At 43.4% G+C, this 113,351-nt stretch carries 117 protein-coding genes, 4 pseudogenes and 1 other annotated feature (2 of these 122 only partly in view); of the genes and pseudogenes, 78 read left to right on the plus strand and 43 right to left on the minus strand.

Annotated features, from left to right (window positions below; translation table 11 throughout):
- The 3 genes from fumC to ACXADE_RS05435 all read left to right on the plus strand — a co-directional run.
- A protein-coding gene (fumC, locus tag ACXADE_RS05425; protein ID WP_474979472.1) for a class II fumarate hydratase crosses the window boundary here: on the plus strand, positions 1-646 show its final stretch. Its footprint begins 746 nt before the window's first position; only the last 646 of its 1,392 coding nucleotides appear in the window; the start codon falls outside the window, past its left edge; the stop codon is at positions 644-646.
- A gap of 125 nt (positions 647-771) precedes the next feature.
- A complete protein-coding gene (locus tag ACXADE_RS05430; RefSeq protein WP_146814316.1) occupies positions 772-978 on the plus strand; it encodes an alpha/beta-type small acid-soluble spore protein in 207 nt (68 codons plus the stop codon).
- Between the two features lie 179 nt (positions 979-1,157).
- Positions 1,158-1,325 carry a hypothetical protein gene (locus tag ACXADE_RS05435; RefSeq protein ID WP_474979473.1) on the plus strand — a complete coding sequence of 56 codons (168 nt, stop codon included), beginning with the start codon at positions 1,158-1,160 and terminating at the stop codon, positions 1,323-1,325.
- A gap of 35 nt (positions 1,326-1,360) precedes the next feature.
- On the opposite strand, the gene ACXADE_RS05440 is transcribed toward ACXADE_RS05435, so the two are convergent.
- Positions 1,361-2,458: an ABC transporter ATP-binding protein gene (locus ACXADE_RS05440; RefSeq protein ID WP_474979474.1), complete on the minus strand. Its 1,098-nt coding sequence runs from the start codon at positions 2,456-2,458 to the stop codon at positions 1,361-1,363.
- A 128-nt stretch (positions 2,459-2,586) separates the two neighbouring features.
- Positions 2,587-3,480: a PucR family transcriptional regulator gene (locus ACXADE_RS05445; protein WP_474979475.1), complete on the minus strand. Its 894-nt coding sequence runs from the start codon at positions 3,478-3,480 to the stop codon at positions 2,587-2,589.
- A 110-nt stretch (positions 3,481-3,590) separates the two neighbouring features.
- On the opposite strand from ACXADE_RS05445, the gene ACXADE_RS05450 reads away from it, so the two are divergent.
- The gene (locus tag ACXADE_RS05450; protein ID WP_474979476.1) at positions 3,591-3,872 is read left to right on the plus strand and encodes a metal-sensitive transcriptional regulator; all 282 of its coding nucleotides are present in this window, start codon (positions 3,591-3,593) and stop codon (positions 3,870-3,872) included.
- A gap of 59 nt (positions 3,873-3,931) precedes the next feature.
- On the opposite strand, the gene ACXADE_RS05455 is transcribed toward ACXADE_RS05450, so the two are convergent.
- A complete protein-coding gene (locus ACXADE_RS05455; protein WP_474979477.1) occupies positions 3,932-4,099 on the minus strand; it encodes a hypothetical protein in 168 nt (55 codons plus the stop codon).
- Positions 4,100-4,277: 178 nt separating this feature from the next.
- Between ACXADE_RS05455 and ACXADE_RS05460 the strand changes: the two genes are divergently transcribed.
- The 3 genes from ACXADE_RS05460 to ACXADE_RS05470 all read left to right on the plus strand — a co-directional run bounded on the left by ACXADE_RS05460 (position 4,278) and on the right by ACXADE_RS05470 (position 6,930).
- Entirely contained in the window at positions 4,278-5,414 is a 1,137-nt protein-coding gene (locus ACXADE_RS05460; RefSeq protein ID WP_474979478.1) for a DUF445 domain-containing protein, read from the plus strand.
- An 84-nt stretch (positions 5,415-5,498) separates the two neighbouring features.
- Positions 5,499-5,858: a YlbF/YmcA family competence regulator gene (locus ACXADE_RS05465; protein WP_474979479.1), complete on the plus strand. Its 360-nt coding sequence runs from the start codon at positions 5,499-5,501 to the stop codon at positions 5,856-5,858.
- A gap of 301 nt (positions 5,859-6,159) precedes the next feature.
- Entirely contained in the window at positions 6,160-6,930 is a 771-nt protein-coding gene (locus tag ACXADE_RS05470) for an enoyl-CoA hydratase (protein WP_474979480.1), read from the plus strand.
- Positions 6,931-6,973: 43 nt separating this feature from the next.
- On the opposite strand, the gene ACXADE_RS05475 is transcribed toward ACXADE_RS05470, so the two are convergent.
- The gene (locus ACXADE_RS05475) at positions 6,974-7,159 is read right to left on the minus strand and encodes a YhzD family protein (protein WP_474979481.1); all 186 of its coding nucleotides are present in this window, start codon (positions 7,157-7,159) and stop codon (positions 6,974-6,976) included.
- 184 nt (positions 7,160-7,343) lie between these two features.
- Here ACXADE_RS05475 and ACXADE_RS05480 point away from each other — a divergent pair, with 184 nt between their 5' ends.
- The 6 genes from ACXADE_RS05480 (at position 7,344) to ACXADE_RS05505 (ending at position 15,097) form a co-directional block, all read left to right on the plus strand.
- Positions 7,344-8,243 carry an ABC transporter ATP-binding protein gene (locus ACXADE_RS05480; RefSeq protein WP_474979482.1) on the plus strand — a complete coding sequence of 300 codons (900 nt, stop codon included), beginning with the start codon at positions 7,344-7,346 and terminating at the stop codon, positions 8,241-8,243.
- Positions 8,236-9,489: an ABC transporter permease gene (locus ACXADE_RS05485; protein ID WP_474979483.1), complete on the plus strand. Its 1,254-nt coding sequence runs from the start codon at positions 8,236-8,238 to the stop codon at positions 9,487-9,489. Before ACXADE_RS05480 ends, ACXADE_RS05485 begins: the two co-directional genes overlap by 8 nt.
- A 116-nt stretch (positions 9,490-9,605) precedes the next feature.
- Positions 9,606-10,856 carry a metallophosphoesterase family protein gene (locus tag ACXADE_RS05490; RefSeq protein ID WP_474979484.1) on the plus strand — a complete coding sequence of 417 codons (1,251 nt, stop codon included), beginning with the start codon at positions 9,606-9,608 and terminating at the stop codon, positions 10,854-10,856.
- Positions 10,853-13,735, plus strand: coding sequence for an ATP-binding protein (locus ACXADE_RS05495; protein WP_474979485.1), 2,883 nt, complete (start codon positions 10,853-10,855; stop codon positions 13,733-13,735). The genes ACXADE_RS05490 and ACXADE_RS05495 overlap by 4 nt, the downstream gene beginning before the upstream one ends.
- Before the next feature lie 84 nt (positions 13,736-13,819).
- On the plus strand, positions 13,820-14,380 hold the full coding sequence (locus ACXADE_RS05500) for a GbsR/MarR family transcriptional regulator (RefSeq protein WP_474979486.1): 561 nt from the start codon (positions 13,820-13,822) through the stop codon (positions 14,378-14,380).
- A 519-nt stretch (positions 14,381-14,899) separates the two neighbouring features.
- Complete coding sequence (locus ACXADE_RS05505; RefSeq protein WP_474979487.1) at positions 14,900-15,097, plus strand: sporulation YhaL family protein; 198 nt, start codon at positions 14,900-14,902, stop codon at positions 15,095-15,097.
- 36 nt (positions 15,098-15,133) lie between these two features.
- Here the strand turns inward: ACXADE_RS05505 and ACXADE_RS05510 are convergent, their stop codons facing one another.
- The 3 genes from ACXADE_RS05510 to ACXADE_RS05520 form a co-directional block, all read right to left on the minus strand.
- Positions 15,134-16,060, minus strand: a complete 927-nt coding sequence (locus ACXADE_RS05510) for a peptidylprolyl isomerase (RefSeq protein WP_474979488.1) — start codon at positions 16,058-16,060, stop codon at positions 15,134-15,136.
- A gap of 163 nt (positions 16,061-16,223) precedes the next feature.
- Positions 16,224-16,406, minus strand: coding sequence for a hypothetical protein (locus tag ACXADE_RS05515; RefSeq protein ID WP_474979489.1), 183 nt, complete (start codon positions 16,404-16,406; stop codon positions 16,224-16,226).
- Positions 16,407-16,556: 150 nt separating this feature from the next.
- The gene (locus ACXADE_RS05520) at positions 16,557-17,108 is read right to left on the minus strand and encodes a DUF3267 domain-containing protein (RefSeq protein ID WP_474979490.1); all 552 of its coding nucleotides are present in this window, start codon (positions 17,106-17,108) and stop codon (positions 16,557-16,559) included.
- A 227-nt stretch (positions 17,109-17,335) separates the two neighbouring features.
- On the opposite strand from ACXADE_RS05520, the gene ACXADE_RS05525 reads away from it, so the two are divergent.
- Positions 17,336-17,668: a DUF1878 family protein gene (locus tag ACXADE_RS05525; RefSeq protein ID WP_474979491.1), complete on the plus strand. Its 333-nt coding sequence runs from the start codon at positions 17,336-17,338 to the stop codon at positions 17,666-17,668.
- 49 nt (positions 17,669-17,717) lie between these two features.
- Here ACXADE_RS05525 and ACXADE_RS05530 read toward each other — a convergent pair whose 3' ends face one another.
- Positions 17,718-18,290, minus strand: coding sequence for an HTH-type transcriptional regulator Hpr (locus tag ACXADE_RS05530; protein WP_474979492.1), 573 nt, complete (start codon positions 18,288-18,290; stop codon positions 17,718-17,720).
- 182 nt (positions 18,291-18,472) lie between these two features.
- Entirely contained in the window at positions 18,473-18,994 is a 522-nt protein-coding gene (locus ACXADE_RS05535; RefSeq protein ID WP_474979493.1) for a GbsR/MarR family transcriptional regulator, read from the minus strand.
- Between the two features lie 287 nt (positions 18,995-19,281).
- On the opposite strand from ACXADE_RS05535, the pseudogene proV reads away from it, so the two are divergent.
- From proV to ACXADE_RS05550, 3 genes and pseudogenes are all read left to right on the plus strand, one after another.
- Positions 19,282-20,485, plus strand: a pseudogene (gene proV, locus ACXADE_RS05540) (glycine betaine/L-proline ABC transporter ATP-binding protein ProV).
- The gene (locus tag ACXADE_RS05545) at positions 20,469-21,317 is read left to right on the plus strand and encodes an ABC transporter permease (RefSeq protein ID WP_474979494.1); all 849 of its coding nucleotides are present in this window, start codon (positions 20,469-20,471) and stop codon (positions 21,315-21,317) included. Before proV ends, ACXADE_RS05545 begins: the two are co-directional and overlap by 17 nt.
- Positions 21,318-21,380: 63 nt before the next feature.
- Complete coding sequence (locus tag ACXADE_RS05550) at positions 21,381-22,316, plus strand: glycine betaine ABC transporter substrate-binding protein (RefSeq protein WP_474979495.1); 936 nt, start codon at positions 21,381-21,383, stop codon at positions 22,314-22,316.
- 122 nt (positions 22,317-22,438) lie between these two features.
- Here the strand turns inward: ACXADE_RS05550 and ACXADE_RS05555 are convergent, their stop codons facing one another.
- From ACXADE_RS05555 to ACXADE_RS05565, 3 genes are all read right to left on the minus strand, one after another.
- The gene (locus tag ACXADE_RS05555) at positions 22,439-22,846 is read right to left on the minus strand and encodes a YtxH domain-containing protein (protein WP_474979496.1); all 408 of its coding nucleotides are present in this window, start codon (positions 22,844-22,846) and stop codon (positions 22,439-22,441) included.
- A 176-nt stretch (positions 22,847-23,022) separates the two neighbouring features.
- Positions 23,023-23,556, minus strand: a complete 534-nt coding sequence (locus tag ACXADE_RS05560) for a tryptophan transporter (RefSeq protein WP_474979497.1) — start codon at positions 23,554-23,556, stop codon at positions 23,023-23,025.
- Positions 23,557-23,677: 121 nt separating this feature from the next.
- Positions 23,678-24,106: an HIT family protein gene (locus ACXADE_RS05565; protein WP_474979498.1), complete on the minus strand. Its 429-nt coding sequence runs from the start codon at positions 24,104-24,106 to the stop codon at positions 23,678-23,680.
- Positions 24,107-24,244: 138 nt separating this feature from the next.
- Here ACXADE_RS05565 and ACXADE_RS05570 point away from each other — a divergent pair, with 138 nt between their 5' ends.
- From ACXADE_RS05570 to ACXADE_RS05580, 3 genes are all read left to right on the plus strand, one after another.
- A complete protein-coding gene (locus ACXADE_RS05570; RefSeq protein WP_474982200.1) occupies positions 24,245-24,988 on the plus strand; it encodes an ABC transporter ATP-binding protein in 744 nt (247 codons plus the stop codon).
- Complete coding sequence (locus ACXADE_RS05575; RefSeq protein WP_474979499.1) at positions 24,981-26,195, plus strand: ABC transporter permease; 1,215 nt, start codon at positions 24,981-24,983, stop codon at positions 26,193-26,195. Before ACXADE_RS05570 ends, ACXADE_RS05575 begins: the two co-directional genes overlap by 8 nt.
- A gap of 90 nt (positions 26,196-26,285) precedes the next feature.
- The gene (locus ACXADE_RS05580) at positions 26,286-26,987 is read left to right on the plus strand and encodes an EcsC family protein (protein ID WP_474979500.1); all 702 of its coding nucleotides are present in this window, start codon (positions 26,286-26,288) and stop codon (positions 26,985-26,987) included.
- Here the strand turns inward: ACXADE_RS05580 and ACXADE_RS05585 are convergent.
- Both ACXADE_RS05585 and ACXADE_RS05590 read right to left on the minus strand, forming a co-directional pair.
- On the minus strand, positions 26,984-28,153 hold the full coding sequence (locus tag ACXADE_RS05585) for a M20 family metallopeptidase (RefSeq protein WP_474979501.1): 1,170 nt from the start codon (positions 28,151-28,153) through the stop codon (positions 26,984-26,986). The genes ACXADE_RS05580 and ACXADE_RS05585 overlap by 4 nt on opposite strands.
- A 131-nt stretch (positions 28,154-28,284) precedes the next feature.
- Positions 28,285-28,722 (minus strand): ferritin-like domain-containing protein, encoded by a 438-nt coding sequence (locus ACXADE_RS05590; RefSeq protein ID WP_474979502.1) that lies wholly within the window; start codon positions 28,720-28,722, stop codon positions 28,285-28,287.
- 246 nt (positions 28,723-28,968) lie between these two features.
- On the opposite strand from ACXADE_RS05590, the gene liaF reads away from it, so the two are divergent.
- The 5 genes from liaF (at position 28,969) to ACXADE_RS05615 (ending at position 32,513) form a co-directional block, all read left to right on the plus strand.
- Positions 28,969-29,724: a cell wall-active antibiotics response protein LiaF gene (gene liaF / locus ACXADE_RS05595; RefSeq protein ID WP_474979503.1), complete on the plus strand. Its 756-nt coding sequence runs from the start codon at positions 28,969-28,971 to the stop codon at positions 29,722-29,724.
- A 13-nt stretch (positions 29,725-29,737) separates the two neighbouring features.
- Entirely contained in the window at positions 29,738-30,802 is a 1,065-nt protein-coding gene (locus tag ACXADE_RS05600; protein ID WP_474979504.1) for a sensor histidine kinase, read from the plus strand.
- Complete coding sequence (locus ACXADE_RS05605) at positions 30,799-31,428, plus strand: response regulator (protein ID WP_474979505.1); 630 nt, start codon at positions 30,799-30,801, stop codon at positions 31,426-31,428. Before ACXADE_RS05600 ends, ACXADE_RS05605 begins: the two co-directional genes overlap by 4 nt.
- A 165-nt stretch (positions 31,429-31,593) precedes the next feature.
- On the plus strand, positions 31,594-32,019 hold the full coding sequence (locus tag ACXADE_RS05610; RefSeq protein WP_474979506.1) for a disulfide oxidoreductase: 426 nt from the start codon (positions 31,594-31,596) through the stop codon (positions 32,017-32,019).
- Complete coding sequence (locus tag ACXADE_RS05615) at positions 32,016-32,513, plus strand: thioredoxin family protein (RefSeq protein WP_474979507.1); 498 nt, start codon at positions 32,016-32,018, stop codon at positions 32,511-32,513. The genes ACXADE_RS05610 and ACXADE_RS05615 overlap by 4 nt, the downstream gene beginning before the upstream one ends.
- A 35-nt stretch (positions 32,514-32,548) precedes the next feature.
- Here ACXADE_RS05615 and ACXADE_RS05620 read toward each other — a convergent pair whose 3' ends face one another.
- Positions 32,549-33,055, minus strand: coding sequence for an antibiotic biosynthesis monooxygenase family protein (locus ACXADE_RS05620; RefSeq protein ID WP_474979508.1), 507 nt, complete (start codon positions 33,053-33,055; stop codon positions 32,549-32,551).
- Positions 33,056-33,149: 94 nt separating this feature from the next.
- Here ACXADE_RS05620 and ACXADE_RS05625 point away from each other — a divergent pair, with 94 nt between their 5' ends.
- The 4 genes from ACXADE_RS05625 (at position 33,150) to hemY (ending at position 38,821) form a co-directional block, all read left to right on the plus strand.
- Complete coding sequence (locus tag ACXADE_RS05625) at positions 33,150-35,300, plus strand: transglycosylase domain-containing protein (RefSeq protein WP_474979509.1); 2,151 nt, start codon at positions 33,150-33,152, stop codon at positions 35,298-35,300.
- A gap of 107 nt (positions 35,301-35,407) precedes the next feature.
- Positions 35,408-36,445, plus strand: a complete 1,038-nt coding sequence (gene hemE, locus ACXADE_RS05630) for a uroporphyrinogen decarboxylase (protein ID WP_474979510.1) — start codon at positions 35,408-35,410, stop codon at positions 36,443-36,445.
- A 33-nt stretch (positions 36,446-36,478) separates the two neighbouring features.
- On the plus strand, positions 36,479-37,408 hold the full coding sequence (gene hemH / locus ACXADE_RS05635; RefSeq protein WP_474979511.1) for a ferrochelatase: 930 nt from the start codon (positions 36,479-36,481) through the stop codon (positions 37,406-37,408).
- A 6-nt stretch (positions 37,409-37,414) separates the two neighbouring features.
- Positions 37,415-38,821 carry a protoporphyrinogen oxidase gene (hemY, locus tag ACXADE_RS05640; RefSeq protein WP_474979512.1) on the plus strand — a complete coding sequence of 469 codons (1,407 nt, stop codon included), beginning with the start codon at positions 37,415-37,417 and terminating at the stop codon, positions 38,819-38,821.
- A gap of 61 nt (positions 38,822-38,882) precedes the next feature.
- On the opposite strand, the gene ACXADE_RS05645 is transcribed toward hemY, so the two are convergent.
- The gene (locus ACXADE_RS05645; RefSeq protein WP_474979513.1) at positions 38,883-39,821 is read right to left on the minus strand and encodes a nucleoside hydrolase; all 939 of its coding nucleotides are present in this window, start codon (positions 39,819-39,821) and stop codon (positions 38,883-38,885) included.
- A 182-nt stretch (positions 39,822-40,003) separates the two neighbouring features.
- Here ACXADE_RS05645 and ACXADE_RS05650 point away from each other — a divergent pair, with 182 nt between their 5' ends.
- Entirely contained in the window at positions 40,004-41,020 is a 1,017-nt protein-coding gene (locus tag ACXADE_RS05650) for a LacI family DNA-binding transcriptional regulator (RefSeq protein ID WP_474979514.1), read from the plus strand.
- A 162-nt stretch (positions 41,021-41,182) separates the two neighbouring features.
- Here ACXADE_RS05650 and yhfH read toward each other — a convergent pair whose 3' ends face one another.
- The gene (gene yhfH / locus ACXADE_RS05655) at positions 41,183-41,311 is read right to left on the minus strand and encodes a protein YhfH (protein WP_474961567.1); all 129 of its coding nucleotides are present in this window, start codon (positions 41,309-41,311) and stop codon (positions 41,183-41,185) included.
- 120 nt (positions 41,312-41,431) lie between these two features.
- Between yhfH and ACXADE_RS05660 the strand changes: the two genes are divergently transcribed.
- The 4 genes and pseudogenes from ACXADE_RS05660 (at position 41,432) to ACXADE_RS05675 (ending at position 46,847) form a co-directional block, all read left to right on the plus strand.
- Positions 41,432-42,163, plus strand: coding sequence for an MBL fold metallo-hydrolase (locus tag ACXADE_RS05660; protein WP_474979515.1), 732 nt, complete (start codon positions 41,432-41,434; stop codon positions 42,161-42,163).
- Between the two features lie 67 nt (positions 42,164-42,230).
- Positions 42,231-43,233: pseudogene (locus ACXADE_RS05665) on the plus strand (lipoate--protein ligase).
- 153 nt (positions 43,234-43,386) lie between these two features.
- Positions 43,387-44,928 (plus strand): fatty acid--CoA ligase family protein, encoded by a 1,542-nt coding sequence (locus ACXADE_RS05670; RefSeq protein ID WP_474979516.1) that lies wholly within the window; start codon positions 43,387-43,389, stop codon positions 44,926-44,928.
- 1,169 nt (positions 44,929-46,097) lie between these two features.
- Positions 46,098-46,847: an SDR family NAD(P)-dependent oxidoreductase gene (locus ACXADE_RS05675; protein ID WP_474979517.1), complete on the plus strand. Its 750-nt coding sequence runs from the start codon at positions 46,098-46,100 to the stop codon at positions 46,845-46,847.
- On the opposite strand, the gene ACXADE_RS05680 is transcribed toward ACXADE_RS05675, so the two are convergent.
- Entirely contained in the window at positions 46,848-47,294 is a 447-nt protein-coding gene (locus ACXADE_RS05680; protein WP_474979518.1) for a DUF3939 domain-containing protein, read from the minus strand.
- A gap of 241 nt (positions 47,295-47,535) precedes the next feature.
- Here ACXADE_RS05680 and ACXADE_RS05685 point away from each other — a divergent pair, with 241 nt between their 5' ends.
- The gene (locus tag ACXADE_RS05685) at positions 47,536-48,126 is read left to right on the plus strand and encodes a competence protein ComK (protein ID WP_474979519.1); all 591 of its coding nucleotides are present in this window, start codon (positions 47,536-47,538) and stop codon (positions 48,124-48,126) included.
- Here ACXADE_RS05685 and ACXADE_RS05690 read toward each other — a convergent pair.
- The gene (locus ACXADE_RS05690; protein WP_474979520.1) at positions 48,050-48,463 is read right to left on the minus strand and encodes a YhjD family protein; all 414 of its coding nucleotides are present in this window, start codon (positions 48,461-48,463) and stop codon (positions 48,050-48,052) included. The genes ACXADE_RS05685 and ACXADE_RS05690 overlap by 77 nt on opposite strands.
- 211 nt (positions 48,464-48,674) lie before the next feature.
- Between ACXADE_RS05690 and ACXADE_RS05695 the strand changes: the two genes are divergently transcribed.
- The 5 genes from ACXADE_RS05695 (at position 48,675) to ACXADE_RS05715 (ending at position 57,753) form a co-directional block, all read left to right on the plus strand.
- A complete protein-coding gene (locus ACXADE_RS05695) occupies positions 48,675-49,322 on the plus strand; it encodes a TVP38/TMEM64 family protein (RefSeq protein WP_474979521.1) in 648 nt (215 codons plus the stop codon).
- 54 nt (positions 49,323-49,376) lie between these two features.
- On the plus strand, positions 49,377-49,913 hold the full coding sequence (gene lepB, locus ACXADE_RS05700; protein ID WP_474979522.1) for a signal peptidase I: 537 nt from the start codon (positions 49,377-49,379) through the stop codon (positions 49,911-49,913).
- Between the two features lie 349 nt (positions 49,914-50,262).
- Positions 50,263-53,769, plus strand: coding sequence for a helicase-exonuclease AddAB subunit AddB (gene addB / locus ACXADE_RS05705; RefSeq protein ID WP_474979523.1), 3,507 nt, complete (start codon positions 50,263-50,265; stop codon positions 53,767-53,769).
- A complete protein-coding gene (gene addA, locus ACXADE_RS05710) occupies positions 53,763-57,482 on the plus strand; it encodes a helicase-exonuclease AddAB subunit AddA (protein WP_474979524.1) in 3,720 nt (1,239 codons plus the stop codon). The genes addB and addA overlap by 7 nt, the downstream gene beginning before the upstream one ends.
- Positions 57,466-57,753, plus strand: coding sequence for an HNH endonuclease (locus tag ACXADE_RS05715; RefSeq protein WP_474979525.1), 288 nt, complete (start codon positions 57,466-57,468; stop codon positions 57,751-57,753). Before addA ends, ACXADE_RS05715 begins: the two co-directional genes overlap by 17 nt.
- Positions 57,754-57,862: 109 nt before the next feature.
- On the opposite strand, the gene ACXADE_RS05720 is transcribed toward ACXADE_RS05715, so the two are convergent.
- The 6 genes from ACXADE_RS05720 to ACXADE_RS05745 form a co-directional block, all read right to left on the minus strand.
- Positions 57,863-58,081: a spore germination protein gene (locus ACXADE_RS05720; RefSeq protein ID WP_474979526.1), complete on the minus strand. Its 219-nt coding sequence runs from the start codon at positions 58,079-58,081 to the stop codon at positions 57,863-57,865.
- Between the two features lie 64 nt (positions 58,082-58,145).
- Positions 58,146-58,514, minus strand: coding sequence for a spore germination protein GerPE (locus ACXADE_RS05725; RefSeq protein WP_474979527.1), 369 nt, complete (start codon positions 58,512-58,514; stop codon positions 58,146-58,148).
- Positions 58,507-58,731 carry a spore gernimation protein GerPD gene (locus tag ACXADE_RS05730; protein WP_474979528.1) on the minus strand — a complete coding sequence of 75 codons (225 nt, stop codon included), beginning with the start codon at positions 58,729-58,731 and terminating at the stop codon, positions 58,507-58,509. Before ACXADE_RS05730 ends, ACXADE_RS05725 begins: the two co-directional genes overlap by 8 nt.
- Entirely contained in the window at positions 58,728-59,282 is a 555-nt protein-coding gene (gerPC, locus tag ACXADE_RS05735; RefSeq protein ID WP_474979529.1) for a spore germination protein GerPC, read from the minus strand. Before gerPC ends, ACXADE_RS05730 begins: the two co-directional genes overlap by 4 nt.
- 44 nt (positions 59,283-59,326) lie before the next feature.
- On the minus strand, positions 59,327-59,554 hold the full coding sequence (locus tag ACXADE_RS05740; protein WP_474979530.1) for a spore germination protein GerPB: 228 nt from the start codon (positions 59,552-59,554) through the stop codon (positions 59,327-59,329).
- Positions 59,555-59,565: 11 nt separating this feature from the next.
- The gene (locus ACXADE_RS05745; protein WP_474979531.1) at positions 59,566-59,787 is read right to left on the minus strand and encodes a spore germination protein; all 222 of its coding nucleotides are present in this window, start codon (positions 59,785-59,787) and stop codon (positions 59,566-59,568) included.
- A gap of 86 nt (positions 59,788-59,873) precedes the next feature.
- Between ACXADE_RS05745 and ACXADE_RS05750 the strand changes: the two genes are divergently transcribed.
- Genes ACXADE_RS05750 through ACXADE_RS05760 form a run of 3 tightly spaced genes read left to right on the plus strand, consistent with a single transcriptional unit; the run spans position 59,874 to position 62,784 of the window.
- Positions 59,874-61,064, plus strand: coding sequence for a DUF418 domain-containing protein (locus ACXADE_RS05750; RefSeq protein WP_474979532.1), 1,191 nt, complete (start codon positions 59,874-59,876; stop codon positions 61,062-61,064).
- A gap of 23 nt (positions 61,065-61,087) precedes the next feature.
- Positions 61,088-62,287: a DUF2157 domain-containing protein gene (locus ACXADE_RS05755; protein WP_474979533.1), complete on the plus strand. Its 1,200-nt coding sequence runs from the start codon at positions 61,088-61,090 to the stop codon at positions 62,285-62,287.
- The gene (locus ACXADE_RS05760) at positions 62,284-62,784 is read left to right on the plus strand and encodes a GDYXXLXY domain-containing protein (protein WP_474979534.1); all 501 of its coding nucleotides are present in this window, start codon (positions 62,284-62,286) and stop codon (positions 62,782-62,784) included. Before ACXADE_RS05755 ends, ACXADE_RS05760 begins: the two co-directional genes overlap by 4 nt.
- Positions 62,785-63,825: 1,041 nt before the next feature.
- Here ACXADE_RS05760 and ACXADE_RS05765 read toward each other — a convergent pair.
- Positions 63,826-65,022: an ornithine--oxo-acid transaminase gene (locus ACXADE_RS05765; RefSeq protein ID WP_474979535.1), complete on the minus strand. Its 1,197-nt coding sequence runs from the start codon at positions 65,020-65,022 to the stop codon at positions 63,826-63,828.
- Between the two features lie 160 nt (positions 65,023-65,182).
- Here ACXADE_RS05765 and ACXADE_RS05770 point away from each other — a divergent pair, with 160 nt between their 5' ends.
- From ACXADE_RS05770 to ACXADE_RS05805, 8 genes and pseudogenes are all read left to right on the plus strand, one after another.
- On the plus strand, positions 65,183-65,542 hold the full coding sequence (locus ACXADE_RS05770) for a YisL family protein (protein ID WP_474979536.1): 360 nt from the start codon (positions 65,183-65,185) through the stop codon (positions 65,540-65,542).
- Positions 65,543-66,076: 534 nt separating this feature from the next.
- Positions 66,077-67,919 (plus strand): annotated as a pseudogene (gene asnB / locus ACXADE_RS05775) (asparagine synthase (glutamine-hydrolyzing)).
- 295 nt (positions 67,920-68,214) lie between these two features.
- Positions 68,215-70,140 carry an N-acetylglucosamine-specific PTS transporter subunit IIBC gene (nagE, locus tag ACXADE_RS05780; RefSeq protein WP_474979537.1) on the plus strand — a complete coding sequence of 642 codons (1,926 nt, stop codon included), beginning with the start codon at positions 68,215-68,217 and terminating at the stop codon, positions 70,138-70,140.
- Positions 70,137-71,321, plus strand: coding sequence for an N-acetylglucosamine-6-phosphate deacetylase (gene nagA, locus ACXADE_RS05785; RefSeq protein WP_474979538.1), 1,185 nt, complete (start codon positions 70,137-70,139; stop codon positions 71,319-71,321). Before nagE ends, nagA begins: the two co-directional genes overlap by 4 nt.
- Positions 71,318-72,055 carry a glucosamine-6-phosphate deaminase gene (nagB, locus tag ACXADE_RS05790; protein WP_474979539.1) on the plus strand — a complete coding sequence of 246 codons (738 nt, stop codon included), beginning with the start codon at positions 71,318-71,320 and terminating at the stop codon, positions 72,053-72,055. The genes nagA and nagB overlap by 4 nt, the downstream gene beginning before the upstream one ends.
- Positions 72,056-72,062: 7 nt before the next feature.
- The gene (locus ACXADE_RS05795; protein ID WP_474979540.1) at positions 72,063-72,785 is read left to right on the plus strand and encodes a GntR family transcriptional regulator; all 723 of its coding nucleotides are present in this window, start codon (positions 72,063-72,065) and stop codon (positions 72,783-72,785) included.
- 11 nt (positions 72,786-72,796) lie between these two features.
- Positions 72,797-73,510 (plus strand): sugar isomerase domain-containing protein, encoded by a 714-nt coding sequence (locus tag ACXADE_RS05800; protein ID WP_474979541.1) that lies wholly within the window; start codon positions 72,797-72,799, stop codon positions 73,508-73,510.
- A 252-nt stretch (positions 73,511-73,762) separates the two neighbouring features.
- The gene (locus ACXADE_RS05805) at positions 73,763-75,181 is read left to right on the plus strand and encodes an alpha-amylase family glycosyl hydrolase (RefSeq protein WP_474979542.1); all 1,419 of its coding nucleotides are present in this window, start codon (positions 73,763-73,765) and stop codon (positions 75,179-75,181) included.
- 48 nt (positions 75,182-75,229) lie between these two features.
- Here the strand turns inward: ACXADE_RS05805 and ACXADE_RS05810 are convergent, their stop codons facing one another.
- Positions 75,230-76,120, minus strand: a complete 891-nt coding sequence (locus tag ACXADE_RS05810; protein WP_474979543.1) for a DUF4349 domain-containing protein — start codon at positions 76,118-76,120, stop codon at positions 75,230-75,232.
- Between the two features lie 190 nt (positions 76,121-76,310).
- Positions 76,311-77,172 (minus strand): annotated as a pseudogene (locus ACXADE_RS05815) (DegV family protein).
- A 180-nt stretch (positions 77,173-77,352) separates the two neighbouring features.
- Between ACXADE_RS05815 and ACXADE_RS05820 the strand changes: the two are divergent.
- Together ACXADE_RS05820 and ACXADE_RS05825 are read left to right on the plus strand one after the other, a co-directional pair.
- Positions 77,353-78,201, plus strand: a complete 849-nt coding sequence (locus ACXADE_RS05820; protein WP_474979544.1) for a YitT family protein — start codon at positions 77,353-77,355, stop codon at positions 78,199-78,201.
- A gap of 61 nt (positions 78,202-78,262) precedes the next feature.
- Complete coding sequence (locus ACXADE_RS05825) at positions 78,263-79,165, plus strand: BsuPI-related putative proteinase inhibitor (RefSeq protein WP_474979545.1); 903 nt, start codon at positions 78,263-78,265, stop codon at positions 79,163-79,165.
- Positions 79,166-79,201: 36 nt separating this feature from the next.
- On the opposite strand, the gene ACXADE_RS05830 is transcribed toward ACXADE_RS05825, so the two are convergent.
- Positions 79,202-79,465, minus strand: coding sequence for a NifU N-terminal domain-containing protein (locus ACXADE_RS05830; protein ID WP_474979546.1), 264 nt, complete (start codon positions 79,463-79,465; stop codon positions 79,202-79,204).
- Between the two features lie 134 nt (positions 79,466-79,599).
- On the opposite strand from ACXADE_RS05830, the gene ACXADE_RS05835 reads away from it, so the two are divergent.
- Both ACXADE_RS05835 and ACXADE_RS05840 read left to right on the plus strand, forming a co-directional pair.
- Positions 79,600-80,427: a DUF2785 domain-containing protein gene (locus ACXADE_RS05835; RefSeq protein ID WP_474979547.1), complete on the plus strand. Its 828-nt coding sequence runs from the start codon at positions 79,600-79,602 to the stop codon at positions 80,425-80,427.
- A gap of 17 nt (positions 80,428-80,444) precedes the next feature.
- Entirely contained in the window at positions 80,445-80,870 is a 426-nt protein-coding gene (locus tag ACXADE_RS05840) for a hypothetical protein (protein ID WP_474979548.1), read from the plus strand.
- Between the two features lie 24 nt (positions 80,871-80,894).
- Here ACXADE_RS05840 and ACXADE_RS05845 read toward each other — a convergent pair whose 3' ends face one another.
- From ACXADE_RS05845 to ACXADE_RS05860, 4 genes are all read right to left on the minus strand, one after another.
- A complete protein-coding gene (locus tag ACXADE_RS05845; protein ID WP_474979549.1) occupies positions 80,895-81,443 on the minus strand; it encodes a DUF6944 family repetitive protein in 549 nt (182 codons plus the stop codon).
- Between the two features lie 352 nt (positions 81,444-81,795).
- Positions 81,796-82,005, minus strand: a complete 210-nt coding sequence (locus tag ACXADE_RS05850) for a DUF3813 domain-containing protein (protein WP_474979550.1) — start codon at positions 82,003-82,005, stop codon at positions 81,796-81,798.
- 2 nt (positions 82,006-82,007) lie between these two features.
- Entirely contained in the window at positions 82,008-82,154 is a 147-nt protein-coding gene (locus ACXADE_RS05855) for a hypothetical protein (RefSeq protein ID WP_474979551.1), read from the minus strand.
- A 93-nt stretch (positions 82,155-82,247) separates the two neighbouring features.
- Positions 82,248-83,066 carry a Cof-type HAD-IIB family hydrolase gene (locus tag ACXADE_RS05860; protein WP_474979552.1) on the minus strand — a complete coding sequence of 273 codons (819 nt, stop codon included), beginning with the start codon at positions 83,064-83,066 and terminating at the stop codon, positions 82,248-82,250.
- A gap of 182 nt (positions 83,067-83,248) precedes the next feature.
- On the opposite strand from ACXADE_RS05860, the gene ACXADE_RS05865 reads away from it, so the two are divergent.
- The 5 genes from ACXADE_RS05865 (at position 83,249) to moaD (ending at position 85,782) form a co-directional block, all read left to right on the plus strand.
- Positions 83,249-84,013 carry an alpha/beta fold hydrolase gene (locus tag ACXADE_RS05865; RefSeq protein ID WP_474979553.1) on the plus strand — a complete coding sequence of 255 codons (765 nt, stop codon included), beginning with the start codon at positions 83,249-83,251 and terminating at the stop codon, positions 84,011-84,013.
- Positions 84,014-84,117: 104 nt separating this feature from the next.
- Positions 84,118-84,402: a metal-sulfur cluster assembly factor gene (locus ACXADE_RS05870; RefSeq protein WP_474982201.1), complete on the plus strand. Its 285-nt coding sequence runs from the start codon at positions 84,118-84,120 to the stop codon at positions 84,400-84,402.
- A gap of 173 nt (positions 84,403-84,575) precedes the next feature.
- Complete coding sequence (gene mobB, locus ACXADE_RS05875; protein WP_474979554.1) at positions 84,576-85,094, plus strand: molybdopterin-guanine dinucleotide biosynthesis protein B; 519 nt, start codon at positions 84,576-84,578, stop codon at positions 85,092-85,094.
- The gene (locus ACXADE_RS05880; RefSeq protein ID WP_474979555.1) at positions 85,094-85,549 is read left to right on the plus strand and encodes a molybdenum cofactor biosynthesis protein MoaE; all 456 of its coding nucleotides are present in this window, start codon (positions 85,094-85,096) and stop codon (positions 85,547-85,549) included. Before mobB ends, ACXADE_RS05880 begins: the two co-directional genes overlap by 1 nt.
- Positions 85,549-85,782 (plus strand): molybdopterin converting factor subunit 1, encoded by a 234-nt coding sequence (moaD, locus tag ACXADE_RS05885; RefSeq protein WP_474979556.1) that lies wholly within the window; start codon positions 85,549-85,551, stop codon positions 85,780-85,782. Before ACXADE_RS05880 ends, moaD begins: the two co-directional genes overlap by 1 nt.
- 1,020 nt (positions 85,783-86,802) lie before the next feature.
- On the opposite strand, the gene ACXADE_RS05890 is transcribed toward moaD, so the two are convergent.
- Positions 86,803-87,621 carry an undecaprenyl-diphosphate phosphatase gene (locus tag ACXADE_RS05890; protein ID WP_474979557.1) on the minus strand — a complete coding sequence of 273 codons (819 nt, stop codon included), beginning with the start codon at positions 87,619-87,621 and terminating at the stop codon, positions 86,803-86,805.
- 236 nt (positions 87,622-87,857) lie between these two features.
- On the minus strand, positions 87,858-88,034 hold the full coding sequence (locus tag ACXADE_RS05895; protein ID WP_237417175.1) for a YjzD family protein: 177 nt from the start codon (positions 88,032-88,034) through the stop codon (positions 87,858-87,860).
- A gap of 131 nt (positions 88,035-88,165) precedes the next feature.
- Between ACXADE_RS05895 and ACXADE_RS05900 the strand changes: the two genes are divergently transcribed.
- Together ACXADE_RS05900 and ACXADE_RS05905 are read left to right on the plus strand one after the other, a co-directional pair.
- On the plus strand, positions 88,166-88,687 hold the full coding sequence (locus tag ACXADE_RS05900) for a hypothetical protein (protein WP_474979558.1): 522 nt from the start codon (positions 88,166-88,168) through the stop codon (positions 88,685-88,687).
- 87 nt (positions 88,688-88,774) lie between these two features.
- Positions 88,775-89,731 carry a BMP family ABC transporter substrate-binding protein gene (locus ACXADE_RS05905; protein WP_474979559.1) on the plus strand — a complete coding sequence of 319 codons (957 nt, stop codon included), beginning with the start codon at positions 88,775-88,777 and terminating at the stop codon, positions 89,729-89,731.
- A gap of 67 nt (positions 89,732-89,798) precedes the next feature.
- Here ACXADE_RS05905 and ACXADE_RS05910 read toward each other — a convergent pair whose 3' ends face one another.
- A complete protein-coding gene (locus ACXADE_RS05910) occupies positions 89,799-89,975 on the minus strand; it encodes a hypothetical protein (protein ID WP_474979560.1) in 177 nt (58 codons plus the stop codon).
- Positions 89,976-90,166: 191 nt separating this feature from the next.
- Here ACXADE_RS05910 and ACXADE_RS05915 point away from each other — a divergent pair, with 191 nt between their 5' ends.
- Together ACXADE_RS05915 and fabF are read left to right on the plus strand one after the other, a co-directional pair.
- A complete protein-coding gene (locus ACXADE_RS05915; protein WP_474979561.1) occupies positions 90,167-91,105 on the plus strand; it encodes a beta-ketoacyl-ACP synthase III in 939 nt (312 codons plus the stop codon).
- Between the two features lie 18 nt (positions 91,106-91,123).
- Positions 91,124-92,365 (plus strand): beta-ketoacyl-ACP synthase II, encoded by a 1,242-nt coding sequence (fabF, locus tag ACXADE_RS05920; RefSeq protein ID WP_474979562.1) that lies wholly within the window; start codon positions 91,124-91,126, stop codon positions 92,363-92,365.
- A 38-nt stretch (positions 92,366-92,403) separates the two neighbouring features.
- Here the strand turns inward: fabF and ACXADE_RS05925 are convergent, their stop codons facing one another.
- On the minus strand, positions 92,404-93,396 hold the full coding sequence (locus tag ACXADE_RS05925; RefSeq protein ID WP_474979563.1) for an LCP family protein: 993 nt from the start codon (positions 93,394-93,396) through the stop codon (positions 92,404-92,406).
- Positions 93,397-93,565: 169 nt separating this feature from the next.
- On the opposite strand from ACXADE_RS05925, the gene ACXADE_RS05930 reads away from it, so the two are divergent.
- Positions 93,566-93,766: a YuzI family membrane protein gene (locus tag ACXADE_RS05930; RefSeq protein ID WP_474979564.1), complete on the plus strand. Its 201-nt coding sequence runs from the start codon at positions 93,566-93,568 to the stop codon at positions 93,764-93,766.
- Positions 93,767-93,856: 90 nt separating this feature from the next.
- Positions 93,857-94,618: a DUF3603 family protein gene (locus ACXADE_RS05935; RefSeq protein WP_474979565.1), complete on the plus strand. Its 762-nt coding sequence runs from the start codon at positions 93,857-93,859 to the stop codon at positions 94,616-94,618.
- A 41-nt stretch (positions 94,619-94,659) separates the two neighbouring features.
- Here the strand turns inward: ACXADE_RS05935 and trpS are convergent, their stop codons facing one another.
- Positions 94,660-95,658 carry a tryptophan--tRNA ligase gene (trpS, locus tag ACXADE_RS05940; protein WP_474979566.1) on the minus strand — a complete coding sequence of 333 codons (999 nt, stop codon included), beginning with the start codon at positions 95,656-95,658 and terminating at the stop codon, positions 94,660-94,662.
- A gap of 58 nt (positions 95,659-95,716) precedes the next feature.
- Positions 95,717-95,915 (minus strand) — a binding site (T-box leader).
- Between the two features lie 54 nt (positions 95,916-95,969).
- Entirely contained in the window at positions 95,970-96,332 is a 363-nt protein-coding gene (locus ACXADE_RS05945; RefSeq protein ID WP_474982202.1) for a DUF3899 domain-containing protein, read from the minus strand.
- Positions 96,333-96,750: 418 nt separating this feature from the next.
- Here ACXADE_RS05945 and ACXADE_RS05950 point away from each other — a divergent pair, with 418 nt between their 5' ends.
- The 8 genes from ACXADE_RS05950 (at position 96,751) to spxA (ending at position 105,640) form a co-directional block, all read left to right on the plus strand.
- Positions 96,751-98,442: a peptide ABC transporter substrate-binding protein gene (locus ACXADE_RS05950; protein ID WP_474979567.1), complete on the plus strand. Its 1,692-nt coding sequence runs from the start codon at positions 96,751-96,753 to the stop codon at positions 98,440-98,442.
- Between the two features lie 180 nt (positions 98,443-98,622).
- Positions 98,623-99,549: an oligopeptide ABC transporter permease gene (gene opp3b / locus ACXADE_RS05955; RefSeq protein ID WP_474979568.1), complete on the plus strand. Its 927-nt coding sequence runs from the start codon at positions 98,623-98,625 to the stop codon at positions 99,547-99,549.
- Between the two features lie 6 nt (positions 99,550-99,555).
- Entirely contained in the window at positions 99,556-100,686 is a 1,131-nt protein-coding gene (gene opp3C, locus ACXADE_RS05960) for an oligopeptide ABC transporter permease (RefSeq protein ID WP_474979569.1), read from the plus strand.
- A 16-nt stretch (positions 100,687-100,702) separates the two neighbouring features.
- Positions 100,703-101,761, plus strand: coding sequence for an ABC transporter ATP-binding protein (locus ACXADE_RS05965; RefSeq protein WP_474979570.1), 1,059 nt, complete (start codon positions 100,703-100,705; stop codon positions 101,759-101,761).
- Positions 101,758-102,696: an ABC transporter ATP-binding protein gene (locus ACXADE_RS05970; protein WP_474979571.1), complete on the plus strand. Its 939-nt coding sequence runs from the start codon at positions 101,758-101,760 to the stop codon at positions 102,694-102,696. Before ACXADE_RS05965 ends, ACXADE_RS05970 begins: the two co-directional genes overlap by 4 nt.
- Before the next feature lie 169 nt (positions 102,697-102,865).
- Entirely contained in the window at positions 102,866-104,086 is a 1,221-nt protein-coding gene (locus ACXADE_RS05975; RefSeq protein ID WP_474979572.1) for a putative glycoside hydrolase, read from the plus strand.
- A gap of 285 nt (positions 104,087-104,371) precedes the next feature.
- The gene (locus tag ACXADE_RS05980) at positions 104,372-104,962 is read left to right on the plus strand and encodes a GNAT family N-acetyltransferase (protein ID WP_474979573.1); all 591 of its coding nucleotides are present in this window, start codon (positions 104,372-104,374) and stop codon (positions 104,960-104,962) included.
- A 282-nt stretch (positions 104,963-105,244) separates the two neighbouring features.
- Positions 105,245-105,640, plus strand: coding sequence for a transcriptional regulator SpxA (gene spxA, locus ACXADE_RS05985; RefSeq protein ID WP_474979574.1), 396 nt, complete (start codon positions 105,245-105,247; stop codon positions 105,638-105,640).
- An 81-nt stretch (positions 105,641-105,721) separates the two neighbouring features.
- Here spxA and ACXADE_RS05990 read toward each other — a convergent pair whose 3' ends face one another.
- Positions 105,722-106,387 (minus strand): TerC family protein, encoded by a 666-nt coding sequence (locus ACXADE_RS05990; RefSeq protein ID WP_474979575.1) that lies wholly within the window; start codon positions 106,385-106,387, stop codon positions 105,722-105,724.
- Positions 106,388-106,682: 295 nt separating this feature from the next.
- Between ACXADE_RS05990 and mecA the strand changes: the two genes are divergently transcribed.
- The 3 genes from mecA to pepF all read left to right on the plus strand — a co-directional run bounded on the left by mecA (position 106,683) and on the right by pepF (position 110,527).
- Complete coding sequence (mecA, locus tag ACXADE_RS05995; RefSeq protein ID WP_474979576.1) at positions 106,683-107,381, plus strand: adaptor protein MecA; 699 nt, start codon at positions 106,683-106,685, stop codon at positions 107,379-107,381.
- 123 nt (positions 107,382-107,504) lie between these two features.
- Positions 107,505-108,653 (plus strand): competence protein CoiA, encoded by a 1,149-nt coding sequence (locus ACXADE_RS06000; RefSeq protein WP_474979577.1) that lies wholly within the window; start codon positions 107,505-107,507, stop codon positions 108,651-108,653.
- A gap of 65 nt (positions 108,654-108,718) precedes the next feature.
- Complete coding sequence (pepF, locus tag ACXADE_RS06005) at positions 108,719-110,527, plus strand: oligoendopeptidase F (RefSeq protein ID WP_474979578.1); 1,809 nt, start codon at positions 108,719-108,721, stop codon at positions 110,525-110,527.
- A 311-nt stretch (positions 110,528-110,838) separates the two neighbouring features.
- Here pepF and ACXADE_RS06010 read toward each other — a convergent pair whose 3' ends face one another.
- Genes ACXADE_RS06010 through ACXADE_RS06020 form a run of 3 tightly spaced genes read right to left on the minus strand, consistent with a single transcriptional unit; the run spans position 110,839 to position 112,754 of the window.
- The gene (locus ACXADE_RS06010) at positions 110,839-111,720 is read right to left on the minus strand and encodes a ClpXP adapter SpxH family protein (RefSeq protein ID WP_474979579.1); all 882 of its coding nucleotides are present in this window, start codon (positions 111,718-111,720) and stop codon (positions 110,839-110,841) included.
- Entirely contained in the window at positions 111,717-112,115 is a 399-nt protein-coding gene (locus tag ACXADE_RS06015) for a globin domain-containing protein (protein WP_474979580.1), read from the minus strand. Before ACXADE_RS06015 ends, ACXADE_RS06010 begins: the two co-directional genes overlap by 4 nt.
- A 54-nt stretch (positions 112,116-112,169) precedes the next feature.
- Positions 112,170-112,754, minus strand: a complete 585-nt coding sequence (locus ACXADE_RS06020) for a CYTH domain-containing protein (protein ID WP_474979581.1) — start codon at positions 112,752-112,754, stop codon at positions 112,170-112,172.
- Between the two features lie 132 nt (positions 112,755-112,886).
- Between ACXADE_RS06020 and yjbM the strand changes: the two genes are divergently transcribed.
- On the plus strand, positions 112,887-113,351 hold the 5' portion of the coding sequence (yjbM, locus tag ACXADE_RS06025; protein ID WP_474979582.1) for a GTP diphosphokinase. 174 nt of this gene lie beyond the right edge of the window; the window shows 465 of its 639 coding nt (coding positions 1-465); it begins with the start codon at positions 112,887-112,889; its stop codon lies off the right edge, out of view.

A 113,351-nucleotide genomic window follows, 5' to 3' on the forward strand; every position in this document is an offset into this window, starting at 1 on the left:
CGAGACGACTGGAAAAGGATTTATTTCGGCACCCAACAAATTTCATGCGCTTACTTCTCATGATGAACTTGTCCATACCCATGGCGCGTTGAAAGCTCTAGCAGCCGATATGATGAAAATTGCCAATGATGTAAGGTGGCTGGCCAGTGGCCCGCGTTGTGGAATTGGTGAAATTACGATTCCTGCAAATGAGCCTGGAAGTTCCATCATGCCGGGTAAAGTGAACCCGACGCAAAGTGAAGCGGTCACAATGGTCGCTGCTCAGGTCATGGGGAATGATGCAACGATCGGCTTTGCAGCGAGTCAAGGAAATTTTGAATTGAACGTATTCAAGCCGGTTATTGCCTATAACTTCTTACAATCTGCCCAACTTCTTGCAGACAGTATCCTCTCCTTCGATGAACGTTGTGTAAGCGGGCTTGAGCCAAATCATGAACAAATTGAAAAATACCTGCGCGATTCATTGATGCTTGTAACGGCTCTTAACCCTCACATCGGTTATGAGAATGCAGCTAAGATTGCCAAGACAGCTTTCGAGAAAGATCAAACGCTAAAAGAAACGGCTGTAGAAATGGATATTCTTACAGAGGAACAATTTGAAGAATATGTTGATCCTAAAGCCATGACGAAGCCTAACGCTAAGTAAAACTCTTGTTGTTAGCCATGTTTGGAGGTTGTTATAAATTCTCCATTAATTACCACCTGTTTTTTTGACATAAAAACAAACAGACCGACCCATACTACGATTACACAAGACAGGAGGTGAGACACATGGCTAACAACAACAGTTCAAACGAGTTGGTTGTACCTGGTGTACAACAAGCTCTAGACCAAATGAAATACGAAATCGCACAAGAATTTGGCGTACAACTTGGTGCTGACTCTACAGCTCGCGCTAACGGTTCTGTAGGTGGTGAAATCACTAAGCGTCTTGTCCAAATGGCTGAACAGCAGTTCGGTGGACAACAATACAAATAAATACTTGTGACGAAGGAGGAAGGGTGCGCCCTTCCTCTTTATTTTTTGGAAGAAGCGTTCATTCATTCGTGAAGGAAAAAGACTTTTTAATTGGAAAGAAGTGGCGCGTGATGCAGGAATGCGGCGTTTGCAATGGTTGGGCCGCCTCGGAAAGAACTTGTCCTAAATGCGAGGGAACCATGCATGATCAGGGGCGTGTTACTGATTTTCTGGATGATTACAGCCCTTATCTTGATCAGAAATTTACAGACCTCGTAGACGGTGACTTGGATTCATCATTCAATGAGGAATGTGTCCACTTATTTATTTGTGAAGACTGTGGTTTAAATGATATTCAGGCCACATAAAAAACGCAGCCATTTATTGGCTGCGTTATTTTATGTTATCGGATACGTAATTCAGAGTCTTTATCAAAGAAGTGAACTTTGTTCATGTCTATAGCCAAGGTGATCTGGTCACCACCGTTAATATCCGATCGGGAATCGACCCGCGCGATAAAATCATGGCCATTGAGTTTAGAATACAGATAGGATTCAGATCCCATTAATTCTGCTACTTCAATGTCTGCGGTGATCTTTTTGTCCTGGTTTGCATCGATGAACACTGGTTCATCGTGCATATCTTCCGGTCTTACACCGAGGATGATTTCTTTTCCAATGTAATTTTGTTCGCGAAGGGGTTTCATTTTACCTTCAGGGATCGCAATTTGAATATCACCTAATTCGATATGTCCATCCGCAAGTGTACCATTCAGGAAGTTCATGGCTGGTGAACCGATAAAGCCACCTACAAAAACATTTTCCGGTTTATCGTATACTTCTTTTGGGGCACCGACTTGTTGGATCACACCATCTTTCATAACTACTAACCGTGTGGCCATGGTCATCGCTTCTGTTTGGTCGTGGGTAACGTAAATGGTCGTTGTTTGAAGCCGCTGATGCAGTTTTTGGATTTCCGCACGCATTTGAACACGAAGTTTTGCATCCAGGTTAGAAAGGGGCTCGTCCATTAAGAATACTTTTGCATCCCGGACAATCGCGCGTCCGAGAGCGACACGTTGACGTTGACCTCCTGACAGCGCTTTAGGTTTACGATCGAGCAACGCTTCAAGACCAAGGATCTGAGCCGCGTTATTGACGCGTTTTTCAATTTCACTTTTGTCCATTTTTCGCAGTTTGAGACCAAATGCCATATTATCATATACATTCATGTGAGGATACAGGGCATAGTTTTGGAAAACCATTGCGATGTCCCGGTCCTTTGGTGCTACATCATTCATACGTTTTTCGTCAATGAGGAAGTCGCCGCCAGTAATTTCTTCAAGACCTGCAATCATTCGGAGTGTTGTCGATTTCCCGCACCCGGATGGACCGACGAACACGATGAATTCTTTATCCTTAATGTGGAGGTTGAAATCATCCACCGCTTTAACGTTTTTATCATAGACTTTATCAATACTGCTCAGTTTAAGTTCAGCCATTATAATCCTCCTAGACAGTTTATGAAATCGCTTTCTTCATTGGTTACAGTCTATCGGAGATTACAGGAATGGTAAATGGACAAAGTGCACAAACCTAAGACAGGAAGGTTTGTGCACTTTGTCCTTGATCAATAATCCATATGAAGTAAAGCTAAGTAGGTGATGACTGCTCCTTCGAACTGTTTAATATCAAGTCCCGTCTTTTCAATGAATTTGTCCACCCTGTACTGTAGACTATTGCGATGCATGTAAAGTTTTTTGGCAGCCAGTGTAGTGTTCGCTCCTGATTCGAGATACGTGCGAATCGTTTGCAGAAGGTCTTGTTCATGTTCCATCCCTTTGAAGATTGCGCGTTGTATATGCTCCCAATCTTCCTGTGGGAGAGCATTCAGATAAAGGTAAGGGATTGTATCTTTATACGTAGTGATCGACCCCAGTTTATGTTCTCTTGCGATACGGGCACATCTGTCTGCCCAATGGAGGATTTTTTGAGCTTCTGTCCTGTCTGATGAGAATTCACTGATAAAGAAATGGATGTTTGTATAAAAATCACTCATAAGGACCACATCCATACCTTCAAACTCCATGGTTTCCTGCTCATCATTGAAAATTTCCTCAATCATGAAGCCCTCTTTGTGAGATGTCCAAAGTAAAGGAGCTTCATAGGGAAAGATGGAAGTAAAAGCCTCTTTGACATGTCCCGGATCCACTTCATCGTCATCGATGGAAAAAAGGACAAAACGATAAGAGAGCGGCCATACCATCTCCTGGGGATCTACATTTTTTTGAAGCAGGGAAGCCCATTTTTTCTCTCGTTCAGTCATGGTGGATTCTTCAGAACTTAATGGTTTGAGGAATACAGAAAGGAGATGAGATGCTTGTGGGTTTAATTCATCTTTCCTAATTCCAACAACTTCAGCATCTGCTGTTTGAAACCATTCGTACGCTTCAGGATCTTTAAGTCCGAGTTTATTTATAGTCATTGAAGGGAATAAACGTTTAAGCTGCTCTGTAACTGACATGAATCTCTTCCTTTTTAGTTGGATATTTACTATTATAGTAATACAATGGATGAAATCCGCAAAGCGTTGAATGTATAGAAACGTTTCTCTGAAGGAAGGAGGAGAGCGAGATGGATCATGTGAAGGATAAAAGCATTTACGGGCCTGAAACGAAAAACCGTTTGAAAAGGATTGAAGGTCAAGTCCGTGGAGTCCTGAAAATGATGGACGAAGATAAAGACTGTAAAGATGTCATCACCCAATTATCCGCTGCACGTTCAGCTATGGATCGTGCCATTGGATATATTGTGGCGAAGAATTTAGAAGGGTGTATCCGCGATGCTCATGAAGAGGGTGAATCAGCTGAAGAGTTGATCAATGAAGCAGTAGCGATGATCGTAAAAAGCCGGTAAAGTAAAAAGCTGTCTCCTGTTGGGTCTGTAAAGGCGGATAGGAGACAGCTTTTTCTTGTTTACTTTTCATCTTTCTCTTTAGGAATTTCGTGCGCTTCCCCAATTTGTTCATGACCGTAAACAGGCTTAACTGTGCCTCCTGCCATTCCTTCATTGATCATACGATCGACGTCGAGTTCGAATTTCCCTTTACCTTCAGGTGCTTCCTGATGTTTTCGCTTATCCATATCCTCACCTCCTCCTTTCATTCTGCCCTTATTCTCAATTCTAATGAGTGTAAGACACGGCAGGGAAATTAAGTGTATGTGCGCTTCTCTGTAAAATATGTTTGTCCATCCTATTTTTTGGCACTCGTCCGCGATATCGATTATACTTGGTACACTATGGATAGAAAGAGGTTGTCACATGCATCCAGTCTTATTGATTGTATTAATGATCGGAATCGGAGCTCTGATTGGAGGGCTTACCAATTCATTAGCGATAAAAATGTTGTTCCGTCCATACAAGCCTGTTTTCGTAGGAAAGTACCGGCTTCCGTTCACTCCAGGGCTGATCCCTAAACGACAGCAGGAATTGGCCAGACAATTAGGGAAAATGGTCGTCAACCATCTTCTGACACCGGAAGGAATCCGTCGGAAGTTGCTTCATCCAATGTTCAAGGAACAGATGACCTCGTGGGCGAAAGAAGAGGTTCAAACCCTTCTGAATAAAGATGAAACAACAAGTGAAGTCCTTGATAAAATCAATGTGGACCTTACGTCGTCAACGATTCAAAACCGGTTAGCGCAGTGGGTTGAATACCGTTATGATGCTATCATGGAAGAATACCGGGAGAAAACGATTGAAGAATTATTAACTCCTGCCATGCGAGAAAGAGCGGATCAGGGTGTAGATGAAGCTGCTGCTCATATCCAAGCAAGTATAGAGGCATACTTCAGAAGTTCAGAAGGGAAAGAGAAAGTGGCAGCCTTGATCGATCACTACTTGGATAATCAAGGATTTCTTGGAAATATGATTTCGTCCTTCATGGGTCCGGATGGACTGACCGAACGGATTTATCCTCTGATCATCAAATATGTCTCCGACCGTGAAATGGAAGGCTGGTTACAGTCAATGCTTCATGGAGAGAAACGAAAGTTGATGACGAAACGAGTAGGATGGTTTGAAGACCAAATTGGTCGTGATACCATCGGATCGAAGCTTGGAGAGATCGTGGCCGACGCATTACCAGTTGAACAATGGATGGACAGAACGGTAAAAGAATGGACCCGTCCTTATGAAGAGAAAATCCTTCATTCTTTTGTGCCGGCAGCTGTCGATCACCTCAGTGAACTGGTTTCAGCCAAAGTAGAGAGCATGATGAATCACCTTAAGCTTGCAGATATCGTGCAGGAGGAAGTCGAAGCTTTTCAAGTAGAGCGACTTGAGGAAATGGTACTCGGTATCTCCCGTAGGGAATTCAAAATGATCACATATCTCGGGGCATTACTCGGAGGAATGATTGGTTTTCTCCAAGCCATTATTGTGCTATTTTTCGGATAATAGTGTATTCCTATACAGACGTAGGGGAGTTTGTTATAGTGGGGGAGGAGTTCGAGAACGAAAACTTAGGAGGTTCTTATTTTTATGGCAAATCTATACGATTACGCGTATGATCTAGAAAAAGCAATCCGCAACAGCGAAGAGTTCAACGGATTGAAAGAAGCATATGAAGCAGTGATGAGCGACGAAGCTGCTAAGAAAATGTTCGACGATTTCCGTCAGACACAGATTACTCTTCAGCAAAAGCAGATGCAGGGAGAAGAAATTTCTGAGGAAGAAGTTGAAGAAGCTCGTAAGGTCGTTGAGCTTGTACAACAGCACCCTCAAATCTCCAAGCTTATGGAAGAAGAGCAGCGTCTGAACACTGTTATCAATGATATCAGCCGTATCATCACGAAGCCTCTTGAAGAGCTTTACGGTAACCCTGAAGAACCACAACAATAAAGAATATAAAGAAAGGAGCTGGATGATCCAGCTCCTTTTTTGTTTGGTTTTATGAATGGGTAGAGGATTACTTTTCTTCGGCTATCCAGGTAAATGAACCTTTTTCTGTCGTTGAATTTGATGTGCAAGGGGAAGCCTATTTCTTTTATTATGGATATCGGCCATTTGGTTTAGAAACCGGAGACCGCAATTCCGTCGTTTTTCCTAATGTTGAATTTTCTGTCGGGTCATGCAGGAAAGAGAACGGAAGACCACGAAAATTAAGGGGAGAACAATTTTTTCCATATATAGGAGGAAAAGCATGAAGCATTTCATCGTAGAAGAAAAAGGAAATGTCGTTCATTTGAAAATTGCCCGTGGAGAAAAGTACAATGCCCTAAATGCAGATCTTTTAGCTGAATTCGCCGAGACAGTTCGGGAAGTGCGGCGTTCAGATGCGCAAATCGTCCTCGTTTATGGAGATGGAGATGGCTTCTGTGCAGGTGGGGATTTGAGCATGATGAAAGAGGTGTCAGACAAGAACACCTATGATGAAGTCATGGATAATATTGAAACCATCGTAAAAACGTTTTATTCGATGCAGAAAATTGTCATCTCTGCGCTGCACGGTCCTGTCGTAGGCCTTGGCCTGAGTATTGCACTTTCTGCTGATTATGTCATAGCAGAAACGGAGGCTCAATTGTCGATGAATTTCATAGGAATTGGCCTTGCCCCGGATGGAGGCGGTCATTTCTGGCTTCAAGAACGTTTAGGGACGCATCAGGCGAAACATTTCGCGTGGGAAGGCCAGAAGATGGGAGCCGAGGAAGCTTATGACCATAAACTTGTAGATATTGTTGTTGATGCACCGGTGCATGTGGAAGCGGAACAAATTGCTGAGAAATGGAGCACCCGGCCATTGAAGTCGATGATCGCTACAAAAGAAATCTACCATCAATATGGGCTGGAACAATTGTCCCACTATTTGCAGCAGGAACGGGAAACACAGTGGCGTTTGCTTCAGACAGATGATCATAAAGAAGGGGTGGAGGCTTTCTTAAATAAAGAAAAACCTCAATTCCAAGGGAGATAATTAAAAAGTCGCGCTTAGGCGCGACTTTTTATGTTTTTGCCATTTATCGATGAAATAATACCAAATGCCCTTCTGGAGCAGCGCAGCGATGAGTATGGTGGCTGTAGCCTTTATCCTCCAGTTTTTCAGATCCTAATTTTTTAGCCTGGTCATCATTTTCGGCTTCAAAGGTTTCATCGAGAACATTTGTCCCGTCTTTTTCGAATACGGTTAAGTAGTACGTTTTCATGGGAGGGCCTCCTTGAATGAATAGGTATTCATTACTTAACTTTGTCATTCAACGTCGATATTCCTGCTTTTCGTTAAGATTTTTTGGAAAAAGTCATGGAAATCATTTTTTTCCATGTGGAAGCGGTATAATTGAAACCAAGTTGTATGCTTACACGTACATAAATTGAAAAGGGGGAGAGTTCATGACTTTACGTTTAGAGAAAGTTACGAAAAAATTTGGATCGTTCACAGCCGTTGATGAACTGTCACTGGAAATTCCGGAAAAGCAAGTGTTTGGTTTTTTAGGTGCGAATGGAGCGGGGAAGACGACGACCTTCCGAATGATCCTTGGTCTACTGGATCAGACCAAAGGGGAAATTTCGTGGAATGGGGGAGATATCGGCTACGACCAAAGTCATCTCATCGGATATTTGCCGGAAGAAAGGGGTCTTTACCCTAAACTGAAGGTCCAGGAACAATTGATTTACTTAGCGAAATTGAGGGGAATGAAAAAATCCGATGCCAGCAGAGAAATTGAGAGCTGGCTGGAGAAGTTCAAAGTACCTGAGTACAAGAATAAAAAAGTCGAAGAACTGTCTAAAGGAAATCAGCAGAAAATTCAGTTCATCTCAGCGGTCTTACATAAACCTAAGTTGCTAATCTTAGATGAACCATTCTCTGGACTTGACCCTGTCAATGTAGAGATGCTGAAGGATGCAGTGGTTGAATTGAAGGATGCCGGTACATCCATCGTGTTCTCTTCACACAGAATGGAACATGTCGAAGAATTGTGTGAGAGCTTGTGTATCCTTCATCACGGAACCCCTGTCGTGCATGGGAAATTGAAGGAAATTAAAAAATCATTTGGAAGAAAAAATATTAAAGTCATGGCTGATTTTGATCTTGACTTTCTTGAGAAAGTACCTGGTGTAACGAAATACAAAAAGCTCGGCGACGGGTGTGAAATCCAGATTGAAAACGAGGAAGCTGCTCAACGGATTTTTGAAGAACTTCACGGAAAAGGATTTGTACGTAAATTCGAACTGGAAGAGCCCACATTGAACGATATCTTTATTGAGAAGGTAGGTGCTTCTTATGAATAAGTTTCTGATCATGGTTGCCCAGACCTACAAGAACCGCGTCAAATCGAAATCATTTTTGATTACTACGATCATTACAGTGCTCCTCATTTTTGCATTGTCAAACATGCAGACAATCATCGAGACATTTAGTGATGTGGATGAAGAGAAAACAGTAGGCGTTTTGACAGAAAACGAGGAATGGTTTCAGTCCTTGGATCAGGCCCTTTCGATGAATGACAACCTGCGAGTGGAAAATTATGAAGGCAGTCTTGAAGAAGCGCAGGCAGAGGTCGAAGATGGAGAACTTCAATCTGTCGTTGAAGTGCAGGAGGGAGCAGGGGGGCTTCCGGAAGCGACTTATTACGCGAATAAGATCGCAAACACAGGGGAGAGTGACCCTGTCCGTCAGGCTCTTCAGCAAGTGAAGGTTCAATACGTAACCAAACAGGCGAACGTTGACCCTGCGGTGATCCAACAAATGAATGCGCCGGTGAACTTTGAATTGGTAGCTCTTGAAGAGAGTGCAAAAACAGAGGAAGAGCTCAATCAAACCCGGGGTCTCGTTTATGTGATGCTCTTTTTCTTATATTTCTCCGTCATTATGTACGGACAAATGATCTCTACGGAAGTAGCTACTGAAAAATCAAGTCGTGTTATGGAAATTTTAGTTTCCAGTGTATCTCCTGTTTCCCAGATGTTCGCAAAAATATTCGGAATTGCCTTGTTAGGCTTGACTCAATTTTTAATCCTCATTTTAGCAGGGTATTTCGGAATCCGCCAAAGCAAGGCTCTCGGGGACGGGATGATGCTGGAATTTTTCGGGTTCGATGACATCAATCCTGTGACGATCGTGTATGCAGTGGTTTTCTTTATTCTCGGTTATTTGCTTTATGCGACACTGGCGGCAACACTCGGATCGCTTGTAAGTCGTCTGGAGGATGCGCAGCAGCTTCTGGCTCCTATGATCATGCTCATTGTAGCTGGTTTTCTTATCGCGATGTTCGGCCTTGGTGTACCGGATTCTACATTCATAACCGTCAGTTCTTACTTCCCATTCTTTACCCCGTTAATCATGTTTCTCCGTGTGGGTATGCTTGAAATCCCGATCTGGGAAATTGCTTTATCAATAGGGATCCTGATCGGGTCTATTCTGATTCTCGCCTTAATTGGAGCACGTATTTATCGCGGAGGAGTCCTAATGTATGGGAAGTCCACTTCTTTGAAAGATATAAAGACGGCATTGCAGCTATCTAAAAAAGAACAATAATGAAGATCCCCTCTATGGAGGGGATTTTTTATTCCCTCTTAAGGAATGGGAGAACGTGCATTCGGTTTTTGGCTCTGTTAAAATGAAAGAAATAACGCATGAAGGAGGCTGAGTTGATGGGGGCGTCTATTCGTTTCATCCACAGCGCAGACTTACATATTGATAGTCTTTTCAAAACTAAAGGATATCTCCCGGAGCGCCTCTTGGAAAGGTTGCAGCAAAGTACTTTTGAAGCTTTTGATCGTTTGATTGATGCGTGTATCGATCATCACGTCGATTTTCTTTTAATCACAGGTGATTTATATAATGAAGAAATCCGCAGTATAAAAGCACAAGTTCATCTGCGAGATGGATTTAAACGTTTGCAGCAAAAAAACATCCATGTGTATGTGAGTTATGGAAATCATGATTATTTAGAAGGAACGAAACTGCCGATTGCCATGCCGGAAAACGTACATATTTTTGAAAGTGAACGTGTTGATTATTTTTCCTTTCAAAAGAATGGAGAAAAGCTAGCCAATATTTACGGATTCAGCTATGAATCAAGAGTCGTACGGGACAGGAAAGCCCTCTCCTTTAAAAAAGAGGGGGAGGGTGTGTTCCATATCGGCATGCTCCATGGAAGTTTGGAAACGAATACGGATCATGATGTGTATGCACCGTTTTCCTTAGAAGAATTAAGAAGTCGGAAGATGGACTATTGGGCGCTCGGACATATTCACAAGCGATCCATACTTTCTGAAGATCCGCCTATTCTTTACCCTGGGAATATTCAGGGGAGGTCACGTAAGGAGAATGGGGAGAAAGGATGTTATCTTGTCGAAAACCATGCGGGGATGTGGGATTATCAATTCATCCCTTTGCAAAGCATCGTTTATGACTCCGTGGAAGTCGAGTACATAGAAACAACCCAAATAGATGAAGTTGAGAAGGTTCTGGAACGTTCAAAAGAAGCTGTTTTCTCAGGTTCTCCGGTAATGCTCAGCATTCATATGGTCATCGATGAAGGACTTATCGGCAGTCAATCGGCGGAGGTCATTAAGGAGTGGGGACGTGTCATCAATGATCAGGAAGATTTAGAGTCGGACCAGTGGGTGTGGATTGAGGATATTCAAATTGAAAAGCGGAAAATGGTGAAGGAAGAAGAGTTGCTTAACAGCTCACATTTTTCAGGGGAGCTTTTAAGGACAATGGCTGAATTGGATGACACAGAACTTGAAGAATGGTTGTCCCCTCTATTCTCTCATCGGAAAGTTTCCCGGCACGCTCCGGCCATGAGCCCGGAACAAAGGAAAGAAAGGCTGGAAGAGGCCAAATCATGGTTGCTTCATCAAATGAGGGATTCAGGAGGGGAGGAAGTGTTATGAAGATTACCCATTTGACAATGTATGGGTTTGGTAAATGGAAGGATCACTCATTGGAATTTTCCAAAGCCTCTCCTCAGGTGATCATCGGGGAGAATGAAGCAGGGAAATCAACGATTTATGAGTTTATTCTATTCATATTGTTTGGACTTCCTCCGAAACAAAGACGGACATTTTTCCCTAAATCAGGAGGGAGTATGGGAGGGAGGATAGTCCTTTTCACGGAGGAGTATGGAAAAGTGACGATAGAAAGAACGGATGCCCATGAAAATGGCAGGGCTTTCTGTCACTTGGAAACTGGAGAAGTGAAAGATGAATCCTGGCTCCAAAGGTTGCTGCACGGGATGGAACGGTCTGTATTTGAATCGACCTACAGCTTCAATGCAGATGGATTAATGGAATTAAAAAATTTGTCCGGGCAGGCTCTCGGAGAAGTCCTTTTGAACATTGGCCTCACTGGGTCCCGCCATATATACCAGACAGAGAAACAGATCCAAAAACAAATGGAAGAACGCTTTAAGCCGAATGGCAGGAAGCCCTTGATTAATCAACAGCTCCAAACGGTGGAAGAATTGGAACAGCAGAAAAGAATGGTGGATGATGAAGAAGGAGAGTATTTACAATTCCAGCAAAGAGAAGAACAACTAAGAGACAGGCTGACAGACTTAGATGAGCGATGGGAGGAGAAGGTTACTCAACTTTACATTACAGAACAAGTAATGAAGGTGCGTGAAGTTCTTGTCGATTACCATTTGCAAAAGGCCGAAGTTGAATGTCAGCCTACTCTGCGTTTTCCTGAATCAGGGGTAGAGCGGTATCAGCAGGTAAAGGAATGGTTGTTACCTCTCCAATCAGAACAGCAAGTGTTGGAGACCAATAAAGCAGAGCTCTGCGATTCTTTGCAGGTCTGGGAGGGGCAACTTGACCATTCCTCACAAGATGAGGCGAAAGAGCTTATTGATACAGAGCAAGCTAAATACGAGCATGCTGATTATGAGTTTGAACGCTTGATGCAGGAGGTCCACAGACTTGAGGAACAGCTGGAAGAAGACAAGAGTCATATCGACATTCCGATAGATGTGGAAGAACTGGAAGACTATTCTCTCCCTTTTTATATAGAAGAAACATGGCATGGTTTGAAAAAAGGAAAAGAAGACATTAACCGGGAGCAGTCGCTCATAGAGGAACAGTTAGAGGATGTGGATCGTGAGTTTGAAAAATTGGAAGAGCGGAAGAAGATCATAGAAAAAAGCTTGATCAGTGAAGACGCCGCAAGAGAATTCGAAGAAAAATTACAAACGACTTACCGGACACCTAACACATCTGAAAACGGAAACCACCCATTGAAAAAGCGTCGTCTGATGAGCGGCACAATGGCTGTTTTAGCGCTCCTTGCAGGCGGGTTATTAGAAGGGATGGTTCTCTTCCTGATCTGTTTAGTCATCGCTGCTGGATTCGGTATATACAGCTACCGTATCCATACACAACTATCAAAAGCGTCAGAAGCAAAAGGTGAGTCTTCCGTGACGGTGGAGGAAATAGAAGAAGCGAGAATACAGCTCCGGCAATTTGAGGCAAAGAAGAACGAATACACACTTCTACGTGAAGAATGGAAACAGTTGAATCAAGAGGAAATCAGATTACAGGAAAAGAATAAACTCCTCCTTCAACGGCAGAGGAGACTGGACGTTGCACTTGAAGAGCAACAGAACCTTTACCCCTTCCTGAACAATCTGCAAGTCGATCATTGGCCCAAGCTGTTCCATCTTTTAACGAGCATGAAAGAAAGAATACGGACGAAAAACCACTTAAACAAAAATCAGGAGAAGTTGTCGACTGTTATGGATACGGTAAAAAACAGAGTGAAATCGTTTTGGGAAAGAAAGAATTGGGAATTCTATGAAGACAATATTGGTTTTCATTGGAAGCAATTGAACAATTGGGTGAAGGAACAAAATCAGGTGAAACAAAATATGAACCATGCTGAGGAGCAATTGAAGTCCATAGAAAAAAGAATCAAAGAAAATGCTGTTCAATTGTCTATGTATCTTGAACAAAGGGAAGAATTGTTACAAGAAGCAGGAGCGGAAGATGAAGAAGAATTCTATGCAAAGGCTAAACAAGCGGACATTCAAATAGAGCAAACCCGGCAGGTTCAGGAACTTGAGCACCAAATCCTGCGGATGCTTTCAAAAAGGGAGCAGGATGATTATCAGGTATGGATGGAAGCCCCTGAAGAATCTGTCTTGTTATCCAAACAGGAACGTCAGAAAAGTGAAAAACTGATGATTGAAAAGGAGCAGAAAGAAGTACAACAGCAAAGAGCGGATAATCAGAGCGCCATCCGCCAGTTGGAACATTCGGATGCAAGGTCCAGCATTACTCACAGGCTTCACCAGGAGAAAACAAAGCTTCAAGAGCTGATGAACGAATGGGCCGTTTATCAAATGGCCTGGAAGTCACTTGAAAAGACAAAACTTGCCTATAAAGAAAAGTACTTTCCGGAGATTGTAAAAAAAGCGGCTGGTTATTTTGGGAGGTTAACGGGTGGAAATTATATCGATGTGAAAATCTCTCCGGACGATGATCAACTCAAAGTCCAGGATGAGAAAGGATTTATGTATTCACCTGTGGAACTGTCCCGAGGAACGAAAGATCAACTTTACGTGTCTTTCCGGCTGGCACTCGGAGAAACAATGGCTGAAGAATTGTCCCTGCCATTCCTCGTTGATGATGCATTTGTCCATTTTGACCAGAAACGATTGAATGTGATGACAGAACTGATAGAGGAAATCTCACAAAAGCATCAGGTCATCCTTTTTACATGGAGGGAAGACTTTATTCAACAGTTTCAATCTCCACAGCTCCTGCAATTGACTTAAAATCGATAATAAGGTCGCAATGTAGGGACATTAATGATAAAATGTTTTAAGATTACTGAGGAATAAGCAAATGGAGGGTTTCCATTGGCAGAAACAAACAATACAGATTGGAACAAATACGAAGAAACGATTGAACAATTCATTCAGGTCATTGCCAAAAATATGAGTCTATATGGGGTCACACCATCCATTGGGCGCTTGTATGGGGTTTTGTACTTTTCACAGGAACCCATGACATTGGATGACATGCGGGAAGCTTTAGAGATGAGTAAGACGAGTATGTCGACAGGCGTCCGTGCTTTATCAGATATGAAAATGGTCGAACCTTCCTTTAAAAAAGGGGTCCGGAAAGATCTTTACAAATCTGAAGAGGATTGGTATAAATCATTCACTTCTTTGTTTGGTAGCCGTTGGAGGCACCATACAGAAACGAATATAGAGGAAGCGGATGAAGCTATTCAGGAGCTGGAGGATCTTCGGGCAAACACGAAAGATGAAGACCTTCAAACAAAGATCATCGAGGATATCGATCGTCTGGAATACGCTCAGAATTATTATCGCTGGCTCATGAAATTCATTCATGTCGTGGAATCCGGTGAGATTTTTCAATATGTACCGAAAATTGATCAAAAAGATAAGAAATGAAAAACGATGTGTAGCGCTATATGGCGTACACATCGTTTTTTTTTTAGGCTTTGTTAAAGCTTAGTGTTTGTAAATAGTCTCCTTTTCGAAATGATCTTATGTGTTCTTGGTGCCATAAGTGTCTTAAAATTCCCTTTATTCCTTTGGGGGAGTGTTGTTCCTCATCTAAATGGGGTTCTGATTGTTCAGAAGTGGTTTTCAGTAGGATTTATAGTAAAGGGAGAAGGGGAATGCAAGAACTACAGTGGAAAATTCAGAGGAAGCACAAAAAAGAGAGAGGAAGTTTGATTAAGTTCAGCCCGCTTTTTCCAACAGCTTCTCGAAAGCCCTCCGCCTTATAAACAAATCTAAATATCTCTTCAACGATCACGCCCGAATATTGAAGGTTCCGCTTCCAATCATAAATATCAGCAACAAACTGTAACTCAGCCTTTTCAAAAATAGATAGTGAAAGCTTGTATCATATTCCCTTGTTGTCTCTCATAGACTAGTGACAAAAGGAGTAGGGAGGATGGATTTATGTTATTCGGTCTTCCGATTTGGGTCTTTCTGTGCATTGTTTTTATATTCATAAGCGGGTATATGGCCGTCCGCGCCATGAGAGCGGAGCACAGCCTTGAGCAGGAGTATATTGAGAGAGAAGGTCAGGTGTATTTGAAACGAATGGAACAAGAGAAAGAGCGCAGGGGAAAAAGGGATGCAATGATGTCAGAATAAAAGCCAGGTGAATTACTCACCTGGCTTTTCTCATGATTATTCTTCAGAAGTTTCATCGTCAGAGCTGTTTTCCTCTGTGTCTGTTCCTTCACCTGCAGGAGCCTCTTCTTTATCAAAGAGTCCTTCGAATTCTTCCAGCTTCACGTCAATTTCAGAGTTCTGCATCAGCTCATCCATTTTCTTCTGAAGCTCAGCCTGATCAACTTTCTGGCTGGTTAAAGTACGTTTAATTTCAGCTTTTTTATCTTCGTATGGTTCGATATCTTCTTTTTCACGCTTATCGGTAACTTTGATGATATGGTAGCCAAATTGAGATTGTACAGGTTCACTAACAGAACCAGGCTCTAATTCATAAGCTTTATTTTCGAATTCTGCAACCATTTCTCCTGGTCCGAACCAACCAAGCTTCCCGCCTTGTTGTGCAGAACCATCGGAAGAATATTCAGCTGCAAGTTCAGCGAAATCTTCTCCATTATCGATCTTTTCTTTGACTTCATTCGCTGTTTCTTCATCAGAAACGAGAATGTGACTTGCTTGAACTTCTGTCTTCATACGATCATAATAGTTTTTCATTTCTTCTTCTGAAATTTCAATTCCTTCAGAAGCTGCTTTTTCCTGTAATAAACTCATACGGACAGTTTCCTTGAAAGCCTCTTCATCTTCGAACCCGTTCTGTTGAAGAATGTTTTCGAAATTATCACCGTATTGTTCTTTGATTGTTTCTAGTTCTTTGTTAACTTCGTCATCGGAAACCTCATAATTGTTAGCAAGCACTTCCTGCATCACTAAAGTTTGTAGGACCTGCTCTCCATATTGAGACTTCAACTCTTCATAAAATTCTTCTTTCGTTACTTCCCCACCGCTCGTTTCTACAACAGTTTCTGATTCATCTGCGTTGGATGAACAAGCGGACAAGGTGAACACGCTCGCTGCCAATGCAGCTGTAATGACTATTTTTTTCATAATCCTGACACTCCTAAACCTTATTGTGAATTTCGTGACGTAGAGAATTGCTCACAGCCTATGAGTAAATATAACATATTCCATAGTCAATGTTCTATACTGTGTTGTGAAAATATAACAATTAGAGAAAGACATAGAAAAAACAGGCCGCTTCCGGCCTGTTTTAAAGTGTATTTAGCACTTCCACATAAGAAGAGATCAGTAATATAGTTATCAATACGTTTATTGTGCGGAACACACGTGTTTGTTTTTCGTTCGACATCTTCGTTTTTGTGCATAAGGAATGTGTGAGTGAGTTAAACACGAATAAAATGACGAGCGCGTACAAGCTGAATCCAAATGACATGTCGGTACCTCCTTTATTCCCTATGAAACTACTCTATCAAAGTTTGGATGGATTGAACAGAAAAAAACAGGTCCGATTTCCTGGTGAACCTAAAAAACTTTCCTACAGAAAATGAAAAAAGCAACGTTCCCAGGTAAGGACGCTGCTCTTTTATGCTTTTGGTTGATGAATTAAAATATCGTAGCCTTCTTTCGCATTTTCAATCAAGCATTTTTTCGGTGCTTTTGCGAAATAATTTAAATAAAGATAATCAGAAAAGGATAAACCAATATTTACAGATGCAAAGAGTACAAGATAAGCAAAATAATGAGGGAAAACATATCCCATGATGAGTGCAGGAACCGTAATCAAAAACGTAGGTGCCAGGGCCATCATGATTGAGGTTTTCTTTGATAATCTTGTTTTGCACTGATAGGTGAAAGTTGGTACAAATCGTTTCCTGAACCTAAACTTCACACGCAGCCGTTTATAGCTTAGCATTAAGGGAAGCATGTGCATAAGACGATGCATAGCCGGTAAGAAAAACAGAATGACAACTAAAGGCAGAAAGCCGTGATCATTCATTTCGTGTGTACCATGAATCATGGAGTACGGCAGATATAGAATTAAGAATGAAAGTAGACCTGTTAGAAATGACATCAGATATACACGGTTTAGACCGAATTCTTTATTGATGTTTACTGATTTCCAGCAGTTCATCATAAGAATCCCCCCTTACAACAAAAAATACTGTGAATTTATTATGAATATCGATATGATAGTAGTACGTTTTATGTCTCTTTTGATTGGCACAAGACGAATAATAGTATGTTTGGAGAGAAAAAGCAATAGGTTTTTTGTAAAAAAAAAACTTGCTTTTTATTCGGTCGATTTAAGACCTTTTAAACCTTGATGTGCCAAGGGTGGCAGCAGGTCGTGGAGGGAGTATGTTGGAGAATGAAAATCGATGCGACACCTTTGCATTCCATTTGAATTTGTTACTTGATGTCGAAGAAATGAGGAAATACCCATTTACGAAACTGGTCATCGAGAAAAGTTTAACAGAAAAAGAATATATGGAAACACTCAGGCTGTTGGAGCTGTTACAGAATCGTTATGATGAGGACGTAGAAAATGGTTTGCTGGACTATTCCAGTCTCATGATACATTTTGCGGGAATGCTCTGTCATAAATTACCGATTGCAGAGACGCTGGATGCTCTTGAGAAAGAAGGGCTGTTTCCTAAATTAGTGAAGAAGCTCATATGTCTTCATAATAAATAGCACCCTTTCCAGTATCTACTGGAAAGGGTGCTATTTTGATGGTATTTGTTTATGAAGACTTGGATTTTTTCTTGTAATCCTCGATATCCGTCGGTTGTTGTACGATCGCATCTTCTTCGATGCTTTCTAAGGAACGCTCAAGGATTTCTATATATTCGTCCCCGTAAATCTCCTTAATCAAAGCAGACAAATCCAGAAACTCCGGGAGTTTTCCGTACATTTCTGTCATCGGCATAACGCCCCTCAATACAGAATTATCCTCTGGGTTATATTCATTCAATGTCGCTTCCAGGAGTTCAACGCCAGCTTCTGTCAATTCTACATACGTGTTTCTCTTATCGTTTTCCCGCTTAGAAAACTGAAGAAGGCCACGTTCTTCCATTTTTTTAGAAAAGTTGAAGGCGGTGGATACGTGCATGACACCATATTTAGATATTTCTGAAATGCTTGCTCCTTTTAAATGATAAGCAATCCATAAAATGTGGTGTTCATTGATATTCAACTTGAAAGGCTTGATCCATTCCTGCCAGTCTTTCTCAATGGCTTTCCAAAGCGCTTTAGAAAGTTGAGCCATTTTGTGGCTGTAGAAGATAGCTTCTCTTTTTGAGATTTTGTCCTTCATTTACCTCACCCTCTTAAGGTATTTTTTTTAAACCATTCTATCCTCAAAGGCTATTAGTTTCTATAAGTTATCCCACTTATAATCATATAAAATTTTAGTAAATTATCAAGATATAATGTGCTGAAAAAATAATTTACATGCAGAACTGTTGAAAAAACAACTCTGCATGTAACGGGGAGGGGCTATTCTGCAGGAGGGGCCATAGGGTTTAATTCTTTAAATGCTTCCGCAATCCATTCATGGAAACTGATCATATTCTCAATATTTCGGTAGAGCTGGTCAGCCTGTTTCATTTCTTCTTCAGTTTCATAGGACTGGATACTTGATTCTAAATTCTGTTCGATTCTCTCTAATGTATCCTTTTGCCCGTTCGCAGCTGTCTGCCATTTTTTAATATAAGAAGACATGAAGTTTCGATATAAGTTTTCATTGGCTTGATAGAGGTCTTTGCGAACCCCCTTTTTCCAAACTCGTTCGACAAGACCCTGGTCGGACAGTCCCCGTATCCCTGTACTCATCGACGTTTTACTCTTTCCTAGAGCCTCACTCATTTCATCCAACGTCATAGGTCCCTGGTTTAAATAAAGAGTAACAAATAACCGGGCATCAGCCGGGGTAAGTCCAAACATTTCCAATGTTTTAGAGAACTCATGTGTGACTTTTGTATGCATGTCTTCAAGGAAATGGTGGTCTTTTACTACCATAGGATCCTCCTTCGTAAAAAATCTATGTATAAGGTTACTATAATTGGAATTTTTATAAAAATGTCTGAAAGGGCTTAAATATGGAGTATTTAAAAGAAATAAGGAGTATATCACCCTTTAAACTTTGTACAGTTTCAACTGTACATAATTTTTGTTCTTGATTTAATGTATTTATCGTTTGAACTTTCTATTACAAATAGGTTACATTATGTAAGGTGCTTGATTGCGTACGGAAATAAAAAAGATAAATCGTACCATAATAAACAAAAACAGAAGAGGTGAAAGACGTGCCGATCATTCAAGTAGAAAATCTCTCGAAAATATTCGGTAAAAATGCCAAAAAGGCAACCAAATACTTAGATGAGGGTTTAACGAAAGATGAAATCCTCGAAAAAACAGGAAACACTGTGGGAGTAAACCGTGCGTCCTTTGATGTAGAAGAAGGAGAAATCTTTGTCATCATGGGGTTATCAGGAAGTGGTAAATCTACACTTGTCCGGTTAATCAACCGGTTGATTGAACCTACAGAAGGCAGTGTCTTGATTGATGGTCAGGACTTAGCCAAAATGGACAGTAAAAATCTTCGGGAAGTCCGCCGTCAAAAATTGAGCATGGTATTCCAACGTTTCGGTCTGTTTCCGCATCGTACGGTGCTTGAAAATGCAGAATTTGGTTTAGAAGTACAAGGCATCGATAAGAACGAACGTCATGAGAAGGCCAAGAGTTCTTTGGAGATGGTCGGGCTTGGAGGATATATTCACCAATTCCCGGGCCAGTTATCTGGAGGGAATGCAGCAGCGTGTTGGTTTGGCGAGGGCTCTGGCCAACGACCCGGAAGTCCTCTTAATGGATGAAGCATTTTCTGCTTTGGATCCATTGATACGTAAAGAAATGCAGGACGAACTCTTGGAACTGCAGGAGTCCATGAAGAAGACCATTCTATTCATTACCCACGACCTTGATGAGGCTCTGAGAATTGGTGACCGTATTGCTCTAATGAAAGATGGTCGGATCGTACAGATTGGAACACCTGAAGAAATATTAGTGAATCCTGCGAACGACTACGTGGAGAAATTCGTTGAAGATGTAGATCGTTCCAAAGTGTTGACGGCTGAAAATATCATGAAACGACCTGAAACCGTTGATATTCAAAAGCATGGTCCGCGCACGGCTCTTGAACGTATGCGGAAAGAGGGACTTTCAAGCATTTATGTAACAGATGCAAAGAGAAACCTTCATGGTTATGTAACGGCTGATGATGTTTCAGAAGCTGTGAAGCAGGAGGTAGACAACCTTAAAGGGATTCTTCGTACGGATGTACCAAAGGTTGATCCTCAGACGCCTATGCAGGAAATTTTTGATATTATTCACAATTCTCCTGTCCCTGTAGCTGTCATTGAAGATGATAAGTTGAAAGGGGTAATTGTGAGAGGGGCCGTCCTGGCGGCACTAGCTGGAAGTGAGGTGAATTTAAATGGGTTTGATTCCTAAACTGCCTGTAGCTGAAAAGATTGATGCAGCCACAGAGTGGACGACAGACACTTTTGAATTCTTGTTTGATTTTATTAAAAATGATTTTGGCGACTTTATAGAAATTGTAGCTGAAGACTGGTTGATGGGTATTCCTATCTGGTTGTTCATCATTGTAATAGGTGTATTAGCGTTCTTCGCCTCGGGCAAGAAGTTCGGTTTAACGGCATTCTCTGTCATCGGTTTGTGGTTTATTGCAAACCAGGAGCTGTGGGAAGAATTGATGAACACATTTACCCTCGTCATTTTTGCGAGTCTTATTTCTGTGATTATCGGAGTTCCTTTCGGGATTTGGATGGCGAAAAGTAAAGTGGCTGAAAAAATCCTTACCCCGATCCTTGACTTCATGCAGACGATGCCAGCCTTTGTGTATTTGATTCCGGCTGTAGCTTTCTTCAGTATCGGAATGGTTCCGGGGGTTTTCGCATCCGTTATTTTCGCAACCCCACCAACGGTCCGTTTCACGAATCTGGGGATCCGTCAAGTGTCACATGAATTGATTGAAGCCTCCGATTCTTTCGGTACAACGGGTACACAAAAGTTATTTAAAGTGCAGTTGCCGATGGCTAAAAAGACAATCATGGCAGGAATTAACCAAACCGTCATGCTGGCACTATCCATGGTCGTCATCGCTTCCATGATTGGAGCTAAGGGATTGGGGCAAACGGTTATTACAGGTCTTCAAAGAGCAGAAGTCGGTACTGGCTTCGTAGCAGGTCTAGGCATTGTAATCCTTGCCATCATTATTGATCGCTTTACGCAAAACTTGAATACCCAAAGAGGGGAACAATAAAACTTCTAGAAAAAGGTTCATCCTTTTTTCTATAAAAAAAATCTTTTTAGGGGAGAGATTTACATGTTTAATTGGAAACGTTTCGGCATGGTGGCCGGACTATCACTGACTCTTGTAGCTGCAGGTTGCGGCTCTTCGGATGATGAAGGAACGGAATCAAATGGAGATTCATCCAGCAATGATTCTGCTTCTGAAATGAATTACGGAGAAGAGATGGACTATGAAATCACCGGGATCGAAGCAGGGGCTGGAGTTGTCAGTTCTGCCGAAGATGCGGTGAAAGAATACGAAAACCTCAGCGGTTGGGAAGTTTCAACTTCTTCTTCCGGTGCGATGGCTACAGCTTTGGGTGAAGCTATTCAGGATGAAGAACCTATTGTCGTTACAGGCTGGACACCCCACTGGAAATTCGCTAAATATGACTTGAAATACCTAGAGGATCCTAAAGAGGTATTCGGAGGAGAAGAACAAATCAAGACTATGGCCCGCCAAGGTCTTAAAGAAGATAAACCAAATGCATATAAGATCCTGGACCAATTCAGCTGGGAAGCAGCGGATATGGAAGAGGTTATGCTTGAGATTTCTGACGGCGCAAGCCCAGAAGAAGCTGCTAAAAACTGGGTTTCAAACAACCAGGATAAAGTAGAAGCTTGGACTGAAGGGGCAGAAGATGTAGATGGAACAGAAGTAGAGCTGGTTCTTGTGAACTGGGATTCTGAAATTGCTTCTACAAACGTTGTAGCGGAAGTTATGAAAGAAAAAGGCTTTGATGTGACCATAACGCCACTTGATAACGGACCTATGTGGGAGTCCGTAGCTGCGGGGGAAGCAGACGGCATGGTAGCCGCATGGTTGCCAGGGACTCATGGAGATCAGTATGAACAAAACAAAGACAGCTTAGAAGACCTAGGTGCAAACCTTGAAGGTGCAAAAATTGGGCTTGTCGTTCCTGAGTATATGGATGTTGACTCCATTGAAGATTTGGAAGCAGCTGAATAAACAGCATTAAAAAACGTGCAGAGGATTAATCCTCTGCACGTTTTTTGTATAGTTGGGCGGTTAACGGAATATAGATAAGGAAGGACAACCTGAAAAAATCCCGCGCGAGGCGGGATTGATAATTATTGGTGGTTAATAACTTCGTGGCTTGGCTGGGTCGTATGGTCGGATTGTTCAGCCTTGGCTTTTTCTTCAAGGTCTTTCAAACTGGCTTCAATTTGTTCTAAATATTTTTGAATGTTTTTTTGATGGGGCTCAACGGTGCGCTTCCAGCTTTCAATGGAAGTTTTAACATCCTCGGAAAGCTCTTTGATCAGTTCGGCCCCTTCTTTAGAGGTCTGGGTAATTTGATCTTTAAGCTGCAGACCTTCCTCTTTTAAGCTGAGGACCGTATTTTTTAAGTTCTCACTTTTCAGCTTGGCATTTTCTCGGAAATCACGTCCGGAAGAAGGTGTGTTCAGTAACGTATAGGCAGCTCCTGCGACTCCTCCAACTAAGAATCCGAGCGCTAAGGATTTTCCATTCGGCATAACGTCAGTCTCCTTTCAAATCACTCTCTATTTTATATTTTCTCTTAATATGTATGATTGAAACCTTAAAAACATAAAAAATTTCTATATAATCGTAAAGGTAAACCAAAGGCACTACATTCGATGTAGTGCCTTTGGTGTAAGTCAAGGTTCATTCGTTATATAGCATCCTATCTTCAGGATGCCGGTTGAGCTGCTTTGGTAAGATCTGAGCGCCTCAGGACTTTCTGAGCAATAGGATACATAACAGCTACAAACAACACATTGAAAGCTGCTGCCGGTAGAACGACCGTAGCGAACATCAGGCCGAAACTTGCTTCCATAAGTCCGATAATATAAAGGACGACACTTAAAAAGATAGATCCGCTGATCATAGTCCCAATCGCTGCCAAAGCAGGTTGTACGAATTTTTGATGTGATATTTTCTTAGTCAATAGGACAAGCCCGAAAAAGGCAAAAGCTGTCACAGGCTTATCGATGATATTAGCTAGTTGTCCACCGGGCACCGTGGTGGTCATTGCTGAAATGAAGCCTGTAGCAAGGGATAAAAGCAGGACGTATGATGGCTTAGGAAACAAAAGGATTCCGAGAAACATCATAGCAAGCATCATGTCCGGGCGCATTCCAAAAAAGAAAGGGGGCGCGACGGCATGAAGAACGGCACCAATACCAACTAATAAAGATAACATGACTAACACACGAATATTCATTTGAACATCTCTCCTCAACTATTCTAGTCTCATCTGAATTTACATCCCAGACGTGTCCTCGTGACCGTTTGCGAATGCATGGTAGTATTATAGCAGTAAATCCCAAGGGAAATCAATCGATTTACCCAGGGATATGCTGGTTGATTCCACCTGCAATGGATTGTAACTCTTCAGGAGAATAATCGTCCGAGTGGACTTCCCACTTGGCACCAAAGCCGTCACCTTCACCGTACCTTGGGATAAGGTGGATATGTAGGTGAAAAACAGATTGACCAGCCGGTTCTTCATTATTATTCAAGACATTTAATCCAATAGGGGCATAAGTTTGTTTGATCGCGTTGGCGATTTTCGGCACCCTTGCGAAGAGCTTCTCTGCTGTGTCTGGATGAGTATGATAAATATCCTGGCAATGCTGCTTTGGAATAACGAGGGTATGTCCCTTCGTAACTTGACTGATATCAAGAAATGCGTATACCACATCATCTTCATACACTTTTGCTGAAGGGATTTCCCCATCGATAATTTTACAAAATATGCATTCTTCTGCCATATGTGAACACTCCTTTCTGTTTGATAGCATTGTACCATATACGGGTGCTCAAACTCGATGGAGACGGTCAGTGAATAGTGTATCGGATAAGAAAGTATGATAAAATTTGGGCAGGAAATCAATGAAGCGAGGGATACGATGGAACCTTTATTACATATCCAAGACCTCCACGGAGGCTACACTCATAAAAATGTGCTGCATGGAATATCGTTTGACGTTCAACCGAACGAAATCGTCGGCCTTATTGGGCTGAATGGAGCAGGGAAAAGTACCACAATTAAACACGTGATCGGAATGATGCAGGCCAAAAAAGGGAAAGTCGAAATTAATGGAACCTCGTTTGAAGAGAATCCGGAAAAGTATAGACAGCAGCTTGGGTATATCCCTGAAATGCCTATATTATATGACGAGCTCACGTTATATGAACATTTGCACTTAACTGCTATGGCCTACAATGTACCCGAAGATGTATTGAAAAAGAGGCTGCAGCCACTACTCAAGGAGTTTCGCATGGAGAAGAAGCTTAACTGGTTCCCTGTGCATTTCTCTAAAGGAATGCGCCAAAAGGTTATGATTATGTGTGCTTTCTTAATTGAACCGGATCTCTATATCGTAGATGAACCTTTTGTAGGCTTGGACCCTCTCGGCATACAATCCTACCTGCAGTTGATGGAGGACATGAAAGAAAAAGGAGCGGGGATCCTTATGTCCACCCATATCCTCGCTACTGCAGAGAGGTACTGCGATCGTTTTATCATCCTTCATGATGGAGAAATTAGAGCGAAAGGGACACTTGAGGAGTTGCGCACCTCATTTGGTCAGCCGGGAGCCTCCCTTGATGATATATACGTTCAGCTGACAAAGGAAGAGCAACATGATTAATGCCAGGGAGTTATGGAAAAAACGTTTTACTGAACATATGAAAGAAACGAGCCGGTACTTGAAGTATATTTTTAATGAACACATTGGTGTTGCCCTGTTGTTCTTTATCTCAGCGCTCGCTTATACCTACCGTCAATGGCTGCAGGACTTACCGGAAGATTTTCCTACCGTATGGATCATAGCGCTTGCTTTTGGATTTATGGCGGGATACAGTCCTGTTCGAACCCTCCTTAAAGAGCCGGATTTAGTTTTTCTTCTTCCGGGTGAGTATCAATTGGGTGATTATTTCCGTCGCTGTTTATATTACAGTTACGTTGTTCAGCTATATGTCATTTTTCTAATATCTGCAGCCCTTGGTCCTTTGTATTTTGCTTCGTATCCAGAACTTGGCACCCGGCATTACTTAATGATGATCGGTGTAGTTCTAGTTATTAAAAGCTGGAACTTGATGTCCAACTGGTGGATGCTGAAAGAAAGAAACCCAAGAACCCGGCTTATGGACCAGATCATCAAAGCGGTATTGAATCTCACTATTTTTTATTTCCTCGCTGTAGGCGCGTGGATATATGCCAGTATCGTCACGGTGTTCCTTGCAGGTCTAGTTCTTTACACGTACTCCCTTTCCAGACAAAAAGCCGGACTCGCATGGGATTTGCTTGTCGAAAAAGATCAACAGCGAATGAGGACCTTTTACAGGATCGCCAATATGTTTATAGATGTCCCGCATTTGAAAAATACTGTACGGAAGCGTCACGCCCTTGTCAGGTTGATTGTTGACCGAATCCCTTATCGTCAGGAGCAGACGTACGCTTATTTATTTAAAATCACATTCATCCGTAGTAGTGATTATCTTGGTATGTACCTGAGGCTGATCATCATCGGAGGCTTAGCCATTTGGGTAGTCTCCAATTTGTGGGTGAAGGTGGCTTTTGCCATTCTGTTTCTTTACTTAAGCGCTTTTCAGATGATGACTTTGTGGAATCATCATCGCACCATTGCTTGGATGGATCTTTATCCAGTCGGAAAAGATTGGAAAAGGAAGGCGGTTCTCCAATGGTTAAGGCAATTGATGATTGTGCAGACCTTTATTTTCGGGCTCCTTTTTCTCATTCAATGGAACTTTGCCGGGCTTGCCATCGTATGGATAGCCGGGAGTGTTTTCAGCTATCTGTTTATTGCAACTTATGTACAAAAGAAATTAATTTGATGGAAGGAAGACTGCTAGAAACAGTCTTCCTTCTTTTATAGGTACGTACCGAATGACAAAAGGTAGAGAAATCTTTCGGAGGTGAGAAAGGTGGAATTTGAAGAACAAGCCAAGAAAGAGGCGTTAAGATGGAGTGCTTCGTTGGATAAGAGGTCTTCCATCCTCCAACGGACGTCCAAGCGTTTTCAATCCCAAGTGAATGATAAAATACCAGAACGCGTCCATGACATTGTTACAGATAGTATTCGAGCGATGATCGAACTGGCATTGACGACTTCAGAGTATATTCATCCCATTCACGTGCATCCAGACTGGAGTTTTGAAGAAAAAGAAAGACAAGTCCGGGAATTAGTAAAGAAATACAAGCGTACAGCATCTATTGAGGGTGCAGGTACAGGTTTTGGGGGTTTTTGGTTTGGATTGGCTGATTTTCCACTTTTATTAAGCATAAAAATGAAATTTTTATTTGATGCAGCTCAAATTTATGGTTGGAATGTATACTCTTATCAGGAAAGAGTATATCTGCTCCATGTTTTCATGCTGGCTTTCTCAAGTGATCAATCCAGGGGAGAAGTGAAGCGTAAAGTGTTGGGATGGGAGGAGTTGCCTCCTACAGAAAAAAATGTAGACTGGAAGAGATTGCAAATCGAATATCGGGATACCATCGATCTCGTCAAACTATTACAATTGGTCCCTGGTTTCGGAGCCATTGTAGGGTATGTAGCGAACGGTAGGTTACTCGAAAAATTGGGGGAGACGACTGTGCAGACCAGCCGTCTCCGGTTGCTCTAAAGATTTTGGTAACTGATATAAGATTGAAACAATGTTTTAGCGGCATGAGGCAGTGCTTTTTCATCGAAATCGAACTTCGGATGATGATGGGGATAATAATGGTCAGGGATCTGTGCGCCTGTAAAATAAAAGGTCCCTGGCTTATCCAATAAATAATAAGCAAAATCCTCACCGGCCATGACAGGTTCGATTTCTTCAGTCACAAGCGAAGCATCCGCTTTTTGGGCGTTTTGAAGCACAAGTTCTGCTTCTTCTGCATGGTTGACGACAGGCGGATACCCTTTCTCATAGTTGAAATCGTACGTTGCTCCGTTCGTTTCGCATGTTCCTTTGATGACCCTTTCCATTTCCTCTATGATCAAATCCTGGACCTCAGAATCAAAGGTTCTTACCGTACCAGTCAAGGTGGCAGAATCTGCGATAACATTGAACGTGGTACCTGATTCGAAGGTTCCTACTGTCAGAACGGCCGTTTTTAATGGGTCAATCCGGCGGCTGACAATTTGCTGCAGGGAAGAGACGAGCTGGGATGCGATCACAATGGCATCTTTCGTTTGGTGAGGTTGGGCTCCATGGCCGCCTTTCCCCTGGACTTTAATTTCGAAGCGGTCAGCTCCTGCCATGAATGGACCTTTGGCAGTTTGAATAACACCGGTGGGTGCATTCACCCATAAATGGGTGCCGAACACAGCATCTACATGATCAAGGGCACCGGATTCTACAATCGGTTTTGCTCCCCCAGGTGCATATTCTTCGGCATGCTGATGAAGGAAGACCACTGTACCCGGGATTTCTTCTTGATAGGGCACCAATGCATGGGCCAAACCTAACAGGGCAGCTGTATGACCGTCATGACCGCAGGCGTGCATGGCTCCTTCATTTTTTGATTTGTAAGGAACGTCATTTTCCTCCTGAATAGGAAGAGCGTCAAAATCTGCTCTTAGAGCAACGGTCTTCCCGGGCTTTCCCCCCTCTAACGTAGCGATCACTCCATTCCCTCCGACGTTTTCTTCGTAGGGAACCCCGAGCTTCTCATATGTATTTCCAATGAATTGAGCGGTTTTCTCTTCCTTGAAAGAAACTTCAGGGTATTGGTGCAGGTGGCGGCGATTCTCCACCATTGACTCATATTGTTCATCGATTGCTTGAAATACGTGTTCCCACATATGCTGCGCCTCCTAGGTTTTGATTTCAGGTTCCGACACTATTTGTTAAATTGTAATACACATTCAGAATATTCTCAAACCACTTAAAGAAGCAAATGAAAAGCCCTCTGTCCTAGACAGAGGGCTGAGTATTAATTTTGTAAACGTGAATCCTGAAGTAAGCGGCCAATCTCTTCCATATGACCAGTCTCATCGGCAATCATATCATCCAATTTGACAGATAATTCGGTAAGGCCGAGTTCTTCCGCTTGTGTTTTACGCTCTTCATAACGCAGAATGGTTTGTCGTTCAGCTTCCCTTGCTTCTTCAAGCATCGGTCTCACTTCAGCCAGCTGTTTAACTTCTGCGGGAGTTGTTGTAGGCGTACCACCAAGTGTACTGATTTTTTCTGCTAAATAGAGGGCGTGCCCTTGTTCATCCGCCACTTCACTTTCAAAGAATGGCTTCAGCACAGAGCGGTAAAGCCCGGTAACTACAGCGGCATTATAAGTGTACATAATTGAAGCAGCATATTCATGCGCCAGGTCTTCATTAAGACCATCAATTAAGTTCTGCATTTTTTGATCCATCCAACAACATCCTTTCAAGATAGGTTCTAATATATGTATTCCCATCACTTTTCCCTTTAAACATAACTCCGCCCAGAGACGGAGATAACTCCATCCTCTAGAATGTTTAACGAACCTGTCTTGTTTTATACAATGAGATTATTCAATGATTGGAAATAAATATGACATTGATGATGGCTAAGAAAAGGGATAAAAAGACGTTTGTCGAATTTTATATATTCGGAAGGTCAAAAAAGGGTGAGTGTGATGCGTATTAAGTTTTCTCAAATTGTTACAGCCATATTATTAGTGGGTTTAGGGACTATTCTTCTTTTGTCGAATTTGAATATTATTTCCCTGGAAATGACTTGGACGTGGATGAACTTATATCCAGTTATCCTGCTGGTCCTCGGCTTAAAACTGTGGTGGGATTCGCTTTTTAACAAGAAAGGAAGCTGGATTGCAGGTTCCTTTCTAACGATCTTCAGTACTCTATTATTATTGGATCGATGGGGAATTTTCTCATACGGGTTCGGAGATATATGGGAGCTTTGGCCGCTCTTGTTTATATATTTCGGTTTCAGTCTGTTTTTAGGGAAGAATAAGCCAAGGGTGAATATTGATTATGATTCTAACCAGTCCTACACTAAAGACAAAAAATCGAAACATCTGGTGGTGGGTGATCATACTTTCAATGAAGAAAATTGGGTAGTGGAACCGATGGAATTACGAAATGGTGTCGGTGATTATCGCTTTGATTTCACCAAGACTTTTATACCGGATGGAGATACACCCATAACGGTCCGCGGGTGGGTGGGTGATGTAAATATGCTGATTCCTGAGCATGTGGATTTTCGTGTAGATGCTAAGGTGAAAACAGGTGACATCCGGGTAGCCGGTCAGCAGGCGGATGGAATGAATAGAACGGTGGAGTATGAGACGGAGGACTATTCCATAGCAACACGCAGACTGACCATCGGTGTGGACCTTAAAGTGGGTTCCATCCGAATTGAACAAGTGTGAGAGGGGGGGTAACGTGTTAAAGCAATTGAACAGTATCCGTTATATGTACATTCGTTCCCACCTCTATGGTTTAATCTTAAATACGTTCATCCTCCTCAGTCTTTTGTTATCCCTCTATGTATGGTTTGAACCGGACTGGCTGAAGGCTGGAGCAATCTTATGTTTTATGCTGATGTATATCGTTATCGGCTTCTTCATGTCTTTGTATACCGGATTCAGGTCGAGTGGAGATTTTAAACATCGCCTGGACTACATATCAATGATGATCACCCAGCTTTCCCGTGGGAATTTCCGAAAAAGAATTCACTTTAATGAGCATGATGAAATTGCTGCTGTTGGAGATGAATTAAATGAACTGGGGGAAAAGCTCGAACAGCAGAAAGATTCCTTAGTGAAGCTTGCTGATGAAAAAAGTGAGCTTGCCCGAACGGCTCACAAAGCAGCTACGATTGAAGAAAGACAACGGCTCGCACGTGACCTGCATGATGCAGTCAGTCAGCAGTTGTTTGCTTTAACGATGATGGCCCAGGCGACAGAAAAAGTTTTTGACCGCCACCCGGAAAAAGCAAAAGAACAGCTTACGGAAATGACTCTGATGGCCCTGCAGGCTCAGACAGAAATGCGGGCGCTTCTCTTGCATTTACGGCCGGTTCATTTATCGGGGGAACCTTTGACCGAAGGGATTAAACAGCTCATAGATGAGCTACGTCAAAAATGCCGGATCGAATTTGATGTAGACCTGGAAGATTTGGGGGCGCTGCCGGCGTCGGTGGAAGAACAGTTATTCAGAGTCGTACAGGAGGCTCTTTCGAACATTTTAAGACATGCGAATGCTTCAGGAGTGAGAGTCGAAGCTACGAAAGGCAGCGGAGAAATATTTATACATATTGCGGATAACGGAGTCGGTTTTGACACAGCCGTAAAAGATGGGAACAAAGCTTCTTATGGTTTGAAAACCATGCGTGAACGTTGTGAAGAAATTGGGGGGACCTACTCTTTACGTTCGAGAAAAGGGGAAGGGACGCATATTGATGTGCGGGTACCTATCTCCACTCAGGGGAAAGGGGAAGAACTATGATTCGTGTAGTGGTAGTCGACGATCATGATGTCGTCCGTAAAGGCGTCATCGCTTACCTCAGTACAGAAGAAGATTTGGATATCGTAGGGGAAGCAGGCAGTGGAGAGCAAGGGGCAGCGCTCGTCAAAGAAGAAAAACCGGATGTTGTATTAATGGATTTGATCATGGAAAACGGGGATGGGATCCAGGCGACCGAAGAGATTATGAAAACAGAATCATGCAAAATCATAATTTTGACCAGTTACTATGATGATGAAAAAGTTTTTCCTGCTCTTGAAGCAGGGGCCTTCAGTTACATGCTGAAAACCTCTTCCGCAGATGAAATTGCCGACGCCATACGAAAAGCAGCTGACGGGCAGAATGTTATTGAACCTAAAGTGGCGACCAAAATGATGACCCGCTTCCGTAAAGAACGGAAGCCGCACGAAGAACTTACGAACCGTGAAAGGGAAGTATTAAAGTGCCTTGGTGAAGGAATGACCAATAATGAAATCGGTGAACATTTGTATATAGGTATTAAAACGGTAAAAACTCATGTTAGCAGCATATTAAGTAAGCTGGAAGTCCAGGACAGGACACAGGCGGCAGTATATGCTCACCGGCACGGGTTACTTACGGAAAAATAGGAATTATTTGGACCGCTTGAAGGCGGTCTTTTGTACGTGAACAAGGACGAATTAACGACCTCTCACTACATAGTGAAGAAACGGTGAACTCATATGAAACTACTTTGTTTTCAAGAGGATACCTTGTATAATGTCATGAGAGAGAGGTAGAAAGGATATAGAAATATGAAGAAAAATATGGAAGAAGCGTTATTCCTGCTATGGGCCGTCTCATTGGTTGCTACGGTGGGAAGTTTGTTTTTTTCTGAAGTTCTGGGGTATGCCCCATGTGAATTGTGCTGGTACCAGAGAATTCTCATGTACCCGCTCGTCCTTATCTACGGGACTGCTTTATGGAAGAAAAACTGGGAGATTGCCTTCCCAGGGATCATTATGAGCGGAATTGGTATGCTGGTCTCCATCTACCATTATATGCTGCAGAAGATTCCAGCACTCTCAGCGTCAGATGCTTGTGGTCTTGTGCCATGTAATGCTCAATACATGAATGCCTTCGGTTTTGTTACCATACCATTCCTGGCAGGCACGGCTTTCATCATCATTTTTATTGTGCACTTATTTGTCGTTGTAAAGAAAGGAAGGAACCATGTATGAAAAAAGGGATGATTATTTTTGCAAGTGCTCTTGTAGTACTTGTCGTCGTTCTTGTGTTTGTAGTGAACTATCAGAATTCGCAAAAAACAGCTGACAATCCGTATGGGAAAGAAAATTTGGATCAAGCGACTATTGATCAATTGGATGATTCAAACTATCAAAATCAAATTCAACCAGATGCTCTTGAAGAAGAAATCCAATCAGGAGATCCGACAACGGTTTATTTCTATGATCCGAAATGCGTTCACTGTCAGCGGACGACACCTCGGATGATGCCGATTGTGAATGAATATGATCTCGATGTTAAAAAGATGAACGTACTGGAATTCAGAGATCAAATGTCCAAGTATGAAATACAAGGAACACCAACACTGATACATTTTGAAGACGGAGAAGAACAGGCGCGTATTACAGGGGAACAATCGGTTAGTGGGCTTGATGATTTTTTCCAAAAGGAAGTCATGGACAGTGAGAGCGAACAAGAACAGGAATAAAAAAAGTGAGCGGGTGCCCGCTCACTTTTCCTATGCTACTCCTCTAATTCGATCATCTGGTATTTTGTAATGTACGCATCACCATCGATGAACGACGGTTTCTTCTGATGGTTGGGACCGGACTTCTTGTGGGCCTCATCAAAAGACTTGGAATTCTTCCAGTCTTCGAAGTCTTGTTCACTGCGCCATTGAGTAAAGACGACATAAGTGTTGCCTTTTAAAGGACGGAGGATGCGGATCGCTTGAAATCCTTCACGGTTTTCAACATTTCCCGCTCTCTTTTTGAAACGGTCTTCAAACACAGGGCGTCCTTCATCACTAACGGGGATATTATTCATCACTACATATCCCGTCGATTTCAACGTTCCAACGTGGTCAACGGTCTCATAATGACGACCTTCTTCAAAGATGGACGTTTCTTCTCCTTCAAGATAAGCGACCGTCTTGTCCTGGTCCTGCATGAAAAACAATGAGGCTTCAGGGTGTTGCTGACTCAGTTTTGATAAGTAATTCAATGTACCATTAGTCATCGATACTTTCATTGCCGATGTCTCCTTTCCTGCGGTATCTTCAGTGTAGCAAGCAGTGTTCCATAGTGGCAAGTTTGAAGGAAAGAACAGAAAGGATGCACGTTACTTGAACATCAAAGAGTTAAAAAAACGATTACCGTCCTGGACAGGGCGGTGGAAATGGCCGGCACTCATTTTTGCGTTCTTCGTATTATTAATTGGAATCAGCTATCTTACTATATTGTTCGGTGGACGATTCGTCGTCAGTGAAGAGGATTTGATCCTTGATGAGATGACGACCGTTGAAACAGCTGAAGGTGAGGTCATTGAACGGATTTACACGAAAAACAGAAAAAATATATCCATAGAGGATGTCCCTGAACATGTGCAGGATGCTTTTATCAGCATTGAAGACGGCCGTTTCAGGGAGCATTCCGGAGTGGATTTCAAAGGAATTATGAGGGCGGTCTACAAAGATATTATGGCTATGAAGAAGGTGGAAGGTGCCAGTACCATCACTCAGCAGTTGGCCAAAAACCTGTTCTTATCCAATGAAAAAACATGGATGAGAAAAACGAAAGAGGTAATGGCCGCCCTTTATTTGGAGCGCAATTACTCGAAGGATGAAATATTGGAACTTTACTTGAACCGGATCTACTTTGGGGAAGGGACGTATGGAATTGAGACTGCATCCCGGCATTATTTTCAAAAGTCTGCAGCAGAGCTAACCGTTGCCCAGGGGGCTCTGCTGGCAGGGCTGCCCAAAGCTCCGAATACGTATTCTCCCTTTGAAAATCCTGATAAAGCCATTCAAAGACGAAATGTGGTTTTAGCCAGAATGTATGAGACTGGAACGATCGAGGCACAGGTCTTGAAACAGATGCAGGGATCGACACTCTCCGTAGAGCCTTCTGAAGATGAGGCAGAGACATGGTCCAACAGCTATGTCGATCTCGTCATTCATGAAGCCGCCGAAAAATACCACATTTCCCGCGATGAGTTAAAAAGGGGCGGCTATCGAATAATCGTCGAAATGGATGCTTCCATTCAAAAAATCGCGGCAGAAGAAATGAAAAGTGGTGAGTTCGTTCCCGGGGCCTCTGGAGAGACAGAGGGTGCCTTTTCGCTAATGGATCATTCTACCGGTGCATTGGTCGCGGTTGTTGGCGGCCGTGATTTTAAACATGGCGGTTTCAACAGAGTACGTGCTCCTCTTGCTCCTGCTTCTGTGATTAAACCGTTCGCGGTATACGGTCCGGCGATGATGACAGGGAATTATGATCCTTACACCCTTTTATCAGATGAGAAGCAAACCTTCGGGTCCAGTGATTATGCACCTAGTAATCATGATGGTCGCTATGATGGGGAAGTATCGTTGTATCAGGCTCTTACTGAATCTAAGAACGTCTCTGCTGTATGGCTGCTCGATCAAATTGGCATTCCCTATGCTAAAGGGTACTTGGATAAAGCAGGGTTATCGACAAAGGACAATGGGCTGGCGATTGCGCTGGGGGGATTGTCTGACGGATATACTTCCCTTCAAGTGACGGAAGCCTATGGTGCTTTAGCCCAAACAGGTAAAAGAAAAGAAAGTTATACCATCTCAAAAATACTAGACCGTGATGATGATACGATTCATGAACATCAACCGGAAGAAACGGAAGTTTTCAACGCCCAAACGGCTTGGTACTTAACAGAGATTCTGCAGACGACAGTACAGGAAGGAACCGCCAAGGCTGGTGATTACCCTAAATCATTAGCAGGAAAAACAGGGACACATCAGGATCAGCATGTGTGGTTTGCCGGTTATACCCCTGAATATGCAGGCTCCCTTTGGATGGGCTATGATCAAGCAGGGAAAATCAATGGTAGCAGTGTGTATCCGACACGACTGATGAAAGAAATATTAACGAAAGTAAACCGCGAAAAAAACCTTGCTGCTGCATTTGAAAAGCCTGAAGGAGTGGATAGTTTGCCAGAACCTGTGGAACTTCCAGTCCTGACGGATGTCACAGGAAGTATAAACTTATCTGGACTTGCTTCCCTCCGAGGAACAATCCGCTGGTCGGGCCCGTCTGATGAGAGGGTCGTTTACCGTATTTTCAAGGAGGAAAACGGAGAAGATGTTAAGGTCGGTGAAGTGACGGGTAAGAATGAGTTTAAGGTCAGCGCTTTCGGGATCTTTGATCAAACCAGTTACTATGTCATCCCTGTGGACCCACTGACAGGAAAAGAAGGAAAGCCTTCTAATTCTGTGAGCTTGAGCTGGGACTTTTAATAAAACGTACGAAATCATGACAAATGGTCCATTTTTCTATACAGAGGGACAATAAATCGTTATAGTTGTAAGCGGATGAATGATGAACGGGAAAAGGAGTTCTGAAGATGAACAAAATTGAAAATGACACGATTCTAAAAGCTTTCCGTGGGGAAAAGACAGATCATACCCCTGTCTGGTTTATGCGTCAGGCGGGGCGGTCGCAGCCGGAATATCGTAAACTGAAAGAAAAGTACTCATTATTTGAAATTACTCATGAACCTGAACTTTGTGCATATGTTACACGTCTTCCTGTCGAGCAGTACGGCGTGGACGCAGCGATTCTTTATAAAGACATCATGTCTCCTCTGCCTGCATTAGGTGTGGACGTGGAAATAAAAAAAGGCATCGGACCTGTTATTCATAATCCGACGAGGACGAAAGCGGATATTGAAAAGCTTGGGACGATAGATCCTGAAGACGATGTTCCCTATGTATTGGATACGATCCGTTTGTTGACGAAGGAACAGCTGACTGTTCCTTTGATCGGCTTTAGTGGGGCTCCATTTACATTGGCAAGCTACATGATTGAAGGCGGGCCTTCGAAAAATTACAATAAAACAAAATCCTTAATGTATAGTGAACCGATGACGTGGTTCGCTCTTATGGACAAACTTGCAGACATGGTCATCGCTTACGTGAAAGCGCAAGTAGCTGCAGGAGCAAGCGCGATTCAAATTTTCGATTCCTGGGTTGGATCTTTGAATGTTGAAGATTATCGGACCTATATCAAACCGGTCATGCAGAGGATCTTCTCTGAATTAAAAGAGGAAGGTGTGCCATTGATCACATTCGGAGTAGGGGCGAGACATTTGATCCACGAATGGGATGATCTACCTGTTGATGTGCTTGGCCTGGATTGGCGAACATCCATTACAGAAGCAAGAAACAAGGGCATCACTAAACCGTTGCAAGGAAACCTTGATCCTTCGACACTTCTGGCTGATTGGGATGTCATCGAGGAGAAGACGAAAAAGATTATTGATGAAGGTAGGCAGCATCCAGCCCACATTTTCAATCTCGGGCACGGAGTTACACCGGACATCAAACCGGAAACATTGAAGCGATTGACTCAATTCATTCATGAATATTCCAGGAACAATTAATCGGATTCATTAAAGATGAAGAGGTGAAGGAACATGGCAAAAAAACAAATGGGATTATTAGTAATGGCTTACGGGACGCCTTACAAAGAAGAAGACTTGGAGCGATACTATACACACATCCGACGCGGCCGCAAACCTTCAGACGAGATGCTGCAGGATCTGCGCGACCGTTATGATGCAATTGGAGGAATTTCACCACTTGCCCGTATTACAGATGATCAGGCAGAAGCGCTAAAAGATGCCTTGAATGAAAAGCAGGAAGGTATAGAGTTTAACGTATATCTCGGCTTGAAACACATTGAACCTTTCGTTGAAGATGCCGTTGCACAAATGGCTGAAGATGGGATTGAAGAAGCAGTCTCCATCGTCCTTGCTCCTCATTATTCCACGTACAGTGTGAAGTCTTACAATGGTCGTGCAAAAGAGGAAGCGGAAAAGCATGGCATCTCGATTCGTTCTGTTGAAAGCTGGTACGATGCGCCCGGCTTTATTGATTATTGGAAAGATGTCATCGAGGCAGAATACTCCAAGATGACGGAAGATGAGAAGGAAAAAGCCTGTCTAATCGTTTCTGCTCACAGCCTCCCGATGAAAATCCTGGAAGGGGGAGATCCTTATCCAGATCAACTCAAGAAGACAGCTGAGCTCATTTCTGAAGCTACAGGGATCGAGCAGTATGAAATTGGCTGGCAGAGTGAAGGGAATACTCCGGATCCTTGGATCGGTCCCGATGTCCAGGACTTAACGGAAGAGCTTTATCATGAAAAAGGATACCGGACATTTGTATATGCGCCTGTTGGTTTCGTTTCTGACCATTTGGAAGTTCTTTATGATAACGATTATGAATGTAAAGTCGTCTGTGATAAAGTTGGCGCCAATTATTATCGTCCGGAAATGCCGAACACACATCCGAAGTTTATCCGAACTCTGGCTGATGTGGTTATGGCAGAAGTGAAAGAGTAGATTCTCATGGGAGAATCTAAACGCGTCGTCGTAGTCGGTGGAGGAATCTCGGGGTTGAGCTCTGCCTACTACTTACAGAAGCAAGCACGGGAAAATGATTTGGCGTTGGATGTTCAATTAGTGGAAGGCAGTCATTCTTTAGGTGGTAAAATCCGTACCGTTCAAAAAGATGGCTACACGATTGAGCGCGGTCCTGATTCTTTTCTTGCACGTAAAGAAAGCGCCGGACGACTGGCTGAGGAAGTTGGGCTTGGTGACGAACTTGTCCCGAATGGCACCGGCCAATCCTACATTCTCGTCAACGGGAAACTTCATAAAATGCCAAGCGGATCTTTCATGGGAATTCCTACACGAGTCCGGCCCTTCCTTTTTTCGGGGTTGTTCAGCCCGGTAGGTAAAGCCAGAGCGGCCATGGATTTAGTGAAATCGAAAAAAACGGTGGACGGAGACCAGTCTCTTGGTTTGTTTTTCAGAAGAAGACTTGGAAACGAAGTTGTTGAGAACTTGATCGAACCTCTTCTGTCCGGCATTTATGCGGGAGATATTGATCGCTTAAGCCTGAAATCCACTTTTCCAAATTTCTACGACCTGGAGCAGGAGTATGGCAGTCTCATTAAAGGGCTCCGCCAAACCTACCCGATGAAAAAAACGAAAAAAGGCGAAAAGAAGCCGAGCATGTTCCGTACATTAAGAAACGGGCTCGGTTCTCTCGTTGAAGCTGTAGAAGAAAGCTTAGAACCTGGGACGGTTCATAAAGGTGTGAAAGTAGATCATATCGAAAAGAAAGACACAGGTTACCACCTTCTTATGAGCAATGGTACTGTCAAGGAAGCGGACGCTCTTATCCTTGCCGCCCCTCATTATTCCGTTCAGCGGATGCTATCTCAGTATGAGTTCTTAGAACCTTTCAAAGAAACCAATGCGACTTCTGTAGCGAATGTAGCCATGGCTTTTGATGCTTCGGCTATAAAGGAGGATATCGACGGTACCGGTTTCGTCGTTTCAAGAAACAGTGATTTCCGAATTACGGCCTGTACCTGGACTCATAAGAAGTGGCCACATTCAACACCGGAAGGGAAAGTTCTCCTAAGGTGTTACGTCGGAAAACCTTCTGACCAGGACGTTGTAAGTATGACGGATGAAGAAATAGAAGAAATCGTTTTAAAGGATTTGAATAAAACGATGAATATTACAGCCAAACCTGATTTCTCTGTTGTTACACGATGGTATGATGCGATGCCGCAGTATACGGTGGGGCATAAAGAGAGAGTCAATCATATTACCGAGCAGATGAAACAGGAACTTCCAGGGGTTTATATTGCTGGGGGTTCGTACCGGGGAATCGGTCTGCCGGACTGCATCGATCAGGGAGAAGCGGCTGTTCAACAAGTTATCAGTTATCTCTCCCCGTAAAAAAGGAAGCCCTTATGGAGCTTCCTTTTTTTGTTCATTAGGAGAAGAAATTTTTGAAACGTCATGATTTGAGCGTCATGATATTCATGAAATCTTGGATAAAGGCTTTACGATCGAAATCAATGATGATCTGATGCATTGGATACCCTTTTATATACTCGGGTACAGGACGGAAATCCGCATAAGTCAAGCCTTTGGAAGGGCCCAGGGCATTTACGCTTACTTGTCTGTTTACGACTTTATAGAAACCGGGATTCATGAGATAAGAAAATAATGTAACATCATGGAGTGGAGCACCATCGATGCCGGGGATGATGCTTTTATATTGGGTGCTATAGTAATCCATGAGGGTAAATAGGATACTTGAAAACGGCGTGTCGTTCTTTTCTGCCGCTATTTTCATATTGGCAAGAGGAATGACAGCATGGTTACTGACGTTCAAGGGAACAAAAGTGATTTTTTCACCATGAGAAGCTACAATCTTGGCAGCCTGAGGATCTCCATAGATATTAGCTTCGGCTACGGGAGTCCTGTTGCCGGGTACGAAAAATGCTCCCCCCATGACGAAGACATCTCCTGACTCCTCAATGTTACTCTCGGCTTGGATGTAAGTGAGAGCCAGGGAGGTCAGCCTGGACAGATTGATGATCGTTAAATCCTTTCCATATGTATTTATCAATTCGTACACTTTTTGAAAGGGCAGCACTTTTTTTGGCTGGATTTGTGGGACGATTTTACCGAGGCCATGAACACCATGAATATCAAAGAAAAACTCAGGATCCTCGCCTGTCAAAGGTTTTTCTGCGCCTTTAATGATGGGGATATGCTGTGCCCCTGCCAGCTGGAGGAGATACGCCGTATTCTTTAAAGCAATATCCTGACTTACGTTGCCGTACTCTGCTACAATCCCCACCACTTCGATTTTAGGATGGAGCAGAGCGTACATAATAGCAAAGGCATCATCGACGCCGGGATCTGCGATGATCAAAACTTTTTTCAATGCATCATCTCCCTATATTTTCCTATTACATATAATTATTTAAGATGTAATAAAAATATGTGTTTAGGAAATTAAGAGACAGGGAACTGTACACAATTTATGAAAGGGCTTGCAAGAATGCCGGATGATTAGTATGATTGAAATTGGAAACGTTTTCAAGAAAGCATCAAGGGGGAGTATTTATGGCTACGATTGAAGATGTAGCGAAACTGGCTGGATTATCGAGGACAACGGTCTCCCGAGTCATCAATGACCAGCCTTATGTGACAGATGAAAAACGGCAGCGGATCATTCAAGCCATGAACGATCTTGGATACGTCCCCAACTCTTCAGCGAGAAGACTTCGGAGTCAAAAGACGGAGACCATTGCTGTCCTCTTGCCACGATTGACGAACCCTTTTTTCGGTAATTTGATAGAGGCGATGGAAGAAAAGGCTTCCGAATGGGGGTATCAAGTGATCGTCTGCCAAACCCATGATTCTAAGAAAAAAGAGATGGATTACTTACAATTATTGAAGACGAAGCAAGTAGACGGGGTGGTGATGGCTTCTCTTGTGAATGACTGGGAGGATGTCCAATCCTTTTTAGATTGCGGGCCGATCGTTTTCTGTAATGAATATATGGACGAGTCTGGTGTTTCTATGATTCATATGGATCATAAACAAGCGTCTTATGAAGCGACTCTTCATCTTTTAGAGCAAGGATGTACGAATATTTCCTACGTAAGCGGCGGGCCGGAGAGCCACTTATCGCAAAAGAGAAAAGAAGGGTTTATTCAGGCATTATCTGAATATGGACTTTCTTTTCAAGAGAATTTAGCGATTGACTGGGCTGTAAATGTCAGTGATGGGCAAAAGGTTTTCCACATGATTAAAGAAGAAATGTCCCAAGTAGATGGAGTGTTCACGGGTTCTGACGAAGTGGCTGCGGGATTAATTTATGAGGCAAGTTCCTCATCTGACTGGGCCATACCCGATGATCTGGCAGTGGTGGGATTTGATAACCAGATGATTTCTTTACTGATGGTTCCGTCTGTGACCACGATTGAACAACCAGTGAAGCAAATGGCTGATAAAACGGTAGATGTGTTAATACAACAGCTTCTGCATCCAGGAGCTCTTGCGCCAAACCGATACATTTATCCACACCAACTGCTAGTAAGAGATTCTACGAAACGAAAAAAACTATCCATCCAGTAGCATTGTCTACAGGATGGATAGTTTTTTATTTGTATGGAAGGCTTTGGGGTAAGGTTGTTTGAAGTATTGGGTTTTAGAGGGACAGTAAACAAAAAAATAGCAGCTTTTTACAGCTGCTCCAAAACGAATGTTCTTTCTATAAGTTTTTGTGGAATACTAGACTTAGCGGGCAGGATGGTCGCACTCGTCGCAGATGTTACCGTAGCAGTCCGCTTTTTCCTGGATGACATTCCCACAGTTGGAGCAGTGCTTTTTCGGAAGGTTTCGGAAGAACTCAAGAATACTCATCATCTGTAAATCGCCTCCAATTAATTTTTAATGTAAAACCATTGTATTATAACAATATTCAGAAATCAACAATCTGTTATAAAACAATGTACAAATAGGCAAAAAGATTTAGGAGTGATCACAATGAAAGTGACAGTTATCGGATACTGGGGGGCTTACCCCGGAGCTGGAAGCGCGACTTCCGGGTATTTATTTGAAAAAGATGGGTTTACGATGCTCGTCGATTGTGGAAGTGGTGTTTTATCCCGTTTGCAGCAGTTCAAAAAGGTTGATGAGCTGGACGCAGTCGTTCTCTCCCATTACCATCACGATCATATAGCTGATGTGGGTCCGTTACAATATGCGATGCTTGTTCAAAATACCCTGGATGAAACGAATCATACTCTTCCTATTTATGGTCATAACGAAGAGAAGGGAAAGTTTGAAACGTTGACGCATCATTATACGAAAGGAATCGCTTATGATCCTCAGCAAACCTTGGAAGTAGGCCCTTTTTCCATTCAGTTTCAAAAAACAGAGCACCCTGTTCCCTGTTATGGTATGCGGATCTCTGATGGTGAGGACACGGCGGTTTATACAGCTGACACGAGCTATTTTAAAGGTTGGGCAACTTTTGCTAAGAATGCCGATCTTTTAATTACAGATACCAATTTTTATAAAGGGATGGATGGGAAGAAGGCTGGTCATATGACGAGTACGGAAGCAGGAACCATAGCTGAAGATGCTCACGTAAAAACCCTGTGGTTGAGCCACCTCCCTCATTTTGGACAGCTTACGAGGCTTCGTCAGGAGGCAGAGGATGTGTTCGGGGGGACGATTCAACTGGCAGACGAAGGATTGACCTGGAGTAAATGAATTGTTTCCTTCCCTTTAAACGATTACAATGGTACAGGGACTATACGGACTGAAAGGATGAGCACATATGCTTTTTATTGATCATGAGGGGATCAACGACCCTCGTATTAACCTGGCCATAGAAGAATATGCGTTAAAAAACCTTGATATTGACGAAACTTATTTGTTGTTCTATATCAATGAACCTTCCATCATTATTGGGAAGAATCAAAATACAGTCGAAGAGATTAATACGAACTATGTAGAGGATCATGGGATTCATGTCGTGCGTCGACTCTCTGGCGGTGGAGCAGTATATCATGACCTCGGGAACTTGAACTTCAGCTTCATTACAAAAGACGATGGTGACAGCTTTCATGATTTCGCGAAATTTACGAAACCTGTAACTGAAGCTTTGAAAAAATTAGGCGTGAATGCAGAGTTGTCAGGTCGTAACGATATTGTGGCGGAAGATGGTCGTAAAATATCCGGGAACGCCCAATTTTCCACACGGGGAAGAATGTTCAGCCATGGGACTCTAATGCTCGATTCTGAAATTGAGAACGTGGTTTCTGCTTTAAATGTGAAAACAGAGAAAATCAAGTCAAAAGGAATCAAGTCGATTCGCAGCCGAGTGGCTAACATTACCGAGTTTCTCGATGAAAAGATATCGATGGAGGAATTCAAACACTTGATTCTCCGTTATATATTCGATGTCGAGGACGTAAAGGATGTACCAAGCTATAAATTGACGGAAGAAGACTGGGAAAATATTTATCAGCTTTCGGAAGAGCGCTACAAAAATTGGGATTGGAATTATGGCAAATCTCCTAAATTCAATATTCAGCATACGAAACGGATTGAGGGAGCGGGTAGCTATGATATACGCCTCGATGTAGCCAAAGGACGGATTCAAGAATGCGAAAATTTTTGGAGACTTCTTTGGAGTAGGAGATATCAATGAAATCGAAGGCATTCTGATCGGAACGAAATACGAGCGCCAGGAGATTTCCGAAGCATTGGGCGATGTCGATGTTTCTCATTACCTTGGGAAAATAAGCAAAGAAGATTTTCTGGATATGATTTATTAATGCGAGAGACGGCCGTTAGAAGGCCGTCTTTTTTAACTTCAATTCATGAAGTGATAAACGACAAATCTTGCTAAAAAGTTTTCAGTATTTTATAATTATAGTGAAAATTATTAAAATGAATGATTATTCATTCATAATCAAGGGGGAGCATACATGAATTTAAGCGAACAACTGTCGCTTACAGCTCAGCGTCACCCCGCTAAAGCAGCCTACATATTTCAGGGCGAGCGGGTGAGTTATCAAGAGTTTGATGCAGCAGTCACTAAATTCGCTTCTACGTTGTCTGAGTCAGGATATGGGAAAGGAGATCATTTGGCGCTTGTAAGTGGGAATAGTCCGTTGTTTATGATAGGACTATATGGAGCCCTTCGTGCAGGCACTACAGTCATACCAATCAACCCTACCTACACCAGCGATGAAATGAAGTTCATTTTAAAAAATGGGGATGTTAAGGCTGTCATGACGATGGATGTTCTGATGGAGAAGTTCGATTGGATGGATCAAGAGCTTGATATTGTCCATTATTTCGTAGCTGATACAGGGTCAGGATTGAATGTGGAGACTTCTTCTATATACGGAAAAATGAAATCGTTTACAAAATCGGTGTCCGATGGGAATTTGAATTTTGAACCTCCTTCACTTGATGATCAGGACACAGGGGTTATTTTGTACACCTCAGGTACGACAGGAAAGCCTAAAGGTGCCATGCTTACTCACAAGAATCTTTACTCCAACGCCATCGATGTGGCCGACTACCTTCAAATAAATTCTGAAGACCGTGTCATTGCCACACTACCGATGTTTCACGTGTTTTGTCTGACCGTTTGTTTGAATGCGCCCGTCATGAATGGAGGAACGGTTCTTATCGTACCTAAGTTCTCTCCTCAAGAAGTGTTTGCAACGGCGGAAGAACATCAAGCGAGTGTTTTTGCAGGAGTCCCGACCATGTATAACTACCTCCTTCAGACTGGAAAAGACCAGGAACCCACGTTCCGTCACATGCGGTTATGCATTTCAGGTGGTTCTTCCATGCCGGTCGCTTTGCTGGAATCATTCGAAAAACAATTTGACGTCCGTGTCTCTGAAGGTTATGGACTTTCTGAAGCATCCCCTGTTACGGCCTTTAATCCACTGGACAGACCGAGAAAAGCTGGATCCATCGGACAAAATATTATGAATGTCGAGAATAAGGTTGTGGATGAGCTTGGAGAAGAACTTCCCGTCGGAGAAGTGGGTGAACTGATTGTTAAAGGCCCGAACGTCATGAAAGGGTATTATAAGCTTCCGGAAGAAACGGCTGTTACGATCCGGGATGGATGGTTATACACTGGGGATATGGCTCGCAGGGACGATGATGGTTATTTTTATATTGTGGACCGCAAAAAAGACATGATCCTTGTAGGTGGATATAACGTTTATCCAAGAGAGGTCGAGGAAGTGCTCTACCGTCACGAAGACGTAACAGAGGTGGCGGTTGTAGGAGCTCCAGATCCTGAATTAGGGGAGACGGTCATCAGTTTTGTCGTCTCGAGCCAGCCTTCTTTGACAGAGGCGCATCTTATTGAATATTGCCGTCAGCATTTAGCGAAGTATAAGGTACCTACCAAGATCGAATTCATGTCCGAACTTCCGAAGAACACGACCGGCAAGATCCTACGGAAAAATTTGCGTGAGCAACTGGCAAACTCTAAATGATATTGATAATATCGAAAGCTCAAAGCGTTCACGTCTTTGAGCTTTTTTTACCTTTAATATTTTGCAGGCCATAAGAGAAACAACTTTAGTTATGCCGCAAAAGGTTGTTTGCGGAAAATCGCAGACTAGAGGGTATTCTCTTACTAATATTACGGATCATCGGTGTTCTGAATATCACTCACTCGAATATTTCGAAAAAGAATAGGTCTGAAATCTCACCATCAAAAGTCCATGATGAAGGATTGATCTTTCACACGTGTGGGGCTGTTGTTTATTCGAAGGGTGAGTTGTCGCATGTCATTTATTAGAAAATTCGCACCGGTTTGCGGACCTCCGCAACGTTTTTTCGGTGAAGGTGGACCTTCGATGTATTACAATAGAAACAGATAAGCGGTGATGCTTATTTATCTCATAACTATTTATGATTTGGTTGTCATAAATAGGTCAGTAATTTTGTTACTGATGAGTGTCACGGAAAAGTCTTTCCTCTCAAAAGAACTTTTCCAACAATTTATTCCCTCACTCAAAAGTTAACCAGTCGTCTCTTTTGGCCCATGCTCCTCGAGCATGGGCACTTTTTTTGAGACTTTTTTAACTTCCTTCCTGACCCCATTAGAAAGAAGTTTACACTTACTCATTCAAAAGTAGCCCCTTGCCCTATACCATCCTTGGAAGAAGTCTCGTAGTAGTGGAGAGTAGATTTACCTTCCTCTAAGTGTACCTTTCGAAAGGTCTTATACTATAAACAGATGCTGTGCAGGACTAAAAATGTTCGCTTTTCTCTAAATCGAATAGCCCTATAGGATAAGAAGAGAGGTTAGCTCATACAGAACTCTAGATTGTGGAAGCTTATTATGCCTTCACAGGAAAGCAAGGAGCTCCCCGCCCCCCTTATTCAAGTCGCTCAGTAGTGAACGTCTATGGTATGCTGAAATTCCTTGCGTTATGTGGAGTAATGTTTCGAATGATGAATGTCATGCATTCTAGTATTAGTTACAATACTCCGGTGGTCCCTACAAACGCATCAACCTCGGAGTCTCTCACCACCGTATTTGAAGGTTCAGTTTTGAGGGAACACGCGTTAAAATAATACCTTTGTTGAGTGTTTTGTATATACGTAAAGGATAGGGATGAAAATAAATGAAAGAATAATGGAAAGGAGCTTCAGAATGGAGAAGAAGTTAGAAGGGCATGTGGCCCTTGTTACAGGTGCAAGTCGCGGACAGGGAAGAGCAATCGCAGAATATTTGTTATCACTCGGTGCTTCTGTTGCATTTGCCGCACGACGCCTCGAGTCGGCTGAAGAAATCGTAGCATCTACCGGTTCTTCACAAGCCATGGCCGTACAATTGGATGTAACTAAAAATCAGCAATGGGAGGAGGCAGCAGCTGAGGTTGTTAAAAGGTTTAATCGCTTGGATATTCTTGTGAATAACGCCGGCCGCTTAATTCGGAAGCCATTTCGGGAGATGAAAATCGAAGAATATGAGCAGTTGATTCAGGTGAATCAACTGGGAGTTTTCTTTGGAATGCAGGCCGTTATTCCTTACATGACCGAGCAGGGAAGGGGGTCTATTGTGAATAATTTATCCATATCTTCTTTTGCTCCCATCCGTCAATCTTCTGCTTATGCAGCAACCAAGGCTTCTGTCGTGGCGATGTCTAAGGCTGCTGCAATTGAACTCGGTCCATCAGGTATTCGTGTCAATATGATTCACCCTGGCGGAATTGAAACGGAAATGGCAACCGAAGGAAAAGGAGTGCCGGAATTCTATGATACAATCCCGCTTGGAAGAATCGGTCAGCCACTTGAAATCGCCAAAGCTGTTGCTTTTCTAGCCAGTGACGACAGCTCTTATTGCACAGGTACGGAAGTGGTGGTAGACGGGGGCATGACGTTAGGAACAGCAGATCAGTAGTCAGTCCGGCTTTTTATACGTAATCATGAACTCCTGATTGGTAAGATAAAAGTCTCTTTCTGGTCGTCTTTGTAACAAATGATGGTTTTCAAGCTTATAATAATTTATCCGCTTATAAGGATCATTATCTATAATAGGGGGTTCTTGTGTCAGCCTCATATATTGGTCGACTGCATGTTGAACAAGGTCCAGGTCCAATGCCAAGTCCTGGTCCTCTTCTTCGAACAATTCATAGGTTTCCCGGGACATGTAGAAGTTTTGGATAGGAATTGCCTGTAAATACGGGGCTAAAAGCTCATAATCCAACGACAGATCTTCTTTAATGATGACACTTAAAGGAACATCATTCGGTTTGGCATCCGCATATGCGTGGACCGCTTTTCGAACGTCGTGGATGGATAAATCCTTTTTCTCCAGCTTTGGCTTTTTATTTTTTCGGCTCCACATGATACATTCCTCCTGAATGAAATTTTACTTGAGAGGTGTTTTGAATGAAAAATCAACCGGTTCAGCCTGAACTCGATTTTTTCACTTTACTAAATCCTGATTTTGGACGTCATGAAGAAAAGGGGATGGAGAAAGAGAAGAAAGAAGAACAAGTGTAATTGTAGTATAACAGAATTGTCATAATGAAACATTTTTTAAGAATGTTTAGACTTTTGATGGATGATTTGGTAAATTAAAGAAGATGAGCGGTAAGTTCGACCTAATCGTAGAGCTGCCGCCACTTGAAATGAAAGAGGTGTTGAAGTGGATGACTTATGTTGATGGAAAAGAATACGAGATTAACCCGCAAACGATCGCTCTTGTAGCCACCACGAATGATGATGGACAGGCTCAGACGGAAGTCATTGAGACGGATGAGCGATTTGTTATTTCGAAGTGCCCGAGTGATCTTGTCGATCAATCCTGCCGCTATTTTGCCAGTAGTCTTGACGGCCGCATTGCCGGCACTAAACAACTGACCGGCTACACACATAAACCCCCGATTGTCATATCAGAAGTGATGGGCATTTATTTCTTCCCAATCATCTCCCCTAAACGAAAAGACTGCTCCTGGATTGCCCATAAATATATCCGCTCCTATTATGGTGAACCGAATAAAACGACGACCGTACAATTTGGAAATAATAGGACGGTAAACCTTCCTGTCTCTGATGGTATGTTTGCCAATCAAGTCCAGCGCACGGCTCATTTGCGCGTCATTCTGGAAGACCGCTCCCATTCGATAGCTGCGGTTGATCATCGTGCTGAACGGATTGCTGAGACCTTCTCATAAGCTCAAATAAAATGTTTTCTACTTTTTTCCGGATGGCTGGATTGAAATAATTGCGTTTTTCTTCATAGCCGTGGGCTAAAAAAAGGAAAGAAGTAAAAGAATCGTTTCTGCCCGATTCAACCACTTGCAATTTCATATGATCCATGCGCTTTCTTAGTTCTTTCCGTTCTTTCCTCGCTTCAAGTTCCATTTTTCCGAGCATTTCCATGTACGGCTCCTTGATTTTGAATTTTCCTTGCTCCATGTGCTTCCGATCCTGTCGGATGACTGTGATCGCCATAGATAAAAACAAATACCGGGAAGCGAGATCCAACTCATTTTGCTTTAGATACCTCATGTCATTCTCCTCCGAGTGCGAACAAGTGTTCTTATTCTGTATTATACCACGGAATGTTCCTTTATATGCAAGGTCATTTTAAAAAAGGTTGAAAGTGGCAGGAACGGGAAATGCTAGATAGCAGTTCATCTACTGGTAGGCATGGAGCGGGTTTTCAGATAAAATAAAGAAAAGCCTACACTGGTTGCTAGTGTACATAAGGAGCAGCATCATGGATTCAGTGTTTGAAAAAATCAACCAATGGCGTCATTTAGCGGAAAATGATCAATTATTTGATTACATCATCAGACAGCTTGAAGGATTGGAAAGGTTCGGCCCAATCCCGGGCATCCTATTTCCTCTGATCGAAGCATTTCTTCCGATTTTGCCACTTGTCGCTTTTGTTTTAGCAAATGCCGTGGTGTACGGGTTGTTTAAAGGGTTTCTTTACTCATGGCTCGGGGCTGTCTTCGGATCTTTGTGCGTATTCTTCATTATTCGCAGATTAGGCGACAAGCGTTTGTTCAGGAAAGTTACTAGGCAGAAGCAGGTGAAGAAAGTGACGAAGTGGGTGGAAGAGCATGGATTTGGCCCCCTCTTTTTGCTGATGTGTTTCCCTTTTTCACCGTCATCGATCATCAATGTCGTTTCAGGGTTATCCAATGTCAGTCGGCAGCAGTTTATCTTAGCCGTTCTTTTAGGCAAAGCCGTCATGATATTTACGATTGCATATGTAGGGTCGAGTATTGCATCATTTGCCCAGAATCCGGTGAAATCGATTGTGGTCGGCGTCTGCATTCTGCTATTTTGGGTGTTAGGAAAATATATTGAGAAGAGAATACAAATAAAAGCGGAGCGGAAAGCGCAAAGTGGGGATTAAGTTTGTGCCGCCAGGGGTAAAATGTTTGTAGTATAGTACCTGGAGGCGCAAACGATGAAAAAATATAAAAGAGCGATCAGAACGGTAGTCATCGCCCTGATCCTTGCTTTTATCTTCCGTTCTTATTTATTCGCAAGCTACATTGTAGATGGTGAATCGATGGAACCGACGCTCTTCGACGGCAATTTATTGATGGTGAATAAGGCTGTCTATGATTGGCAGGAAATCGACCGTCAGGAGGTTATCGTATTTCACGCCAATGAAGAAGAAGACTATGTAAAGCGTGTCATTGGAATCGGCGGGGATGAAATCACCGTATCCAATGATCAGTTATACATTAATGGAGAACGTGTGGATGAAAGCTACCTCGATCCCCTCCGCCCTGAAGATGGGCTGCCATTTACGGAGGACTTTACTTTGGAAGATGCTACCGGCCATAAGAAAGTTCCTGAAGGTCACCTTTTCGTGATGGGTGACAACCGGCGGGACAGCCTGGATAGCCGTTACTTCGGATTTGTGCCTGTGGAGACCGTGGTCGGAAAAGTAGATGTCCGCTACTGGCCCATGAACCAGCTCGGCGTGCAGTTCTAAAAAAGCAACCGTCCTCAAGGGACGGTTTTTTTATGCCTATCGTAAATTAATCATAGGGCATATTCTTGAAGACTCGATATTGGGACTCTAGGATGTGGGTTCGTGGCTTCTGTAAACGGCCCGCTTCCCGTGGGCGGGTGCTGATCCTCCTCGAGTTAACGCTCTCCGAGGTCTCACCTGGCCCTCAGCTCCCACAGAAAGCGAGCCGTACCCCGTAACTCCCATCCACGTAACAGAAGTTTCGAAACTGAATCTTCAAGAACAGGGATTGGTGAGGAGCGGGAAATCATCATAAATGGGGCAAAAATGATAAAATAAATACAGAATGAGAAAGAAAGGAGCGGTCGGTATGGGGCTGCGTTTTTTGCTCGGGCGTTCAGGAGCAGGAAAAAGTACGCAATGTTTAAATGAAATAGAATCAAAGTTGAAAAAGGACCCGCAAGGACCGGCGATCATTTACATCGTTCCCGATCAGATGACCTTCCAGCAGGAATACGGCCTTCTGAAAAGAGAAGGCGTGGAAGGATCGATCCGTGCCCAAGTCTTCAGTTTTTCACGTCTGGCCTGGCGTGTACTCCAGGAAACCGGTGGAGGGACAAAGAAATTCATCACGTCGACCGGAGTTCAGATGATGCTTCGCAAAATTGTGGAAGAAAGGAACTCAGATTGGCGCGTTTTCCAAAAGGCCATTGAAAAACAGGGATTCATTGAGCAACTGGAGGGGATGATTACAGAATTTAAGCGGTACAGGGTCACGCCTGAAGACCTTCAGGCTCAAATGGATGCCCTGGATCAATTCGTTCATTCGACGGGCCAGGAGCAGGGACTGAGAGATAAGCTGGATGATTTGACGTATATTTATGAACGTCTAATAGAGGCGCTGAAGGAGCAGTACATAGATAGTGAGGATCAGCTCCAGCTCCTTGCCAGCAAGATTCCGGAAGCCTCTTTTCTAGAGGGAGCAGAAGTGTACATCGACGGGTTCCACAGTTTCACCCCTCAGGAGTATCAAGTCATTGAAGTTCTGTTAAGGAAAGTGAAGCGTGTCCATATCACGTTGACCACAGAAGAGCCTACCGGAGAAGAGAACCCTGAGCTCGATCTGTTTCACGAAACGAAACAAACTTATCTGGACTTGAAAAAAGTTTGCGAAGAGGCCGGGGCACGCCTGGAAAAAACAGAGGTGCTTGATCACAGCTCGGGACGAATGAAAGACCGCCCGGCATTCCGGCATTTAGAAAAATATTATGATATGCGGCCGGCTCCTGCGTTTGAAGACGAAGCTCCTATTCAAATTGCAGAAGCCGTTCATCCGCGTGCAGAGGTCGAAGGGGTGGCACAGGAAATTCTCCATCTCGTTCGTGAACAAGGCTACCGTTACCGGGATATGGCTATCTTGATGCGTGAGCCTGAGGTTTATCACAGCCTGATCGAGACACTCTTTGAAGATTATGATATTCCTGTCTTTATCGATGAAAAAAGGACGATGTTAAACCACCCTGTGATTGAGCTTGTCCGATCAGGGCTTGATGCAGTTGAAGGTAACTTCCGGTATGATGCGGTCTTTCGTTTGTTGAAAACTGGATTTATTCCAGCTGCTGACCGGTCCTACCCCCTGACAGAAGATGCCATCGACGAACTGGAAAATTATGTCCTTGAGTACGGCATCCGGTCCCGCAGTCAATGGTTCTCAGAAGAACCATGGGTTTACCAGCGTTTCCGCGGGTTTGAACAATCCGCTCAAACGGATGAAGAAAAAGCAAAACAGAAGCGGATCAATGCCTATCGTGAACAAGTGAGAAAAGCTCTTCAACCGTTTGATGAATCGTTAAGAGACGCTGAAACGATCGAAGAACGGGCGCGGGTGATTTACCAATGGATGGAAGGTCTTCATGTTCCAGAACAGCTTGAATCATGGCGGACCTTTTATGATGAGAAAGGTGAAATAGAGCGGGGGCGAGAACAGGAGCAGGTGTGGGATGATTTTCTCCAGCTGCTTGATGAAATGGTTGAAATGGCGGGAGATGAAAAGATGTCTCTCCAAGTCTTTCGGAGTACGATCGATAGTGGGTTGGAATCTTTAACGTTCGCTCACGTGCCACCCAGCATGGATCACGTCATCGTCGGAAGTGTCGATCGTTCGAGGATGACGGGTGTTAAAGTTTCGTTTCTCCTTGGGGTAACCGATGGGATGTGGCCGATGAAGCCCCCGAGCGACGGCATGATTTCCGAGCAGGAGCGTTCACTGCTCGCAGAGCATGGCATTCAACTGGCCGATGGCAGCAATCGTCAGCTATTGGATGACCGGTTTTATGTGTATCTGGCTCTGACAATGGCGGCTGATCGTTTGTGGGTCAGCTATCCACTTAGTAATGAAGAAGGGAAGTCGAAAGTCCCTGCCACCCTCATTCAACGGATGGAGGAATTGTTCCCGCGGGCAAAGGAACATGTCCTTTTACAGGATCCTGATGATTTGTATGAAGCTGAGCGGTTCATTACCAACCCTCAAAAGACAAGGTCGGCCCTCACTTCTCAGTTTGCTCGATATTTGAAAGGGTACAAGATGAAGCCTGTATGGTGGGGTTTGTTGAACTGGTATATCGGAAATGAACCGTCTCATGGGTTGACGAACCGTGTCCTTCAAAGTCTTTTTTACAAAAACAAGCCCGTGCCCCTCTCTAAGGATACGACGGGTCAGCTGTTTGACAAACAGGTCAAAACAAGTGTTTCCCGCTTGGAAACTTACCACCGTTGTTCTTATCAATATTTTGCCCAGCACAGCCTCGGGCTTGAAGAACGAAGGACTTATAAACTCGACGCCCCTGATATCGGACAGTTGTTCCATGAAGCGCTGAAGCAGATTACAGAGTGGGTCCAGGCGGAAGGTCGCGATTTTTCTCAACTGGGGCGTCAGGAGACGAATCAGTACGCAGAGAAAGCAACGAATGCTTTGGCGCCTGTGTTACAAAACCAGATTTTGAAAAGCTCAAACCGTTATCAGTACATCCAGAAGAAATTGCAGCAGGTCATCGCTAGAGCAACATTTGTTCTCAGTGAGCAGGCGAGGAAAAGCAGTTTTTCTCCCGTAGGTCTGGAACTTGGGTTCGGGACGGGTGGCGATGCCAAACTACCGCCATTATCCTTTGATCTGCCCAATGGGTATGAACTGATGCTACGCGGCCGAATCGACCGTGTGGATAAAGCTTTGTCAGAAGAGGATCTGTTTCTGCGGATCATTGATTATAAATCCAGCAGCAAGGGGCTCAGTCTTGTCGATGTCTTTTATGGATTGTCCTTGCAGATGCTTGCTTATTTGGATGTTGTCCTGACAAACGCTGAACAGTGGCTTGGCAAGAATGCTTCCCCTGCAGGGGTGCTGTATTTCCACGTGCACAATCCAATGATTACAGGGAAGCAGCTTCTTCAGGATGATCAAATTGAAGAAGAAATCTTCAAGAAGTTCAAAATGCAAGGGCTGCTATTGGAAAATGAACGTGTTGTCCAAATGATGGATACCGGTCTTGATAAAGGATACAGTCAGATCATTCCCGCAGCTTTAAAAGCGAAAGGCGGTTTCTACAAAAGTTCAAAAACAGCGGACGAAGAACGCTTTGACCAATTGAAGCAGTACATCCGAGGATTGATGACCGAAGCAGGAACAAAAATTACCGACGGTGCAGTTGACCTTGATCCTTTCCAAAAAAGTCAGCAAGTTGCCTGTGAGTTTTGTTCTTATCGTCCGGTCTGCCAGTTTGACCCTACACTAGAAGACCACAACTATCGCAAGCTTCAGGACATGAAAGACGAAGACGTTCTGGAGAGGTTATCAAAAGGGAAGGAGGATGCTTCATGGTAAGTTGGACCAAAGAACAGGAACGGGCGATTTATTCCCATGGATCGAACATCCTTGTAGCTGCCGCTGCCGGATCGGGGAAAACCGCCGTCCTTGTAGAACGTATCATTCAAAAACTTCTCCATAAAGATGATCCAGCCGATATTGATTCACTGCTTGTCGTAACTTTCACGAATGCAGCGGCTCAGGAAATGAGGAACCGTGTAGGGCATGCGTTAGCGAAGGCTTTAGAAGATAACCCTGGTTCCCACCATTTGAAAAAACAACTTTCATTGCTTCAGAACGCTTCCATTTCTACACTGCACTCCTTTTGTATGGAAGTCGTGCGGCGTTATGCTTACCTATTGGATTTGGATCCAGGCTTCCGAATTGCTGACACGGTTGAATCGGATTTGATCCAGCAGGAAGTCCTGGAAGATTTGTTTGAGGACTGGTACGGAAAAGAAGGGGAAGAACAGCTGCGTTTCTTCGATGTCGTGGAGCGTTTTTCCAGCGATCGAAGTGACTTGGATGTAGAAAAGCTCGTGCTTGATTTGTATACATTCGCCACACAAAATCCTTGGCCGGACGCCTGGATCGACCAAATGGTTGGAATGTACAAGGTGAATGATGTTGAAAAAGAAGAAGATTTGCCATGGCTGGAGCTCTTGAAACAAGAAGTGAAAAGTCAGCTGAAAGCAATGGAAACAGAAGCGAATCAAGTATTGGAAATCACGAGGGAAACGGATGGTCCTTACGCTTATGCGGAGACAGCAGAATCCGATCTTGAAATGATCCATCAGGCTAAAGGAGCACTAGCTCATTCCTGGGCGGAAATGCAGAGTTTTATGGCCGGACAAAAGTTCGCCACGCTATCCCGGAAGAAGATGGATTGTTCTGCCGAAAGAAAAGAACAGGCGAAGAAAATACGTGATCGTTATAAAAAGCGATGGAACGATGTGCGTGACGAATGGTTTTCCCGTTCCCTTGACAGCTATTTGAAAGATATGCAGGATCTGCACCCTGTGATGGAGCAGTTGGGGGTTATCGTTAAGGATTTCAAAGGAAGGTACGAACAGCTGAAAAAAGAAAAAGCGATTGTCGACTTTTCTGACTTGGAGCACTATTGCCTTCGTATTCTCCTTGATGAAACTGCGACACCTTCAGAGCTTGTCCCATCAGCTGTAGCGGAAAGTTTCCAGAAACAGTTTTCCGAGGTGTTGATTGATGAATATCAAGATACAAACCTCGTACAGGAGACATTGTTGAGGCTGTTGACCGAAGGTGAAAACGCAGGCCACCTTTTTATGGTCGGTGATGTGAAACAGAGTATATATCGCTTTCGTCACGCAGAGCCCTCCTTGTTCCTGAACAAATACAAGCAGTATGGAAACGAAACAAATCGGGGGGAGCGGATCGACCTTGCCCGGAACTTCCGAAGTCGTAAGCAAGTGTTGGATGCGACGAACTACATCTTCCGTCAAGTACTTGATGAAGAAGTCGGGGAGATGGAATACGAAAAGGAAGCTGAACTTATTTACAGCAACAAGATTTATGATGAGTTGACAGCTGACGATGCGGATGCAGAATTGTATCTTATTGACAGAGAAGCACAGGAAAATGAAACGAGCGAGGATGAAGGCTATAAGGATTTAGAGAAAGCACAGCTTGAAGCCCGTGCCTATGGAAAAATGATTCGAAAATGGCTCGGATATGAAGGGGAAGAACCCCTTCAGGTCGTGGATAAGGAAACGGGAACCAAGCGGCCGCTGCAGTACAGGGATATCGTCATTTTAATGCGTTCGATGACGTGGGCTTCCACAATCGTGGATGAACTGAAGCAGCAAGGTATTCCGGTCTATGCAGAGCTTTCCACCGGATATTTTGAAGCGATAGAAATCAAAGTGATGTTGAGTCTTTTGAAGGTGATCGACAACCCGATGCAGGATATTCCGCTGGCTTCCGTGCTCAAATCACCAATAGTAGGTCTCAACGAAGATGAGCTGGCGAAAGTACGGCTTGCGAAAAAACGGGCAACTTATTATGAAGCGATGCAGGCTTATGTTGTGAAGGATGAGCTGGGCCGTAAAGTGGAAGAATTTCTTAAACAGTTGCAGACGTTCAGGGAAAGAGCAAGGCAAGGAGCTTTATCAGAACTCATTTGGGATATCTTCCGTGATACAGGGTATTATGATTTTGTCGGCGGGATGCCAGGTGGCCGACAACGCCAGGCGAACTTACGGGCGCTGTATGACCGTGCCCGCTCTTATGAAGCGACCTCTTTCCGTGGTTTATTCCGTTTTCTACGTTTTATTGAACGGATGGAAGAACGTGGGGATGACCTTGGGGCAGCCCGTGCGCTTGGAGAGCAGGAGGATGTCGTCCGTATTATGACCATTCATAAAAGTAAGGGATTGGAGTTTCCGGTCGTCCTTCTCGGTGCGATGGATAAACAGTTCAATATGATGGATTTGAAAAACCGTTATTTGCTGCATAAAGATTATGGGTTCGGCACCCGATATATTGATCCTGAAAAACGGCTGATGTATCCGACGCTTGCTTACCACGCATTGAAAGAAGCGAAGCGGAGGGAACTTTTAGCTGAAGAAATGAGAGTTCTTTACGTGGCCTTGACCAGAGCGAAGGAGAAGCTTGTCATGGTAGGCAACGTCGCTTCTTTTGAAAAAAAGCGGGAGAAATGGCAGTCCTTTGCGGAAACAAGGGAATGGGTGCTTCCACCGCATGATCGATTGGAAGCAAAATCATACTTGGACTGGGTCGGACCAGCACTGGTAAGGCATCAGCACACAAGTGACCTCCGAGGAGATGTGGAGGTGGTGACTGCTGAAGAGATCCGGTATGATGAATCCCAGTGGCGGGTACACATTGCTCATGGGAGTGAGTTTACGGTCCTTGATGAAGTGAAAGAACAAAGGGATGAGCAGCTAAAGCAGGCGGTTCAGAAATGGCAGACTATCGAAGTTACTGAGCCAGTTGATGAGTCTTATGTGGAACGTCTGGATTTTGTATATCCTTATGACAAAGCCGCCCATACCCGAGCCAAACAGACGGTGACAGAAATCAAGCGTCAGCGCGAAACAAAAGATGAGTATTCCAGCGATCAACTGCTTATTCCTTACCGGGCACCTATCGTTAAAAGGCCGCGTTTTATGCAGGAGGAAAAAAAGCTGACGGCTGCTGAACGAGGAACAGCGATGCACAGCGTCATGCAGCACATCCCTTTCACGAAAGAGTGGTCGGCTGGTGAAGTGGAAGAGTATGTGGAACAATTGGTTCTCAAAGAAGTGCTGCGCCGGGAAGAGGCGGATGTCATCGATTTTCAAGCCGTCGCAGACTTTTTCAAGACGGATATTGGCCAATATGTGCTGAACTCTGATCAAATTGAAAGAGAAGTTCCTTTCAGTCTTACTCTGCCCGCCCATGAAGTTTATGCTGAATGGGAAGAAGAGACCGATGAACAAGTTTTCATCCAAGGGGTTGTCGATGCCATCATCCCTTATGAAGACGGCTGGATGATCCTTGATTATAAATCCGATGGTCTCCCGGAAAACTCAAACGACGTCTCGATAAAGCTGGCGGACAGATACCGGACACAGTTGAGTCTGTATCAAACCGCTTTGGAGAAGATTTGGAAACAGCCTGTCCGTAAAAGTTGTTTGTATTTCTTTGAGGGATCGATGATCGTGGAGGTTGATACTCATGGAGGAAACCTGTGATTTATGTTCCCGCACCCCGGTCAAAACGACGGAACATCACTTGATTCCGAAGCAGTTCGGCGGGGTGGAAGGACCAACGGCTATGTTGTGCGGGGCTTGCCATCGCCAAATCCACGCGTTGTTCACAAATGAAGAACTGGCAGCCTTTTACCATAGCCTGGAACGTCTTCGGGACCATCCGGATATGCAGAAATACTTGCGATGGGTGAAGAAACAGGACCCGGAAAAAAGAATCCCGACAAGAAAATCAAATCGAAGAAAGCGAAAATGAAAAACGGACACACCAGTGTCCGTTTTTTTAAAACTTTGTGACGAACCTTATGAGGGGGGAGGAGTGTCCTGGCAAAGGAAAGAAGCGCCCGGGTTTGGGCGCTTCTTTTTTACGCGTTTGCCGTGATATTTTGGTCAGCAACGTCCGGGTCAAATGGGTTCGTGGAGCTTAGTCCGTTGTTTGTGATGATCCAGTTTCCAGTGTTCAATGCTCCAGATCCGGCATTCGTTTTGGATGTAGCCTTAGGGGACAGGTAGAAAGAATCTCCGAAGTTGACAACGCCGCCACCGACGCTGTTTATGCTGATGGGTCCGACAATAGCCGGCATCACAACCGCCTCCTTTTTTGGCGCGATTCATGCATGATAATACCAACGTATGCACGAAGCATGATTAGTGTTCTTCTTCCTCCAGGACACGGAAGTGTTTCGTATAATTGACCGCATGGACATGATCAGTTCCGCCCACCTGGAAAATCCCGGCTGCGGATACACCGAAAATGCGGATGTGATCGACCTGGATGGGGCGGTTGTGGTAATTGAAAGACTCTACGTGAACAGGGGGAAGGGGAGGTGGGCTTTTTAACGAGAAGATGGAGTAGTCGTCAAAGTCATAACGATCAGATTCTACACCGCCTTCTTTTTGGACTGCTAAAATTTTGGAATAAGGAGCGGCCCGGTGGACATCGCCGATTTCCATGACAGAGCCGATAGCCACTGACTGAGTCTCAATGTCCTCAACATAAACCATTCGTTTAAGCATCTTGGTCAGAGCCGCCCTCTTCTTCCTCTACATTGGCTTGGGCCTCTTCGATGACCTGGGCTTCGGGATTAATAATCAAGGATTCAGGAGGAGTATCAAAGAACGAATGAAGCCGGACAGTCTTGTTGTCGCCTATTAAAAACAAAGAAGAACCTGAAACGCCCGTCACGCGGATACTTCCGACATGCAGGCCATAATTGTGCACAATATGATTCATGTATCACCATCTCCTTCAAAAGTTTCGAAATACTGGGCGATGGAATGCTGGATTTCCGTTTGCATTTGGTGGAATAAGGTTTCTGGCGGCAGGTCAGGGTTTTCGTTCCGGTAAAATTCCAGACGCTGAGGCAGTTGCTTTCGGATGTCAGCAATCATTCGTTCCTTGTGCTGGTCACTGACTTGAATATCGTGATCGCGTACGTATTGATTCATCCATCCCGGGACGTCAGAAGTCATATAATTCTGCAGAAAGTGCAGCGCTTGATCGTCTGTCTGAGGGATTTGAGTATTGTTCTTGCTGTACAGATCCCCGATGTCCGCCATGTCCGTGCCATTCGGGGTTAGGCCAATTTGCAGGGTTCCTTCGAGCGTCTCGATTTTCAGTTGATCAAAATGGTATTCGATTTTCTCGATAACGGTTTTCGGTGGGTGGTCGACGGATTGCAGCTGTTCGATTCGCTGTTGCAATTGATTGATCATTTTCTGCTGCTGCTCCATTTGATTCATCATCTGTTGAATCCATGACTGCCATGAATGATATTGGTTCAAGTCCGCTCACCCCCTATCCTATCTTTATGAAAAAAGGGGGACATCTATGTTATAGAAAGTGGAACAAGCGTTGCGCCACCTGGTTCCGGTATAATCACTTCACCCTCTTGAGGCTGGGCTTTTTCCGCCGGTTTCGTGTACCCCCCTGTATTATAAAGATCAGATTGGGATTGAATCACCCCTGAACTCCCGATTTGAACAATGGAGGAGTTTGCAACAGATCCGATTCGCAGGACATGGATATAAATGGATTGATGAACCGTGAGATTCATAGGAATCCCTCCTAAGCATTATTGACGATTGGCTGATCGATCATTTCTGAATCGTTGATAAAGGTGTCTGCACGATTCAGTCTGATTCTGATGCCGTCACCCGTGTTGAAAGACCCACCTCCAGCAAATGTCTTCGCAGATGCATATGGCGCCATATTGTAGACATCACCAATGTTGAATATACTTGAAGAAGACAGGGATAGCACTTTGACGGCCCCGACTTTTGCTGGCATAACGAAAACTCCTTTCTACAGTTTATGAGACTACGTTGTCTAAATGACGGAAGAAAAGTAAAATAACTATTATAGGGGGAATACATATGGAAAGTAAAGGATCACCTCTACAGGAAGCAGACCGTCTCCATTGGGTTGATGCGGCTAGAGGTCTCGCTATACTCGGAATCTTTATGGTCAACGTTCCGGCTTTCAATGCTCCGTACTTTTTGTACGGTGGAGCATCTGAATTCTGGTCGTCGTCTCAAAGTCATGCCGTCCAAACAATGATCGATATCTTTTTCCAAGCAAGTTTTTACACCCTTTTTTCCTTTATGTTTGGTTTCGGGATACAGATGATGAAAGAACGGCTTGTAGAGAAACAGACCTCTTACAGACGGGTCATTGTCAGGCGACTTCTTGTACTCACAGGGTTTGGTTTCATTCATGCCTTCCTCATTTGGCATGGTGATATCCTTCTTTCGTATGGTGTGCTGGGTCTTGTATTGCTGGCTTTTCTAAATGTGGAAACCAAAATGCTGCTTGGCTGGGCCTACGGGATGTTAGCGCTGTTAGTGCTGCCTCTTACGTTTTCCCTGTTCCTTATGAGGGAGCAGGTCCAGGGGATTGTTAACCGTGAGGCCATTCAGGAAGCTTTGGTGAATTACGGGAGTGGTACACTTTCAGACATCTGGCGACAGAACGCCGCGGACTGGATGTATGCCAACCAATTTGGAAACCTTCCATTCCTGGCGTTGAGTTTAATTCCCATGTTTTTGTTCGGGATGTATTTCTGTAAAAAACGGTTGCTTCATGCCCCGACGCAACACATGGGGCAAATTAGAAGAATTTGGGTTTCCACGGGTGTCCTTTTCTTTTTGTTCAAGGCGGGCCCGCACTTTTTCGGGAATCCAGAATGGTTCCAACTCGCCCAGGATAGCATTGGTGGTTCAGCTTCCGCCATTTTTTACGTCCTATCTATTACTCTATTGTTTCAGACGTCAATTGGTGCCCGTATCGTTCATCCTTTGACATGGGTCGGCCGGATGTCTTTAACCAATTACATTTGTCAATCCTTGATCAGCTTTATCCTTTTTTATTCTGTAGGTTTTGGCTTATACGGAAATGTTTCGCCATTTTACAGCTTTTTGATCGTCGTAGTCGTCTTTGCCGGGCAAGTTGCTGTAAGCAGAGCCTGGTTGAAGAGGTTCCGGTACGGTCCATTGGAATGGGTATGGAGAACGTTGACTTATGGAAAGAGACAGCCGTTAAAAAGAACACGTGAGGCCGCTTCATAAAGAAAGGAAAGGGGGCAACCGTTTTGAATAGAGATCACCTTGTTAAAGAAAGCAGGAAATGGGTGGACGACGCAATCATAAGTGAAGAACAACGGGTGCACTTACTTGAACGATATCCTAAGAAACAGAACAAACCGATGTTGCTGACATTTGGGGCTCTTTTCATCGGCCTTGCTTTTTTGACTTTCATTGCATCCAACTGGTCCTATTTAACAGACTTTGGCAGGATGGGGGTCATCCTCACTTCGCTGCTCGTTTTTTATGGAAGCGGGGAATGGGTCTATAGAAAAAAATCCAGACGAGTAGGTATCAGCCTTATCCTTATCGCTCTCGTTATTTTTGGATCGGGGATTTTTCTGATTGGTCAGATGTATCACTATACTTCATACAGTGCCCTGCCATTTTTTATTTGGTCACTTGTGGCTTTCGGTCTGCTCCTCCTTTTTAAGGATGATTCGTTTTTCTATGCAGCCTTGGTCATCATAACTGCCGGCCAGCTCTACAGCGGGTTTGTTTTTCAGCATTTTCACCTTTGGCTCGGAGTGCTGTTTATTCTCGGGATGGGATGGTTGGTGTTGCGATCTCGGAAAGTGGCACAGCTTGCTGCCTTCGGGGCAGGGTATTGTGTGCATTCGCTCATTCTTGTGTTCAGTGAAGGGATGCCGTATTACTGGTTGATAGCTTTATTCCTTCTGCTTTATGTGATGGAGGACTTCCTTCTCGAACGAGGAGAGATCCGCGTTTTCAAAACATTGAGCATTCTATCGGTATTTATTATGCTTATTTTGCAAGTGTTTTTCCTGGGTAACGAATTCGTAGGGGAACTGACAGAATCGTCGCTTTACTTTTTCCTTGCCTGGGCTATTCTTTTTGTGTTCGCTGTCGTGAGGTCGGCCATGAGCTCGACCAATTACTACTGGATTGACTTGTTGTTATTTGTACCTGTCTTTCGATTTGGCTTTGGAGATATGCTTTCCTTGCTGCTGTTGTTCTTATATGCCTTGCTGTGGTTGATTTCCGGTTATCGCCAGGAAGTATCGAGGTGGGTCAATAAAGGGACCTTCGCTTTCCTTCTGACCACATTCATCGCATACTTCCAGCTCGCCTGGGACTTCATGGATCGTTCCTTGTTTTTCTTAATCGGAGGAATCCTTTTGTTCGTGCTCAGCTATTTCCTTGAGAAAAAGCGGAGAACCATTCATAAAGGGGGCGGAGAAAAATGAAACGCTGGTGGTTTTATGGACTTGTAACCTTACAGTTCTTGTTTCTGGTCTTGATGTCTACCTCCTATTATGCGATGGATATCTGGGGGGAGAAGATTACATTAAAGACTGAACCCGTGGATCCCCGCGATCCTTTTTATGGAGATTACGTAACGCTGGATTATGCGATTGAACAAATACCAGATGAAAAATGGAAGGTTACTGCTTCTTTGAACAGAGGGGGGAAAGTGTTTTTATTACTTGAAGAAAACGGGGAAGGGGTATATGAGCTTGTAGAAGCCTCTGATTTATGGCCGGAAGCTGATAAGAATCAAGTGGTTCTTTCCTCGAAGTATATATGGTCGGATTCCCAGCAGAATCAGCATCAGGTGGATATCGGTCTTGGTAGATACTACATTGAAGAGAATACAGGAGAGTTCTGGGAACAACGGGAGGAGAGAGAGGTAGAAATTATTCTTGCTCCCTGGAAGCAGAAGAAAATAGCTTCTCTTAAATAAAAGGCTCTGTTAATTTAGTGTTGATATTACTGCAAAAAGGAACTCCTAATTTTATGGAAATTCCTTTTTATATTTTGGCTTATTCAACGAAAGCTCCCTTTTCTTGAAGACTCAGCTTCGAGATGTTTGTGTGATTCTAGGGGCTCCGGGAAAAGGTTCGCTTTCCATGGGGCGGGCGGTGAGCCTCCTCAGGCTACGCCTTCCGGGGTCTCACCTGTCCCACACGTCCCATAGGAGTCTCCACCGTTTCCCTCCGCCCCCTTTCCCTTATAAGTGTCTCGAAGCCACTTTAAAAAGGGTGAGCTTGAATGGTTGAGGTTCGAACATCTGTATGGATTCGTAAGTTTCCAATTCTTCTCCCCTAAGCGGGCAGATCATACGTAGTATCAAGCATTTGCGTATGCTAAACGTTCATGGGGTAGAGATAATATCATTCCATTCTCTTACCCATACAAGCTGATTTTTTAAGTAGTGGTTTCGAGACACTTATATGGCAAAGGGGCGGAGGGGAATGGCGAGACTCCTATCTTACAGTGTGCAGGCGCCTCGTTCAGCGGCGTATGGACTGGACTGAGCTGGAGGAGATAAAGGAAACACGAAGAACGAAGAGATTCGATGTTGACTTATCGTACAGAAGCGAGGGAAGTCTCACTAGCCGCTAGGCGCAGAAACCGGATATCTACGAGGAAGAGAGTGCTTGGTGAGACCCCGCAAGGCGTTAGCCTGAGGAGGCTCACCGCGCTCCCGCGGAAAGCGAGTCATTCCCCGCAGCCCCTATCCACAACACAGAAGTCTCGAAATCAAGTCTTCAACAATCCTGCCATTTAGCTTAAGACTCAGTTTCGAAATGATAATCCAACAAGATTTAATGGTTGGATCGTGCAAGTAGATCATCTAAAGGTTTCGTCACTTGGAAATATATCCCTTTTCACCATCCTATTATTCATTGTCCCTTCCATCCGTTGATGCAAATATCAACACACTGAACTTTAACAGAGCCAAATAAAAAAACAGCAGCTCACGAGAGCTGCTGTTTTTTTATTAACTGAGGACGGACTTAATCTGGCTGATTGCCCAATCCAGATCCTCCTGACTGATGACAAGAGGCGGGGCAAAACGAATGACGTTTTCGTGTGTCTCTTTACAAAGCAGTCCTTTTTCTTTCAGTTGTTCGCAATATTTACGGGCAGGTTCTGTCATCTCGACGCCGATAAACAGCCCTTTTCCTCGAACTTCTTTGATTTTAGGATTCTCAATGGATTGCAGCTCCTGCATCATATATTCCCCAAGCTTCAATGATCGTTCAGCGAGCTTTTCTTCTTCAAGGACTTCGAGGGACGCTACGGAAACTGCGCAGGCGAGGGGGTTCCCTCCGAAGGTGGAGCCGTGGGACCCTGGGTTGAATACACCAAGAACCTCCCTGTTTGCGACAACACAGGAGATAGGGAAGACACCTCCGCCTAGAGCTTTGCCGAGAATGAGCATATCGGGGCTTACGTTTTCCCAGTCACATGCAAACGTCTTCCCGCTTCTTCCAAGACCTGCCTGGATTTCATCAGCAATGAACAAAACATTGTTCTCTTTACATACTTCATAGGCCTCTTTAAGGAAGCCTTCCGGAGGCATGACGATGCCTGCTTCCCCTTGGATGGGTTCCAGCATGAAACCTGCGGTGTTTTCATTGATGGCTTCTTTCAAAGCATCAATGTCCCCGTAAGGAACAAGTTTAATGCCTGGAAGCATCGGTCCGAACCCGCGCTTATATTCTGTCTCAGAGGATAGGGAGACGGCCGTCATCGTGCGCCCGTGGAAATTTCCTGTACAAGCAATGATTTCGGCTTTGTTTTCTTCCACTTTCTTGACATCATAGGCCCAGCGACGAGCGGCTTTGACTGCGGTCTCCACAGCTTCTGCCCCTGTGTTCATAGGAAGTGCCATCTCTTTGTTCGTCAGCTTGCAGATCTTTTCATACCAAGGGCCTAGCTGATCATTGTGGAAGGCACGGGAAGTTAAAGTAACCCGGCTCGCCTGGTCGGTCAGGGCTTGAATGATTTTCGGATGGCGGTGCCCCTGGTTCACAGCGGAGTAAGCGCTTAACATATCCATATAGCGGTTTCCTTCAGGATCTTCTACCCATACTCCCTCGGCTTTTGCTATGACGATTGGAAGCGGGTGATAGTTCTTCGCTCCATATTCCTGTGTTTGATCAATGATGTTCTGACTACTGATTACAGACATGCAATCCCTCCATTTCATTTCACTCTTCCATTATTATAACAGGTTTAGGAGGTATTTTCTTATAATTTAGAAAATGAGGGAAATGGCATATCAATAGGAATATAAGGAAGAGTCGTGGTATCATAACCGTAGATAAATATGAAAAGGAGGAAGACAACCTATGGCGCACTTACATATCACATCCTGGGTCATCGCATTCATTCTAGTCGGGCTTGTGACAACCTTCACCCGTAAGGGCAAAGAAAAAGCAGCAAAGATCATGCATATGATTTTGAGGGTTTTTTATCTGCTGATTCTTTATTCCGGCGGATCTCTGTTTGCGAGCTATGCTACTTACGATATACTGATCATCATCAAGCTGCTTGTTGGATTATGGACAATTGCTTCGATGGAAATGGTCACGGTCAAAACCAAAAAGAACAAGCCGGCAGGCATCTGGTGGGCACAGCTTTTCATCGCTGGTCTCGTTGCCATCATTCTTGGTTTCGGTTTCTTAGGTGCGGGAATTCTGCCTGCATAAAAAATAAAGCTGCATGCGTCCTTCGCATGCAGCTTTTTAGTATCGAAAAAAGGGGGCTTTGTTTCTGTGTCTGATGTTCGTCCGTTACTTGGGGGGATAACGGTGATAACTATTATCAATAACAATGATAATCATTATCAATTGAAATGTCAACCTTTATTGATATATTTTTTATTTCCTTCTCAGCAGGAAGTTAAGGATGATTTTACGATATATGCAGTGGCATACTTGGCTGCGTTCGAATGCCTGTATTTTATTCTTATTCAAAGTCTCTAAGGAAGGATAGTGTTTCAAGGGGGAGCTTTTTTGAGCTCCAGGGCCGGGGAATCTATCCGTCATGAATTCCCACAGCAGGATCAAGCTTCCCAATCAACCCTTTGCAAAAAATGCTGATCATCATGAGTTGTAGCAGTAGAGATGGTTTCATAAGCGAACCGCTCTGTTCATATAGTGAGTCATGATGGTTTTTTACGAGCAGATCCGTGTGGAACCGAGACGTTACGCATTCTGTATGAAAAAGGATGGTGAGGTTGGATGTGTGGGATTGTGGGATGGATCGATGCAGCACATAAGACAGAGAAGAAGGCTTCAATTTTAGATCAAATGGCGGCTACTCTAGAACATCGGGGCCCGGATGATTACCAGAAATGGATACAGGGACCGGCTGCATTCGGTCATCAACGTTTAATTGTTGTCGACCCTGCTGGAGGAAGACAGCCGATGATCCGGAAGGCTCGGGATGAAGAATATATTTTATGCTATAATGGAGAGCTTTATAATACAGAAGAAGTCAGGAACCTATTGAAAGCGGAAGGCTGGACGTTTCAGTCTCACTCCGATACCGAGGTCGTTCTCGTCAGTTATATGAATTGGGGAAGCGCCTGCGTTGACTACTTGAATGGAATTTTTGCATTCAGCGTTTGGGAAAAGAATCGCGAGAGACTCTTTCTTGCACGTGATCGTCTCGGCGTCAAACCTCTCTTCTATAGTGACAGAGGTCATGGGATCATGTTCGCTTCTGAAATGAAAGCAATTTTAGCTCATCCAGATGTCTCCCCGTCTTTAGATTCTAATGGTCTTCACGAGCTCTTATCTTTAGGACCTTCCAGAACTCCAGGGGAAGGAGTATTTCAAGAGATCCATGAAATCCGACCTGGTCACAGAGCTGTATTTGAAAATGGAAAACTTTCCATTGAACGGTACTGGAATGTTGAAAGCAGGCCTCATACAGATACGTTTGATGAGACAGTCACCCGAGTCCGGGAACTTTTCATGGATGCTTCCCAACGACAGCTCGTTTCTGATGTTAAGCTTGGAACATTTTTATCCGGGGGTGTAGATTCGAGTGCCATTACGGCAGTCGCTGCTGAAAAATACAAACAAGATCAACTGGGATCTTTGCAGACGTTTTCCATTGATTATAAAGACCAGGACAAATTCTTCAAGAAGAATGCATTCCAGCCGGATCGTGATGAAGCTTTCATTAATCTAGTCAGTGCTCGAAACCAAACTAGTCATTCTGTCATGGAAGCGAAGACCGAGGACCTTGTTTCACGTTTGAAAAAAGCAGTCGAACTTAGGGATCTCCCTGGGATGGCAGATGTTGATTCTTCCCTCTTATGGTTTTGTGAAGAGATCAAAAACCATGTGACCGTAGCTCTTTCTGGCGAGTGTGCCGATGAAATTTTTGGCGGCTATCCCTGGTTTTACAGGGAGGAAGATAAGAAAAGAGCAGGATTTCCCTGGATTCGGTCATTGAATGAGAGAATCAGTCTTGTCAGGACCGATTTAAAAGAAGAGATAGATATTGAATGGTACATGTTGAAACGTTATCAGGAGACGGTTGCAGAAACCCCGCTGCTTGCTGGAGAAGACGAGGACAGTAAGAAACATAGACAGATGTCATACTTGAATATGAATTGGTTTATGCAGACGCTGCTGGAACGGAAAGACCGGATGAGCATGGGAGCGAGTTTGGAGGTCCGGGTCCCATTCAGCGATCATCGTCTCGTAGAATATGTTTGGAATGTCCCTTGGAGCATGAAGTTTTACAACCATCAGGAGAAGGGTCTGCTGAGGCAGGCATTGCGGGGAATACTTCCAGATAAAGTACTTTTTCGTAAAAAGAATCCTTATCCAAAAACTTTTCACCCTGATTACACAAAGGCCGTGTGTTCATGGATGGAAGAGACTCTTTCAGAATCCACATGCCCCGCTATTTGAAATCTTTGACCGGGAGCAAGTGAAAAAGTTGAATGATTCTGAAGGGAACTCCATTGATACGCCTTGGTTCGGCCAACTGATGACAGGCCCTCAACTTATTGCTCATTTATGTCAGATTGACCATTGGCTCAGAACTTATAAAGTGACCTTTTAAAACCACCCCTACTGGGTGGTTTTTTAGATGGAACCATCAGCTCTAATAGAAAGAATGACTCGTGCTTTTAGTCTAAATATCCTTTATGCAGATTAAAATTGAGAATCGTGCAGAAACTGATCATAAAGGCCCTGCTGCTCTCATTTGCTCAAGAGTAACTCCCCTGTTGGATGAGAAAAGGTTGACTGGCTATTAAAAAGGTAACGATGACAAATAAAAATACTGGTATAGACAACTAGTTTTCCTGATGGTAAGATGATTTCAGTAAACGTTTTCAACTTCAAGGAGGTTCACAATGTTAAGTTTTTTACAACGAATTGGTAAATCACTAATGTTTCCGATCGCTACCCTGCCTGCTGCGGCACTGTTGGTGCGTCTCGGTATGGAAGATATGCTGAATATCCCGTTCATTACTGCCGCAGGTAACGGGATTCTCGAAAATCTTGCGCTCATCTTTGCTATTGGTATTGCCATGGGGTTTGCGAAAGATGGGAGTGGAGCGGCTGCTTTAGCAGGCGCGGTTGGTTACTTGGTTATGGTCGGTGGAATAGAAGCTATAAATAATGATATAGATATGGGGGTATTTGCCGGGGTCATCGCCGGAATTGTAGCTGGAATGTTGTACAACAAGTACAATGATGTGAAATTTCCAGATTTCCTCTCCTTTTTCGGAGGTAAACGTTTTGTACCGATCATCACTTCAGCAGTAATGGTCGTGCTTTCCTTTATTTTTGGATATGTGTGGGTATACCCGCAGGCACTTCTTGATTCAACAGCCACATGGATATTAAATGGGGGAGAAGTCGGTGTTGGTGTTTATGGTGTGTTGAACCGTCTATTAATTCCGGTGGGCTTACACCATGTGATGAATACGCTGATATGGTTTGATTTCGGAACCTTTACCACTGAAACAGGTGATGTCGTCCGCGGAGAAATCAACCGCTTTCTGAATGGAGATCCGGGGGCCGGGTACTTCCTGGCAGGCTTCTTCCCTGTTATGATGTTTGGTCTCCCGGCAGCTTGTCTCGCCATGTATGCTGCAGCGAAAAAAGAACAGAAGGCGGCCGTCGGCGGGATGTTCTTAAGTATCGGGCTTACGTCGTTCATCACAGGAGTGACAGAGCCGATTGAATTTTCCTTCATGTTCCTTTCGCCGCTTTTATACGTCGTTCACTCTTTACTGACGGGTGTGTCGATGGTTCTCGCTTTCTTATTTGACGTGAGACACGGTTTTGGATTTTCCGCAGGTTTGATTGATTACTTATTGAATTATAATATTGCCGAAAACCCTTTCACCCTTATCATCATCGGGCTGTTCATGGGTGCTGTCTATTTCCTGATCTTCTATTTCCTCATCGTTAAACTGGATTTGAAAACACCGGGGAGAGAAGAAGATACCGGTGGAGAAACGTATACGGAACGAGGAAATGATGGTTACGAAGAGAAAGCTCATCATTATATGCAGGCACTCGGAGGAGCGGACAATATTGAAACGCTGGATTACTGTACCACCCGTCTCCGCCTGGAAATGAACGACCGGGGGAAAGTGGATGAAAATGAATTAAAGCGGATTGGTGCTCGTGGAGTGATGAAACTAGGGGAAAGAAATCTGCAAGTGATTGTAGGAACATCCGTCGAATTCGTTGCCGACGCTATGAAAAAGCAAATGGAAATGGGGAGTCCAGTTCTTAAAGCGAAAGAGAATTATGAAGAAAAAACCACGGAAGAAAAGGCACCAGATCGTACTCTAAAACCGGAAGATATCCAAATGCCGGTGAACGGAACTGTCCTTCCGCTATCTGAAGTACCTGATGAAGTATTTGCACAAGAGATGATGGGGCCTGGTTTTGCTATAGAGCCTGATGATTCAACTTTCTATTCACCCGTTGATGGGGAAGTCATTCAGGTTTTCCCTACCAAACATGCTTTAGGGATTGAGCTTGACAATGGCCTCGAGATCTTGATTCATGTAGGTTTGGATACTGTTAAACTGCAAGGTGAAGGGTTTGAAGCGCTCGTTGAGTCTGGACAAAAAGTAAAGAAAGGAACCCCATTGTTGAAGGTAGACCTTGACTATGTCCGATCAGAAGCTCCATCAGTGGTAACCCCGATCATCTTTACAAATACAGAGCAGCAGGTAGTCAAACTGTTGAAAGAAGGGTATCAGGAAGAAGGACAAACCGGTATTGTGAACCTGGAGAGAGGAGGAGATCAGAATTGAGCGACCTGATCATCACGAATGTAACGGTAGTGGGTGAAGATCAAACCATACCCTCTGGATCAGTCCTTGTTCGTAATGGAACGATAGAAAAAATCCATGAAGGAGAAGTAAGTGAAGAAGGTATGGATGTCATTGATGGAAAAGGGAGATCACTCTCTCTTCTCCCTGGCTTTATTGACGTTCATATTCACGGAGCGAAGGGCCATGACGTGATGGACGCTACAGGCGAGGCTTTGGAAGGCATAGCCCAGCAGTTACCTGAAGAAGGGACCACAAGCTTTCTAGCTACCACGATGACACAATCGAAAGATAAGATTTCACGTGCTGTAGCCAATGCTGGAACTTTTATTGAAAAGCAGAAAAAACAGGGACATGCAGAGATGCTTGGGATCCACCTGGAAGGTCCTTTTATTTCCCCGGATAAGGCAGGAGCACAGCCAATCGAACATATTGTAGATCCTTCGCTCGAACTTTTTCAGAAGTGGCAGGAAGAGAGTGGGAATAATGTCAAACTTGTCACTCTGGCTCCTGAAAGAGAAGGAGCGCTCACTTTTATTGAAGAGATCAGCAGAAAAGGGGTCATATGCTCCCTCGGTCATAGCGACGCTACATTTATGGAAGCTAGTGAGGCGGTTAATCGAGGCGCTCGCCATATCACGCATTTGTATAATCAGATGAGCGGCCTTCATCACCGTGAACCGGGGATGGTGGGAGCTGCTTTTACTCATTCCAATCTTTCGGTGGAATTGATCGTGGATTACATTCATTCCCATCCGGAAGCTGTCCGGGTAGCTTACCAAATACTTGGGAAGGAGCGGACCATTCTGATCACAGATGCAATGAGGGCTAAATGCCTGCCATCTGGATCTTATGATCTTGCGGGACAGCAGGTTACAGTGAAGAATGGAGAAGCACGTTTATCCGATGGGACGCTTGCAGGTAGTATTCTGACGCTCGAAGAAGCGGCTAAAAAAATGAGTTCGGATCTTAAGGTTGACTTGGAGGCATTAGCGGAAATCACTTCGGGTAATGCGGCCCGGGAGCTCGGAGTCTACCATAGGAAAGGGAGTATAGCAGTAGGGAAGGATGCAGATCTTGTCCTACTGGATGAAGAAGGTTGTGTAGTAACAACTGTCTGTTCCGGAGTTGTAAGTTATGATGGAAGAGGGGGATCTTCATGAAAGTCATCGTCGTAAAAAATTATGAGCAGCTGAGTCAAACGGCCGCTAAGATCATAGAAGAGCAAATCAGACAGAACCCATCTTCCGTGCTTGGATTAGCTACAGGGGGGACGCCCTTAGGCACATATGGTGAACTGGTTCGTCACTATCGAGATGGAAGAACGGATTACCGTTCGATCTCTACTATAAATTTGGATGAATATGTAGGACTTAAGCCTTCCCATCACCAGAGCTATCGATATTTTATGGATCAACATCTTTTTAAGCATTTGAATATCGATCCGCAGAACACATACATCCCACATGGCGAAGCTGTTGAATTAGAGAAAGAATGCAACCGTTACGAAAAGGTGATTGATGAGATTGGTCCGCCTGATTTACAGCTTTTAGGGATTGGAGAAAATGGACACATCGGTTTTAATGAACCGGGTACATCTTTCGATAGTGCTACCCATCTCGTGCACTTGACTGAATCCACAAGAGAAGCGAATGCCCGATTCTTTGAATCTATGGAAGAGGTTCCTGAAAAAGCAATCACAATGGGGATCAAGTCGATCTTGAAAAGCAGACGCATCCTCTTATTGGCTACAGGAGAAAGAAAGGCCGAGGCCATCAATGAATTGATTCATGGGAAGATGGATGAGCAATTCCCAGCTTCATCTTTAAGAGATCACAAGGCGCTCACGTTGATTGTGGATGAAGATGCTTACAAAAAAGTGAAACGGAGAGGATGAATTCTTTTTGATAAAGAAGAATGTACCTTTACCTTTGTATTATCAGATTGAAGAGTATTTGAAACAAAAAATTGAAGCGAAAGAATTCGAGGTCGGACATATGATTCCATCTGAACGTGAACTTTCAGAAACCTTTGAAGTCAGTCGTATGACTGTTAGACAAGCCGTGACGAACCTTGTGAATGCTGGAGTTCTTTATCGAGAGAAAGGGAAGGGGACTTACGTTGCTGAGAAAAAGATCGAGCAGCCACTGAAGGGATTGACCAGTTTCACAGAAGATATGGAGCAGAGAGGGATGTCTTCAAGCAGTCAGCTCTTGACCTTTGAATTGATCGGCCCCCCCCATGAGATTCAGGAGAAACTTGAATTGACAGAGCGAGAAAAAGTTTACTTCATCCAGCGTATACGCATGGCGAATGAAAAACCAATGGCGATTGAAACGACATTCATGCCTGAAAAAATGCTGCCAGAATTAACGGAAGATATAGCGAGGGGATCGATTTATCAGTATGTAGAGAACGATTTGGAAAAATCGATCAGTCAGGCTCGTCAAATTATCGAAGCGCGAGCGGCTGATGAGAATGAGGCGGATTTATTAAACATTTCCCCATATTCGCCAGTCCTTCATATTGAACGGAAGAGTTTTCTATCCCCGGACCTTCCGTTTGAAGTGGTCAAGTCGACCTACCGCGCCGACCGTTATAAATTTATCACAGATATTAATCGGTAAGGAGCCTTGCTATGAGTTACTTATCAGAAGTATCGCGGATCTTACAGGAGATTGATTCTTCTCAATCACCGGCCATTGATCAGATTAGTGAAAAGCTTTCCAAGGTTATTCGTACTGGAGGAATCATCCATACATTTGGATGTGGCCACTCCAGTCTGCTTGCGCAGGATGTCTATTACCGGGCAGGAGGGCTTGTGCCGATCCACCCGATTTTAATTGAAGAACTTATGTTGCATCGAGGAGCATGGGAAGCAACCGTAAATGAACGTAAACATGACTTCGTCCAGGCTTACTTAGAAAAGGAAGATATGAGACCTCAGGATGCCATCGTCATCATTTCTACTTCAGGTAGAAACCCAACTCCGATTGATACAGCTGTTTATAGTAAAAGGCAGGGCTTGTATACAATTGCTTTGACATCTCTTGACTATAGAAATTGTCAGCCCTCCCGGCATATCAGTAAATGGAGACTTGAGGATCATGTAGATGATGTCATCGATATGAAAGTACCCGTAGGGGATACCATCATGTTGAATGGAGAGCTTTCCTATTCCCCAGTTTCCTCTGTAGCAGGGACAGGAATCCTTCATGCGCTCATGACGAGGGTTATTGAAAACTTGAAGGAAACTGAAGTGGCCCCCGCGGTATTTAAGAGCGGAAATGTGGACGGTTCGGATCAATATAACAGAAGTATGATCGAGAGATATAAACGTATTTCATTTTAAAGGGAGATTGTTGCAAACGTTGATTTCGAGATGTATAAGGAATGACTGGTATGAACTCTTAAACATCAGGAAACGGATGCTTTCATGATCAGGAAGGGTCCTAAAAAAAGGCAGGCGTTCAGCGGCTGCTTTTTTTAATTGAGGATGAAGAAAGTGTGTCCATTTCAAGGAGAATAAAATGGGTGATTGACGGGGTACGGAGCGAAGGTCTACTCTATAATGAGGGATGACATCCGAAGGGGGATACATAAGATGAAAAAAATACTCGTGTTACTCATATGCCTTCCATTATGGATTGGGTTACCACAGCCTTCAGCGGCTGAAGATCGTGGCGAACGACAGTGGCAGGATGAGAGTGTATATTATATAGTCATTGATCGATTCATGAACGGAGATATGAATAATAATGAAGCCGTTGATTTGGAAGACCCTGATATCTATCATGGGGGGGACTTCACAGGGGTCATCGATCAGTTGGATTACATAAAGGACATGGGGTTTACTACCATCCAGCTTTCACCAATTATGCAGAACGGAGCGGAAAGCTACCATGGGTTTCATGTTTCCGATTATCGTGAAGTAGAGGAACATTTCGGAACGATGAAAGAAATGGAACAACTTGTTAGTGAAGCTCATAAAAGAGAGATGAAAGTGACCGTTGATCTACCGGTAGGGTTTGTGGCGGAGGATCACCCTTGGACCGAAGAACAATCACGAGCAGAATGGCTGCTTGAGAACGACGTGGATCATGAACATCCCTGGTTTGATCAATTGCCGCAAGTGGATGTAAGTAAAGAAGAGGTAGGAGAATATTTTAAAGAAACGATGGAATTCTGGACAGAAGAAACAGGAGTGGATGGATTCAGGGTTCTTACGTCGACCGAATCAGAAGATGAAACAAATACGGTCTTTAGAGATTCTCCCTACATTACATCATCTATTTCCATTCAGGATGAACAGGTTTATCGAGAAAGAATCCGACAGGCGTTCGATGAATCCGGGAACGTTTTAAATGAACTTGTAGCAGAAGATAATCTTGAACGCGCGCACCAGATTGATTCTTATGATGTCTCACGGTTTACTCATGCAGCGGTTGTAGAAGGCCAAAACCCTATTACGAGGTGGCAGCTCGCTTTAACTTATTTATTTACCGCCCCAGGTGTTCCTGTTGTTTATTACGGAACAGAAACGCCTTTGGATGATGGTGGGGACCCTTTAAATCTCCCAATGATGAATTTCAAGGCCGGAGATGAAAAGATGACCAAACGTATTGAAAAACTCAATTCTATGAGAGATCAATTTCCTGCACTTACAAGAGGGGATTATGAGGAGCAATACAATGAAGACGGTCTTTTGGTTTTCAAGCGTACCTATGAAGGGCAGGAAATGGTTGTAGCGATCAATAATGCGGAAGAAACCCGGACGACGAGGTTGGAAGGGCTTGAAGACAATCACCAGCTCAGAGGCTTGCTTCATGATGGACTCGTACGCCAGCAGAGCGATGGTACTTACCGACTCGGGATGGAGCGGGAAACGGCGGATGTGTTTGTTGTGGAAGAGGATAGTGGATACAATTGGCTTTTCATTGGGTTTGTAGGTGGCGTCTTATCCCTGTTCGTCATCGCTGTGACAGTCATCAGCTTCAAAAACCGTAAAACTGAAAAAGCTTGAATAATAAAGAGCAGGACTTCTCCCGTCCCGCTCTTTATCTTCCCATTCCTATGCGCTTTGTTTTTTCTTTTTGCGCCGCCATACCCACAGGAAGAAAATCAGAAGGAGAGGGACAAGGACTGGCGAATAACCGACAGCTGTTACGAACAGCCAGGAGGCGACATTGACGATGGCGTTGATACTGTTGAAAAAGGCTTGTTTCGTCCGTTCCCATGTATTCAGGTTTTGTTGATCGACACCACCTATGAGGACTTTGGTCTCGGTGAAGGAAATCGTAATGGTGGAGTAGTCACTCTGATTCTCCAGATAATTCATTTCTCCTTTAAGAGATTCAATGTCAGATTGGACTCTCTCAAGATCCTGGGATATCTTAACTAAATCTTCTGTAGCTTCTGCATCTTCTAAAAAGCTCAAAAGCCTTGCTTCAATTTCTTCTTTTGCTTTCAACCTTGATTCAAGATCTACATAGTTCTTCGTCACGTCTCTACTGTTGACGTTTTTGGATTTGATCCGGTCTGACAGGGTTTCGAAACCGTTCAACAGGCTTTCAAAATTTGTTTGAGGCACCCGTATTTGAATGGATCCTTGTCTGTTGCCACGGTCCGTTTTGTGAACATTCGTTTGAACCATGTACGCTTCATGTTCATTCATTTTGGTCTGCAGGTCTTGTTGAAACTCATCAAAGTCTTCAGTTTCAAGATCGATATGGGCTTCATAAATCATCATTTTTTCCTGCTCTGCCATTGTCTGTGCGGTTTCTTCCTCCGTTTGATCAGGTGCTTCCGTCAGTCCATCTTTTGCTGGAGCTTCAGAGTCCACGGTTTCTTCCGCTTTGTCCTCGTCGGCTTGGCTGGTTGACTCTTCGCTGCCGCTTTCACCACTGCAGGCGGCAAGTAGGATCATGGTGAATCCCAACAGGACCATCACTCTCTTTATCAACATAACCCCCCCTTTTTTTTATGAAAGAAGGAGGGGATAGGTTTCAACAGCCATCGACCCTTCTCCCCCTTTCATTAAATCAAGCTTCCTCGTCCTTACATGGCGATCTACAAGTTGCTGATGAGGACGGCTCTGCCTTTAATGGATTAGTCGTCTTTAGGGGAGTAGGGTTACATGGAATTGGGAATGTTTATTTATAAGTATCATTCAAGAAAAATAGAGCAATAGTTCCCGGGCCGGCGTGAGCACCAATGGTCGCGCCCACATAATCAATGTGAATCTCTTCGGTTCCATACGTGTCCCTGATCATCTCTGCAAGCTGTTCGGCACGTTCACCGTCGTCGCCATGACTAATGGCTATACGCTGTTTAGAAAGGTCTGCACCGCGCTCTTCCATCACTTCAAGCATCCGTTTCAACACTTTTTTAGATCCACGTATTTTTTCCAGAGGGATCAGTTTACCATCTTCCATATGTAGAAGAGGTTTGATTTTCAGCAGTCCGCCTACGAAGGCTGCGGTCCGGCTTACGCGTCCTCCGCGTTGAAGATACTCCAGGTCATCGACGGTAAAGATATGTTCCATGTGTTCCGCATGATAACGGCCGAGGTCCAGGATTTCATTGTACGAAGCGCCTGCTACTGCAGCTTCAGAAGCTCTGAGGACAATCAGTCCATATCCGAGAGAAGCTGCTTTAGTATCGATGACATCAAACTGAGCGTTTTCGTATTCTTCTTTAATTTCCTGTTCAACCATTTTTGCCGTTTGATATGTACCGGAAAGTTCGGAGGAAAAAGCGAAATAGATGAAAGGTTGGTTCTTTTCTGCATAACGGGTGAACGTTTCCCGAAAGGCCTGTGGTGAAACCTGAGCTGTTTTTGGTGCTTCTCCCTTACGCATCTCTCTCATAGACTTCTTTCGGAGAGATATCGATTCCGTCTTCATATTCTTCTTCGTTCACAATGACTTTTAATGGAAGTGAAGTAATGGAATGTTGTTGAAACATTTCTTGGTTCAAATCACTGGCAGAATCACACAATATTTGTACATGCATTTGCGTCACCTTCTAATTTTAGTTTGTACTTTTAGTTTATGCAGAAATGAAGAGATAGTCAAAATATACCGTTGACAAATCCATCGACAAAACTTTACATGATTCTACCAGAATTAGCTTGATTTTACGTCACTACGGTGATAAAAATGAATAGATGAATTTAGGCAAGGAGGTCCGCTTGTGTTTACTGTTGAAATTAAACGTATACTGATTGTTTTATTCGGTGCTGTCCTGAATGCAGTTTCACTGAATTTATTCTTGATTGAAGCGAACGTTTATGCGAGTGGTTTTACAGGGGTTGCTCAGTTATCCACGAGTATTTTGAATGATTTTTTAGGCCTGCCGGTCAGTACGGGTATTCTCTTATTCTTACTTAACATTCCGGTAGCGATTCTCGGCTGGCTGAAAGTCGGCAAAGGTTTTACCGTCTATAGCGCCATTTCGGTTGCTTTTACCACATTGTTCCTTGAATTGATTCCCGTCCAGCAGTTATCAGAGGATATCATCCTGAATGCTGTATTTGGTGGTGTCATTGGAGGAATGGGTGTCGGGATCACTTTAAAGTGGGGGGCTTCTACGGGAGGTCTGGACATTATAGCCATGGTCCTTTCCCGAATGAAAGACCGTCCGATCGGCATTTATTTTCTTATACTTAACAGTGCGATTATAGCCATTGCGGGCTTATTGTACGAACCGGAAAATGCCTTGTACACATTGCTTACGTTGTATGTAACGACCAGGGTCATTGATGCTATTCATACACGCCACGAAAAGCTTACTGCGATGATCATAACATCAAAGGCTGCCGCTTTGGAAAAGGCGATCCATGGTCACATGGTCAGAGGAATTACCACCCTTCCTGCTAAAGGAGCTTTTACGCAGCAGGATAAAAACATGCTCGTCATGGTCATTACAAGATATGAGCTCTATGATCTGCAGCACATCATTCAGGAAGAAGATCCGCAAGCGTTTACGAACATTGTTCAAACGACCGGTATTTTCGGATTCTTCAGAAAAGACGATCGTTAGTGTAACTTTTTTGAAAAATTAACGACTCATGTAGTAAATAGTAAAATAGAGGAGTGGGGTCATGAAAAAGTTTTTGGTCATTATATTAGGTGCCATGGTACTTATGCTAGCCGCATGTGGGAATGAATCAGAAAATGAAGCGAGTGGAGAGGGAAAGGAGGATCAGATGAACGAAGAAACATCTGAACAGGAAGCAGAGGTTGATATGGAAAGTCTGATTGAACAAATCTCGATGGACGCTACAGTCGACACGACAGAAGATACGGCAACTTTCAACTTCTCCGTGGAGAATACAGGTGACAAACCGGTTACTCTTGGATTCACATCCAGTCAGAAATATGAAGTGCAAGTGAAAAATGAAGACGGAGAAAATGTATACACGTTCTCTGCTGATAAAATGTTCACTCAGGAGCTGACGACTGAAGAGCTTTCTCAGGGGGATGTTTTTGAAGCGAAAGAAACATGGACGGGTATTGAGCAGCCGGGAACGTATGAAGCGACCATGACTTTCCTTGTGAATACGATCAATGATCAGCCGGTGGAAGCTACGCCATTCCAAGTAACACAAACCTTTACCATTAAAGAGAATGCTCAGGGTGAACAAGATGGAGAATCCGGGGAAGAACCTACCTCTCATCATGAAGGAGATGGTCAGGCATTCCGTGATCTAACTGTGACAGGTGAAAAGGGGTCCTATGTGATCACAGGTGAGGCACGTGTGTTTGAAGGAAGCTTTATGTACAGCGTTGAGGACGGACATAATGTCCAAATTGAACCAACGGCGTTTCAGGTGGATGAAGGAGCACCAACATGGTCTTCATTTGAACTTGAAATCGATATTCCAGAAGATGAACTACCTATGTTCGGTACACTGACATTAACGCTTTTTGAAGAAAGCTCTAAAGACGGAAGTCCAACAAATGTTAATTACATTCCTTTAGAAAATTTCCAGACGGAAGAATAAGAAAAATCCGCCATACAAAACTGTATGGCGGATTTTTTAATAGCCGTATTCTTCGAGTGTACTCGTGACTTTTGGTGTCAGTTCTTCCCAGTCTGCTTGTGGAAGTTTATTGACGGTGATGAAATTTTGGAAGCCGAAAACATTATCGACGCCGTCAAGTTCCATCAAGTCATTCATGATTTTGTGTTCACTTGTTTGTCCAGGCATTACAGATACACTGCCGTCACCTTGAAAAATCATGGACTCTGTCGTGAATTTACGTGCATTTGGGTTTGGTGTTTCTTGTACTTGAATTGCCATAAAAAGCATCCTCCTCTGATCCGTCTTTTATTATTTTATCAAAAAATAAGAACCTAACAAACTCTGAACCTCTTTGATATATGAATGTCCTTAAACTGTGATACAATGTTAGCAATGTTTAGGAGGTGTATATAATGGAATCAAGGTTGATCGATGTCCTACAGCCGATCAAAGACAATGATTACACTTTACCTGAAGGTCAGAACTTACAAGAACTCACCACTATGATGCTACAAAAAATAGGATCTGTCCATCCTGTATTGAGAGATGATTTGATCCATTCTATATTTACGACATTCATCGAGCGGGGTCACTATTCCAACGAACAGTTGAAAAATATCCTGCAGTCCGTTTTGAATAAAAATTACTTGTTCTACAGAATCGGAACGTCTAAAAAGGAAGAGGATGCTGTATTCAAACGCAGTTTCTCTGTTTTGCTAATCCCACCGATTATGGATAAGCACAGACATTCTCCTTTTCTTAAAGAAGAGGAAGTCCATCGTGTCTGGGATCATCTGATGAAATATATGCAGCAGGAAAAGGATCACAGAGGTTTTGTGAAAGAGAAGGGGTGGGCACATGCTATGGCCCATGCGGCAGATGCGATCAATAGTGTTGCTGCCTGTGATGAGATTACGAAAGAAGAAATCCTTGAGATGCTTCCCGTTATCAGAAAGCAGTTTCTGATTGATGACCCTTACCTTTTTGATGAAGAAGAACGAATGGTAACAGCAGTCATGCAGATGTTCCGCAAAATAAGTCACACTGAGCGTGTGGAATGGCTGGAAACCCTGCTTTACATCCGGGACAGCTGGCAGGATCCGAATGAGGATATTATCATCAATAACAGTAAGCATTTCATGAGAGCTTTATATTTCCGGATGCTGGAAGGAGATTATCGTGAACTTAGACAGGTTTTAGAGATGCTGTTAAGGGAACTTAGAAAGCAGGAAGCTTACTAAAACCTTGGAGGATGCTTATGATTCGATGGGGGATTTTTATAGGAACGACCTCAGGGATCGTTCTGGGATTGTATTTGTGGCTGGTGGAGAAGATAACAGGGGAGAAAGTGTACACCCTGCTTATGAATGTTGACTTTATCCCTGTGATTGGTGACATCCACTGGCCTGTAATCATGGAGTGGTTTTTCCATATGATCATCTCTTGGATGATTGGTATCCTGTACAGTTTCGCTTTTACTCATGTAATCAAAGATAATGCTTCTAATCGATGGAGGCTTGCTGTACTGCTCACAGCCGGGGCTGCCGTTACTTATGTACCATTAACAATCCTTGCTATTAAAGAAACCCCTTCTTTGACCAATGGAACGGCCATTCTTTTATGGCTGATCGGGCATTTCCTTTATGCCGTCACATTAAAAAAGTCTTATGATCGATTCAGATAAAAGGCCGGGTTGTAATCCCGGCCTTTATGTATGGGTGACCTTCTTCCATTCTTCGTTAGTCAGGGAAAGAGCTACAATAATGGCTCCGATGGCCTGGACCCAACTTCCGAGTGCAGAAAATTGACTGGATTCTATTCCTTCCAATTCACGCCCGGCAGCTATGGCTTGAATGGAATTTCCGATCACTTCGAGGAGATCGCCATTACGTTTGGTGCTGTTCGTTGGTGTAGGGTTATCTTCATAAGATTCGGAAAATCCTACGAGTCCTCCTAGAGCTTGCAGCCAGTTACCCGTTCTTACTAAGTTAAGGGCTTCTCTTTTCTCTATATCTGCAAGAATGCTGAATATGATGGTTGTGTTTCCTGAGGATTCAATGAGGTTTCCGGAAGCAGAAAAAAAGGTCTCTGTACCATTAGCAAGGACGCCATTTCCAGTCGCCTGAAGTGTGTTTCCTATTAAATTCAGCCCTTCATTGGTGTTTCCCGTATCCGCCATTTTTGAAGCATCAACTGCAGATGCAACGGTACCTGCAGCTACCACCCATGAACCGAATAGGCTATGGTTTTTCTCCATGCTCATCATCACCTCTTTACCTTATCGTACTCGGAAAGCGGCATAAGGTGAATGCCAAGAGTGGAGGAAACAGAATCTCGTCCTAAAATAAAGCGAAGCGCCCGATTGTGCACTCAATCGGGCGCTTCGCTTTATTTAGAAAATCATTAGGGGGTACTCATTATATACCCACAATTTAAAAAATATAACGCTTCCACACCTACTCGAAGCAAAACCATCCATAATACTCATAATATTTCAACTATTTGGTATGGCTGTTTCGGATCGTAGGGAGAAATGCAGGTGCGGTGGGCTGAATCAGTATTGAAAAAGGATCAGGCCGTTTAATAAACGACCTGATCCTTTACGATGATTATCGTAAGTTATTGTGGTGAGCTTCCACTTCTTGTTCAAACTGCTGTAGCTGTTGTTTCTCCGCTTGAGAACATTGGCTATAGGCAGACTGAATCGCTTGTTTCGCGGCATCCATATCCTGCTGGCTGGTCGCGTCGTGTTTGCCCCCACGTCTTTGGGTGAAACGGTTGACCGCATCGCGTGCGTTTTCAAAAAGGTTTTTCTCCATGGTTAAAACCCTCCTACCGTATGCTGGTCGGCTTCGATTTCTTTACGATTCGCTTCTGAAAGCCTTTTGGGCTCCATCTCGCTTTCGTCGAATTTTCGAATTTCGGTCCAGCGTTCCTGTTTACGATTGGTTTTCTTTTGCTGCTCCATGACAAGACCCTCCTGTCATAAAAAAGCCTGAACGCTTTCACGTTCAAGCTTAGTATGGCAGGCGGGCTGTTTTTTACGCGAGGAAAAAAGTACCTATATCGCCTGTTTATTAATTTTCAAATAATCATCGAGGAACGCACCAATTCCATCTTCTTCATTCGTATGGGTCACATGGTCGGCGAGGTCTTTCAATTCGTTGATGGCATTGCCCATTGCTACGCCTACCCCGGCATAATCAATCATTTCAAAGTCGTTGTCTTCATCTCCGAAAGCAATGATCCGGTGGTTCGGGACGTGGAAATAACGAGCAATCTTATCTAATCCGACAGCTTTGTTCATACCCGCACGCACAATTTCAATGACGTGCCAAGGCGCTCCCCATTTTCTATGATCGATGAGAGAAGCGTGTTCGTCTAATTCTTCACGAAGCTTCTTGATTTTTTCTTCCTCAGGATGGATGAGGATGGAAGTTGGGTCTTCTTTTAAGTTGGATTGAAGTCTTCCGACAGTAATCGGATTGTTCTTCGTTTGGAAGATGCTCATGATCTCTTCGTCATATTGATCGAGGTATACCTCATCCTTCACTTCGGCAAGGATATTTTTAACACCCAGCTCCTGGCAGGTGTGAATGATCTTATGAGCTGTACGTATTCCAAGTGGCGAGTGAATCGCATCCCACCGGTGGTCTTTGGGATGGTGAATCAAAGCACCGTTGAAATTTACCATTGGAGTGTCAAGACCCAGTTCATGATAGTAATCGATGCTTGCCCGGTGTGGTCTTCCTGTTGCAATCACTACAATATGGCCTTGCTCCATAGCTTTCAGAACTGTATCTTTCGTCTTCTGGCTTATCACTTTCTCGTCAGTTAATAATGTGCCGTCTAAATCTAAAGCAATCAGATGTCGTTCCATAATTTCACCTCATTTGTATGTATAGTTTAGCGGGTGGAATGGTTGATTGTAAAGAATTTCCCCTGTGACTACCTAACACTTTCCAATTAAAGATGGCAGTGTTACGATACTTATTATATAAACAATTTTTAAACTCCACTTAAATGAAACGTAAAGTTTTTATGCAGAAAGGAAAAGGAACAATGATTGGGATTTATCGCAATACTTATAGAAATGTACCCATACTAACTGTAGTCGATTCGGCTAAACTGGACCAGCCACTACCCGTATTCATATACTTTCATGGTTTCACTTCAGCTAAAGAACACAACTTACCACAGGCTTTTCTGCTGGCGCAAAAGGGATTCAGAGTGATTCTTCCGGACAGCGCTTATCATGGAGAACGGGATGAAGACTTATCGAAACAGGAACTCAATTTCAAGTTCTGGGATATCGTTTATCAAAACTTGAAAGAACTACAGGATATAAAAGATGAATTGGAGCAACAGGATTTGATCAAAGACCGCAGAATTGGTGTCGGTGGGACATCCATGGGAGGCATTACTACGAGTGCTGCTCTGACCATGTACCCTTGGATTGAAGCCGCTGCTGTCATGATGGGATCTCCAAAACCTGTCGAATTTGCGAAAAAATTGATCAAGGATGTAAAGGGGAACGGCATCAGTCTTCCTATCAAGGATGAAGAGCTGAATGATCTCTACAGGTCGCTTGAAGGAATTGATCTCTCCACACAAATGGAAAAGCTTTACGGCAGGCCCTTATTCTTCTGGCATGGAGATGCGGATCCCGTTGTTCCATTCGAGCACTCGTATGATTTTTATAATGAAGCGATCGGTCATTACAAAAATCCAGAAAATATCCGTTTTTTGAGAGAGGTGGGAAGGGACCATAAAGTCAGCCGGTTCGCCACCCTCGAAATGGTCAATTGGTTGGAGTTAGTATTGTAACCAGTAGGAATATTTTATTCTCTTTGAATTTTTGTTTATAATAGAGTTTGAAGAATTGTGAAGGGGGAACTAATGTGAGTACAACTGCACTTGAAGAAAATGCAATGGGTGCCCTGGAGAATGTCATTGACCCTGAGCTCGGCATTGATATTGTCAACTTAGGTTTGGTTTACGGTGTCGATATAGATGACAATGGTGATGCGACCGTGACGATGACATTGACTGCAATGGGTTGTCCGCTAGCCGGACATATTGAACAGGATGTCAAACGCGCGCTGGCAGACCTGCCTGAATTGAATGAGATTAAGGTCAATATCGTATGGAATCCACCATGGACAAAAGATCGGATGAGCCGTTATGCGAAGATCGCTCTCGGAATTCCAGATTGATTGAAAAAGGTATGCCCCTGCCGGACGAGTGACGGTAGGGGTTTTTACATAATGAAGAATATGGATCCGGCGTAGAACCATGCCTTTTCTATTCCATTGGCGGTCAAGTGCACATGATCCAACCCCATTGTTTAATTGAACGTGTGCGAGTGAAAACCAAGGAGGGAAGTCATATGGCTGAAACGCCGGTTTTTCAAATTGTAGGTTATAAGAATAGCGGTAAAACCTCTCTGCTTTCGGATTTAATTGCGTATGGAACAGAGCAGGGGGAAAGGGTGGCAGCAATCAAGCACCATGGACATGAGGAGCCTTTGAAAGTCATGCATCATGAAACGGACAGCTACCGTCTCCATGAATCCGGTGCTTTCATGACTGGTGTGGACAGCCCGAGAAGGTTTCAACTGGAACTTTCTCACGAAGAGGACTTCCCATTAAATGAACTTGTATCTCTTTATCAGCACTTTTCCCCTGATTTAATTGCAGTGGAAGGCTATAAGCAAGAGGCTTACCCTAAAGCAGTAATCATAAAAAGGCAGGAAGACCTGCCGCTCCTGGACCAGTTGACAAACATTCAATTGGTTATTTGTTGGGAAGAGGATACCATCAACCAGGTTTCTTTTCCTGCAATAGCGCTTGAAGAGTGGAGAAAGCGTCTTCCGGAAATTTATCGTTTAGCAAAGGAGGGGGCCTGATGAAGAAGCGATGTTGGATTACTCAAGCCCCGCTGGAGATTGAAGACGTTACGAAAAGGGTAATAAGAAGAGAGGCTGGCGCTGTCAATACGTTTATCGGCACGGTCAGAGAGTTCACAAAAGGGAAAAAGACCCTTTACTTACAATATGAGACCTATAAAGAAATGGCTGAGAAGAAATTAGAGCAAATCGCGACAGAAATTTCGGGGAAATGGCCGGAGGCTGAAGTGGCTATTGCTCACCGGATAGGACGTCTTGAAATTACGGATATCGCGGTAATCATAGCTGTTTCTACTCCCCATCGTAACGATTCTTACGAAGCGAGCCGCTACGCGATCGAAAGAATCAAAGAGATTGTCCCGATTTGGAAAAAAGAACATTGGGAAGATGGAGAGGAATGGATTGGTGATCAGAAAGAAATCCGACCAGGAGTGCCCAAGAAGGAGGATGTTTAATGAATACACTCTTATTTTTCGCAGGTTTGAAAGAAGCGATTGGGACGGATGAAGTAAGGTTGACAGCAGCAGGTATGACCTTGGGAGAAGTGAAAGAAAAGGTGCGTGCTGAATATTCACTTGATCAGCTCAACAGTTGTATGGTGGCAGTTAATGAGGAGTTTGCTCCAGAAGATACAACAATTTCAGAAGGTGATACCATTGCTTTCATCCCACCGGTAAGCGGCGGGTGAAACAAGGGAATAAGAAAGCCGGTCCAGCAAACAAAGCTGGACCGGCTTTTTTATTACATGGGTCTGTTAAAGTTGAGTGTTGATATTTGCATCAACGGAAGGAAGTGACAGTGAATGATATGAGGGTAAAAGGGAATTTACTCCAATTGCCGAAACCTTTACATGATCTCCTTTCACGATGTAACCATTGAATCTTGTTGGATTATGATTTCGAAACGGAGCCTTTCCCTAAGTGGCAGGATTGTTGAAGACTGAGATGGTCCGGGGTTCGTTATCGTGGTGAGTGCCAGGGGTGGCTGGGAAGCTACTCGCTTTCCTGTGGGGGAGTGGCGAGCTTCCTCGGGCTTATCGCCCTGCGGGATCTCGCCGATCTCCTTTCTCCCACGGGAGTCTCGCAGCTTCCCAACCACCCCATTCGACCATGCGAGAATCGAACCCCTACACCAAGAAGGAGCACCTTCCACTATTACTACCTATAGTAAGATAGTGCTCTATAACAAGCGGTTATGAGCTCCATCCATACGATGGAGAAAAGGGAAACAGCTCTCCATTCGTATAGTGTGCGCCTACTGAAAGTAGTTTCGAGACACTTATATGGCAAAGGGGCGGTGGGGAATGGCGAGACTCCTATCTTAAGTGTGCAGGCGCCTCGTTCAGCGGCGTATGGACTGGACTGAGCTGGAGGAGATAAAGGAAACACGAAGAACGAAGGGATTCGATGTTGACTTATCGCACAGAAGCGAGGGAAGTCTCACTAGCCGCTAGGCGCAGAAACCGGATATCTATGAGGAAAAGAGTGCTGGGTGAGACCCCGCAAGGCGTAAGCCTGAGGAGGCTCACCGCGCTCCCGCGGAAAGCGAGTCATCCCCCGCAGCCCCTAACTACCTCACAATGATCTCGAAAATGAGTCTTCAAGAAAAGGGAGTTTTCGTTGAATAAGCCAAATATAAAAAAGGAACTTCCATAAAATTGGAAGTTCCTTTTTGCAGTAATATCAACACTAAACTTTAACACGGCCTATTACATAAAGAGTACGACTAGACCACCGACGATGAAACAATAAAACGCAAAATATTTTAAATTTCCACGGGCCATGATGTTCATGAACCATTTAAGGGAGAAGTAAGAGGCTGCGACGGATCCTGCAAAAGCCATGATGTAGGCAAACCATGCATTTTCATCATTGGCATGCGTGATAACTTCTTCAATTGAAAGCAGCATTGTTCCGAGGCTGACAGGGATAAATAATAGGAAAGAAAAACGTAGAGCTGTCTCCTGCTTCATGCCTAAAAACATCGCAGCCACGATGGTGGCGCCCGAACGGCTGATCCCGGGGATCAAAGCGACAGCTTGTCCGATACCAACGATTACGGCGTCTTTCCATGTCAGCTGACCATCGCCTTTGCGACCTTTCAGATTTCGGATGAGCCACAAAGCGATCCCTGTGATGATCAATGTAATGCCTACGGTCTGAACAGTTGATATCTCTCCGATTGCGTCTCCTAGTAAAACGCCAAGGACGCCTGCTGGAATAGTCCCGATGATAAGATAAATGATAAAGTCAAAGTCATCTTTCTGCTGCTGTTCTCTTTGATGTCGACTAAATAAATACCCGAGTCCATTTTTGACAAGTCGAATCAGGTCTTCTCGATAAATGATCAAAACAGCTACGAGGGATCCGAAATTCACAAGTACCTCAAACGTAAGACCTTCCAGTTCTACTCCGAGTAATTTTTGAGCAATAACTAAGTGACCACTGGATGAAATGGGGATCGGTTCAGTAAACCCTTGAAAGATCCCTAAAAATAAGTACTTGATGATTAACCATAGTTGTTCCATAAAACAAGTTCCTCCTGCCTCTATGTATTCCTTAATATGTCTATGTTCGCATTTTGTAAAGATAGAACAATTGTGACTACGCTCACGCACTTTCCGATTATAAAGGAACCCTCTCCTGGTGGCTAGAGGAGGATTTCATCATTTTTCAAGGCTATGTTGAGCAGACATGGACTTAAACAGACCGCAGATAAATGAAAAACGCTGCCTCCCGAAGGAAAGCAACGTTTGAGTTCGGCTTATGCTTCTTCTTTGATAATTCCTTCCCCTAGAACAACAGCAGCCAGAGTGAAGAGAATTGTCATAATGATGACCTGAGAGAAAGCGAAGCTGCTCCCAGCCATGTTGCTGACTACATAAGCGGACATGAAGCTCAATAGAAAAGCCCAAATGATTGTCCAAATCATCCGCATCATTATTCACCTCATTTATACACAATCTATTCTTATCTTATCAGAGAGTAAAGCAAAAGGAAATATGAAATCGCTTCATGTTTATCTTCCCTATTGAATAAGATGTAGGAAGATTAGTACGAGGAGGGTAGCCTATGATGGTAACCGTTAACCCCTGTTTTCATTGGATAGGATTTCATATTACCTCCACTCTTCTTCAGGAAGGGATCGAAGTCATCGGCATAGATCCTATTCAGGATTCTAAGAGTGATCTCTTATATATGTATGTTGGTAGAAATAGCAATTTCCAGCATTTCTTTCAAAGGAATGATAAAGAAAACCATATCCAGCAAATGAATGATGAGTGGGAGATAGACCTTGTCGATGGAGGGTTGCTCCTAAGGCAGGGAGAGGAAGAAAAGGAATGGATTGAGCTTCCTCTCCTGTATGGGGAATGGATGAATATAAACCAGACGGGGGTTACTGAAAAAAAAGATATGCTGAAGTGGGTGATTGAGCATGAGCCGGTTTATGTCGGACATTTCATGAAGGCATTTTTAAGAAGGTTTCTTACCAACGATCGGTTTACGCTCGAAAAACGTTCGGAAGATGAAGCTGTCATCCGGGATAGAGTAGAAGCCTTGTGGCGTTGCGAACAGCTTTTAAACAATAGGTAAGGGAGAATCATGTCGTCATTTACTTTTATGATGAAAAAAATGTAGAATAGGGAGAGGATATAAGTAGGTATTTAGGGGTGCTTGAATGTGAAAATACAGTCCATCATGATCCTCTTTCTTTTATTTCTTCTTGTCGCATGTAATGGTCTGCCGGATTACGAGGAAGAGACCAAAGTCGGTATGCTCGTCGAAACGACGATCCATGATAAAGCGTGGGGGCAGCAGGGATACAAAGGATTGCAGGCTATACAGAATGAATATGGAGTAGACATTTACTTTAAAGAAGGCATACGAACATATAACCATACCGTAGAAGCCGTAGATGAGCTTGCTGCAAAAGGAGTGGATGTCATCTTTGGCCATAGCAGCCTGTACGGGAACCATTTTAAAGAACTACACAGCGTATACCCTGAAATTGAATTTATATATTTTAACGGCCAGTTTTCAGCGGATAATGTAACAAGTCTGAACTTTGATGCCCAGGCGATGGGCTTTTTCGCTGGAATGGTAGCAGGGGAAATGACAGAAACGGATCGTGTCGGACTTATAGGTGCTTTTGAATGGCAGCCGGAAGTAGAAGGGTTTTACGAGGGAGTGATCCACCAGAACCCTGGGGCAGAGGTAGATATTTCGTTAACCAACAGTTGGGAAAACACAGAAATGGCCCTCATGTTTTATGAAACGATGAGTGAAAAAGGGGCAGACGTGTTTTATCCAGCTGGGGACGTTTTTAATGTTGCAGTCATTGAACAGGCTCAAAACGATGGCAATTATGCCATTGGCTATGTAAAAGATCAATCCGCATTAGCAACTAATACAGTACTCACGAGTACTGTGCAAAAAGTGGACGCCGTCTACATGCTTGCCATGGAACGATACATGGAAGATGATCTTCCGGGGGCCATGCTGACGTTCGATTTTCAGGAAGGTGCTATAGAAATGGGGGAGTACAGCCCGAGTATTCCAGCTGATTTTCGGAAGAAGATGAATGAAGCCGTGGAAAACTATGAAAATACAGGGAAGCTCCCTGAAAAAGACCTCTGATGCTGTTGGACAGCTACAGAGGTTTTTTTGTAAGCACACTTTTTTTACAGGAAGGAGAGCCTTGAATTTATTTTTTGAATTTATCAAACATCGGCTTAATCATTGGAGACATGGACTTCCATGTTTTCGTTGCCTCTTGGAAGAGGTCATTGAGTTTCGGTTGTGAATCTTTCTCCGTTTCCCTTTCTTCTTGTTTACTGAATCCCCAAAAATCATCAAATGGGGAAGAATTTCGTTTGCCCATACAAGCACACCTCCTCTGTTACAACTTATGTAGAAACCCCCATTCCTTTGTAGGCAGGTGCAACAGATTTTAAAAAGAAGGACAAGGTGAATATTAGAACGTGAAAACTTGCAGATTAAGTGAAGATGAATTAAAATTAGTACCAAGTCATAAGAATTGATATTAGATATTACCTTTAAGGGGATGAATATATGAACGCAGGATTCTTAGGCGTTGGACATTACGCGCCGGAAAAAGTGCTGACTAATAAGGATTTGGAGCAAATGGTGGAAACGAGTGATGAATGGATCCGGACCCGGACTGGAATCGAAGAGCGCCGGATAGCTTCTGACGATATGGATACGTCAGACTTAGCTTTTCGCGCGGCTGAAGAGGCTTTGAAAGATGCGGATATGAAAGCAGAAGACCTTGATATGATCCTTGTCGCTACTGTAACTCCGGACAAACCATTTCCATCGGTTGCAACAATGCTTCAACACCGTCTCGGCGCAAACAAAGTGGCCGCTATGGATCTGAGTGCAGCCTGTGCGGGATTCATGTATGGGGTCATTACAGCTAAACAGTTCATTGAAACCAATGCTTATAAAAATGTTCTTGTGGTAGGTGTAGAGAAACTTTCTAAGATTACTGACTGGACAGACCGGAACACCTGCGTCCTCTTTGGTGACGGAGCTGGTGCAGCAGTTATCGGACCAGTAGATGAAGACAAAGGTATTCTTTCCTTTGAACTAGGAGCTGATGGTACGGGTGGACCGCACTTGTATCAAAACCCTGAAGATAAATTATTCATGAACGGCAGGGAAGTCTTTAAGTTCGCCGTTCGTCAAATGCCGGAGTCATCGGTCAACGTCATTAAGAAAATTGGCCTCAGTGAACAGGATGTTGACTATTTAGTGCCACACCAGGCGAATATAAGAATCATGGAAGCTGCCAGACAACGATTAGGAATTCCAGAAGAAAAAATGTCTACACAGGTCAAGCGGTATGGCAATACTTCTTCAGCATCTATTCCTATTGCTTTGTCAGAAGACGTGAAGGCAGGTAAAATCAAAGATAATGATTTAGTCGTCCTTGTCGGATTCGGCGGCGGGCTCACATGGGGAGCCGTTGCCCTTCGATGGGGTAAGTAACCAAGGAGGAATGAAATGATGGATAAACATCGTGTTGTCATTACCGGCATGGGGGCTGTGACTCCTGTCGGTAATTCAGTAGAAGAAATGTGGAACAATATACAAAATGGAGTTTCAGGAGTAGGGGAGATCACGAAAGTTAATAAAGAGGATTACCCTGTCCATGTGGCAGCAGAGCTTAAAGACTTCGACCCTTCGGATTACGTGGATCGCAAAGATGCAAGACGCATGGATCCGTTCGTTCAATATGCGATGGTCGCTTCCCATATGGCCGTAGAAGATGCAAACCTTGAAATCACTGATGATGTCGCTCACCGAACAGGCGTATGGATCGGTTCAGGTATTGGGGGAATGGGAACCTATGAGTCTCAATTCGAAACTTTCCAGGAAAAAGGGTATCGCCGGGTCAGTCCGTTTTTCATTCCGATGATGATTCCGGATATGGCAGCAGGTCAAGTATCCATCGCATTGGGAGCCAAAGGAATCAACTCTTGTACCGTTACTGCATGTTCATCAGGAGCGAACTCTATCGGTGATGCTTTCAAAGTTATTCAACGTGGAGATGCAGATATTATGATTGCCGGTGGAACGGAGGCACCAATGAACAAAATGTCATTTGCAGGCTTCGCCGCTGCACGTGCGTTGTCCTTGAATGAGGATCCGCAAACAGCGAGCCGCCCATTTGATAAGAACCGTGATGGTTTTGTCATGGGAGAAGGTGCTGGGATCCTGATCCTGGAGACTCTGGAATCTGCGAAAAAACGCGGAGCAAAAATTTATGGAGAATTGAAAGGGTATGGTTCAACAGGAGATGCGTATCATATCACTTCCCCGGCACCAGAAGGGGACGGGGCGGCCCGAGCTATGAGACAAGCCATCGATGATGCCGGAATGAAACCTGAAGACATTGACTATTTAAATGCTCATGGAACCTCGACTGAACTGAATGATAAATTCGAAACTCATGCAGCAAAGACGGTTTTCCAAGACCATGCCAATAAATTGGCGATATCTTCAACGAAATCCATGACCGGTCACCTGTTGGGGGCAGCTGGTGCTGTTGAGGCAGTCATTTCATTGAAAGCCATCAATGATGGAGTTCTACCGCCAACGATCAATTACGAAACTCCAGATCCGGAGTGCGATCTTGACTATGTACCAAATGAAGCTCGTAAACAAAAGGTAAATGCTGTTATGAGTAACTCTCTTGGATTTGGTGGACACAATGCAAGTCTAATCTTTCAAAAATACGAAGAGTAATAAAAAAGCCGGATGTCTTTTAAGACATCCGGCTTTTCTTATGGTTGCAAGAACTGTTGAACCGTCTGTTTCGTAACTTCCTCATCGTGATTCAGTACGAGACCGATAGGATACGGTTTACGTTCATCCCATACATTATCTGACGTGGGAATAGTGAGCATGTCCAGCGACTCTACTGGATTAAGGAGGAGGTCTTTCCCAACCTTCATCATATCCCTTCCTTCAATGTTCGTGTCTACATAGGGTTGAATATTTCCTACCATTCGGGGTGCTTTCAGGACACCCTGGACCGATAGAAATTCTTCCTTCAAAAGTTGAATGACTTTCTGCTGCCTTTCTACTCTGGCAAAATCCCCACGCGCATCACTTCTGAATCTTACATACCCAAGAAGTTCTTCCCCGTCCATGGTCTGCGTACCTGCTTTCAAATCTATCGCAGTCGTCCCATCACCAGATTGGTACTCCATGTCTTTTTCTACATCCACAGTCAAACCGTCAGGAGACAATGTATCTACAATTTGTGTGAAACCTCGAAAATCTACGATGGAATAATATTCTGCTTCAATTCCTAAATTCTTCTGTATAGTCTCACGAAGCAGTTCTGGTCCGCCCAGGGCAAAAGCTGCATTCAGCTTATTGTATCCATGACCAGGGATGTCGACATAAAGGTCTCTCATTAAAGAAACGATGTTAGCTTCATTTAGTTCAGGGTCATATTGAGCCAGCATGATTGTGTCCGTTCTGGATATCTCAGAACCTCTTTGGTCGACACCCAGCAGGAGGACATTCATAATTCCGTCTCCATTATCAATTCCTTTAAAATCTTCTTTCCATTGACTTTCAACCGTATCCATCTGTTCGATACTTTCAGCAGCTGAGGCCTGTTGGTTCATAGACTGGTGTTTACCTGCCAGATATTCATACCCTGAGTATCCGATGATGAGAAGAAAAATAAAGGCATATATACCAATAAACAGCTTGCGTTTGCGCCTTTTTTTATTGCGTTTACGCAAGGACCTTGATTTTGACAAAGTGATCATCCTTTCAAAGTGGTTCACGATTCCTAACGTGCATCTGATATTTAATGTACCTTTTATTGCCAATGAAGTAAAGACTAGGATTTAAAGGCAATTCACCGCATGAGGAAGCAATTCCTTTCATAAGATAGCAGTAGGAGGACGAGCCGGAGGGGATGAAGTTATGTGGCATTGGATGCTTCTATTGACAGGTTTCGGCCTTGCTGTAGCAGGGGGGACAGTCACCATTACGTATTTAAATCTCGTTCCTGCAGGGTTAAGCTGGGTTGAGTTTTTTATCCTGATCCGTACACGAGTGGAATGCTACCTCTTTCCTGTAGGTTTGCTCTTGATCACGACAGCCTTGCTCCTTATGGAAGAATAATTTTCTAAAATATGGATTCAAAGAATAAAAAAGCCAGCATTGGTCATAATGTAACCAAAAGAGATCACCGAGTGAAAGTGAGGGTGCGAAATGTTATACATGCATGATCTGTGGGTGAACTGGTTTGAAGGTGAAGAGAATGGGTATAACGTCTGTCGTTTTCATGAATGGCGCAAAGAGGATGGAATTGAATTGATTGATCAAATTCCACTATTGTATATCCAGGATGATTTGTTTCAGTTTATAGAAAATGACCTGCAGGATTTACCTGCGGCGCTACTTCAAGATGTGCACCGCAAAACGTACATGAAGAAAAACCAGGAACGTCATACGGTGGAATATGCAGCGGTTGTAACTAATGGAAGGGATGTCCTCGTATTTGATACGATCGGCTATACACTTCCGGTCAAGAAAAGCCGGTTGATTCCGAGGCAGGAACGTCTTGTATTTGAAATGGTACAGGGCAAAGTACCCGAAAACTATTTAATAGAAGAAAGAGTTTCAAAAGAACACCATATCCTATCCCTCGATCCGACGAAAATGTCAGGATTGACACGCAGGGAGCGGCAATTGAAGCAACTTCTGATGATGGCACTCGATCAATTAAAGCAGTCCGATCACCCAGAAGAGATCCGCTATTGGTTGACGGAATGGAATCCAGCACAATATCCGACTATCAAACAGTTTTCAAACGAAGAAGCCTGGGATCGTTTGTTTGAAGGAACTTGTAATGGATGGTCGAACTCGCATGAAGAGCTTTGTAAGAAGATGGTTAAAGGACAACCCTTCTTCGAAACCATTTGGCACGGAGAACAGGAAGGCGTCTCACAACATATGAAAAGCCAGAATTGAGGAACCACTCAATTCTGGCTTTTTTTGTACGTCCGCTTTTATTATTTCTTTTTGACTCGGCCAAGCCCCATTGCTTTCTTAGCTTTACGAATCATTTTGCTCGCTTCATAGGAAGCTTTATCTGCACCGGCATCCAGGATTTCATCCAGTTCCTCAGAATGAATCAATGTTTCGTAACGCTCCTGAATCGGCTTCAAGACAGCAATGACTGATTCGGCAACTCCTACTTTAAAGTCACCATACCCTTTTCCTTCGTATTTCTGTTCTAACTCTTCAATAGATACACCTGAACAGGCCGACTCAATCGTTAGCAGGTTGGAGACTCCAGGTTTGTTTTCTTTATCAAATTTCACAACCCCGTCGGAATCTGTGACAGCACTTTTAACCTTCTTCAAAATCTTATTCTCATCATCGAGCATAGAAATATATGCTTTTTGGTTCTCATCTGACTTGCTCATTTTTTTAGTGGGGTCCTGAAGAGACATGATGCGTGCGCCTTCTTTAGGAATGCTCACTTCTGGAACTGTAAAGATGTCGTTGAACTTATTGTTGAAACGTTGAGCTAAATTTCTCGTTAGCTCCAAGTGTTGCTTCTGGTCATCTCCAACGGGAACGATATCCGTTTTATATAGAAGAATGTCGGCAGCCATCAATGGAGGATAAGTAAGAAGACCCGAAGATACGCCTTCTTTTCCACCTAGAGATTTGTCCTTGAATTGAGTCATACGCTCTAGTTCCCCAATGTAGCTCACACATTGCAACATCCACCCCAACTGCGTATGGGCAGGAACTTCAGATTGGATAAAAAGTGTCGCTTTTTCAGGATCGATGCCCGAAGCTAAATACAAGGCCGCTAATGAACGAATGTTATCTCTTAATTTCAGTCGTTCTTGAGGTACAGTAATCGCGTGCTCGTCAACAATACAGAAATAACAGTTGTTTTCATCCTGTAGATCGGTAAAGTGCTTCATGGCTCCGATATAATTGCCAAGTGTCAACGTGCCACTAGGTTGAATCCCTGAAAAAATGGTTTTTGTCATTTTGATCACCTCTGTAAAATTTTTAAAAATAAAAAAGATCATCCATCTCTTCCATTATGGAAGGGACGAATGATCCGCGGTGCCACCCTAATTACTTCTGATCTATCAGAAGTCATCTTATCATCGTTAACGCCGATTTACGTCGTTTGAAGCTCCGAAAGGCCCAATTCCATTCAAGGTTCTTGACTGTTTTCACCGACCACAGCCTCTCTGAAAAGATTCCATTGAATGTACTTATCCTTCATCTTCGCTTTTCGCACTATGTTAGTAAGACAGTATTATATCGGATCCTTTCCATAGATGCAAGTGCATTACCCGGAATAATAAAAGAATAGTAATGCCAGTAGGCTGATGCCCAGTAAAGTGCCGTGGAATAGAAAGAACTTAGGGAACGACTGATGAATGGTCTGGGAGGGGAGGGGTTTCTCCTTCCAGTCATCCAAATAATCTCTTTGTCTTGACATCCGGTTGGCAAACCGTCGGAACCCGTAAGTAATTCCATCAAAAAAACCCCCACGCACCACCCAGCTAATAATGCCGATGAATAAATAGAAGTAAGCGATATAGAAAAGTTGGTTAATATAATGGAATAAATCATAAACAGGAGCAAGAATAATAAAAAGAAGCGTGACGATCAGAATGTTAAAGCCGAACATCAACCATTTATTTTTCATAATGGCCACATCAATTTCCACCTTTCATACAAACTCGACTTATATTATAGCATGGTTAGCAAGTGTGAAGGCACCGTAAATACAATAAATAAACTGAAAATTCAACCTTGGCAAAATATTGAATGACCTATACAAACGCTTTAACGTATAACCGTGATAAATAACAATCTTTTAAAATCCCATACCTATTTTTTATGCATATGAGCTTATAAATAATAAGTTTTTGTCTAAAAAAATGTAAAATAAACTGGGTAATTAGTCTCATTTTGTGTTACTGAAACGTAATAATGATGGGAATCCTGTGGGTTTTCGAAAAAAAAGGTAATGCAAAATAGTTAGAAAACTTGTATAATTCGATATGTGGACAACATACCACAACAAATTTTTAGAAAATTTTTAGGGGAGGTCATTTTCGATCATGAAAAAGACAAATTGGTTACTGCTAGTACTTGCACTAGTACTAAGCATGTTCCTTGTAGCATGTTCTGGCGGGGACGATTCATCAAGTTCCTCAGATGATGCTGGTGGGGACTCATCAGATTCTTCTGATACAGAAGAACCTTCAGGAGATAGCGAACAAGTACTTAACATTACAGACTCTGCAGAGATTCCAACAATGGATGCATCTCTAGCAACTGATGCTGTAGCATTCCAATGGTTAGGTTCTACAACGGATGGTCTTTACCGTCTAGGTGAGAACGCACAACCTGAACCTGGTATTGCTAAAGATCACGAAGTTAGTGAAGACGGACTTACATGGACGTTCAACCTTCGTGAGGACGCTGTTTGGTCAAACGGCGACCCTGTTACAGCTAACGATTTCGTTTACGCATGGCAGCGTGCTGTAAACCCTGACACTGGATCTGAGTATGGTCCTTACATGATGGCGGGCGTTATTAAAAACGCACAGGCTGTTGTAGATGGCGATGCACCTGTTGAAGAGCTGGGTGTTTCTGCTGACGGCGACTATACACTAGTTGTCGAGCTAGAAAAGCCAGTTCCATATTTCGAATCTTTGACTACTTTCGGTACATTCCTACCGTTGAACCAGGCTTTCGTTGAAGAGCACGGTGATCAATACGCGCTTGAAGCAGACACACTTCTTTCCAACGGACCATTCAAGATTACAGAATGGAACCATGGTGAAGGCTGGACGCTTGAAAAGAACGAAGATTACTGGGATGCAGAAAACGTAAAGCTTGATACAATCAACGTTAACGTTGTTAAAGAAACATCTACAGCAGTAAACCTTTATGACACTGGTGAAATCGATCGTGCTGGTCTTTCAGCTGAGTTCGTAGACCAATACCGTACTTCTGATGAGTTTGTTGTAGAAGAAGAGCCTGTATTGTTCTACTTGAAGATGAACCAGGAGAACGAAGTATTGGGTAACGTGAATGCACGTAAAGCGATCCAAATGGTCATCGACCGTCAGTCTATGGTTGATGTTATTCTAAACAACGGATCAATTCCTGCAGTCGGACACGTTCCACAGAACTTTACGAAACATCCTGAAACTGAGGAAGATTTCCGTGAGCTTAACGGCGATCTTGTTGAAATGAACGTTGAAAAAGCTCAAGAACTTTGGGCTACTGCTAAAGAAGAACTTGGTATGGACACTGTAGAGCTAGGGTACCTAGGTGGAGACAGTGAAGTGGCTATGAACCTAGACGCTTATATCAAGGATCAGCTTGAACAGCTTGAAGGATTGAGCGTGAAAGTACAATCTGTACCTTTCAAAGAGCGCCTTCAGCGTGATGAAAACATGGAATATGACATCCAGAACTCCGGTTGGGGTCCTGACTACATCGATCCGAACACGTTCTTGAACATGTTCATTACAGACGGTGGAAACAACAAGACTGGCTACGCTTCTGAAGCGTATGATGGTCTAATTGAAAAAGCAAATACAGAGCTAGCTCAAGAGCCAGTAGAGCGTTTCGAAACGTTCTTGGAAGCTGAAAAACTTCTAATCCAAGAAGATGCTGTTCTTGCTCCGCTTTACCAACGTGCGACAGCAAGACTTTGGAAGCCTTATGTTAAAGGTGTAATCACTCAACCAATGGGTCCTGATTTCACTTACAAGTATGCTTATATTGAAGGTAAATAATTGACCTGACAATTTCCAACCACATATAGGCTTGCTTTACAGGGAAGAGAGTATATGTCCAACGTGTTGGCGTATGCTCTCTTTTTCCCTGCCAACTAATTATTCAGAGTATAGAAAAATTTCTGTCAATTACAACAAGAAAAGTAAGTATAGTAGGTTTACACATTCGGAGGTGTTCATATGACTCGTTATATTATCCAACGACTGATCTATATGGTTATAACGATGCTCTTAATTGCTACCTTAACGTTCTTCCTGATGAAGTTTTTACCAGGTACTCCCCTAAGTGCTGCAGATAAATTATCAGATGAACAACAGGCGGTAGTATTAGAAAAATACGGATTGAATGATCCGGTTCCAGTTCAGTATTTCAATTACATGGTCAATTTGACGCAAGGTGATTTAGGCATTTCATTCCAGTTCGATAATCGTGAAGTTACGAATATCATTATGGAGCGTATCGGACCTTCCATGCAGCTTGGATTCCAAGCTATGTTAATAGGTACAATTATCGGGATGTTATTAGGATTAGTGTCTGCGATTTATCATAATGGTCCGTTGGACTATACATCGACATTCCTTGCAGTGTTAGGACAGTCAATTCCATCATTTGTTTTTGCAGGTCTACTCCAGTTCTACATTGGTGTTAAATTCGGCTGGCTGCCAGTTGCCTTGTGGGAAGGCTGGGAATATACCGTACTACCAACTGTATCGTTGGCCATCTTCCCAATTGCAATTGCTGCTCGTTTTATGAGAACAGAAATGCTTGAGGTAATGGGGTCTGATTATATTGTGACCGCCCGTGCCAAAGGCGTGAACAAGGTCGGCGTCGTATTCAAACACGGTTTAAGAAACGCCTTAATACCATTAATTACAGTGTTGGGGCCGCTGGCTATATCGTTGATGACTGGTACTCTTGTAATTGAGAACATTTTTGCTGTACCAGGAATAGGTGAGCAGTTCGTCAAGGCGATTAATATGAATGATTACCCAATCATTATGGGAACGACTCTTTTACTTGCTTTCCTTTTCATTTTCATCATCTTGGTCATCGACTTGCTATATGGAGTCATTGATCCTAGAATTCGACTGGCGGAAGGAGAGTAATCAACTATGGATAACCACAAACCATCAAAAGACTTATTTGTGCCCGTAGAAACTAAAGAGACAGAAATAGAGAAGATGTCGCGGCCAAGCCTTTCCTTCTGGCAGGATTCCTTTATCCGTCTACGGAAAAACATTGGCGCAATGATTGGGCTTGCTATTTTAATTGTTTTAGGTTTAATGGCTGCCTTTGGTCCATATATGAACGATTATGGACAGTATGAACAAGACCTTTCTCGTGCGAAAATGCCTCCTAAGATTGAAGCCTTAGGCTGGCTTGGAATGGATGGGACGCTTTCTGATGTCCAGTCTGCCGGCACGTTGGAAGATGCAGAAAATAAAGCGTTGATGCGATTTAACAATCAGGAAGAATTTATCACAACAGAGGTATTAAACGACGGTTCCAATGGAGAACCAGCTGAAGTTCGAGCAACATACGATGTGTACGCAGCTAAAGATATGCAGGAAAACTTCTGGTTCGGTACAGATGGTCTGGGCCGTGACCAGTGGACCCGTACATGGATGGGAACGCGTGTATCTCTTTATATCGCCTTTTTAGCAGCTGCCATTGACATGGTCATTGGTGTAGCATATGGCGGGATTTCAGCCTATTATGGTGGCCGAGTTGATAACTATATGCAGCGTTTCATTGAAATTCTTGTAGGTATTCCGAACTTGGTTTTGATTATATTGATGATCCTAATACTAGAACCTGGAATCATGTCTATAACCATAGCTCTTGCTATATCAGGTTGGATAGGAATGGCCAGGATCGTGCGAGGACAAATCTTAAAGCTGAAAAACCAGGAATTTGTACTGGCTTCCCGCACATTAGGTGCGAAGGATAGTCGTATTTTGCAAAGACATCTGATTCCAAACACACTGGGATTGATTATCATTAATACGATGTTCTCCATTCCGGCAGCGATTTTCTTTGAAGCATCTTTAAGCTTTATCGGGCTTGGGCTTCCAACACCGATGGCTTCTCTTGGTACATTGATCAATGCAGGATTCCAATCCTTGCAGATTTATCCACACATTCTATTATTCCCGGCAATTATAATCTCTCTAATCATGATTGCCTTTAACGTCTTAGCTGATGGTCTTCGAGATGCATTCGATCCGAAGATGCGCGAATAGGAGGTAGGTGTACAAAATGGAAAAACTACTAGATGTTAAAAACTTGCACGTCTCCTTCGACACCTACGGTGGTGAAGTCAAAGCTGTACGCGGCGTAAACTTTGATGTAAAAAAAGGAGAAACTCTGGCAATTGTAGGAGAGTCAGGTTCCGGTAAATCTGTTACAACAAAAGCTCTCATGCACTTGATTCCAAAGCCGCCAGGCAGGATTAAGGAAGGAGAAATCCTTTTTGAAGGTCGCGACCTGGCTCAAATGAATGAAAAGCAGATGCAAAAAATCCGTGGTAAAGAGATCTCTATGATCTTCCAGGATCCGATGACTTCTTTAAACCCGACTATGAAAGTCGGCAACCAGATCATGGAAGGTTTGATCAAGCACCAGAAGATGAGCAAACCTCAAGCACGTAAGCGTGTAGTGGAGCTGTTGGAACTTGTCGGTATCCCAGATGCGGAGAACCGTATGAAACAGTATCCACACCAGTTCTCTGGCGGAATGAGACAACGTGTTGTTGTCGCCATTGCTCTGGCTTGTAATCCGAAATTATTAATTGCCGATGAACCTACAACGGCTTTGGATGTAACCATTCAGGCTCAAATCCTTGAACTGATGAAGGATATTCAGAAGAAAACAGACTCTGCAACCATCTTCATCACCCACGATCTTGGGGTTGTAGCGAACGTTGCGGACCGTGTGGCTGTTATGTATGCAGGTAAGATCGTAGAAGTAGGGACAGTGGATGATATTTTCTACAATCCGCAGCACCCTTACACTTGGGGATTACTAGGATCCATGCCTTCTCTTGATAGTTCTGATGAAGAGTTGTTTGCAATTCCTGGTACACCGCCAGATTTGTTGGACCCTCCTAAGGGGGATGCTTTTGCTGCACGTAACCAATACGCTATGAAGATTGATTTCGAGCAGGATCCTCCAATGTTTAAAGTGAGCGAATCACACTATGCTGCTACGTGGCTGCTTCATGAGAACGCACCAAAAGTTGAACCACCAGCAGCAGTTAAGAAGCGGATGGAAGGTATGGCTAAGTCATCCGGCAGTTCGGAAGGTGAACGTATATGAGTCAAGATAAATTAGTGGAAATTAAGAATTTAAAACAACATTTTAAAACAGGCCGACATAGTGTCGTAAAAGCGGTCGATGGTTTGAACTTTGATATTTATAAAGGGGAAACCTTCGGATTGGTAGGAGAATCTGGTTGTGGGAAGTCCACAACCGGACGTACCATCATCCGGTTGTATGATGCAACAGATGGAGAGGTCATCTTTGATGGGGAGAACGTCCATGGTAAAAAATCACGGGAAGATCTTAAGAAATTCAACCGTGAAATGCAAATGATCTTCCAGGATCCCTATGCCTCTTTGAACCCTCGTATGAAGGTTGAGGACATCATTGCAGAAGGTATGGATATCCACGGTCTTGCTTCAGATGCGAAAGCGCGTAAACAAAAGGTCCAGGAGTTATTGGAAACAGTTGGTTTGAACAAAGAGCATGCGAACCGTTATCCACACGAGTTCAGTGGTGGTCAGCGTCAAAGAATCGGAATTGCTCGGGCCTTAGCGGTTGATCCTAGCTTCATTATCGCGGATGAGCCGATTTCAGCACTTGACGTATCCATCCAGGCCCAAGTAGTAAACCTTTTGAAAAAGCTTCAAGAGGAGAATGGACTCACTTATTTGTTCATTGCCCACGACCTGTCCATGGTTAAATATATTAGCGACCGGATCGGAGTCATGTACTTCGGGAAAATGGTTGAACTTGCAGATGCTGATGAATTGTATAAACACCCGATTCATCCTTATACGCAGTCCCTTCTCTCGGCTATTCCACTTCCGGATCCCGATTATGAGCGTTCACGTGAACGTTTCACTTATGATCCTACAAAACATGATACAAGTGAAGAACCTGAATTCCGTGAAGTTCGTCCAGGACATTTCGTTCTTTGTACGACCAAAGAATTCGAGCAGTACCAGCGAGAGCATGGTACTGGGGAATAACTGTTAAAAAAGACTCTGTGCGTCCACAGAGTCTTTTTTTATAGGATAAGGTTAGGAGAATAGATGTATTGTAAGGAATTTTATGAAAAATTTTCAAGCACCTCTGTTATAAACCGTCTGGCTCTTTTATAATGAAGATTAGAAGAATTTAGGATAGGAGTAGGATGCAATGGGGAAAAGACAACTTTGGATGACAATCTTGACGGGGGTTCTCCTTTTCGGAATGATGGGTACATTACATAACGTAGAGGCAGAAGAAGGAGAAGGATCAAAAGGTGTAGCAATGCTTACGAAGAAGAAATCAGGATTGAAGGAATTAGCTGTTCCGAGTCCTGCTGCAAGATTTACTTACAATTCCGGACTGTCATTCGAGTATCCGGATGCCGTCCGAGGAATCTATGTAACAGGTCCATCTGCCGGAGGTGCGAAGATGGCCGAGCTTACAAAGCTTGTTGAGGATACAGAATTGAATGCTATGGTCATCGATATTAAAGAAGACCATGGGAACATCACTTTCGAACCAGAAGAAGGATCGCCTTATGCCGAAGTGGCTGAAGGGTTTATCGATGATCCCCGTGCCATGCTGGAAGAACTTGAGGAAAAAGGCATCTATCCGATCGCACGTGTTGTGGTTTTTAAGGATAGCCTTCTTGCTGAAAAGCGTCCAGATTTATCTTTCACAGAAAACGGTAAGGTTTGGAAGAATGGCAAAGGTGAATCTTTTGTTAATCCATTTATGGAAGAAGTTTGGGAGTATAATGTAGAGCTTGCAAAAGTAGCTGCTGAAATGGGTTTTGAAGAAATTCAATATGATTACGTCCGTTTCCCTGAAGGTTTTGGAAGCCGGGATGATGTCCTGGAATATGGGCAGGGGAAATATAAGGACATGGATATGGATAACGTGCAGAAACGAGTACAGGCGGTTACAGATTTTGTAGAATATGCCCGCGGAGAGCTTGAATATTACGGAGTTGATGTATCCGTAGACATTTTCGGATATTCTGCGACCATCACGGAAGCACCGAATATCGGTCAGAATTTCTCTAAGATTTCATCGAATGTGGATGTTATCTCTTCTATGATCTATCCAAGTCATTGGGGGCCTTATTTCGGGATATCCAAGCCGGATGCTGAACCCTATCGACTGATCAATGAATATGCGAAAGTAGAAAATGAGGTGCTGGACGCTTTGGAGAATCGTCCGACATCCCGTCCATGGATTCAGGACTTTGAAGCACCATGGCTTTACTCAGGACCTACAAAGCAATATGGAAAGGCAGAAGTAGAAGATCAAATCCGTGCCTTAAATGAAAATGGAATCAATGAATTTCTTCTTTGGAATGCAGGGAACAATTACACGAAAAATGTAGACTATACACCATTGAATTAGAGTAAAGGTGCGGGGTGTGTCATCCCGCACCTTTATAGTCATATTAAAAAGAAGAGAGCTGAGCCTAATTCTGCCTGTGAACAGCTGGTGATTTTCTATAATCAGGATATTAGTTGATTTACATTTTCTCACCGGTAATAGATATGGAAAGTATATCTTTATGTCATCTGCTACACTATAAAATTAGATAGGCTGCCAAATGCAGCCCCTGTATATGGAATAGTATTTAACAATACAGGGATTATTCGGTATAATAGACATGACTAATGATAAGGGAGTAGATCAATGAATTGGTATGAGAAGTTGAACGAGTATTTTCCTGTAGAGGAAATGAAATCGAAAGAACACATGGAAGCATTACTGAAAGAAAAGAGTAACGTATATTACAAAGATGAAGGAGAACATCACGTACTGATGTACGCGGAGTTTGATGCTTTTTTATTTATCGATTATGTATACGTTTCCACTGCTTCGCGTGGTCAAGGACTTGGTCATAAACTCATTGAAAAAATGAAAGCGAAAGGCAAGCCGATCATCCTTGAAGTGGAACCTGTCGATTATGATGACTCGGATACCGAAGCACGACTCCGCTTCTATCAGCGTGAAGGATTTAAGCATGCAAAATCCATTGGCTACACTAGACGTTCTGTCGTTACGGACGAACTTAACCAGATGGAAATCCTTTACTGGTCTCCAGAGGACGCCTCTGAAGAACAAATTTATGAACAGATGAAAGAAATGTACACGGAGATTCATACGTACAAGGATAAAGAATTCTATGGGAAGTCTTATCAGCCTGTAGATGAAGTCCTTACCCATGATGTAGATCGTGATACTGAAAACATTTTAAAAGAACTGGATAAAACCAAAAATTGATCATCAATACCCACCAATTAGAGGTGGGTATTTTCAATGAACATGGATTAGTTGAAAATGGCTGCTTTGTCTATTTTCTTTTAAAAAGGGGTTTAACATATTAAAAATGGTGGTATAGGTACACGGAAACGAATTATAATTGCTTTCTGTAACATATGTTCGTGTTTTTATAGATAAAACTTGACAGGTGTGTTATAGTAGAACCATGGTTAGATTATATTGATTACAAATAAATAAGCAATTAAAGTTCTACCATAAAATATTGAGGAGTGAAGTTTCTGTATGGTTACACTTTATACCTCACCAAGTTGTACATCATGTCGTAAAGCCAAAGCATGGCTCGAAGAGCACAATATTCCATATTCTGAGCGTAATATTTTTTCTGAGCCGCTCACGTTGGATGAGATTAAAGAAATTCTTCGTATGACGGAGGATGGAACGGAAGAAATCATCTCAACACGCTCGAAGGTTTTCCAAAAGCTTAAGGTGGATTTTGATCAACTGCCAATGCAGGATCTATTTGACTTGATCCAGGAAAATCCAGGGTTGCTGCGCCGACCAATCATTTTGGACGACAAACGACTGCAGGTAGGTTATAACGAAGATGAAATCCGACGTTTCTTGCCTCGAAGTGTACGAACATTCCAATTGAAAGAAGCTCAACGCTTAGTCAATTAATAAATAAAAAGCTGTGAAGGTAATATATACCGGCACAGCTTTTTTATTTTCTATATACATACAAAATTGGGTGTTTTTTCGTTAGACTGCCGTGCCTTTTCGTTTGTTGGAGAAATAACCTAAAGTAATGACTGCAATAACCATTACAACGGAGAACCATTGATGGATGAATGGGTAGTCTTCCATGTGCTGGAGGATGTAGCGGTCTTCCATCACCATTTCAGCAGCTGTATAGGCTAAGATTCCAGCCCCGAAGTAAATGAGGAGTGGAAACTTATCCATAAGCATGAGGATACCCCGACTTCCCCAAACGATGATTGGAACAGAAACTAACAAACCGATGATCACGAGAATGATGTTGTTGTGGGAGGCCCCTGCAATAGCAAGAACATTATCGAACCCCATGACGATATCAGCGAATACAATCGTCTTTACAGCGGCTGCCAGACTATCGCCTGCTTTAATATGATCGCTTTCGTCTGTATCAGTCAGCAGTTTCATGGCAATATAAATAAGAAGCAGCCCACCGATTAATTGAAGGAACGGAATTTGGAGAAGATAAAGAGCAACCATAGTCAAGAGAACCCTCGCAGCGATAGCTAAGCCTGTCCCGAGCAGAATCGCTTTGTTCCTCTGCTCAGGCGGTAAATTACGGCTGGCTAAAGCGATGACTACGGCATTATCTCCTCCAAGGATGATATCGATACTGATAATAATGAGTAATGGTTCAAGCAAGTCCCAATTCATTGAAAAATCCTCCTGCTATGTAGTGACAAACCTAAGGGAATAAGCTAAAATAAAAAGTCAATCAACCAAATGAGGCCTTATTTCCAAGTTTATTCATGACGCAATGGGTCATATGCTGAAATCGAGCATTTTGTTTTCAAAACAGCCTTTGCTGTCATACAATAGAATTACATCAACCCTTATATCTACACATCATGACGGTTGAAGCTTTGGCCTAACGGGTAAGGTTTTATAAGCGCCACAAGGGTGAGTGTTCCCTTCCCCCTTAAAACATGACAAGAAGGGAGAGAAACGTATGGAAATCGAACGCATTAATGAAAATACCGTTAAATTTTACGTGACATATCAAGATGTAGAACAAAGAGGTTTTGACCGAGAAGAGATTTGGTATAACCGTGAACGAAGTGAGCAGCTTTTTTGGGAAATGATGGATGAAGTGAATGATCAGGAAAACTTTCAGGCGGATGGCCCTTTATGGATCCAAGTCCAGGCGATGGACAAAGGACTGGAAGTGATCGTTACTAAAGCTCAAGTATCCCAGGATGGGCAAAAGCTCGAACTACCGAATGATGACGGTAAGGCAATTGATGTTCCAGTGGATGAAAAACTGGAGTCACTGCTTGATGATAAATTCCATTCTTCAGAAGACTACGATCAAAAAGGTGACGATGAGGAGGATCAAGAGGATTCGGATGAACCTCTGACCTTTACCCTGAAGTTCAACGAATTTGAGGATGTTATCCAATTAAGTCATTACGTAACAGCTACAGATTCTATGGAACAGCGCTTATTCCATTTTGAAGATCGTTACTATTTATATATTCAATTCAATGATGAAAATATGAGTGATGATGACCAGGAAAATGTCTTAAGTCAATTAATGGAATATGGACATGAATCCTCTCTTACGATTCACAGGTTGGAAGAGTACGGGAAGACAATTTTCGACCATCAAGCTTTAGATTCAGTGAAACAATATTTTCCTGTTGATTAATTCAACGAGCACACAATTGCGTGTGCTTATTTTTTTGTCAAAATTCAGCTGAAGGATAGTAAATGTTGAGGGGACATGGCAGGGATTTGTTGGTTATTGTCGAATAGAAAGGGAGTGGAGGTGATGAATCAAGTGTTATATGCATTGAATGCAAAGGGAGACCTGGAATCCTTATATCCGTTAACCAGGGTGGAAATTGAGCAGAAAAGAAAGGCCTGTTATTTCTGTCCCGTTTGCCATGAGTTGCTGCACATTCGTTCAGGAGACCGTACTGTACCTCATTTTGCCCACGTGCCAAAAAGTCGTTGTTCAGCGTTTAAAGGAGGGGAGAGTATTGAACATGAACGTGGAAAATGGAAATTGTTCCAGTGGTTGAAAGGCCAGGGCTATGAAGTATCCATTGAAACGTATTTGCCTGAGATTCAACAAAGGCCCGATTTGTATATGCTTATAAATGAAAAGAGAATTGCAATCGAATATCAATGTGCTGCCGTTCCTAAGAAAAACATTCTAAGACGGACGACCAGTTATCGTGAAGCGGAAATTTTTCCTTTTTGGATTCTCGGACCCAAACATTTTCATTCCCCCATTACCCTCAATGATTTCACCCGCACATTTCTATATTACTTCAATGATGACTATCAGATGTTTTACTTTCATGCTTCCAAAGATTTATTCACTGTGGTCACCCATGCTCAATCAGCAGGTGGCAGGCGATTGGCCGCGAACATCTCCTCTTCCTCTCTTCACAAACTTTCTTTTCATCAATTATTTACCACAGGGTCGCCATCTTCAAGTAACCATCGTTTATTATCTGAAATTGAGCGATTATGGTACAGGAACCGGACGGTTTACGAACGGGAGGTCAGCTCTGAGGAAAGGCAATATCGACAGTACCTTTATTTAAGAGGATACCATTTTTCTTTAATCCCGAGTATTTGTTATCTGCCTGTACGGAGCCAGGTACAATTTGAGAAAAAGCCTTATCTCTGGCAGGCCCGTTTGTTTATCGATTACTTCCAGGACATTCCCGTTGGTTCGTATGTTCAATTCCCCCGATTGGAAGTTCCTCCTACTCCGAATGGATATTCTCCAGATTTCAGCTTTCAATATTTAGAGTTGCTCGCTCAATTAAATATCGTAGAAAAAACAGGGAAGAATAATTACATCAAGAAGAAGCAGGTGACGTTCCATAAACGTTTGGATGATGCGCTAAAAGACGACTGCGAAACGTTGCAGCGATTGAAAAATTTACAAAGAATTAAGATTTAGGAAGGGATTTGCAGGTGAATCGAGAATTTTTTAGGGTGACGAATTATTTTTAAGGAGGATGTAGGATGTCTTCAGCGAAAGAGCTACCTAAGAGAGAAGAAATACCTGTTGAAAAAACATGGGACCTTGAAGCTATGTTTGCGACAGATGAAGAATGGTATAAAGAATTAGAAGAAACGAAGAAGCTTCTTCCTGAATTAGAAAATTTTCAGGGCAAGCTTGGAGAGTCAGCGGAACAGCTGTATGAGCTCCTTTCTTTTCAGGATAAAATTTCTAATAAAATCGGTTTATTGTACACCTATGCTCATATGAGAAACGATCAGGATACAACGAACTCCCATTATCAGGAGATGAATGCGAAAGCAGAGAATCTATACACGAAAATCGCATCAGCCATGAGTTTTATTGTGCCCGAAATTCTTGCGCTACCTGAAGGGAAAGTGAAGAACTTCATCGAATCTCATGAGCCACTTAAACTTTATGAGCATACTTTGGACGAAATTACACGTCAAAAGAAACATGTATTAAGTGAAAAAGAAGAAAAGCTCCTGGCAGGCTTTTCTGAGATAGGAGCGAATCCTTCCCAGACATTTGGAGCGCTAAATAATGCTGACCTCACTTTTCCTGCCATTAAAAATGAGGAAGGCGAAGAAGTGGACCTTACGCATGGTCGTTACATTAACTTTTTGAAATCGGATGATCGCGAAGTCCGAAAATCCGCTTTCCATGCGATGTACGATACATTCGGATCGTTCAAGAACACATTTGCCTCAACGTTGAGCGGTCATGTGAAAAAGAATAACTTCAACGCTTCGGTGAGGAAATATGAGCGAGCACGTCAGGCAAAACTGGACAGCAACAATATCCCGGAAACGGTATATGACAATCTTCTCGAAGCAGTGAATGAACGCCTGCCATTATTACACCGTTATGCAGAGCTTCGGAAACAGGTATTGGACCTTGATGAAGTTCACATGTATGACCTGTACACTCCTCTTGTAAAAGATGCAGAGATGAAAGTTTCCTATGAGGAAGCTCAGGACTTGGTTGTTGAAAGTCTGGCCCCCCTTGGGGATGAGTACGTCAACATTGTGAAAGAGGGCTTTGAAAACAGATGGATTGATGTAGAAGAGAACAAGGGCAAACGTAGCGGGGCTTATTCATCAGGACATTATGGTACAAATCCATATATCTTAATGAATTGGCAGGATAACGTAAACAATTTATTTACGCTTGCTCATGAACTGGGGCATTCCCTCCATAGTTATTATACACACAATAACCAACCCTACCGTTATGGTAACTATTCGATTTTTGTAGCGGAAGTGGCATCTACGTGTAATGAAGCTCTTCTAAATGAGTACATGATTAAGAAGACGAACAGCGAAAAAGAGAAGCTGTACTTGTTGAATAATTTCCTGGAAGGGTTCCGTGGGACGGTCTTCCGTCAGACGATGTTTGCGGAATTTGAACACGAAATCCATGTGCAGGCCCAGAATGGAGAGGCGTTAACGGCAGAGAAACTAACGGAAATTTACTATGACCTAAATAAGAAATATTTCGGAGACAATATTGTCATTGATGAAAAGATCGGGCTTGAATGGGCGCGGATCCCTCATTTCTATATGGGGTATTATGTATACCAATACTCAACCGGTTATGCAGCGGCGCAAGCCTTGGCAGGGCAAATCCTTGAGGAAGGGGAGCCTGCTGTAGAACGTTACAAGAATTTCCTGAAAGCCGGAAGCAGTGATTATCCAATCGAAGTTTTGAAACAGGCTGGTGTGGATATGACTTCAAAAGAACCGATCCTTGCAGCTTTGGATGTATTCGAAGAAAAACTAAATGAAATGGAAGAACTCTTGAATAAATAATGATAAAGGGCACCAGCAGGACAATATGTTCTGCTGATGCCCTTTATTTAAATCCTCGAAAAGTCCTTTTATGAGAAGGCATAGATATGATCAAATAGATGGCGATCACCAACAGAGGGGAACTGATATAGACCGGATATAAATTCATGAGAGCAAACAAATGAAAAGCTCCAAGAAGAAGGAAGAGGAGAAGGAAAAAAATGAACATCCAAACTTTCATCTTCACACCTCCATGATACATTTTATGGAGGAGAATGGTGTTCCATGACTTTTCTACATAGAAAAACTCCCGGAAACGGGAGTTTTCAAGTTTAAATATACTGCCAGAATGTCCCGTGTTTCACCGGGATTTCCTTCACTTTTTGTCTCAAAACAAGTTTCTTCATTTCTCGTTTGGCTTCTTGTTCGGTCCAGTCATACACAACAGCAATTTCTTTGTTGGCAACAAAGCGATAGTGGTGCAAGAAATCCTCCAAAGCTGGTTTCATTCCAGGCTTTGGATCTTTTTGCAGCATTTCTTTCAACACTTTCACATACACGTCGTACGTGTAAAGACCAGTAATTTTTAAACCGGCATCTTCCTCCGATTCATTGAAGATGACGATTGTAGGGGTGGAGTCCACTTCCATTTCACGGGCGAGTTTTAAGTCACACTGCAGTGCACGCCGGGCGGGCTCCCCGTGAAGGTCTTTTTTGAATTCCGTTACATCCAGACGTGATTTCTCTGCGCATTCAATAAGGACAGATTCGTCCGAAATGTTTTGTTTTTCTAAGAATACATACTCCTGAACTTTACGAAGAAAGCGCACGCCTGCCTTCTTTCCCTGGAGTTCAGCGGCTTTAACAGCAAGGGCTGTGGCAAGAGGAGAGGAAACAGGGTTTTCAAGCCACACATCTCCATCACAGCACATGCCTGTACGTGAACCGGTTTTATCCCAGGCTTCCTTCAAATTTTCAGGTTTCTTGATTTTGTTCTGATATAGGGATGCCAGTTTACCACTGATGATCGGTCGAAGAGTAAAGAAACGCCCGTATTCGATCGTGAGCTTTTTAAGAAAGGGTTCGAGTGACCAGCATTCAGGGCAGAGAGGGTCAATGAATACGTATATTTCGATCGGTCTTTTCAACAGATCGAAAAAGCCGCTCGTCGTTCCTGAAGTTTCATTGTCACTGTTCATACTTTTCCAACTCACATCGATTCTCCTTTCTCATCGTCTGGTGAATTCATCATATGGTTTGCTGTCATGGTGAGCCTTTCGAACATAAAAGAACGATGAGGTTCTTGGATGTCTACCTCTGTCATCGCGCCAGACATGCAGGACAGCCATGCATCTCTTCTGGCAGGTGTAATTTTGAAGGGCAGGTGCCTGGCCCTCAACATAGGGTGGCCATGTTCCTCTACATAAAGAGGAGGGCCTCCGAAAAACTGGGTCAAGAACTGCTTCTGTTTTCGTATGGTTTCTGTGAAATCGTCCGGAAAAATAGGGATAAGATCCGGATGTTGTTGGACGCGTTTATAAAAAGCTTCCACGAGTTCATCTATTTTATCTTTTCCGATTTCTTCAAAAAACGTTTCTCTTTGTTGCATAAAATCCCTTCCTGTCTGTTCATCATTTTAGCAATGAGGGTTGAAATACGGCAACTATTCTGATTGCAGTCGCTTTCTATCATAGAAACGTTTGATTTTATTATCTGTCTTTCGCTTTGGAATATTGCAAGCGTGCAGGATTTCTTCCATGGCTTTTTGACCGATTTCTTTCGTCCCGGCTTCCACTTCGAGCTCATAATCTTCCTTGTCATAATAAAGGCTGTGGTCGAGGACGATGGTCGCTCCTTTATAGTCCAGTTCTTTCCGTCTTGTGGTCAGGGATCCTAAATAGTTCAAGTGGCCTAAGGATACCCCAAGCCCCTGCAATTGTTTGGATACATGGGGTTTATCTGTCATCTTGTTCTGAATCCAGAGATTTGCTTCCTTCTCTGTCAATGAGTCATGGGTTTCCAGGAGTCCGTCTGAGTGAGGCTCCTTCAGAGTCAATGTCCACTGTCCTTTTTTCTGACGGATCCTTAGAGCGGCTCCCTGCTTCTTAAGGGTTAGATCTTCTGTTTCAAAATAATAATTGGTTTGCTCCATGAGTTCAACTGATTTGAATGGTAAAAAATGATAAACTTTTTCATATTCGTCTTTTGTTAATAAGTTTTTAAATTCAATTTCAATTTCCTGTGTCATCGTTAGACCTCCTGATCGTGGTTTATTGTCAGGCGCTCTGCTTAATTTGCAGGCTAACTTTATGATACAATGAATCATGAACAAAACGCACATAATTACTATGAAGATTGGATACATAAAGGTGGTTGCTTGATGAATTGGGATATATTTATAGCACCTTATGCACAAGTGGTTGATGAATTAAAAATAAAATTAAAAGGGATGCGTCGTCAATTTGAATACGAAGAGGAGCAATCTCCGATCGAGTTCGTAACCGGACGCGTCAAACCGAAGTCCAGTATTATAGAGAAAGCAAGGCGAAAAGCGATCAACCCTGAACACATCGAAGAAGAACTGCAGGACATTGCCGGCGTGAGAGTCGTCTGTCAATTCGTGGATGATATTTATGCTGTCGTTACTATGCTGCGGAACCGTCATGATTTCGAAATCGTTGAAGAAAAGGATTATGTTTCAAGGAAAAAGGATAGTGGGTACAGATCTTTTCATGTCATTATCCGTTATCCAGTTGAAACGATCCACGGCGAAAAGAAAGTATTGGCTGAAATTCAAATCCGTACACTTGCGATGAATTTCTGGGCGACGAATGAACACTCATTG

The organism is Halobacillus sp. ABR2_026 (assembly GCF_056158545.1).

Excerpts from the sequence above, each read along its gene's own strand:
- ACXADE_RS05825 (WP_474979545.1), top strand. The coding sequence starts at position 78,263 with ATGAAAAAGTTTTTGGTCATTATATTAGGTGCCATGGTACTTATGCTA.
- ACXADE_RS05495 (WP_474979485.1), top strand. The coding sequence starts at position 10,853 with ATGAAGATTACCCATTTGACAATGTATGGGTTTGGTAAATGGAAGGAT.
- ACXADE_RS05805 (WP_474979542.1), top strand. The coding sequence starts at position 73,763 with ATGAAAAAAATACTCGTGTTACTCATATGCCTTCCATTATGGATTGGG.
- ACXADE_RS05460 (WP_474979478.1), top strand. The coding sequence starts at position 4,278 with ATGCATCCAGTCTTATTGATTGTATTAATGATCGGAATCGGAGCTCTG.
- ACXADE_RS05550 (WP_474979495.1), top strand. The coding sequence starts at position 21,381 with ATGTTTAATTGGAAACGTTTCGGCATGGTGGCCGGACTATCACTGACT.
- ACXADE_RS05660 (WP_474979515.1), top strand. The coding sequence starts at position 41,432 with ATGAAAGTGACAGTTATCGGATACTGGGGGGCTTACCCCGGAGCTGGA.
- ACXADE_RS05965 (WP_474979570.1), top strand. The coding sequence starts at position 100,703 with ATGGAAAAACTACTAGATGTTAAAAACTTGCACGTCTCCTTCGACACC.
- ACXADE_RS06020 (WP_474979581.1), bottom strand. The coding sequence starts at position 112,754 with ATGACACAGGAAATTGAAATTGAATTTAAAAACTTATTAACAAAAGAC.
- ACXADE_RS05545 (WP_474979494.1), top strand. The coding sequence starts at position 20,469 with ATGGGTTTGATTCCTAAACTGCCTGTAGCTGAAAAGATTGATGCAGCC.
- spxA (WP_474979574.1), top strand. The coding sequence starts at position 105,245 with ATGGTTACACTTTATACCTCACCAAGTTGTACATCATGTCGTAAAGCC.
- ACXADE_RS05745 (WP_474979531.1), bottom strand. The coding sequence starts at position 59,787 with ATGCCAGCAAAAGTCGGGGCCGTCAAAGTGCTATCCCTGTCTTCTTCA.
- ACXADE_RS05675 (WP_474979517.1), top strand. The coding sequence starts at position 46,098 with ATGGAGAAGAAGTTAGAAGGGCATGTGGCCCTTGTTACAGGTGCAAGT.
- ACXADE_RS05620 (WP_474979508.1), bottom strand. The coding sequence starts at position 33,055 with ATGAAAGTATCGATGACTAATGGTACATTGAATTACTTATCAAAACTG.
- ACXADE_RS05470 (WP_474979480.1), top strand. The coding sequence starts at position 6,160 with ATGAAGCATTTCATCGTAGAAGAAAAAGGAAATGTCGTTCATTTGAAA.
- ACXADE_RS05890 (WP_474979557.1), bottom strand. The coding sequence starts at position 87,621 with ATGGAACAACTATGGTTAATCATCAAGTACTTATTTTTAGGGATCTTT.
- ACXADE_RS05765 (WP_474979535.1), bottom strand. The coding sequence starts at position 65,022 with ATGTCTGTAATCAGTAGTCAGAACATCATTGATCAAACACAGGAATAT.
- ACXADE_RS05615 (WP_474979507.1), top strand. The coding sequence starts at position 32,016 with ATGAAAAAAGGGATGATTATTTTTGCAAGTGCTCTTGTAGTACTTGTC.
- nagB (WP_474979539.1), top strand. The coding sequence starts at position 71,318 with ATGAAAGTCATCGTCGTAAAAAATTATGAGCAGCTGAGTCAAACGGCC.
- ACXADE_RS05760 (WP_474979534.1), top strand. The coding sequence starts at position 62,284 with ATGAAACGCTGGTGGTTTTATGGACTTGTAACCTTACAGTTCTTGTTT.
- ACXADE_RS05560 (WP_474979497.1), bottom strand. The coding sequence starts at position 23,556 with ATGAATATTCGTGTGTTAGTCATGTTATCTTTATTAGTTGGTATTGGT.
- ACXADE_RS05455 (WP_474979477.1), bottom strand. The coding sequence starts at position 4,099 with ATGGATAAGCGAAAACATCAGGAAGCACCTGAAGGTAAAGGGAAATTC.
- pepF (WP_474979578.1), top strand. The coding sequence starts at position 108,719 with ATGTCTTCAGCGAAAGAGCTACCTAAGAGAGAAGAAATACCTGTTGAA.
- ACXADE_RS05685 (WP_474979519.1), top strand. The coding sequence starts at position 47,536 with ATGAGCGGTAAGTTCGACCTAATCGTAGAGCTGCCGCCACTTGAAATG.
- lepB (WP_474979522.1), top strand. The coding sequence starts at position 49,377 with ATGAAAAAATATAAAAGAGCGATCAGAACGGTAGTCATCGCCCTGATC.
- ACXADE_RS05950 (WP_474979567.1), top strand. The coding sequence starts at position 96,751 with ATGAAAAAGACAAATTGGTTACTGCTAGTACTTGCACTAGTACTAAGC.
- trpS (WP_474979566.1), bottom strand. The coding sequence starts at position 95,658 with ATGACAAAAACCATTTTTTCAGGGATTCAACCTAGTGGCACGTTGACA.
- ACXADE_RS05860 (WP_474979552.1), bottom strand. The coding sequence starts at position 83,066 with ATGGAACGACATCTGATTGCTTTAGATTTAGACGGCACATTATTAACT.
- ACXADE_RS05740 (WP_474979530.1), bottom strand. The coding sequence starts at position 59,554 with ATGAATCTCACGGTTCATCAATCCATTTATATCCATGTCCTGCGAATC.
- ACXADE_RS05930 (WP_474979564.1), top strand. The coding sequence starts at position 93,566 with ATGTGGCATTGGATGCTTCTATTGACAGGTTTCGGCCTTGCTGTAGCA.
- yhfH (WP_474961567.1), bottom strand. The coding sequence starts at position 41,311 with ATGATGAGTATTCTTGAGTTCTTCCGAAACCTTCCGAAAAAGCACTGC.
- ACXADE_RS05505 (WP_474979487.1), top strand. The coding sequence starts at position 14,900 with ATGTTATTCGGTCTTCCGATTTGGGTCTTTCTGTGCATTGTTTTTATA.
- ACXADE_RS05835 (WP_474979547.1), top strand. The coding sequence starts at position 79,600 with ATGGAATCAAGGTTGATCGATGTCCTACAGCCGATCAAAGACAATGAT.
- ACXADE_RS05880 (WP_474979555.1), top strand. The coding sequence starts at position 85,094 with ATGAAGAAGCGATGTTGGATTACTCAAGCCCCGCTGGAGATTGAAGAC.
- mecA (WP_474979576.1), top strand. The coding sequence starts at position 106,683 with ATGGAAATCGAACGCATTAATGAAAATACCGTTAAATTTTACGTGACA.
- hemY (WP_474979512.1), top strand. The coding sequence starts at position 37,415 with ATGGGAGAATCTAAACGCGTCGTCGTAGTCGGTGGAGGAATCTCGGGG.
- ACXADE_RS05555 (WP_474979496.1), bottom strand. The coding sequence starts at position 22,846 with ATGCCGAATGGAAAATCCTTAGCGCTCGGATTCTTAGTTGGAGGAGTC.
- ACXADE_RS05450 (WP_474979476.1), top strand. The coding sequence starts at position 3,591 with ATGGATCATGTGAAGGATAAAAGCATTTACGGGCCTGAAACGAAAAAC.
- ACXADE_RS05590 (WP_474979502.1), bottom strand. The coding sequence starts at position 28,722 with ATGGATCAAAAAATGCAGAACTTAATTGATGGTCTTAATGAAGACCTG.
- ACXADE_RS06000 (WP_474979577.1), top strand. The coding sequence starts at position 107,505 with ATGAATCAAGTGTTATATGCATTGAATGCAAAGGGAGACCTGGAATCC.
- fabF (WP_474979562.1), top strand. The coding sequence starts at position 91,124 with ATGGATAAACATCGTGTTGTCATTACCGGCATGGGGGCTGTGACTCCT.
- hemH (WP_474979511.1), top strand. The coding sequence starts at position 36,479 with ATGGCAAAAAAACAAATGGGATTATTAGTAATGGCTTACGGGACGCCT.
- ACXADE_RS05840 (WP_474979548.1), top strand. The coding sequence starts at position 80,445 with ATGATTCGATGGGGGATTTTTATAGGAACGACCTCAGGGATCGTTCTG.
- ACXADE_RS05770 (WP_474979536.1), top strand. The coding sequence starts at position 65,183 with ATGGCGCACTTACATATCACATCCTGGGTCATCGCATTCATTCTAGTC.
- ACXADE_RS05465 (WP_474979479.1), top strand. The coding sequence starts at position 5,499 with ATGGCAAATCTATACGATTACGCGTATGATCTAGAAAAAGCAATCCGC.
- ACXADE_RS05570 (WP_474982200.1), top strand. The coding sequence starts at position 24,245 with ATGGAACCTTTATTACATATCCAAGACCTCCACGGAGGCTACACTCAT.
- ACXADE_RS05800 (WP_474979541.1), top strand. The coding sequence starts at position 72,797 with ATGAGTTACTTATCAGAAGTATCGCGGATCTTACAGGAGATTGATTCT.
- ACXADE_RS05480 (WP_474979482.1), top strand. The coding sequence starts at position 7,344 with ATGACTTTACGTTTAGAGAAAGTTACGAAAAAATTTGGATCGTTCACA.
- ACXADE_RS05850 (WP_474979550.1), bottom strand. The coding sequence starts at position 82,005 with ATGGAGAAAAACCTTTTTGAAAACGCACGCGATGCGGTCAACCGTTTC.
- ACXADE_RS05990 (WP_474979575.1), bottom strand. The coding sequence starts at position 106,387 with ATGAATTGGGACTTGCTTGAACCATTACTCATTATTATCAGTATCGAT.
- ACXADE_RS05900 (WP_474979558.1), top strand. The coding sequence starts at position 88,166 with ATGATGGTAACCGTTAACCCCTGTTTTCATTGGATAGGATTTCATATT.
- ACXADE_RS05695 (WP_474979521.1), top strand. The coding sequence starts at position 48,675 with ATGGATTCAGTGTTTGAAAAAATCAACCAATGGCGTCATTTAGCGGAA.
- ACXADE_RS05440 (WP_474979474.1), bottom strand. The coding sequence starts at position 2,458 with ATGGCTGAACTTAAACTGAGCAGTATTGATAAAGTCTATGATAAAAAC.
- ACXADE_RS05945 (WP_474982202.1), bottom strand. The coding sequence starts at position 96,332 with ATGAAAAATAAATGGTTGATGTTCGGCTTTAACATTCTGATCGTCACG.
- ACXADE_RS05980 (WP_474979573.1), top strand. The coding sequence starts at position 104,372 with ATGAATTGGTATGAGAAGTTGAACGAGTATTTTCCTGTAGAGGAAATG.
- ACXADE_RS05475 (WP_474979481.1), bottom strand. The coding sequence starts at position 7,159 with ATGAAAACGTACTACTTAACCGTATTCGAAAAAGACGGGACAAATGTT.
- ACXADE_RS05445 (WP_474979475.1), bottom strand. The coding sequence starts at position 3,480 with ATGTCAGTTACAGAGCAGCTTAAACGTTTATTCCCTTCAATGACTATA.
- ACXADE_RS05975 (WP_474979572.1), top strand. The coding sequence starts at position 102,866 with ATGGGGAAAAGACAACTTTGGATGACAATCTTGACGGGGGTTCTCCTT.
- ACXADE_RS05730 (WP_474979528.1), bottom strand. The coding sequence starts at position 58,731 with ATGAATCATATTGTGCACAATTATGGCCTGCATGTCGGAAGTATCCGC.
- ACXADE_RS05830 (WP_474979546.1), bottom strand. The coding sequence starts at position 79,465 with ATGGCAATTCAAGTACAAGAAACACCAAACCCAAATGCACGTAAATTC.
- opp3C (WP_474979569.1), top strand. The coding sequence starts at position 99,556 with ATGGATAACCACAAACCATCAAAAGACTTATTTGTGCCCGTAGAAACT.
- hemE (WP_474979510.1), top strand. The coding sequence starts at position 35,408 with ATGAACAAAATTGAAAATGACACGATTCTAAAAGCTTTCCGTGGGGAA.
- ACXADE_RS05715 (WP_474979525.1), top strand. The coding sequence starts at position 57,466 with ATGGAGGAAACCTGTGATTTATGTTCCCGCACCCCGGTCAAAACGACG.
- mobB (WP_474979554.1), top strand. The coding sequence starts at position 84,576 with ATGGCTGAAACGCCGGTTTTTCAAATTGTAGGTTATAAGAATAGCGGT.
- ACXADE_RS05610 (WP_474979506.1), top strand. The coding sequence starts at position 31,594 with ATGAAGAAAAATATGGAAGAAGCGTTATTCCTGCTATGGGCCGTCTCA.
- ACXADE_RS05935 (WP_474979565.1), top strand. The coding sequence starts at position 93,857 with ATGTTATACATGCATGATCTGTGGGTGAACTGGTTTGAAGGTGAAGAG.
- addB (WP_474979523.1), top strand. The coding sequence starts at position 50,263 with ATGGGGCTGCGTTTTTTGCTCGGGCGTTCAGGAGCAGGAAAAAGTACG.
- ACXADE_RS05565 (WP_474979498.1), bottom strand. The coding sequence starts at position 24,106 with ATGGCAGAAGAATGCATATTTTGTAAAATTATCGATGGGGAAATCCCT.
- ACXADE_RS05690 (WP_474979520.1), bottom strand. The coding sequence starts at position 48,463 with ATGAGGTATCTAAAGCAAAATGAGTTGGATCTCGCTTCCCGGTATTTG.
- ACXADE_RS05915 (WP_474979561.1), top strand. The coding sequence starts at position 90,167 with ATGAACGCAGGATTCTTAGGCGTTGGACATTACGCGCCGGAAAAAGTG.
- ACXADE_RS05720 (WP_474979526.1), bottom strand. The coding sequence starts at position 58,081 with ATGCCGGCTATTGTCGGACCCATCAGCATAAACAGCGTCGGTGGCGGC.
- nagE (WP_474979537.1), top strand. The coding sequence starts at position 68,215 with ATGTTAAGTTTTTTACAACGAATTGGTAAATCACTAATGTTTCCGATC.
- ACXADE_RS05485 (WP_474979483.1), top strand. The coding sequence starts at position 8,236 with ATGAATAAGTTTCTGATCATGGTTGCCCAGACCTACAAGAACCGCGTC.
- ACXADE_RS05970 (WP_474979571.1), top strand. The coding sequence starts at position 101,758 with ATGAGTCAAGATAAATTAGTGGAAATTAAGAATTTAAAACAACATTTT.
- ACXADE_RS05490 (WP_474979484.1), top strand. The coding sequence starts at position 9,606 with ATGGGGGCGTCTATTCGTTTCATCCACAGCGCAGACTTACATATTGAT.
- ACXADE_RS05605 (WP_474979505.1), top strand. The coding sequence starts at position 30,799 with ATGATTCGTGTAGTGGTAGTCGACGATCATGATGTCGTCCGTAAAGGC.
- ACXADE_RS05515 (WP_474979489.1), bottom strand. The coding sequence starts at position 16,406 with ATGTCATTTGGATTCAGCTTGTACGCGCTCGTCATTTTATTCGTGTTT.
- ACXADE_RS05520 (WP_474979490.1), bottom strand. The coding sequence starts at position 17,108 with ATGATGAACTGCTGGAAATCAGTAAACATCAATAAAGAATTCGGTCTA.
- ACXADE_RS05725 (WP_474979527.1), bottom strand. The coding sequence starts at position 58,514 with ATGCTTAAACGAATGGTTTATGTTGAGGACATTGAGACTCAGTCAGTG.
- ACXADE_RS05895 (WP_237417175.1), bottom strand. The coding sequence starts at position 88,034 with ATGATGCGGATGATTTGGACAATCATTTGGGCTTTTCTATTGAGCTTC.
- ACXADE_RS05530 (WP_474979492.1), bottom strand. The coding sequence starts at position 18,290 with ATGAAGGACAAAATCTCAAAAAGAGAAGCTATCTTCTACAGCCACAAA.
- ACXADE_RS05865 (WP_474979553.1), top strand. The coding sequence starts at position 83,249 with ATGATTGGGATTTATCGCAATACTTATAGAAATGTACCCATACTAACT.
- ACXADE_RS05510 (WP_474979488.1), bottom strand. The coding sequence starts at position 16,060 with ATGAAAAAAATAGTCATTACAGCTGCATTGGCAGCGAGCGTGTTCACC.
- ACXADE_RS05750 (WP_474979532.1), top strand. The coding sequence starts at position 59,874 with ATGGAAAGTAAAGGATCACCTCTACAGGAAGCAGACCGTCTCCATTGG.
- ACXADE_RS05910 (WP_474979560.1), bottom strand. The coding sequence starts at position 89,975 with ATGGGCAAACGAAATTCTTCCCCATTTGATGATTTTTGGGGATTCAGT.
- ACXADE_RS05680 (WP_474979518.1), bottom strand. The coding sequence starts at position 47,294 with ATGTGGAGCCGAAAAAATAAAAAGCCAAAGCTGGAGAAAAAGGATTTA.
- ACXADE_RS06015 (WP_474979580.1), bottom strand. The coding sequence starts at position 112,115 with ATGCAACAAAGAGAAACGTTTTTTGAAGAAATCGGAAAAGATAAAATA.
- ACXADE_RS05650 (WP_474979514.1), top strand. The coding sequence starts at position 40,004 with ATGGCTACGATTGAAGATGTAGCGAAACTGGCTGGATTATCGAGGACA.
- liaF (WP_474979503.1), top strand. The coding sequence starts at position 28,969 with ATGCGTATTAAGTTTTCTCAAATTGTTACAGCCATATTATTAGTGGGT.
- opp3b (WP_474979568.1), top strand. The coding sequence starts at position 98,623 with ATGACTCGTTATATTATCCAACGACTGATCTATATGGTTATAACGATG.
- ACXADE_RS05430 (WP_146814316.1), top strand. The coding sequence starts at position 772 with ATGGCTAACAACAACAGTTCAAACGAGTTGGTTGTACCTGGTGTACAA.
- ACXADE_RS05535 (WP_474979493.1), bottom strand. The coding sequence starts at position 18,994 with ATGGTAGTAAAAGACCACCATTTCCTTGAAGACATGCATACAAAAGTC.
- ACXADE_RS05845 (WP_474979549.1), bottom strand. The coding sequence starts at position 81,443 with ATGGAGAAAAACCATAGCCTATTCGGTTCATGGGTGGTAGCTGCAGGT.
- ACXADE_RS05870 (WP_474982201.1), top strand. The coding sequence starts at position 84,118 with ATGGGTGCCCTGGAGAATGTCATTGACCCTGAGCTCGGCATTGATATT.
- ACXADE_RS05575 (WP_474979499.1), top strand. The coding sequence starts at position 24,981 with ATGATTAATGCCAGGGAGTTATGGAAAAAACGTTTTACTGAACATATG.
- ACXADE_RS05855 (WP_474979551.1), bottom strand. The coding sequence starts at position 82,154 with ATGGAGCAGCAAAAGAAAACCAATCGTAAACAGGAACGCTGGACCGAA.
- ACXADE_RS05585 (WP_474979501.1), bottom strand. The coding sequence starts at position 28,153 with ATGTGGGAACACGTATTTCAAGCAATCGATGAACAATATGAGTCAATG.
- ACXADE_RS05435 (WP_474979473.1), top strand. The coding sequence starts at position 1,158 with ATGCATGATCAGGGGCGTGTTACTGATTTTCTGGATGATTACAGCCCT.
- moaD (WP_474979556.1), top strand. The coding sequence starts at position 85,549 with ATGAATACACTCTTATTTTTCGCAGGTTTGAAAGAAGCGATTGGGACG.
- ACXADE_RS05670 (WP_474979516.1), top strand. The coding sequence starts at position 43,387 with ATGAATTTAAGCGAACAACTGTCGCTTACAGCTCAGCGTCACCCCGCT.
- addA (WP_474979524.1), top strand. The coding sequence starts at position 53,763 with ATGGTAAGTTGGACCAAAGAACAGGAACGGGCGATTTATTCCCATGGA.